General features: G+C 29.5%; 109 protein-coding genes and 1 riboswitch (2 of these 110 cut by a window edge). Of the genes, 48 read left to right on the forward strand and 61 right to left on the reverse strand.

Features of this window, described 5'->3' with window-relative positions; translation table 11 throughout:
* The 16 genes from H0I29_RS16145 to H0I29_RS16220 all read right to left on the reverse strand — a co-directional run.
* A protein-coding gene (locus H0I29_RS16145) for a polysaccharide biosynthesis/export family protein (RefSeq protein ID WP_218730553.1) crosses the window boundary here: on the reverse strand, positions 1-362 show its 5' end (the start). The gene continues 394 nt to the left of window position 1, outside the view; only the first 362 of its 756 coding nucleotides appear in the window; the start codon lies at positions 360-362; the stop codon falls past the left edge of the window.
* Positions 363-409: 47 nt separating this feature from the next.
* The gene (locus H0I29_RS16150) at positions 410-1,531 is read right to left on the reverse strand and encodes an MraY family glycosyltransferase (RefSeq protein ID WP_218753336.1); all 1,122 of its coding nucleotides are present in this window, start codon (positions 1,529-1,531) and stop codon (positions 410-412) included.
* A gap of 12 nt (positions 1,532-1,543) precedes the next feature.
* Positions 1,544-2,266, reverse strand: a complete 723-nt coding sequence (locus H0I29_RS16155) for a WecB/TagA/CpsF family glycosyltransferase (protein ID WP_218753337.1) — start codon at positions 2,264-2,266, stop codon at positions 1,544-1,546.
* A 14-nt stretch (positions 2,267-2,280) separates the two neighbouring features.
* Entirely contained in the window at positions 2,281-3,375 is a 1,095-nt protein-coding gene (locus H0I29_RS16160) for a glycosyltransferase family 4 protein (RefSeq protein WP_218753338.1), read from the reverse strand.
* Positions 3,375-3,893, reverse strand: a complete 519-nt coding sequence (locus tag H0I29_RS16165; protein WP_218730557.1) for a serine O-acetyltransferase — start codon at positions 3,891-3,893, stop codon at positions 3,375-3,377. The genes H0I29_RS16160 and H0I29_RS16165 overlap by 1 nt, the downstream gene beginning before the upstream one ends.
* A gap of 83 nt (positions 3,894-3,976) precedes the next feature.
* The gene (locus tag H0I29_RS16170) at positions 3,977-4,888 is read right to left on the reverse strand and encodes a hypothetical protein (RefSeq protein ID WP_218753339.1); all 912 of its coding nucleotides are present in this window, start codon (positions 4,886-4,888) and stop codon (positions 3,977-3,979) included.
* Between the two features lie 3 nt (positions 4,889-4,891).
* Positions 4,892-6,175 carry an MBOAT family protein gene (locus tag H0I29_RS16175; protein ID WP_254712652.1) on the reverse strand — a complete coding sequence of 428 codons (1,284 nt, stop codon included), beginning with the start codon at positions 6,173-6,175 and terminating at the stop codon, positions 4,892-4,894.
* Positions 6,176-6,367: 192 nt separating this feature from the next.
* Entirely contained in the window at positions 6,368-7,471 is a 1,104-nt protein-coding gene (locus H0I29_RS16180; protein WP_218753341.1) for a glycosyltransferase, read from the reverse strand.
* Between the two features lie 6 nt (positions 7,472-7,477).
* Positions 7,478-8,407 (reverse strand): glycosyltransferase family 2 protein, encoded by a 930-nt coding sequence (locus tag H0I29_RS16185; RefSeq protein ID WP_218730561.1) that lies wholly within the window; start codon positions 8,405-8,407, stop codon positions 7,478-7,480.
* A gap of 7 nt (positions 8,408-8,414) precedes the next feature.
* The gene (locus H0I29_RS16190) at positions 8,415-9,707 is read right to left on the reverse strand and encodes an O-antigen ligase (RefSeq protein ID WP_218753342.1); all 1,293 of its coding nucleotides are present in this window, start codon (positions 9,705-9,707) and stop codon (positions 8,415-8,417) included.
* A 113-nt stretch (positions 9,708-9,820) separates the two neighbouring features.
* The gene (locus H0I29_RS16195) at positions 9,821-10,954 is read right to left on the reverse strand and encodes a glycosyltransferase family 4 protein (RefSeq protein ID WP_218753343.1); all 1,134 of its coding nucleotides are present in this window, start codon (positions 10,952-10,954) and stop codon (positions 9,821-9,823) included.
* A gap of 4 nt (positions 10,955-10,958) precedes the next feature.
* Positions 10,959-12,098 carry a glycosyltransferase family 1 protein gene (locus H0I29_RS16200; RefSeq protein ID WP_218753345.1) on the reverse strand — a complete coding sequence of 380 codons (1,140 nt, stop codon included), beginning with the start codon at positions 12,096-12,098 and terminating at the stop codon, positions 10,959-10,961.
* 84 nt (positions 12,099-12,182) lie between these two features.
* Positions 12,183-13,496 (reverse strand): glycosyltransferase family 4 protein, encoded by a 1,314-nt coding sequence (locus H0I29_RS16205; RefSeq protein ID WP_218753347.1) that lies wholly within the window; start codon positions 13,494-13,496, stop codon positions 12,183-12,185.
* Positions 13,486-14,052, reverse strand: a complete 567-nt coding sequence (locus H0I29_RS16210; RefSeq protein WP_218753349.1) for a serine O-acetyltransferase — start codon at positions 14,050-14,052, stop codon at positions 13,486-13,488. Before H0I29_RS16210 ends, H0I29_RS16205 begins: the two co-directional genes overlap by 11 nt.
* On the reverse strand, positions 14,045-15,496 hold the full coding sequence (locus tag H0I29_RS16215) for a lipopolysaccharide biosynthesis protein (protein ID WP_218753350.1): 1,452 nt from the start codon (positions 15,494-15,496) through the stop codon (positions 14,045-14,047). The genes H0I29_RS16210 and H0I29_RS16215 overlap by 8 nt, the downstream gene beginning before the upstream one ends.
* 447 nt (positions 15,497-15,943) lie before the next feature.
* On the reverse strand, positions 15,944-16,471 hold the full coding sequence (locus tag H0I29_RS16220; protein WP_218753352.1) for a UpxY family transcription antiterminator: 528 nt from the start codon (positions 16,469-16,471) through the stop codon (positions 15,944-15,946).
* Between the two features lie 803 nt (positions 16,472-17,274).
* Between H0I29_RS16220 and H0I29_RS16225 the strand changes: the two genes are divergently transcribed.
* On the forward strand, positions 17,275-17,979 hold the full coding sequence (locus tag H0I29_RS16225; protein ID WP_218753354.1) for a hypothetical protein: 705 nt from the start codon (positions 17,275-17,277) through the stop codon (positions 17,977-17,979).
* A gap of 66 nt (positions 17,980-18,045) precedes the next feature.
* Here the strand turns inward: H0I29_RS16225 and H0I29_RS16230 are convergent, their stop codons facing one another.
* From H0I29_RS16230 to ytxJ, 7 genes are all read right to left on the reverse strand, one after another.
* Positions 18,046-18,324 (reverse strand): hypothetical protein, encoded by a 279-nt coding sequence (locus H0I29_RS16230; RefSeq protein WP_218753356.1) that lies wholly within the window; start codon positions 18,322-18,324, stop codon positions 18,046-18,048.
* Positions 18,325-18,391: 67 nt separating this feature from the next.
* Complete coding sequence (locus H0I29_RS16235) at positions 18,392-19,360, reverse strand: deoxyhypusine synthase family protein (protein WP_218730571.1); 969 nt, start codon at positions 19,358-19,360, stop codon at positions 18,392-18,394.
* A gap of 9 nt (positions 19,361-19,369) precedes the next feature.
* Positions 19,370-20,902 (reverse strand): carbon-nitrogen hydrolase family protein, encoded by a 1,533-nt coding sequence (locus H0I29_RS16240; RefSeq protein WP_218753358.1) that lies wholly within the window; start codon positions 20,900-20,902, stop codon positions 19,370-19,372.
* A gap of 9 nt (positions 20,903-20,911) precedes the next feature.
* Positions 20,912-21,859, reverse strand: coding sequence for an agmatinase (gene speB / locus H0I29_RS16245; protein ID WP_218753360.1), 948 nt, complete (start codon positions 21,857-21,859; stop codon positions 20,912-20,914).
* Between the two features lie 11 nt (positions 21,860-21,870).
* Positions 21,871-23,262, reverse strand: coding sequence for an arginine decarboxylase (locus H0I29_RS16250; protein WP_218753362.1), 1,392 nt, complete (start codon positions 23,260-23,262; stop codon positions 21,871-21,873).
* Between the two features lie 595 nt (positions 23,263-23,857).
* Positions 23,858-25,408: a DEAD/DEAH box helicase gene (locus H0I29_RS16255; RefSeq protein WP_218730574.1), complete on the reverse strand. Its 1,551-nt coding sequence runs from the start codon at positions 25,406-25,408 to the stop codon at positions 23,858-23,860.
* Positions 25,409-25,467: 59 nt separating this feature from the next.
* Entirely contained in the window at positions 25,468-25,869 is a 402-nt protein-coding gene (ytxJ, locus tag H0I29_RS16260; protein ID WP_218730575.1) for a bacillithiol system redox-active protein YtxJ, read from the reverse strand.
* 165 nt (positions 25,870-26,034) lie between these two features.
* Between ytxJ and clpB the strand changes: the two genes are divergently transcribed.
* Positions 26,035-28,644 carry an ATP-dependent chaperone ClpB gene (gene clpB / locus H0I29_RS16265; protein ID WP_218753363.1) on the forward strand — a complete coding sequence of 870 codons (2,610 nt, stop codon included), beginning with the start codon at positions 26,035-26,037 and terminating at the stop codon, positions 28,642-28,644.
* Positions 28,645-28,796: 152 nt separating this feature from the next.
* A complete protein-coding gene (locus tag H0I29_RS16270; protein ID WP_218753365.1) occupies positions 28,797-29,294 on the forward strand; it encodes a phosphoglycerate mutase family protein in 498 nt (165 codons plus the stop codon).
* Between the two features lie 133 nt (positions 29,295-29,427).
* Here H0I29_RS16270 and H0I29_RS16275 read toward each other — a convergent pair whose 3' ends face one another.
* Positions 29,428-30,174 (reverse strand): DUF6503 family protein, encoded by a 747-nt coding sequence (locus tag H0I29_RS16275; protein WP_218753367.1) that lies wholly within the window; start codon positions 30,172-30,174, stop codon positions 29,428-29,430.
* A 102-nt stretch (positions 30,175-30,276) separates the two neighbouring features.
* Between H0I29_RS16275 and smpB the strand changes: the two genes are divergently transcribed.
* The 4 genes from smpB to H0I29_RS16295 all read left to right on the forward strand — a co-directional run bounded on the left by smpB (position 30,277) and on the right by H0I29_RS16295 (position 33,655).
* On the forward strand, positions 30,277-30,744 hold the full coding sequence (gene smpB / locus H0I29_RS16280; protein WP_165733248.1) for an SsrA-binding protein SmpB: 468 nt from the start codon (positions 30,277-30,279) through the stop codon (positions 30,742-30,744).
* 38 nt (positions 30,745-30,782) lie between these two features.
* Positions 30,783-31,712, forward strand: coding sequence for a geranylgeranylglycerol-phosphate geranylgeranyltransferase (locus tag H0I29_RS16285; RefSeq protein WP_218753369.1), 930 nt, complete (start codon positions 30,783-30,785; stop codon positions 31,710-31,712).
* A gap of 41 nt (positions 31,713-31,753) precedes the next feature.
* Positions 31,754-32,332 carry a Maf family nucleotide pyrophosphatase gene (locus H0I29_RS16290; protein WP_218730580.1) on the forward strand — a complete coding sequence of 193 codons (579 nt, stop codon included), beginning with the start codon at positions 31,754-31,756 and terminating at the stop codon, positions 32,330-32,332.
* 519 nt (positions 32,333-32,851) lie between these two features.
* Positions 32,852-33,655, forward strand: coding sequence for a carboxypeptidase-like regulatory domain-containing protein (locus H0I29_RS16295; RefSeq protein ID WP_218730581.1), 804 nt, complete (start codon positions 32,852-32,854; stop codon positions 33,653-33,655).
* A gap of 632 nt (positions 33,656-34,287) precedes the next feature.
* Here the strand turns inward: H0I29_RS16295 and H0I29_RS16300 are convergent.
* The 5 genes from H0I29_RS16300 to yiaA form a co-directional block, all read right to left on the reverse strand.
* Positions 34,288-35,118, reverse strand: coding sequence for a prohibitin family protein (locus tag H0I29_RS16300; protein ID WP_218730582.1), 831 nt, complete (start codon positions 35,116-35,118; stop codon positions 34,288-34,290).
* 127 nt (positions 35,119-35,245) lie between these two features.
* Positions 35,246-35,635, reverse strand: a complete 390-nt coding sequence (locus H0I29_RS16305) for an acyl-CoA thioesterase (protein ID WP_218730583.1) — start codon at positions 35,633-35,635, stop codon at positions 35,246-35,248.
* Between the two features lie 14 nt (positions 35,636-35,649).
* Positions 35,650-37,677, reverse strand: coding sequence for a VWA domain-containing protein (locus H0I29_RS16310; protein ID WP_254712653.1), 2,028 nt, complete (start codon positions 37,675-37,677; stop codon positions 35,650-35,652).
* A 207-nt stretch (positions 37,678-37,884) separates the two neighbouring features.
* Complete coding sequence (locus H0I29_RS16315) at positions 37,885-38,805, reverse strand: EamA family transporter (RefSeq protein ID WP_218753370.1); 921 nt, start codon at positions 38,803-38,805, stop codon at positions 37,885-37,887.
* Between the two features lie 151 nt (positions 38,806-38,956).
* A complete protein-coding gene (gene yiaA / locus H0I29_RS16320; protein ID WP_218753372.1) occupies positions 38,957-39,445 on the reverse strand; it encodes an inner membrane protein YiaA in 489 nt (162 codons plus the stop codon).
* Between the two features lie 150 nt (positions 39,446-39,595).
* On the opposite strand from yiaA, the gene H0I29_RS16325 reads away from it, so the two are divergent.
* Entirely contained in the window at positions 39,596-41,092 is a 1,497-nt protein-coding gene (locus H0I29_RS16325) for a hypothetical protein (protein ID WP_218753373.1), read from the forward strand.
* A gap of 167 nt (positions 41,093-41,259) precedes the next feature.
* Here H0I29_RS16325 and H0I29_RS16330 read toward each other — a convergent pair whose 3' ends face one another.
* The gene (locus tag H0I29_RS16330) at positions 41,260-41,400 is read right to left on the reverse strand and encodes a hypothetical protein (protein WP_218753376.1); all 141 of its coding nucleotides are present in this window, start codon (positions 41,398-41,400) and stop codon (positions 41,260-41,262) included.
* Between the two features lie 366 nt (positions 41,401-41,766).
* Between H0I29_RS16330 and H0I29_RS16335 the strand changes: the two genes are divergently transcribed.
* The 6 genes from H0I29_RS16335 (at position 41,767) to H0I29_RS16360 (ending at position 45,187) form a co-directional block, all read left to right on the forward strand.
* Positions 41,767-41,922, forward strand: coding sequence for a YqaE/Pmp3 family membrane protein (locus H0I29_RS16335; protein WP_218730588.1), 156 nt, complete (start codon positions 41,767-41,769; stop codon positions 41,920-41,922).
* A 7-nt stretch (positions 41,923-41,929) separates the two neighbouring features.
* A complete protein-coding gene (locus tag H0I29_RS16340) occupies positions 41,930-42,223 on the forward strand; it encodes a hypothetical protein (RefSeq protein WP_218753378.1) in 294 nt (97 codons plus the stop codon).
* Between the two features lie 2 nt (positions 42,224-42,225).
* A complete protein-coding gene (locus H0I29_RS16345) occupies positions 42,226-42,363 on the forward strand; it encodes a hypothetical protein (protein ID WP_218730590.1) in 138 nt (45 codons plus the stop codon).
* 203 nt (positions 42,364-42,566) lie between these two features.
* Positions 42,567-43,061 (forward strand): hypothetical protein, encoded by a 495-nt coding sequence (locus H0I29_RS16350; protein WP_218753380.1) that lies wholly within the window; start codon positions 42,567-42,569, stop codon positions 43,059-43,061.
* Positions 43,062-43,345: 284 nt separating this feature from the next.
* A complete protein-coding gene (locus H0I29_RS16355) occupies positions 43,346-44,143 on the forward strand; it encodes a LytTR family DNA-binding domain-containing protein (protein ID WP_218753382.1) in 798 nt (265 codons plus the stop codon).
* A gap of 93 nt (positions 44,144-44,236) precedes the next feature.
* A complete protein-coding gene (locus H0I29_RS16360; protein WP_218753384.1) occupies positions 44,237-45,187 on the forward strand; it encodes a DUF5694 domain-containing protein in 951 nt (316 codons plus the stop codon).
* An 80-nt stretch (positions 45,188-45,267) separates the two neighbouring features.
* Here the strand turns inward: H0I29_RS16360 and hisIE are convergent, their stop codons facing one another.
* The 8 genes from hisIE to hisG all read right to left on the reverse strand — a co-directional run bounded on the left by hisIE (position 45,268) and on the right by hisG (position 53,065).
* Positions 45,268-45,867, reverse strand: a complete 600-nt coding sequence (gene hisIE / locus H0I29_RS16365; protein WP_218730594.1) for a bifunctional phosphoribosyl-AMP cyclohydrolase/phosphoribosyl-ATP diphosphatase HisIE — start codon at positions 45,865-45,867, stop codon at positions 45,268-45,270.
* A 210-nt stretch (positions 45,868-46,077) separates the two neighbouring features.
* A complete protein-coding gene (hisF, locus tag H0I29_RS16370) occupies positions 46,078-46,833 on the reverse strand; it encodes an imidazole glycerol phosphate synthase subunit HisF (protein ID WP_218730595.1) in 756 nt (251 codons plus the stop codon).
* 85 nt (positions 46,834-46,918) lie between these two features.
* Positions 46,919-47,656 carry a 1-(5-phosphoribosyl)-5-[(5-phosphoribosylamino)methylideneamino]imidazole-4-carboxamide isomerase gene (hisA, locus tag H0I29_RS16375; RefSeq protein ID WP_218753386.1) on the reverse strand — a complete coding sequence of 246 codons (738 nt, stop codon included), beginning with the start codon at positions 47,654-47,656 and terminating at the stop codon, positions 46,919-46,921.
* A 162-nt stretch (positions 47,657-47,818) separates the two neighbouring features.
* Complete coding sequence (gene hisH / locus H0I29_RS16380; protein WP_218730597.1) at positions 47,819-48,400, reverse strand: imidazole glycerol phosphate synthase subunit HisH; 582 nt, start codon at positions 48,398-48,400, stop codon at positions 47,819-47,821.
* On the reverse strand, positions 48,400-49,539 hold the full coding sequence (gene hisB, locus H0I29_RS16385; protein ID WP_218730598.1) for a bifunctional histidinol-phosphatase/imidazoleglycerol-phosphate dehydratase HisB: 1,140 nt from the start codon (positions 49,537-49,539) through the stop codon (positions 48,400-48,402). Before hisB ends, hisH begins: the two co-directional genes overlap by 1 nt.
* A 178-nt stretch (positions 49,540-49,717) precedes the next feature.
* A complete protein-coding gene (gene hisC, locus H0I29_RS16390; RefSeq protein WP_218753388.1) occupies positions 49,718-50,776 on the reverse strand; it encodes a histidinol-phosphate transaminase in 1,059 nt (352 codons plus the stop codon).
* Between the two features lie 38 nt (positions 50,777-50,814).
* Positions 50,815-52,095 carry a histidinol dehydrogenase gene (hisD, locus tag H0I29_RS16395; RefSeq protein WP_218753390.1) on the reverse strand — a complete coding sequence of 427 codons (1,281 nt, stop codon included), beginning with the start codon at positions 52,093-52,095 and terminating at the stop codon, positions 50,815-50,817.
* A 112-nt stretch (positions 52,096-52,207) separates the two neighbouring features.
* The gene (gene hisG / locus H0I29_RS16400) at positions 52,208-53,065 is read right to left on the reverse strand and encodes an ATP phosphoribosyltransferase (protein ID WP_218753392.1); all 858 of its coding nucleotides are present in this window, start codon (positions 53,063-53,065) and stop codon (positions 52,208-52,210) included.
* 557 nt (positions 53,066-53,622) lie between these two features.
* Between hisG and H0I29_RS16405 the strand changes: the two genes are divergently transcribed.
* The 10 genes from H0I29_RS16405 to ttcA all read left to right on the forward strand — a co-directional run bounded on the left by H0I29_RS16405 (position 53,623) and on the right by ttcA (position 64,200).
* Positions 53,623-54,732: an MBL fold metallo-hydrolase gene (locus H0I29_RS16405; RefSeq protein WP_218753394.1), complete on the forward strand. Its 1,110-nt coding sequence runs from the start codon at positions 53,623-53,625 to the stop codon at positions 54,730-54,732.
* Positions 54,733-55,001: 269 nt separating this feature from the next.
* Positions 55,002-56,105, forward strand: coding sequence for a DUF2971 domain-containing protein (locus H0I29_RS16410; RefSeq protein ID WP_218753396.1), 1,104 nt, complete (start codon positions 55,002-55,004; stop codon positions 56,103-56,105).
* A 603-nt stretch (positions 56,106-56,708) separates the two neighbouring features.
* The gene (locus H0I29_RS16415) at positions 56,709-58,307 is read left to right on the forward strand and encodes a T9SS type A sorting domain-containing protein (RefSeq protein ID WP_218753398.1); all 1,599 of its coding nucleotides are present in this window, start codon (positions 56,709-56,711) and stop codon (positions 58,305-58,307) included.
* Positions 58,308-58,714: 407 nt separating this feature from the next.
* Positions 58,715-59,278: a TetR/AcrR family transcriptional regulator gene (locus tag H0I29_RS16420; RefSeq protein ID WP_218753400.1), complete on the forward strand. Its 564-nt coding sequence runs from the start codon at positions 58,715-58,717 to the stop codon at positions 59,276-59,278.
* 56 nt (positions 59,279-59,334) lie between these two features.
* Positions 59,335-60,318 carry an alpha/beta fold hydrolase gene (locus tag H0I29_RS16425; RefSeq protein ID WP_218753401.1) on the forward strand — a complete coding sequence of 328 codons (984 nt, stop codon included), beginning with the start codon at positions 59,335-59,337 and terminating at the stop codon, positions 60,316-60,318.
* A gap of 7 nt (positions 60,319-60,325) precedes the next feature.
* The gene (locus tag H0I29_RS16430) at positions 60,326-60,655 is read left to right on the forward strand and encodes a TfoX/Sxy family protein (protein WP_178983650.1); all 330 of its coding nucleotides are present in this window, start codon (positions 60,326-60,328) and stop codon (positions 60,653-60,655) included.
* The gene (locus tag H0I29_RS16435; RefSeq protein WP_218753403.1) at positions 60,652-61,056 is read left to right on the forward strand and encodes a hypothetical protein; all 405 of its coding nucleotides are present in this window, start codon (positions 60,652-60,654) and stop codon (positions 61,054-61,056) included. The genes H0I29_RS16430 and H0I29_RS16435 overlap by 4 nt, the downstream gene beginning before the upstream one ends.
* 168 nt (positions 61,057-61,224) lie before the next feature.
* Positions 61,225-62,373 (forward strand): serine hydrolase, encoded by a 1,149-nt coding sequence (locus H0I29_RS16440; protein WP_218753405.1) that lies wholly within the window; start codon positions 61,225-61,227, stop codon positions 62,371-62,373.
* A 181-nt stretch (positions 62,374-62,554) separates the two neighbouring features.
* On the forward strand, positions 62,555-63,181 hold the full coding sequence (locus H0I29_RS16445; protein WP_218753407.1) for an energy transducer TonB: 627 nt from the start codon (positions 62,555-62,557) through the stop codon (positions 63,179-63,181).
* A gap of 221 nt (positions 63,182-63,402) precedes the next feature.
* Positions 63,403-64,200 carry a tRNA 2-thiocytidine(32) synthetase TtcA gene (gene ttcA / locus H0I29_RS16450; RefSeq protein WP_218753409.1) on the forward strand — a complete coding sequence of 266 codons (798 nt, stop codon included), beginning with the start codon at positions 63,403-63,405 and terminating at the stop codon, positions 64,198-64,200.
* Between the two features lie 55 nt (positions 64,201-64,255).
* Here ttcA and H0I29_RS16455 read toward each other — a convergent pair whose 3' ends face one another.
* The 3 genes from H0I29_RS16455 to H0I29_RS16465 form a co-directional block, all read right to left on the reverse strand.
* The gene (locus H0I29_RS16455; protein ID WP_218753411.1) at positions 64,256-65,326 is read right to left on the reverse strand and encodes a LacI family DNA-binding transcriptional regulator; all 1,071 of its coding nucleotides are present in this window, start codon (positions 65,324-65,326) and stop codon (positions 64,256-64,258) included.
* Between the two features lie 135 nt (positions 65,327-65,461).
* Complete coding sequence (locus H0I29_RS16460) at positions 65,462-67,483, reverse strand: glycoside hydrolase family 97 protein (RefSeq protein WP_218753413.1); 2,022 nt, start codon at positions 67,481-67,483, stop codon at positions 65,462-65,464.
* 49 nt (positions 67,484-67,532) lie between these two features.
* Positions 67,533-68,999 (reverse strand): carbohydrate porin, encoded by a 1,467-nt coding sequence (locus H0I29_RS16465; protein WP_218753415.1) that lies wholly within the window; start codon positions 68,997-68,999, stop codon positions 67,533-67,535.
* 270 nt (positions 69,000-69,269) lie between these two features.
* Here H0I29_RS16465 and H0I29_RS16470 point away from each other — a divergent pair, with 270 nt between their 5' ends.
* The 8 genes from H0I29_RS16470 (at position 69,270) to H0I29_RS16505 (ending at position 74,766) form a co-directional block, all read left to right on the forward strand.
* Entirely contained in the window at positions 69,270-69,833 is a 564-nt protein-coding gene (locus H0I29_RS16470) for a TetR/AcrR family transcriptional regulator (protein WP_218753417.1), read from the forward strand.
* Positions 69,834-69,910: 77 nt separating this feature from the next.
* The gene (locus tag H0I29_RS16475; protein WP_218730612.1) at positions 69,911-70,462 is read left to right on the forward strand and encodes a carboxymuconolactone decarboxylase family protein; all 552 of its coding nucleotides are present in this window, start codon (positions 69,911-69,913) and stop codon (positions 70,460-70,462) included.
* Between the two features lie 85 nt (positions 70,463-70,547).
* Positions 70,548-70,862 carry an EthD family reductase gene (locus H0I29_RS16480; RefSeq protein WP_218753418.1) on the forward strand — a complete coding sequence of 105 codons (315 nt, stop codon included), beginning with the start codon at positions 70,548-70,550 and terminating at the stop codon, positions 70,860-70,862.
* 2 nt (positions 70,863-70,864) lie between these two features.
* Positions 70,865-71,560: a haloacid dehalogenase type II gene (locus H0I29_RS16485; RefSeq protein WP_218753420.1), complete on the forward strand. Its 696-nt coding sequence runs from the start codon at positions 70,865-70,867 to the stop codon at positions 71,558-71,560.
* Between the two features lie 18 nt (positions 71,561-71,578).
* Entirely contained in the window at positions 71,579-72,247 is a 669-nt protein-coding gene (locus H0I29_RS16490; RefSeq protein ID WP_218753422.1) for a hypothetical protein, read from the forward strand.
* A 50-nt stretch (positions 72,248-72,297) separates the two neighbouring features.
* A complete protein-coding gene (locus H0I29_RS16495) occupies positions 72,298-72,948 on the forward strand; it encodes a DsbA family protein (protein ID WP_218753424.1) in 651 nt (216 codons plus the stop codon).
* Between the two features lie 189 nt (positions 72,949-73,137).
* Complete coding sequence (locus H0I29_RS16500; RefSeq protein ID WP_218730617.1) at positions 73,138-73,803, forward strand: peroxiredoxin-like family protein; 666 nt, start codon at positions 73,138-73,140, stop codon at positions 73,801-73,803.
* A gap of 129 nt (positions 73,804-73,932) precedes the next feature.
* Positions 73,933-74,766 (forward strand): DUF6503 family protein, encoded by an 834-nt coding sequence (locus H0I29_RS16505; protein ID WP_218753426.1) that lies wholly within the window; start codon positions 73,933-73,935, stop codon positions 74,764-74,766.
* Positions 74,767-74,903: 137 nt separating this feature from the next.
* On the opposite strand, the gene H0I29_RS16510 is transcribed toward H0I29_RS16505, so the two are convergent.
* Positions 74,904-75,350, reverse strand: coding sequence for a peptidylprolyl isomerase (locus H0I29_RS16510; protein WP_218730619.1), 447 nt, complete (start codon positions 75,348-75,350; stop codon positions 74,904-74,906).
* Between the two features lie 588 nt (positions 75,351-75,938).
* Between H0I29_RS16510 and H0I29_RS16515 the strand changes: the two genes are divergently transcribed.
* From H0I29_RS16515 to H0I29_RS16545, 8 genes are all read left to right on the forward strand, one after another.
* Positions 75,939-76,283, forward strand: a complete 345-nt coding sequence (locus H0I29_RS16515) for a DUF3024 domain-containing protein (protein WP_218730620.1) — start codon at positions 75,939-75,941, stop codon at positions 76,281-76,283.
* Positions 76,284-76,453: 170 nt separating this feature from the next.
* Positions 76,454-76,870, forward strand: a complete 417-nt coding sequence (locus H0I29_RS16520; RefSeq protein ID WP_218753428.1) for a UPF0158 family protein — start codon at positions 76,454-76,456, stop codon at positions 76,868-76,870.
* Between the two features lie 163 nt (positions 76,871-77,033).
* Positions 77,034-77,156, forward strand: a complete 123-nt coding sequence (locus tag H0I29_RS18445) for a hypothetical protein (RefSeq protein ID WP_302850007.1) — start codon at positions 77,034-77,036, stop codon at positions 77,154-77,156.
* Between the two features lie 210 nt (positions 77,157-77,366).
* Positions 77,367-78,359: a YHYH protein gene (locus tag H0I29_RS16525; protein WP_218753430.1), complete on the forward strand. Its 993-nt coding sequence runs from the start codon at positions 77,367-77,369 to the stop codon at positions 78,357-78,359.
* 4 nt (positions 78,360-78,363) lie between these two features.
* Complete coding sequence (locus H0I29_RS16530) at positions 78,364-78,981, forward strand: hypothetical protein (RefSeq protein WP_218753432.1); 618 nt, start codon at positions 78,364-78,366, stop codon at positions 78,979-78,981.
* A gap of 44 nt (positions 78,982-79,025) precedes the next feature.
* Entirely contained in the window at positions 79,026-80,084 is a 1,059-nt protein-coding gene (locus H0I29_RS16535; RefSeq protein ID WP_218753434.1) for a YHYH protein, read from the forward strand.
* A 278-nt stretch (positions 80,085-80,362) separates the two neighbouring features.
* Positions 80,363-81,565 carry an exonuclease SbcCD subunit D C-terminal domain-containing protein gene (locus tag H0I29_RS16540; RefSeq protein WP_218753436.1) on the forward strand — a complete coding sequence of 401 codons (1,203 nt, stop codon included), beginning with the start codon at positions 80,363-80,365 and terminating at the stop codon, positions 81,563-81,565.
* Between the two features lie 12 nt (positions 81,566-81,577).
* Positions 81,578-85,231, forward strand: coding sequence for an AAA family ATPase (locus H0I29_RS16545; RefSeq protein ID WP_218753438.1), 3,654 nt, complete (start codon positions 81,578-81,580; stop codon positions 85,229-85,231).
* A gap of 134 nt (positions 85,232-85,365) precedes the next feature.
* Here the strand turns inward: H0I29_RS16545 and H0I29_RS16550 are convergent, their stop codons facing one another.
* From H0I29_RS16550 to H0I29_RS16615, 14 genes are all read right to left on the reverse strand, one after another.
* Positions 85,366-86,157, reverse strand: a complete 792-nt coding sequence (locus H0I29_RS16550) for an SHOCT domain-containing protein (protein WP_218753440.1) — start codon at positions 86,155-86,157, stop codon at positions 85,366-85,368.
* Positions 86,158-86,582: 425 nt separating this feature from the next.
* Positions 86,583-86,960, reverse strand: coding sequence for a hypothetical protein (locus tag H0I29_RS16555; RefSeq protein ID WP_218753441.1), 378 nt, complete (start codon positions 86,958-86,960; stop codon positions 86,583-86,585).
* A gap of 38 nt (positions 86,961-86,998) precedes the next feature.
* The gene (locus H0I29_RS16560) at positions 86,999-87,775 is read right to left on the reverse strand and encodes a zinc-dependent peptidase (RefSeq protein WP_218753443.1); all 777 of its coding nucleotides are present in this window, start codon (positions 87,773-87,775) and stop codon (positions 86,999-87,001) included.
* A gap of 208 nt (positions 87,776-87,983) precedes the next feature.
* Positions 87,984-89,756, reverse strand: coding sequence for a translational GTPase TypA (typA, locus tag H0I29_RS16565; protein WP_218753445.1), 1,773 nt, complete (start codon positions 89,754-89,756; stop codon positions 87,984-87,986).
* Between the two features lie 123 nt (positions 89,757-89,879).
* Entirely contained in the window at positions 89,880-90,929 is a 1,050-nt protein-coding gene (gene moeB, locus H0I29_RS16570) for a molybdopterin-synthase adenylyltransferase MoeB (protein ID WP_368384540.1), read from the reverse strand.
* A gap of 77 nt (positions 90,930-91,006) precedes the next feature.
* A complete protein-coding gene (gene thiH, locus H0I29_RS16575) occupies positions 91,007-92,116 on the reverse strand; it encodes a 2-iminoacetate synthase ThiH (RefSeq protein ID WP_218753447.1) in 1,110 nt (369 codons plus the stop codon).
* A 4-nt stretch (positions 92,117-92,120) separates the two neighbouring features.
* Complete coding sequence (locus H0I29_RS16580; RefSeq protein ID WP_218753449.1) at positions 92,121-92,891, reverse strand: thiazole synthase; 771 nt, start codon at positions 92,889-92,891, stop codon at positions 92,121-92,123.
* Between the two features lie 104 nt (positions 92,892-92,995).
* The gene (gene thiE / locus H0I29_RS16585) at positions 92,996-93,601 is read right to left on the reverse strand and encodes a thiamine phosphate synthase (protein ID WP_218753451.1); all 606 of its coding nucleotides are present in this window, start codon (positions 93,599-93,601) and stop codon (positions 92,996-92,998) included.
* Positions 93,598-94,362, reverse strand: a complete 765-nt coding sequence (locus H0I29_RS16590; protein ID WP_218753453.1) for a hydroxymethylpyrimidine/phosphomethylpyrimidine kinase — start codon at positions 94,360-94,362, stop codon at positions 93,598-93,600. The genes thiE and H0I29_RS16590 overlap by 4 nt, the downstream gene beginning before the upstream one ends.
* Positions 94,363-94,878: 516 nt before the next feature.
* Positions 94,879-95,475: a thiamine phosphate synthase gene (locus H0I29_RS16595; RefSeq protein ID WP_218753455.1), complete on the reverse strand. Its 597-nt coding sequence runs from the start codon at positions 95,473-95,475 to the stop codon at positions 94,879-94,881.
* Positions 95,476-95,675: 200 nt separating this feature from the next.
* Positions 95,676-97,535 carry a phosphomethylpyrimidine synthase ThiC gene (gene thiC, locus H0I29_RS16600; protein ID WP_158837837.1) on the reverse strand — a complete coding sequence of 620 codons (1,860 nt, stop codon included), beginning with the start codon at positions 97,533-97,535 and terminating at the stop codon, positions 95,676-95,678.
* A gap of 49 nt (positions 97,536-97,584) precedes the next feature.
* Positions 97,585-97,788, reverse strand: coding sequence for a sulfur carrier protein ThiS (thiS, locus tag H0I29_RS16605; protein WP_218753457.1), 204 nt, complete (start codon positions 97,786-97,788; stop codon positions 97,585-97,587).
* Positions 97,789-97,836: 48 nt separating this feature from the next.
* Positions 97,837-97,931, reverse strand: a riboswitch (TPP riboswitch).
* 87 nt (positions 97,932-98,018) lie between these two features.
* Positions 98,019-98,324, reverse strand: a complete 306-nt coding sequence (locus H0I29_RS16610; protein WP_218730638.1) for an LETM1 domain-containing protein — start codon at positions 98,322-98,324, stop codon at positions 98,019-98,021.
* Entirely contained in the window at positions 98,324-99,487 is a 1,164-nt protein-coding gene (locus H0I29_RS16615; RefSeq protein ID WP_218730639.1) for a proline dehydrogenase family protein, read from the reverse strand. The genes H0I29_RS16610 and H0I29_RS16615 overlap by 1 nt, the downstream gene beginning before the upstream one ends.
* Before the next feature lie 88 nt (positions 99,488-99,575).
* Here H0I29_RS16615 and aroB point away from each other — a divergent pair, with 88 nt between their 5' ends.
* Complete coding sequence (gene aroB / locus H0I29_RS16620; protein ID WP_218753459.1) at positions 99,576-100,634, forward strand: 3-dehydroquinate synthase; 1,059 nt, start codon at positions 99,576-99,578, stop codon at positions 100,632-100,634.
* Positions 100,635-100,726: 92 nt separating this feature from the next.
* Here the strand turns inward: aroB and H0I29_RS16625 are convergent, their stop codons facing one another.
* The 3 genes from H0I29_RS16625 to H0I29_RS16635 form a co-directional block, all read right to left on the reverse strand.
* Positions 100,727-103,240: an outer membrane beta-barrel protein gene (locus tag H0I29_RS16625; protein WP_218753461.1), complete on the reverse strand. Its 2,514-nt coding sequence runs from the start codon at positions 103,238-103,240 to the stop codon at positions 100,727-100,729.
* 183 nt (positions 103,241-103,423) lie between these two features.
* Complete coding sequence (locus H0I29_RS16630) at positions 103,424-104,239, reverse strand: helix-turn-helix domain-containing protein (protein ID WP_218753463.1); 816 nt, start codon at positions 104,237-104,239, stop codon at positions 103,424-103,426.
* An 88-nt stretch (positions 104,240-104,327) separates the two neighbouring features.
* Complete coding sequence (locus H0I29_RS16635) at positions 104,328-104,780, reverse strand: cold-shock protein (RefSeq protein ID WP_068449806.1); 453 nt, start codon at positions 104,778-104,780, stop codon at positions 104,328-104,330.
* Positions 104,781-105,056: 276 nt separating this feature from the next.
* Between H0I29_RS16635 and H0I29_RS16640 the strand changes: the two genes are divergently transcribed.
* From H0I29_RS16640 to H0I29_RS16660, 5 genes are all read left to right on the forward strand, one after another.
* On the forward strand, positions 105,057-106,085 hold the full coding sequence (locus H0I29_RS16640) for a hypothetical protein (protein WP_218753465.1): 1,029 nt from the start codon (positions 105,057-105,059) through the stop codon (positions 106,083-106,085).
* Between the two features lie 174 nt (positions 106,086-106,259).
* Positions 106,260-106,931 carry a TetR/AcrR family transcriptional regulator gene (locus H0I29_RS16645; protein ID WP_218753467.1) on the forward strand — a complete coding sequence of 224 codons (672 nt, stop codon included), beginning with the start codon at positions 106,260-106,262 and terminating at the stop codon, positions 106,929-106,931.
* A 2-nt stretch (positions 106,932-106,933) separates the two neighbouring features.
* Positions 106,934-108,598, forward strand: coding sequence for a peptidase domain-containing ABC transporter (locus tag H0I29_RS16650; RefSeq protein ID WP_218730645.1), 1,665 nt, complete (start codon positions 106,934-106,936; stop codon positions 108,596-108,598).
* A 6-nt stretch (positions 108,599-108,604) separates the two neighbouring features.
* On the forward strand, positions 108,605-109,957 hold the full coding sequence (locus tag H0I29_RS16655) for an HlyD family secretion protein (protein ID WP_218753469.1): 1,353 nt from the start codon (positions 108,605-108,607) through the stop codon (positions 109,955-109,957).
* Between the two features lie 27 nt (positions 109,958-109,984).
* Positions 109,985-111,385, forward strand: a complete 1,401-nt coding sequence (locus H0I29_RS16660; RefSeq protein ID WP_218753471.1) for a TolC family protein — start codon at positions 109,985-109,987, stop codon at positions 111,383-111,385.
* A gap of 10 nt (positions 111,386-111,395) precedes the next feature.
* On the opposite strand, the gene H0I29_RS16665 is transcribed toward H0I29_RS16660, so the two are convergent.
* Both H0I29_RS16665 and H0I29_RS16670 read right to left on the reverse strand, forming a co-directional pair.
* Entirely contained in the window at positions 111,396-111,596 is a 201-nt protein-coding gene (locus tag H0I29_RS16665) for a helix-turn-helix transcriptional regulator (RefSeq protein WP_218730648.1), read from the reverse strand.
* 1 nt (position 111,597) lies between these two features.
* Positions 111,598-112,041, reverse strand: coding sequence for a hypothetical protein (locus tag H0I29_RS16670; protein WP_218753473.1), 444 nt, complete (start codon positions 112,039-112,041; stop codon positions 111,598-111,600).
* A gap of 118 nt (positions 112,042-112,159) precedes the next feature.
* On the opposite strand from H0I29_RS16670, the gene H0I29_RS16675 reads away from it, so the two are divergent.
* Positions 112,160-112,594, forward strand: coding sequence for a hypothetical protein (locus tag H0I29_RS16675; protein ID WP_218753475.1), 435 nt, complete (start codon positions 112,160-112,162; stop codon positions 112,592-112,594).
* Positions 112,595-112,733: 139 nt separating this feature from the next.
* On the forward strand, positions 112,734-115,343 hold the 5' portion of the coding sequence (locus H0I29_RS16680) for a S41 family peptidase (protein WP_218753477.1). 645 nt of this gene lie beyond the right edge of the window; 2,610 of the gene's 3,255 nt are visible here — the first part of the coding sequence; the start codon lies at positions 112,734-112,736; the stop codon falls past the right edge of the window.

Consider the following 115,343-nt stretch of genomic DNA (forward strand, 5'->3'; position numbering starts at 1 on the left):
AATTTTGTATGTAAAAACTCACTTAATTCGTTAGTTGTCATACCTGTTACTTTTAAAACACCTAATACCGGAAACTTAATTTCGCCACTAGCATTTACTAAATAGGGTAATGGTTTTGCACTTCCAATTGAATTATCTAAAATTGGAGTTTCATAAAGGTTAAAAGGTAAAACGGCTTCTGCATTTGCTGCAGATACGTTTATATTTAATAAATCATCTTTTTGAATAGTAGGTTCATACTTTTGCAATCTACTATTTACTATCACCTTTTTTTTATCTCCGAAATACACAATCTTTTTTTTAGAAACACATGATGTGACTAAAAATAAAAGCAATACAGATGTTACATATAGATACTTCATTTTTTTTATAGATATTTAATTATTGATAAAATTCTTTTTTACAGTTATTATATTATACTTTCTATTTTCTCTTCTTTAATTTTTAAGCGTTCTGTATTAATACTACTTTTTAGTCTATAAAAAAGCAATAAAAACAATCCGAAAGCCAGAACAAACACACCTAACATTTGAAAACTATTTAAGTAAGTTCCTAATTTTATGATAAAGATTACAAATAGGTAATTAACAAGACCTAATAACATAGTTGCCTTAAAATGAGACATACCAAAATCTATTAAAACATGGTGAGAATGGTTTCTATCTGGATAAAACGGACTTTTCTTTTGCAGTAAACGAACTCCAATTACTCTTAACAAATCGAACAAAGGAATACATAAAATAGCCATTAAAACAAAAAAGCCATTTTCTGGTTTAAATGTAAAATGACTATACAAGCTAATATCTATCGCCATAAATCTTAAAGACAAAAAAGCAATACAAAATCCTATTAGTAAAGAGCCTGTATCTCCCATAAATATTTTTTTCTTGATAGAAAAATTAAAAAATAAATAGGCTAATAACATCCCAATAAAACTTAAACAGATTAAGTAATAGAAAAACAAACTAATAGCATAAAATATTAGGCTAAATACACTAAAGATTATAATTGCAATAATAGACGCCAAACCATCTATACCATCAATTAAATTATAGGCATTTATAATTGTTAAGACCAATAAAGTACTAGCAATATATACTAGCCATAATGGTATTTCATAAATCCCCAAAAAACCATACAAATTATTTCCTTCTAAAGCATTATGAAAAAACAAAAACAATACAGCCAATGCTTCCATAAATAGCTTTGCTTTTGGAGAAGAAACGACTAAATCATCTTTAACTCCTACCATAAATATGAGTGTAGTACTTGCTATTAAATTTAAACCAATATTTTCTGTATCGAAATGTTGAATAAAAAATAACATTAAAATTAAAGTTATAAAAAAGGCAACTCCAGCCATTGTAGGCGTTGCTCCTTTATGAGAACTACGCTCATTGGGTTTTTCATTTAAATTACGCCTTATTATTACCCAACTAATTTTAGGTATTATATAATAAACTAATAAAAGTGAACTGATAACAGTTAGTATGCTTACCACCGTTAAGTTAGACAAAAGTTGTTGTAGCATTTTTAGTAGGTTTTATTTATAATTTTTTGCTTTTAGCAAATCCCATAAAAAAAGGGGTGTAGACACAAAATTCCGTTTCCATAAACGTTTAGGTTCTCTTAATAATCTAGGGAACCATTCTAATCCTAATTTAATCCAAAAAGGACTAGATCTCTTTACGGTACCTGCATAAAAATCAAACACAGCACCAATACAAGTAATCACTTTAACATCTAAAAAGACACTGTTTGTATGTACCCATTTTTCTTGCTTAGGAGCCGTCATACCAACAAATAAAATATCTGGTTTGCATTTATTAACTGCGGCTATCATTTTAACATTATCCTCTTTAGAAAATTCCGGTTTATACGGTGGAGAATAACTATTTACAGTGATAGATGGAAACTCTTTTTTTATTCTTGTATTTATTAAACTTAAGGTATGATCAGAAGCTCCTAAATAAAAAACATTTAGTTTTTTTAATGCTGCTTCTTCTAACAAAAATTGATGTATATCTGCACCTGCAATTTTTTTTATCACTTTTCCATTAAGTACTTTGGTTGCTAAAACAATTCCGGTTCCATCTGGTAGCAATACATTACTTTCATTTAAAGCTTGACTAAAAAATTGATCTTTTTTAGCCTCACAATAAGAATGAGGGTTTATTGTATTAATTATTTTTTTTGTTTTAAAAAGTGACAATTCACTTAAATCGTTAGAATAAACCTTTTCTATAACATCTTTTAATTTAATCATCTCTTGGTTTTATTTTAGATAGAATTTAAAATATTAAACATATTTTTTTCAAAAATTTTCAACGTATAAGATTCTTCATATTTCTCTTTAGCAGCTATTCCCAAGCGATTTCTAAGAGGGAAATCATTAATTAATATCTCTAACTTATTTGCTAAGTCAACTACATTTTGCTGCTCTACTAAAAAACCATTTACACCATCCTTTACAATTTCAGGTATTGCACCTTCAAAAGTTGTAACCATAGGTAAACCAAACTGAGAGGCTTCTAATAAGACTAATGGAAAACATTCATTATGATAAAACGTTGGCAATACAAATATGTCTGAAGAATTAAATATTGCTGTTTTATCACTATTATACTTTTTACCTAAATAAAAAACGTTATTTATCAATTGCAATTCTTTTAACTTTTCTGTAAATATTTCTTTTGTAACATCTCCTTCTCCTCCAACAAAATTACATGTAAAGTCAACTCCTTTTTTATTTAGAATTTGTAGTGCTTTTAAAAGAACAATAACACCTTTAGACGCTATTAAATTTGATAGAAATAATAATTTAGGTGTTTCATTTTTTAGCCGTTTAGTAACCGAGTCTTTATTTATAGGAGGTATTCCATTTGGGCAATAGTATACATCGTTTTCATCAACATATGTCTTAATATCAAAATATAAGTGCTTAGAAAGTAGGATCACTTTTGTGTTTTTGAATACCTTTTGATATAAAAAATTATCAAATCTTTTTTCTTGTCTCGTATGTACCCCTTTGTTATGAAAATGTAGTACTAATGGAACTCGGAAACACTTTACCAAAAACACAATAACAGTATCTTTATAAAAACCGAATCCCTTAGCCGTCATAGCTAAATAGATTAAATCGGGCTTGTTAACTAACAGTTGCTTAAACGTCTGAAAAACAATAGACAAATACCTTAAAATTTTTCCTAATGGATTTTTACCTATTTCATCAATCGTTTTTGATGTTCCTAAATCGATATAATTGGTTTCAAAATTTCTATTAATTAAATCGCTTTCCTTTATAAATTGCCCCACCATAGAAGAACCATGTACCGGAGGTGGTAAATGCAAAAGGAATAGTATTTTTTTAGTCATTAAATATCTTCTTTTAAAACACTAATTACTTTTGCAGGATTACCGGCTACTACAGTAAAAGGAAGTACGTCTTTTACAACCACAGATCCCGCACCAATAACAGCATTATTACCAATAGTAATAGGACCAATAATTATACAATGAGGTCCAACTAATACGTTATCTCCAATTATAGGAGAACCTAAGTCTTCTCCTTTTAAAGATTCTTTATTTCCGATGGTAGTATTATGTTTTAGAGTTACATTTTTCCCTATTACAACCTTGTTGTTTAAAACCAAACCAGTAACATGATGAATTACTAAACCTTCTCCAATAACCGTTGATGCTGGAATTTCACACTTCAATAAAAAATCCGTTATAAACTTGTATAAAATAATAACAGGAGAGAATAAGATTTTAGTAAAAATGTTATTCATTCTAATTCTAAAATATCGCATAAAGACATAATTGCAGACTACAATTTTTCCTTTAAAATTAGAATTCTGTTTTCCTGCTTGTATTATTTGAGAAATCAACATACTTTTATCAATAATGTCATAGAACTAAATTTGTACTTCTTATTTTTCCTATAAGAAATACTATTGTATTAATTGGAAGCGTACTATTTTTTTAAATATTCAATAAAACTAGCAGTAACTAGCTTTTGCCCTTCAGGATTTAAGTGTATTCTGTCATAAAACAAATCTGTATTAGCACTATATAACTCGTTATAATCTAAAAACTTTATATTACTAAACTTAGATTCAATGCTTTTGAAATAAGTTATTTCAGAATTAAATTTTCCAACTTCAGCGTTGTTATATATTAAGGAGGTTGGAACGTACAACAATATGATTTTCATGTTTTTTTGAGTGATCTTTTTTAATGTATTCTCAAATATTTTTCTATTCTCTTTTGTAGAAACAATCTTTCTAAAATCACCTTTTTTAATATCAGAATTCAAAGCAACTGTATCTAGAATTCCGACTTTTAAATTGTCCCAACTTTTTAAATAGCCTCTAAAACTACCACTAACTAGACCTTCGTTATATCTAGATGATTTTATAATTTGATGCTGCCAGAAATCTCCAAATGTTGCGTTTTCAAAAACATAATCATTAATTGTCTTTTCCCCCATAAAAGGATAAAACTGTTTGTAAGAGTTTTCACTTAATCCCTCTCCTGTAAACATCCAAGCATCTACAGCGTATACTACTAATTCTAATTGTTGATTACTTTTTAACAATTGATCTATCATTAAATCTCTTTCAACAATGTTTACTCCTTCTCTTGTATATTTAGAAACTTTTACATTAAGTTCTTTCTCCATCTTTACCTTATCAATACCTAACATTAAATGAGAGTGACCAACAAGCGCAATTTCATTATCCGTATATAAACCATAATATTTATATAACCCATTTAATAGAAAATAATTAACTCCGTTATCTAAAACAATAAGCAATAACAGAAATAGTAATCCTTTTTTTACGTAGTCCTTAAAAAGCTTGTTGCTAATCTCCTTTTTAATCATAATTTAAAATTGAAAATAAATAAAAGCATTCGAAGACATTCCAAATAAAGCAATTGTAATTAACAAAAAGGCATAAGACAGCCACTCAACAAAACTTGGCAATTGAGTTTTTGAAAAGTAAATGGATACCTTATTTTTGAATTGCAGAATTTGCACTCCTATTAAAAATAAGATTAACAATACAGAAAGTACTGTTGTTACAGAGGATCCACCTGTCCATAATTGTCCTGAAAAACTAATTATTTTTGTAATAATCAAGAAAGCATCAGAAACAGAATTTGCTCTAAAAAATATCCAAGCAAAACAGACCAAAATAAATACAATAATAATTTTAATAAATTTATAGTATCCTTTTTTCATTACATCCTCGGCTCCTATTAATACTAGCATTTTTTTACCAATAAATTCAATAAAATAATAAAAGGCATGCAACGCTCCCCATATAACAAATGTCCAATTGGCTCCATGCCAAAGCCCACTAAGTAAAAACACTACCAAAATATTAAATGCCCAACGACTAATTGAAACACGGTTTCCTCCTAAAGGAATATATACGTAATCACTAAACCAAGTTGATAAAGAAATGTGCCAACGTTTCCAAAACTCTCCTATAGAATTCGATAAATAAGGTAAATTAAAATTCTGCATTAAACGAAATCCTAACATTCTTGCACTACCAATAGCCATATCTGAATACCCACTGAAATCACAATAAATCTGAAAAGTAAAAAATATAGTTGCTACTATTAATGTTGGACTCGAATGTGCTTCTGGATTGTTAAAAACTGAATCTGAATAGACAGATAATCTATCTGCAATTACTATTTTTTTAAATAAACCCCAAATAAACAATTTTGCTCCTTCTACAAATCTTTTAATATCAAATTCATGTTCCTCATAAAATTGCTGTAGTAAATTAGTAGAACGCTCTATAGGTCCTGCAACTAATTGAGGAAAAAAAGCAACATAGGTTGTAAATCTAACTAAGCTACTCTCTACACCTACCCTATTTCTATAAATATCTATAGAGTAACTTAATGCCTGAAAAGTAAAAAATGAAATTCCGACTGGTAGTATAACATTTAAAGTATATTTATTAGCATGGACATCAAAAAAATTGGCCAAATTAGAAAATGAATCAATAAAAAAATTGGCATATTTAAAATAAAATAAGGGCAACAATGAAAACATCAGTGCAATTGCAAACCATTTCCTTTTTGCCTTTTTAGTAGCAGCATAAAATATTTTTTTTCCACAAAAAAAATTTAAAACACTTACTCCAAACATTAGCAATGCAAATTTCCAACTCCATACCGAGTAAAAAATATAGGACGCAATTAATAGAAAATGTATGCGCCATTTATGTATTAGAGAAAAGTAAATAACTAAAACAACTAAAAAAAAGAATACATACTCCCAAGAATTAAATAGCATAATTTATTTATAGGTTTATATTTTTTGATATAACTATAGAGATTATTATATGTTTTTTAATAAGTCTTGCATTTTTTGATCAAAAGTAAATGGCATTGCGCTATCTCTTAATTCAGTAATACAAGTCCCTAATGGTTTCGCTTCTTCAAAGGCTTGTTGTAACTTCGTTGATAAATCATTTTCGGCATCAGGATTAAATAACACCCCATTATTCTCATTTATCAATGATGATGCACCTGCAACACTTGAACATAAAACACGACAACCACCAACTAAAGCTTCATTAACAACTGCTCCAAAAGGCTCATAGGTACTTGGTAAAACAAATAATTGAGAAAAAAGATACCAATTGTATAATTCTACACCTTCCTTTCTACCTATAAATAAAACGTCCTCTAAAATGCCTAATTTCTGTGTAAACTCAATTAATTTTTCTTTCAAAACTCCTTCTCCAACAATTACCAGTTTTTTATCACTTCCTTTAACATTGGAAAAACATTTTATTAGAAAAAATAAATTTTTAACAGCTACTAATCGTCCAACATAAAGCAATATTTTTTTATCTTTTAAATCATATTTGACAATATTTGTGTTGGCTTGATTTATAGCATTTGAATATTTTTTTACAAGTGATTTTTCTGAATGAATAACAGGAAAATCAAGTGTATTATTAGTAATGCTAACATTGTTTTTATACCAATTAGAAACCTCTTTACTCGTAAACACAACTCCATTAATATTCTTTGAAATAAAATTTCTAAAAAACAACCTCAAGCCTTTTCTGTCTTCAGAATTTTTTATACTATCATCACTTAGAGTGTATATTTTAATTTTAGGATTCCAAATTTTACAATACAAAAATGCCAATAATGTAATTTGACTATATTCTGCACAAAAAATAATATCTGGATTTTCTTTTTTAATAATTGAAAAAACACCGGTTCTTATTGATCTTCCCAAAACTTCGAAGCCATTAGAAACATAGTTACATTTAAAATTACAAAGAGATTTTAAGTTCTCTTGATTAAATTTTTGATCACTAACATTTTTTAAACTAAAATAAAATGAAGCTAAATAATACTCATTTAAAGAATTAAAAAAATCGACTCTGTAAGGTGCTAAGGCAGGATGAAAAATTAATGCTTTCATTTAATTTTATTTTTGATTCTTCTTTAAAATCTTGTTTAAAACTGAACTCGGAACTATTGTTAGAAATAAGTAAGCATAAACCACTTTATTTGAAGGGTTATAATATATCGCTTCTAAAGATTCTTTAATTGATTTATATCTTAAGCCTAATCTTAAATAAATGGAAGCTCTCATTTTTTTCCAAGAAGAAATGTATTCTTTTAAACAAGTTACATCCTTATTTTTTTTATATAAATCATATAATTCCTGACCTACTATATCTATTTTTTCTGGTATTCTATTCGGTTTATTGTCATAGGTATGTGCACTATCTTGCACAAAAACAGCCAATGCATTTAAATTATAAGCAATCTGATTTTTAATTGCCAATTTAGCCCATGTTAATAAATCCTCTCCAGATTTAATACCCAATGGAAAACCATTAATTTCTAGTAACGCTTCCTTTTTGATTACAATAGCAGAAGACCAAAGTGGCGGATGAGAACAGGAAGCTACTTCAAAATAATTAATTAAGATTCCTGTATCTCCTTTAAATGGAATTTTATTTAATTTTATAGGTGTCTGTTTTCCTTTATAATCTTCCATTAAATAAGCAGTTGCCAATACATTGCTATTTGGGTACTTTTTTGACAGTGCTTTAATTTCTTTCAGGTAATTTACATTCCATATATCATCTGCGTCTAAAAAGGCAATCCATTCATATTTAGCTTTATCAACTCCTGTATTACGAGCAACCGAAACACCAGAATTATTTTGATATATTAATCTTATTAATGGATGCTCTAATTTAGATACAATTTTATCTGAACCATCTGTAGAACCATCATTAACAATAACTATTTCATCTGGTAAAACAGTTTGGTTTAAGACTGTTTTAATAGTATTAACAATACTATCTTTCTTATTGTAAAGCGGAATAACAATACTTATTTTCATGATAAAATTACTTTCTTTTAGATTTCATTACCAAAGCAAAACCAAAAAATATATAAGGATAACTTAAGGTAATTAAAGAATAGTTTACAACATTGTCTGTAAACGCTGTTGCCATAATACCACACAGAGAAGTACCTGCAATAAATGCAGCATATCTTGCAGAAACATTATTTTTTTTATTGTTATAAATTCGAAATGCTTGCCAAACAAAACTTATTATTATGAGTAAGTATAAAACGAATCCTATTTGGCCGGTATCACAAAGTATTTGAAGGTAATCGTTATGAGCTATTCTTATTACTCCAAAAGGATGATTTCCAGAATAAAAACGAGCTTGCATTTGACCTAAACCCGCACCCATTAATTCATTTCCTTTATAGAAAACTTTTAAACTCCATTCCCACATTGCAAAACGACCATTACTATCAATAGTATCTGGTGATATTTTACCACTCATATTAAGAACTTCTTCTGCACTATTAAAAGAAGTCCTAAACATTTTATCTCTTACTGTAGGCACAAATAAAACAGACGCTACAAAACTGGCAATTATCAATATAAATACAGGAAGTGCTTTTAACTTATACTTAAAAAAGGACACCGCTAAAAAAAAGACACCAATACCTATTAAACCTGTTCTAACACTCTCTACTATTGGAATACTAATAAAAAGAAGTATGGCAAATAATACATATTTCTTTTTTGAAAACTTGTACAATAATATTCCAGTACCTATAAAAAATGGATTTACATCTATTACTGCAGGAGGCCACCATAAAATAGGGTTATAAATAGAATAGATGGGAATAATTTTCATCAATACAATACATCCATTTATAAAAACACCTGCTAAAAAACTTATTTTTAACGCTTTTATAAAAAATACGTCTGTAATTTTTATAGAAGTAACAACCAATATGACTAAAAAAGGAAATAAAAATTTAAAAAAGACACGAATACCATATCCTTTTTCAGTTGTTAAAACCAACGAAAAAATCAGCCAACACAAATACAAGGCGTAAATTTTAAGCATTGGTGATGAAAACATTTGAATGCCATACTTAAATAATAACCCTAATAAAAATACCATCCAAATTAATAACAACAATGCAGAAAAATTCCCTGCCTGTACAATTGCTGTCGCTAATAAGAATAAAATAAAACGTTGTTGCGTGTTTACTTTAAATTTAACTCTTTTATTCCAAGTAGTACTTACCAAATAGGTTTTACCTAAAAAGGCATATTCAAAACCATAAATGATTACAATTAAAAAAGCTAATAAACTTAATCCTATAGCCATTTATATTTGAAGATATAAAAACATTCTTTTCTGATTAAAAACAACATTTTCTAATCGTTTTATATAAAGTTGTAATTTCTTTATAAAATGAATGTATATTTTTATTAGAATATTCATATTGTATCATTAAATAATTTAGTCCACTTTCTCATAATTTCATCTATATGAAAACGTTTCACATTCTGCGATGCTTTTTCTCCCATTAACAACCTTAATTCCTTATTTATCATTAATTTTTCTAAAGATTTTGAAAAATTTTCTACGTTAAAATCCGCTATTAAATAACCGTCTTTTTCATCAGTTATAATTTCTGAAGGACCACATTCACAATTAAAAGCTACACAAGGGACCCCACATTCCATTGCTTCTGTTAACACCAACCCAAAGCCTTCATATCTTGACGGAAAAGCGAGTATAGAACTATTTAATAATGCTTCTTTAATCTTTTTTGTTGGTGGTTTTAATAAAATTATATCTTGTAAATTATAACTTTTTATAAGCTCTAATAAATAATCTTGATCTTGACCTTCACCATAAATCGTTACTTTCCAATCGGGATTATTTTTTGCTATTAAACTAAAACCTTTAATTAATAAGTCAAATCCTTTTTGCGCTATAAACCTACCAATGGCTATAATTTCTTTTTGTTTACCATTCGATTTTTCTATAGAATTAAAAGATAAAGGATTTGAAATTACAGAACTATTTACAGGATTATTCCACAGTAATTGATCTTTTTCAGTTAACAACACAAACTTATCATACTTTAAAACTACCCTTTGCTGCTTGTACTGTAGATACGAAGCATATAATTTTCGAAGCCTTCTAAATGATAGATTAGGTATATTTGACATTAAGTGACTCAAATAGTTTTTAGAGAAATGAAATTCGATAATTTTTTTACTACCATCCTTAATCGTATGTAAAAACTGATATTCATCTCCAAACATACTAATAGTGATATCAGGTTTTAATTTGAATAATTTTTTAGATAACTCCTTTTTAAACTTTTTTCTATCCGTTTTAAAAATTAGATTTAAAATATTACTGTTAGACTGTTTTAAATTTAAGTTTTCGACAGTTATATTTTTATCAAGATCAAAAAAACAGCCGTTTTTATTATCAGTTCTAGAAATAATAATTACCTCAAATTTTCCTTGAGATGCAAGCCAATTAACCTTAGAAGTTAAAACGCGTTCCATACCGCCAGAATTTTCTAAAGAATTAATAATATATACAATTTTCATTCTATTAATTAATGGCTAAATATTTATTATAAATAGTAATATATTTTAAAGCTGTATCTCTCCAAATAAATTTGGAAGCTTGTACCAATCCTTTCTTTTTTAATTCATCTATGTCAAAAGACTTATTTTCAAATTGTTCGAGCGCATAACAAATATCCTCTGGTTCTGAAGATTTTAGATATAAAGCAGCATTCCCCCCCACTTCTTTTAGAGAACTATTACTACATGCTATAACAGGGCAACCACAAGCCATGGCTTCTAAAATAGGCAATCCAAAACCTTCATAAGAAGTTGGAAACACCAACGCTGTTGCTCCATTGTACATGATAGATAATTCGCTATCTGTAATGTTTGATATAAAATGAATTCTTTCTTTGCATTTAGATTTCTCTATCATTTCTAAAACATACAAAGGTGGATTTCCCCAAATAAGTACTAAATCATTCATAGGAGACTGTTTAGATAACTGTATATATGCTTCAACTAACTTGTGTGTATTTTTACGTTCTGCATTACACGATACGCTTAAAAAGTATGGAGAATCAATTCCAACTACCTTTTCAATTCCTTTTTTTAGTAAATCATCTTTTAATAATTTATAAAACACCTCGTGTTTTACTCCCCAATAAACTACATCAATTTTAGAGGGATCTATTTGCATCGTTTCAACAATATCTTTTTTAGAGGCTTCAGAACAAGTTATAATCCCTTTACACTGCTGCATTAAAGGCGGTACATCTTTTACCATTTGATTATGATTAAAAGCTTTTTCTTGTATTTTCATAAATAAGGCATCATGTAAAGTTATAATGGCTTTTTCGGGTTTATAAATCCGAGCATAATTATGAGGAACATGCATTAAGTCGTATTTTGTAAAGCTTTCTTTTATTGGTAATTTTTCAATTATTTTATTGATAACTTCTCGATGTGGCAGGTATAAATGCTTTGTTTTAAAATCATCAATAAAATCTTTTGCTCCAATCCCTTTCATGTTTTGAGAATACAAAATAATCTCAAAAGGTAAATTTTCTTCTAATTTAGAAAACGAATCAATTAACTCTAAAGTAGTTCTGCCCACTCCTGTAGTTTTACCCGTTAATAAATAAGGAACAACAGAATTAATGTCAAATAATATTTTTTTCATAATTACCTATAAACCCTGGACAATTGATACTTAAGAAATAATCTAATTTTAGAAGTCGATGAAATAAATGCTCTCTTAAGTTGTTTATACAAAACCTCTATAAACTTTCATTAAATCTTGTACATGATTATCTATTAAGTTTACTTTTAAAGTGGTTTTTTGTTTTAACTTAAGTAATAAATCTGGCGATTCTATTATCTCTATTATTGCTTTCTTTAATGCATTAACATTATTAGGAGCTATTAATAAACCATTTTTATTGTGAATAATTTGCATTTCTGCTCCACCACATTTTGTTGCTATTACAGGTTTACCCATTAGTAAAGATTCAGCGATGGTAAGTCCAAATACTTCTAAAAAGAAAGCAGGATGTATCATAACATCAAACATTTTTATTTTTTCATTTACTTCACCTGGAAGTACTTTACCATGCCAAATGATGTTTTCGTTTTTGTATTTTTTTTTCAAATATTTTAAATACTTTTCTTCCAAATGATTACCTGTACCTCCTATAACATGAATTTCTGCAGGTAAGGTTAAATTATTAAAGGCTTCCAACATAACATGTACACCTTTCTCTCTGCAAATTCTTCCTATATAAAAAAACTTTACGGGTTTCTTTTCTTTTGATACTTCTATGTCTTTCTTTACCTCAGTAATTTTATTTACATTTATAGAAGGTATTCCATGAGTAATAATTTTTATTTTATTTTCCGGAGCTCCATTCCGTAACATTGCTTTTTTAATAGCTGTTGATGGAGCTATTAATAAACTTGCATTATTATAAATATTTTCCCATTCCATTTTTTTATTCTCTATAGAAACGGTAGTAGTAACAATGGGTGTAACATAATAAATAAAAGGAATTTTATTAAATACTTTACCAATTGCTAACCGTAATTTAAATGGAATAAACTTTTGTAGTGCTAAAGTAAATGTACCTCCCTTTACATTCCTTAATACACAAGGTAAACAGTTGGTACCTGATGCTGCAACCGTACAAATTTTATCTTTAGAATTTAACAATGCTCCTGCCGGACAAACTAAACCACCATGATGCGCCGTAACAACACATGGTATACCTAATGATTTACAGGCCAAAGAAAAAGGAGCCTTAAAACCATGAAGATGCACTATTGTTGGTTTAATCTCTTTTATAAAATTTCTTAATTCTAATAAATCTCCCTCTAACATTTTATTCGTAAAAGTATAAACAGGTTTTTCTTTATAGTGAGATAACTTTGACCCAGAAATTACTGGTGTTGCAATACTAACATCTATATCTTGCGCAATCATTTGGTTTACAATGTTTTTTACATAAACCTGACCTCCTCCATAATTAGAGAAAAAATTAGCTGATGATATTATTAAAATCTTTAAAGGTTTTTTATCGTTCATCTGCCTTTGTATACTTTATTATTTTTGCAGGAATACCCACAATAGTTATATTAGATTCAGGAAAAGATTTTGTAACAACTGCATTTGCTCCAATAGCAACATCATTACCAATTTTTATATTACCCATTAATTTAGCACCAGGACCTATGTAAACATTACTCCCAATAATTGGAACTCCATTATTATTAATTCCTATATTAACACCAGCTTGTAATACACAATTAGCTCCTACTTTTGCAAAAGGATGAACAACGATTGTTCCATAATGTGGTATTCTAAGACCTGGCCCAAAAACATTTGGTGGTATAGAAAAACCTAATTTATAGCCTAACTTTTTATATTTAACTAGATAATATTTTCGCTTTAATCTAGATGCTATGTCTTTTTTATTTGCATTCAAATAATATTCATAATGTCTTAAATATTTAAGAAATAACCATAATAAATTAGGTGTAAAAATTGTTAAAAATAATTCGTAATTAGTTAAAGAAATTATATCATTAGCTTTAGCATCTTCCTGAAGATAGTGTTTTAAGATGTTTTTATTTTTAACCATTTTTTATATTTAACACTTCTTTAATTTCTTTGACCATTAAAATTAAATCCTTTTTCATGAATACAAAATTGAAAGTCAAAAACACAATTAAAAAAGTAATTGAAGAGATTAAAAGGTCTATATGTAAGATTTGTAAATAAACATATTGTTTCAATCCAAAAATAATTAATATTGAAACTAGGTAGATAATCATATTTTTAATTGAGATGTAATACAATTCATTTTTAAAGTTTAATTTTTCTGAAATCACTATTAAACCTGTAAAAAAAACAATAATCTGAGCACAAACGAAGCCTATTAAATAGCTATTTAAATTCCCATAAAACAAAAAAATAAAATTTGCAAAAAACAATATCTTACTAAAAACATTAATCTTTAAATACAACCCAGACAACCCTTTACTTAATAATATATTATAAAATAAATTAAAAATTTGTGGTGCAAAAGCACCAAATATAATTATTTGAAATATACGTACTGAAGGTTCCCATTTATCAGAAAACAACAATAATATAATTTCATGTGCTCCAACTAAAAATACTCCACAAGCAAGAAAAGACACAAATGAAATTATCTTAAAAAGTTTTAAAACTGTATTTTTATATACAATTGGTTCGTTATTAATAGTACTTAAACTAGGTAATAAAATATTTGATAATGTAGAAGCTGTATATCTAAATGAAAAATTTTCTAAAGATTTTGACCTATAGTAATATCCTAAAGTGGCTGGATTTAATATTTTTCCAATTATTAACGAATCTAAATTTATAAATATAGTATCTAAAACTCCTGTTAAAAAAATTTTCGATCCAAATCCCCATAATTCTTTTACTGCCTTCAGACTAAAAACTAGTTTAAAGCGAAACTTACTTAGTACAAAAATTAAAATATTGTTAAGTATTTCTGAAATCAATATTTGCACAACCAAACTCCATACTCCATAACCATTATATGCCATATATACAGCTATAAAACCACTAATAAAAGCAGATATAATATTGGATACAGATATGATCTTAAAATTCATGATCCTTCTTAAATACGCTCTGGTTACATTACCAAATGAATTTATAACAAAACTAAAAGACATAACTCTAATAAGATTTGTTAATACTTCTTTCTCATAAAAACTAGCAACTAATGGAGCTGTAAAAAACACAAGTCCTCCTAAAAAGACTCCCATAATTACATTCATAAAAAAAACAGAAGCGTAATGTTCATTAGTTACATTAGTTCGCTGAACTAAAGCTGTACTAAAACCAAAATCTAAAAAGACATTTGCTAAATTTATAAAAACGGTAATTATGGCCAATAAACCAAAATCTTCTGGTAATAGAATTCTAGCTAAAATTATGGAAACAAAAAAGCCAACTCCTTGCAGTCCTAATTTCCCAACAAAGTCCCAAACAAGACCTGTTAAACTTTTTTTCTTTAAACTTGTCATTTAACTTTATATCCTATTTTCAGAATATTAACTTCTTCACTGTATTGAAGACTCTACCTCAATATTATTAATAGAATTACACTCTCTTAAAACTAGATTATTTAAAAAAACTCCTTTACTTTCTAACATATAAATAATTGTAGACAACGAAACTTACTAATACCCCATTAAAATCCTTTTTTTACAAATGCCTATTGGCTTAAGTTCTTTTAACGCTGTATCGTTACTATCTAAAAAAACATTATCAGTTAGATAAATCTAGAATTCCTTTTAATAAAATAGTTGATTTTTATGGAAACATTATAAAATTCACAACAGCAATTAATACCATACCTACTGTTGCTACTAATGCAACTCTTAAAACTTTTTTAATTACGCTCATAGCTATCTGTTTTTATTAATTAATAAATATGTTTTTTTTGAAACAGTCTTTTAAATTAAAAAGCATCATATTTTTTGCAGACTATTTATAGGCAAGGTTACTTCTACATAACTCCCTAAGGCTTCCATTTCTATAATCACTTTGTCTTTCCCTGAATTAGATAAATAATTACCATACAAACCTTTAAAGGCTCCTTCAGAAACAGTTATTTTTGTTCCTTTAGCGAAATCTGTTGGTCTCTTATACACTGTGGTTAGTGAATAACTATTTGTAGACAGAATTCTTAAATTTTCAATTTCATAATTTTTAACTACAGCATAATTTCCTAAATATTTTAAAATAGTTAGTACCCCTGCTGTTGGGTAAATTTGAGCTAAATTTTTCTGGGTTGATTTTACAAAAACATAAGAATTAATAAAAGGAACTTGTGTTTTCTTTTTACGATCACTCCATTGTTTAACTACAGTTTGCATTGGCAAAAAAGTATCAAACCCAGCAACAGATAGTCTTTCCTTTACTTTTTGTTCGGCCTTAGGTCTTGTATAGACGGCAAACCATTGTAATTCTTCTTTTCTTTTTCTGATTGTATTCATACTGTAACGTTTTTCTTATCTCCAATTAATATGTGTTTATATTAACTACAACAGTAATGGTTATTAATATTTTAAGGGGAAATTTATGTACGTGAAAAACTTCTTGATAAAGGAGTATATTCAACAGTAAAAATTAGGGGAAGGTATTTGCATCTATTTTACGGCTTCGCCATCGAAAATCACATTCTGAGTAGTAAATTATAGAAATTTAAAACAAAAAAAAATGACGACGATGCTAGTACTTAGAAAAATAAAAATGATATATAATAAATAATTTAGGGAGAAATTTACTATTGTTTATTGATACCAATATAAAATGGATTTGATAAACAGTAGATTAATTATTTATATTTATACAGTGCTAATTTATACCATTTTGATTCTTGAACAAATTTAATTAACAAAAAAAATCTGTTTTTTTATTAAGCTCTATTCTTCCTCATAAATAATAAAACCAGATATTAAGTTTTAAGTAATTTTATAAGAATAATTTTACATTTTTAGGAATAACAACATCAAAAAACAGATATTTTATAAAAAAATGAATTAAATCTACATGTCTACTTATTATATAAAAAAAGAAGATAATTACTATTCAAGATAATTTATCCACTTTCAATTTATAAAAAAATAAGTATTAACCTTTATAATTTAGGGTAAAACACTCTTTTATAATTTATAAAAAAATATTACTTTCTATAATTTATGTTAAAGTGCTTTTCTTAATATAGAATAATTAGCAAAAATCTTAAATTTGAAAAAACTGTACATAAATTTTATGTATTAAATTAAAAACCAAATTCATGAAAAAACAATCATTATTAATCGCTTTATTAATTTCAATTTTATTTACAAGTTGTGCAGACAAAGTAGAGAAAAAAGCAAATACGGAAGAAAATGAAACTACAGAACTAAAGCAAATTGCTAAAAAAGAATTAACATTCACCAATGGACAGTTTTATGACGCTGATGGAAAATTCTTAGAAGAAAAAGCAAAAGGTGCATTAATGGAAATGTTAGCTTATCACGATTACCCTGTTTTTGAAGGTTTACGTGAAAGAATTTGGCTTACCGATTATAACAAAGGAAAATATGCCGAATTAGGTTTAGCTTCTATAATGTTTGTAAACAATGAAGTAGATAAATACATGCTTATGGACATCTTTTTACTTCCAGGTCAAATGTTAGGAGAGCACATGCACTTTGCTGCAGATGGAAACCCTGCAAAAATGGAAGGTTGGGTTGTAAGACACGGAAAAAGTTATGTAGCTGGTGTTGGTGTTGACAATAGAGCCGATTTCCCTCAAGTTATAGTTCCTCAGTTTCACTGGGATGGAAAAGTAACAGCAAATCATATTATTGAAGCAAATGAAGGTGATTTTGCTAAATTAGAAGAAGTTGAATCTGCTCATTGGCAAATGGCGGGTCCGGAAGGGGTAGTAATTACAGAAGTTGGTAATGTACATACAAATGCTGGTGTTAAAAGGTCTGACCCTGCAATGAATTAATAAAAGAATAATTATTCTTGATAAAAAAATAGCTTAGAAAAATTTCCAAGCTATTTTTGTTTTTACCTATATTTCCCCCTCTATATCATCAACATCTATATCTCCATCCTCATCAAAAGAATCTTCATCTTCTGCATAATCCTCCATAGTCTGTTCTAGCTTAGAACTGATTTTTACAAGATAAATAGTTTCTTCTGTCTTCACTTCTACCGCTTTTACAGTTTCTCCTTTTGCATTTTTAAAGGAAATAATGTCTTCATAGTCATATCCGTCAGGATACTTTTCTACCAACATATCTAATATATCAGTAGTCAATTTTGCGTATTCTACGATTACTCTTTTCATTTTTATATTTTTTAATTATAAGTTAAAAATTAGCAATTCTGCTTTTATAATAAAAGCATCTGCGACGCTACATTTCTAATAAATAAGCAAAAATTAATGGTGCCACAATCGTTGCATCACTTTCTATAATAAACTTTGGCGTATCAATATCTAATTTACCCCAAGTAATTTTTTCATTTGGTACTGCTCCAGAATATGAACCATAACTTGTTGTAGAATCAGAAATTTGACAGAAATAACTCCAAAATGGTGTTTCTGGTTTTTCCATGTCTTGGTACAACATTGGCACCACACAAATAGGAAAATCTCCTGCAATCCCACCTCCTATTTGGAAGAAACCAATTCCGTTTTCCGAATTATTTGTATACCAATCTGCAAGGAACGTCATGTACTCAATTCCAGATTTTACAGTGCTTGCTTTTAATTCTCCTTTTAACACGTAAGAAGCAAAAATATTACCCATGGTAGAATCTTCCCAACCCGGACAAATAATTGGCAAGTTTTTTTCTGCAGCAGCATACATCCAAGAATCTTTAATATCTATCTCGTAATATTGCTCTAAAACACCAGATAGTAATAATTTGTACATGTATTCATGTGGTAAGTAACGCTCACCTTTAGCTTCTGCATCTTTCCATATTTTTACAATATGTTCTTGAATTCTTCTAAAAGCTTCTTCTTCTGGTATGCAAGTATCTGTAACTCTGTTTAATCCTTTTTCAAGTAAATCCCACTCGTCTTGTGGCGTTAAATCTCTATAATTAGGCACACGTTTGTAATGAGAATGTGCAACAAGATTCATAACATCTTCCTCTAAGTTTGCACCTGTACAAGAAACAATTTGTACTTTATCTTTACGAATCATTTCTGCAAAGATCTTCCCTAATTCGGCAGTACTCATTGCTCCTGCTAAAGAAACTAACATTTTAGATCCTTTGTTTAATTGTGCTTCGTACCCTTTTGCAGCATCTACTAAAGCTGCAGCGTTAAAGTGTAAAAAGTATTTTTCTATAAAATTTGTAATATGTTTGCTCATTTTGTTTTTTTATTTTTTTGGAAGTTTTCTTACTTCAAATATATCTGTTCTTCTATCTTTTAAATTTCGTACGCTACCAAACTGGTTTAAATCCTTTAGTAAATCTAAATCTACATCTGCAATTAAAATCATTTCAGTATTTGTAGTTGCTTCTGCCTTTATCCCGTTTGCAGGAAAAGAAAAGTCGCAAGGTGTAAATACCATAGATTGTGCGTATTGAATATCCATATTATTTACTTTTGGTAAATTACCAACACTACCAGCAATAGCTACGTAACACTCGTTTTCTATAGCTCTAGCTTGTGCACAATGACGTACTCTAGAATATCCATTTTGCGTATCCGTTAAAAACGGAACAAACAAAATATCCATTCCTTCTTCTGCTAAAAGTCTACTTAATTCTGGAAACTCAGAATCATAACAAATTAATACGCCAATTTTACCACAATCCGTATCAAACGTTTTTAACTCATTTCCTCCTTGCATTCCCCAAACTTTTGCTTCATCTGGTGTAACATGCAATTTTTCATAACGTTCTGTAGATCCATCTCTTTTACAGATATAACCCGCATTGTACAACAATTCATCTTTAATTTCTGGCATACTACCAGTAATAATATTAATGTTATACGTAATTGCCAACTCAGAAAATTTCTGAACAATTTGCGGCGTATATTTTGCCAATTCTCTAATTGCTTCCGATTCTGGTAAATGATTATTATCTGCCATTAACGGAGCATTAAAAAACTCTGGAAACAATGCAAAGTCCGACCTGTATGCAGAAACTGCATCTACAAAATACTCTGCTTGTTGCATTAATTCTTCCAAGTCTTTATACAAACGCATTTGCCACTGAATCAATCCTAAACGCACTACTTTTTTCTTTGTAGCTGCTTTTTTAGACTTTTTCTCGTAATAAATATTATCCCATTCTAATAAAACTGCAAACTCACCCGAATTTTCATCACCTTCTAAATATCCTTTTAAAATTTTTGAAGGATGAAAATCATTCGAAATCTGAAAGTTTAAAACCGGATCGTGAATTTCTTTACGTTTTACACTTTCTATATACTCTTTTGGCGATAATGTTGCTGCATATTTATGATAATTCGGAATTCTACCTCCAAACGCAATTCCTCTTAAATTTTGTTTTTCGGCAAGTTCTTTTCGATAGTCATACAACCTTCTACCTAAACGTAAACCTCTGTATTCTTTTTTGATAAAAACATCAATTCCGTATAAAACATCTCCATTTTCATCATGTGTATCAAAGGTATAATTCCCCGTAATATCTTCATACGTATGCTGATCATCGAAACTATCATAGTCTAATTTAATAGACAATGCACAACCTGCTAACTCACCATTTACTTTAATAATAACTTGTCCTTCTGGAAATTTATCAATCAAAGATTTAATTTGATTTTCTCTCCAATAAGAACCTGGCATACTTGAATATGCCTGAATCATCGCTTCTTTTAACTGTTTATAATCAGTTAACGTTAAATAATGAAGCTCAATGTTCTCGATGTTTTTAATCATTTTATAGAACTAAAAATCGTCGTTATCATCACCTTTAAACTTAGACAATTTACTAAATGGATTTACATCAGTAGCATCATCACCAATATCATAACTATCATCATTAGAAGCAAATTTGTAACTTAACATTTTGTAAAACAATTTTGCAGCTAAAAAGTCTGAAGATTTTTCACTTTCATTAGGGCACAATTCTACCATATCAAAACCAACAACATTCTTTTGTTTAAAAACTTGTTTTAAGAATTCTAATGTTTCATAATAAAACAATCCACCTGGTTCTGGAGTTCCGGTAGATGGCATAATCGAAGGATCTAACGCGTCTAAATCAAACGTAATAAAAACATTTTCTGTTAATTGATCAATTACATCTTCTACCCAATCTTCATTTACAGCCATATCATGTGCAAAGAAAACTTTATCTAAATTCATTTCTCTTTTTTCAGAAATATCCATGCTTCTAATACCAACTTGTACCAAATTTGTATTTTGGTTAGCTTCATAAACCGCACAAGCATGGTTGCATTTAGAACCATCATATTCTTTTCTTAAATCTGCATGTGCATCAATATGTAAAACAGTTAAACTACTAAAACACTCATTAAAAGCTCTTATAGTTCCTATAGACACAGAGTGCTCTCCACCAAAAGCAGTCACAAATTTATTTCTATTAATGTACTTTTTCGTAACTTGATGTACAGCATCTACCATAGCTTCTGGTGATGTATTTTCTGTAATGGCATCTGCCAAATAAACACCTTCTTTATAAACCTCAGAATCTGTTTCTATGTCATACAATTCCATATTTTCTGATGCTTCTAAAAAAGCTTGTGGTCCTTTGTCTGCTCCTTTTTGCCAAGTACTTGTTCCATCATAAGGGATAGGAATAATTACGATCTTTGATGTTGACAGGTTTCCAAATTCTTCTGGAATTCCTGCATATGTTTTATTTTTGTTCATTTTTTTTCTTTTTAATATCCTAAAATTGATAATAATTCGCTACTTTTTTGTTGTTCTTTAAAGACTCTTGAAGTTAAATTTCCGTCTTCATCTCTATCTAAAATTAAATGTTTTGGATGCGGAATTAAGCAGTGCTGTAAACCTCCAAAACCTCCAATAGATTCTTGATATGCTCCAGTGTTAAAAAAACCAATATACAACGGATTATCTTTCTCATAAACAGGTAAATAAATTCCGTTTATATGTTGTTCAGAATTATAATAGTCATCACTATCACAGGTTAAACCACCTAATAAAACTCGTTCATATTGTCTGTTCCATTTATTAACTGGTAACATAATAAAACGTTTATTTATAGCCCAAGCATCTGGTAAAGTTGTTATAAATGAAGAGTTTATCATATTCCAACGCTCTCTATCATTTTGTTTCTTTTGATATAAAATCTCATAAATAGCTGCTCCAGATTCTCCAACGGTAAAACTTCCAAACTCTGTAAAAATATTTGGTACATCTACACCTGCATCTTTACAAACTTCATTTATTTGATTGATAATTTCATCAATCATATACTCGTAATCATAATCAAATGCCAATGAATTTTTAATAGGAAAACCGCCACCAATATTCAAACAATCTAACGTAGGACATATTTTCTTTAGGTTGATGTAAACGTTTAAACATTTCATCAATTCGTTCCAATAATATGCATTGTCTTTAATACCTGTATTGATGAAAAAATGTAACATTTTTAAATCTACTTGTGTATTAGTAGCGATTTCTCGCTCATAAAAAGCAACAATATTTTTATATCCAATACCTAATCTAGAAGTATAAAACTCAAATTTAGGCTCTTCTTCTGATGCTATTCTTATACCAACATTTATCTGTTTATCAGTTTCATCTAATAATAGGTTGATTTCTTCGTAATTATCAATAATAGGAATCACATTTGTATGACCAGAATTAATTAAACCTCCAATATTTTTAATGTATTGGTCACGTTTAAATCCGTTACAAATAATGTACGTATTGTCTTTTATCTTTCCTTCTTTTTTAAGATTATTTACAATATCTATATCAAAAGCAGACGATGTTTCTATATGAATATCATTTTTTAAAGCTTCATGTAAAACATGTTTAAAATGAGAGCTTTTTGTACAATAGCTATAAAAATACTTTCCTTTATAGTTATGTTTTTCAATACTATTTTGAAACCATCCTTTTGCTTTGTTGATGTTTTCTGAAATTTTTGGCAAATACGTAAATTTTAATGGTGAACCATATTGTTCTATTAATTCCATTAAATTAATTCCGTGCCAAAACAATTTATTATTTTCTGTTTTGAATTCTTCTTGTGGGAAATCGAACGTTTGCTCGACTAAATCTATGTATTTTGTATTCACTTTACTTTTTTAATTAATTATATGATAAATCCGTCTAAACTAAAACAAACGAATGTTTTAGAATAGAAATTATAAGCCTGAAAAAAGGATGTTATCACTGTAATATTTGCAAGTAAACAACGTGCAACTTTGAAAAAAGCTGCAATTCTTGAAGAATTGAAAATGGAGATACCTTAATTTTTTCGTTGCATTTCCAAAATGCGATATAACTTTCATTCTCCGATAGAAAGATATTTCCGAAATAAGAAAAACTAAACATTTTACTTAAATAAGTTAAGCAAATGTATATTTTTTTTGAATACAAATAACAAAATCAAAAAAAAAATGACATTTTTTTTGGTTATTAATTTTTCTCGTAAATAATAGTGATTAAAGGAGTTACAAACACTTCTTGATAATAAGCTAAGATATTTAACCAAAATAAGGATATAAAAGTTTCTAAAAGAAACTTTTATTTAGCAGATTAAAGGAAAGATATTAAAACAAAAAAAACTCTGAAAATTCAGAGTTTTTTGTCAATCTGAATTTCATCAGATTTTATGATTAATTGATTAGACTTCTTGAAACAACTTCAAAATATCAATTTTTATTTTTTTTATTCTTCAATTGGTGGATGACCATGAATTTCCTCAAAATCTTCATCGAAATTAGTTCTTAAATAAGCATTTAATTTCTTTCTATAATCGTCTTTTAACCACGTTACAAAATTGTGAGTACTTTTAGAAATACATTTTGCATATCTATTAATTCTATCATCAATTTCTTCTCCTAATAATTTTGCTAAGATTAATGCATCAAAAACATCTTCACTATTTTCAATACACATTTTTGCATGGTGTACAATAGATTTTTCTAAAACCCTTTTAGAAGATTCTCCTTGTCTAATAGTATCTATATATACTTTTTTCATATCGAAATAAGTATCTGTAGATTTTTCAAATTCTTTTTTAACATCTGCCGTTAATTCATATCTAAAGGTACTTTCTATATCTTCATCAGAAAGAATTGCATTTAAATAATAGTCTGGCGCTCTAAACATTTTTTCCCAATCTAAATCTGCTCCCCAAGGACCAAATCTATGAAAGTTGTTACCTAAATCGATAACATCAAAAGTGCTTTTGTTATTTAAAACCCTAGAACCACGACCAATCATTTGGTAGTATAAAGTCAATGATTTTGTTGCTCTATTTAATATAATTGCTTCAATGGTTGGCTCATCAAAACCAGTTGTTAAAATACTTACAGAAGTAATAATTGCTCCTGGAGTTTTCTTAAACCACTTTAAAATGAGTTCACGCTCTGCTCTTGTATTTGTATTGTCTAAATGTGCAATTGGATACCCCGCCTTTTTAAATGCATGAAACACTTGTATAGATGTGTTAATACCATTATTAAATATTAAGGTTTTCTTTCCTTTTGCAGTTTCTTCATATGCAGAAACTAATTTAGAAAGCATGTCTGAATTCGTATATAAATCTTCAGAAGATTTTACTGTATAATCTCCATTTGCTCCTACTTCCAAAGAAGTTAAACCAACATTATAAGAATATAAATTTGCACTTGCTAAATATTCATGATCTATTAAATGCTGAATCGTTTCTCCAACAAATAACTCTTGATAATTCTCATACATTGGTAATTTAATGTTAGAACTCAAAGGAGTTGCTGTTACACCAAGTATAAAAGACTCATCGAAAAACTTAAAGATTTTTGTAAAAGAATTGTAATGTGCCTCATCTACAATTACCAAACCGATATCAGAAATATCTAATTTATCATCATTTAACCTATTTTTTAAGGTCTCAACCATTGCCACAAAACAATTAAAATCGTCTTGATCATCTAAAATAGCTGTAGAATTGATAATTTTATTAGAAACTCCAAATTCTTTTAACATTTTAGAAGTTTGCTTACTCAGCTCAATTCTGTGTGTTAAAACCAAAACTTTCTTTTTAAAAGTTTCTAAATAACGTCTAACTATTTCAGAAAAAATAACAGTTTTACCACCACCTGTAGGTAATTGATACAATAAATGGTAATCTTTAGGTGCATCTTTAAACCTCCTAAAAATCTCTTGAAGTGCATCTTGTTGATAACCGTATAATTCTTTACCTACTTTCTTTACTGAAGTGTCTATCTCTGCCAAAGGAATATAAATTTAGGCTACAAAAATAAGACTTAAATAAGGGTTTATGCAAGTTTATCCTATATAAATCTCGATAAATTTGTATTTGTGATCTCATAATGAGACGCATTCTCTACAGAAACTCCATTTTTAACTGCAATTAATTGCGGTGATTGATGCATTACTTGAAAAGTAAACCCAACTTCATCAGAAATATCTCTATAATTTAATAAATCTAAATAATAAACTTTTAAATTTTGATGTTCTTCTGTAAAAAGCTTTTCAAATTGCTTAATTACCATACTGCTAATTCCACATCTAGTAGAATGTTTAAAAATTAAAACAGCTTCTGTTTTAGAAATTTCTTTAATTTCTTCTAATTGCTCTATAGAAGTTAAAGGAATCCAGTTTAAGTATGACACTTTTTGTACTTTTGATGTAGCATCTTCTTTTGCTCCAAAAATCTTATTAAATATACTCATTGTATGTTTTTTATTGGTTTGTCGATGTAAATATACGAAACTTTCATTTGTCAAAAAGTCAGTAAAAACAATCACTTACAAGACAAAATGACTCATTTTAAAACTAATGACCGGATGGTATTAAAATTGCTCTATTGTTATCAAAAAAAATAAAAATTTAGAAAAATGAACTTTAACAATTATACAACAAAATCGCAAGAGACCATACAAATGGCGCAACAGATTGCGCAAGGTTTTGGTCATAATCAAATAGAAAATGAACATATTTTTAAAGCTTTAACACAAGTTGATGAAAATGTTTTACCTTTTCTTTTGAAAAAATTAAACATTAATATAAATATTGTAAACCAAATTTTAGACAAACAACTAGAGAGTTTGCCTAAAGTTTCTGGTGCAGAATTAATGATTTCTAGAGAAGCTAGTAAAACCTTAACAGAAGCAGCTGTTATTGCAAAAAAGATGAAAGATGATTATGTTTCTATTGAACATTTAATTCTGGCTATTTTTAAGTCTAAAAGTAATATTGCACAAGTTTTAAAAGACCAAGGTGTCACAGAAAAGCATTTACAAGCAGCTATTGATGAGTTAAGAAAAGGAGAAAGAGTAACTTCTCAAAGTCAAGAAGAAACCTATAATTCTTTAAAAAAATTTGCTAAAAACTTAAATCAATTAGCGCAAGACGGCAAATTAGATCCTGTAATTGGTAGAGATGAAGAAATCCGTAGATTATTACAGATTTTATCTCGTAGAACAAAAAATAATCCAATTTTAGTTGGAGAACCAGGAACCGGAAAAACAGCTATTGCAGAAGGTTTAGCGCACAGAATTGTTGATGGTGATGTACCAGAAAACCTAAAAGGAAAACTAATTTTTTCTTTGGATATGGGTGCATTAATTGCAGGTGCAAAATATAAAGGAGAATTTGAAGAGCGTTTAAAAGCTGTAATTAAAGAGGTAACAAGCGCCGATGGAGATATTGTGCTATTTATTGATGAAATTCACACTTTAGTTGGTGCTGGTGGTGGAAATGGAGCTATGGATGCTGCAAATATTCTAAAACCCGCTTTAGCACGTGGAGAATTGCGTGCAATTGGTGCAACTACGTTGGATGAATATCAAAAATATTTTGAAAAAGACAAAGCTCTTGAAAGACGTTTTCAAAAAGTACAGGTAAATGAACCTGATACAGAAAGTGCTATTTCTATTTTAAGAGGAATTAAGGATAAATACGAAACACACCACAAGGTTCGTATTAAAGATGAAGCCATTATTGGTGCGGTAGAATTATCTCAGCGTTATATTACCAATCGTTTTTTACCAGATAAAGCGATTGATTTAATGGATGAAGCGATGGCTAAATTACGTATGGAAATCAATTCTAAACCAGAAGAACTAGATGTTTTAGACAGAAAAGTGATGCAGTTAGAAATTGAAATTGAAGCCATAAAACGTGAAAAAGATGAGAACAAGTTAAAATCTTTACGTTCTGATTTAGCGAATCTAAAAGAAGAGCGAAATGAGATGAACGCAAAATGGAAATCGGAAAAAGATGTAGTTGATAATATCCAAAATGCAAAAGCTGCCATAGAAGATTTAAAGATGGAAGCGGAAAAAGCAGAACGTGATGGAGATTATGGTAAAGTTGCCGAAATTAGATATGGGAAAATTAAAAAAGCCCAAGAAGATTTAGAAGGTTTCCAAAAAGTATTGGCAGAGAATCAATCTGAAAAATCTTTGATAAAAGAAGAAGTAACTTATGATGATATTGCTGAAGTAGTTGCTAAATGGACTGGTGTTCCAGTGACAAAAATGATTCAGTCTGAACGTGAAAAACTACTAAGATTAGAAGGTCAGTTACATAAAAGAGTCGTAGGACAAGAGGAAGCAATTGTTGCCATTTCTGATGCCGTTAGAAGATCTAAAGCAGGCTTACAAAACCCAAATAAACCTATTGGTAGTTTCTTGTTTTTAGGAACTACGGGGGTTGGTAAAACAGAGTTAGCAAAAGCATTAGCAGAGTATCTTTTTGATGATGAAAACGCTATGACACGTATTGATATGAGTGAATATCAAGAAAAACATGCTGTAAGTAGATTGGTAGGTGCGCCTCCGGGATATGTTGGGTATGATGAAGGCGGACAATTAACAGAAGCTGTTAGAAGAAGACCTTATTCTGTTGTTTTACTAGATGAAATTGAAAAAGCGCATCCAGATACTTTTAATATTTTATTACAAGTGTTAGATGAAGGAAGGTTAACGGATAACAAAGGACGTGTAGCTGACTTTAAAAACACCATAATTATTATGACCTCTAACATTGGTAGCCATATTATTCAGGATAAATTTAGCGACCCAAAAGCAGATTTAGAAGCTGTAACTGAGTTGGCTAAAATTGAAGTTTTAGCATTGTTAAAACAATCTGTAAGACCAGAGTTTTTAAACAGAATTGATGATGTAATTATGTTTACACCTTTAAATAAGGAAAATATATTTGAAATTGTAAAATTACAAATAGATCATTTAAAGAAAATGATTGGTAAACAAGAAATTACTTTAGATGCAACCGATGAAGCAATTACGTATTTGGCTGAAAAAGGATATCAGCCAGAATTTGGTGCCCGTCCTGTAAAAAGAGTGATTCAGAAGGAAGTATTAAATCAGCTTTCTAAAGAAATTTTATCCGGAAAAATCACAACAGATAGTATTATCTTAATTGATGCTTTTGATGATAAATTGGTTTTTAGAAATCAGTCTGATTTTGTAGAAAATGTATAATTTTGTCATCCTGAATTTACTTCAGCATTAAAAGCAAGAATCTAAAACAAGTTTTAGTTAACAATAAAGAGTTTTAGTTCGTTGGAAAAAGCGGTGTTTGAAAAAACATCGCTTTTTCTTTTTGATTACATTTGTTCTCTAAACCAAATATAATGAAGAAATTTTTACTGCTTTTTGTTTTCGCTTTTACTTTTATAACTGCTTGTTCTTCCGATGAAACAACCACGTATTATTTAATTCGTCATGCAGAAAAAGACAGAACAAATAAATCTAATAGAAATCCTAATTTAAATAAAAACGGAATAGAAAGGGCAGAAAAATGGGCAAATCATTTTAAAAACGTTCCGTTTGATGCTATTTACTCAACAAACTACAACAGAACTATAGAAACTGCTACACCAACTGCAGACAGTAAAAGTTTAAAAATTATAAAGTACAGTCCGAGTAAAATGTACGATTCCATTTTTCAGCAAGAAACAAAAGGCAAAACCGTTTTAATAGTTGGACATAGCAACACCACTCCTGCTTTTGTAAATAAGATTTTAGGAGAAAAAAAGTATGAAGATATAGACGATAACAATAACGCTAACTTATATATTGTTACTATTTCTGGTGATAAAAAAACAAGTGTTGTAGAAAAAGTTGAATAACTTATTTTTTATACATAAACTTATCTTAATAAAAACGATTTGTTTGTATTTCATTTTTAAAATAGCGAGTATCCTTCAACTTCACTCAAGATAAAATCCAAATAGGAAATAGCTTCATAAAACACTACTTACCTTACTCCAAAATCTGTACTTCTATATTTTCTAAATTTATTTCTGATAATTTTTTAAGCTCATTTTTTTCAAATGCTTTATCTATATCAATTAAAGAAATCCCATCATTTAAAGGCTTATAATTATCATAATTTACAAAACGAATTCCGTTTTTTAAGACTTCTTTGTTTATAGCTCTAAAACGTTTTCCTCCACCATTTGTATGATAAGAATATGCTAAATAATTAACTAAAAAATCTTGTTTTCCAATCCAATAAATAAAAACATCATCAAAATCTTCTCCGCCTCCATCTTCAGAGAAAGTAACTTGTACTTTATAATACTCTTCGTCTTTTACGGTAGTTGATGGTAATAACTTTTTTATAACTGCTTTGTCATTTAATCCGAAGGGTAACACAGAAAAATAATGCACAGAATTTACCGAATTCGATAAAATGTTAGCTATTGAATCGTTTACTTGATATGGAATGCCATTTACTATTCTTTCAAATTTATCATTACTTAAAACATCAGAAATAAACCCTACTTTGTCATCTTTCTGCTTTCTTGTAAGCTTAAAACTTCCATTAGGTTTTCTATTTGCAATATATTTTTTGTCTCTAAATTCAAAATTAATTTCGGAATTAGCTACTTTATCTGACCCTGATGAAATAATAGCCTTATCTATAATTTGTTGTGCAGTCAACTTGTTTTCAGAAGGTTTACAAGAAATTAAAAAAGCTAAAAAAAGAATTGGTAAATATTTCATGGTTTGCTGTTTTATAAGATGGATAATAGATTTCAAAATTACATTTCTTTGACCAAAGTAAAAATGTATCTTTGTTAAAATTATTAAAATTAAAATCAGTCTATGGCTGTTCAGAAAAAGATAAACATAAAGAACAAAAAAGCACGTTTCGAATTTGAAATTCTAGACAAATACGTTGCTGGAATTCAGTTAACCGGAACGGAAATAAAATCTATTCGTTTAAGTCAAGCTAGAATTACAGAGAGTTTTTGTGAATTTAATGATGGCGGAGAATTGTTTATTGTTAATATGTATATTCAAGAATACATGTTTGGGCATCACTTTAACCACAAACCTAAAAGTGAACGTAGATTATTAATGCACAAACGTGAATTACGATCTTTAAGAAAAGACGTTGAAGCAAAAGGAAATACCATTGTTCCTTTACGTTTGTTTATTAATGATAAAGGTTTTGCCAAATTAGAAATTGCATTGGCAAAAGGAAAACAAACGCACGACAAACGAGAAGTTATTAAAGACAGAGATAACAAACGTGATTTGGCACGTATTAAAAAGAGTTTTAACGGTTAATGGATTTTTTAAGACTTATTCGTTACAAAAACCTATTGATGGTTTTATTAACAATGGTTTTAACCAAATACGCGCTAATAGATTCTATCTTTTTTAGCAATCTTAGTTTTAAAAATTACACCTTAATACACACTACTTATTTAGGAATTACCTTAACTCATTATCTATTTATATTATTTTCTTTCAGCATTTTATGTATCACCGCTGGCGGATATATTATAAATGATATTTTTGATGTAGAAACTGATAAAATAAACAAACCATTAAAAGTAATTATAGAAAAATCTATTTCTAAAAAAAAGGCTTGGATTCTTTACTATTTTACCAGCATTCTAGGTTTACTCTCTGGTATATATTTATCCTTTACTACCGAAAACAATCTGTATAGTTTCTTTTTTTTAGGAACTATTTTAGCTCTCTTTTTATATTCTAAATACTTAAAAAAAACTCTTTTTATTGGTAATTTACTAGTTTCAGTTCTCTTAGGTTTGGTGGTCTTTATAACCGTAATATTTAACGAACCAAAAGCACATAACAGTAATTTGTTAGAATTAATAATTAACATGGCCACAAGTATTCGTTTTCTTTTTATAATGATAACTTATATTGTTTTTTCTGTACTGACCAATCTTATTAGAGAAATTATTAAAGATATAGAAGACATTAATGGCGATTTAAAAATAAAAGCTAATACATTACCTATTTTGTTTGGAAGAAAAAGAGCTTCTAAAGTCGCTTTTTTCTTTAGTGCCATTTTACTAGTGTTTCTTTTAATCGTTTTACAATCTTTAATTAATGACTATATACTATTAACTTACGGAATTCTATTAATTCTACTTCCACTACTTTATTTTATGTACAAATTATGGTTTTCTGAAAGCAAAAAGGAATTTAGTTTTCTAAGTAATTTAATGAAAGTAATAATGCTTTTCGGAATTTTATCTATGATATTATTCAAACTGAAATAAAAAATAGATTCCTGCTTCCGCAGGATGAACAACACAAATATATGTTAAGAGAAAAATTAAAAGAGTATAACGTTATATTAGCTTCTAAATCACCAAGAAGACAGCAATTTTTTAAAGATTTAGATATAGATTTTACAATTCAATTAAAAGAAGTTGAAGAAATTTATCCACCTGAATTAAAAGGAACGGACATTACAGATTTTTTAGCAGATTTAAAATCGAAAGCTTTTTCAAATTTATCAGAAAAAGATATCCTAATTACTTCAGACACCATTGTTTGGTTAGAAAATACAGCTTTAGGAAAACCAAAAGACGAAGCAGATGCTTTTGCCATGTTAAGGGCGTTATCTGGTAAAAAACATGAAGTAATTACTTCTATAAGTATAAAGAGCAAACAGTTTCAAAAGATTATAAATGACATTACCGTAGTTTCTTTTAAAGAACTATCTGATGACGAAATAAACTATTACATCAAAAATTACAAGCCTTATGACAAAGCTGGAGCATACGGTATACAAGAATGGATTGGTTTTATAGCTATTGATAATTTAGAAGGAAGCTATTTTAATGTGGTGGGTTTACCGGTTCAAAAATTGTATGCCGAATTAATGAATCTATAAAGCAATCAAAAACAGTAAAACATAAATTTATTTCACTCAATAACAACACATTACCATAAAGCAAACAATTTCTTAACCTAAAGTTAACATACCATACAAACTCATTAAACCTGTTGTTTTTATAACATTATAAACTGCGTAATTTTGCACCCGCAAATTAAGCAATTTATGAAAACAAGTAATCTGAAAGTAAAAAGTAAAGTTGGTGGACCAACAAAAAATTTAAGCAACACAAATTCAACGCTTTGGAATTTAAAAAGACGTTATAGATAAATATAGTTCCTTTTAACTTATTAGCTCTTTTCTATGAAAAGAGCTTTTTTTTCGTCTCATAATTAAGATAGTGAACATCTTCAACTTTTAGATACCTACAATTTAGATAAGCTCTAAATGAAGTTAAAGAGCTGTTTTTCTACTAAAAAACACTTCGCTTTTATATTTAATCCATTTTTACAAATAAATCATCGGGTTTCACAAAAAATTAACCTTTCTAAAAGCAATTATTCATATTATTGCAATATGCAAAGACTATTATACATTTTGTGCTTATTCGCTTCTTTAAGCACACTCTCACAGAACGATACCATTCGTGTTAAAACGTTAAAAGGACAAATTATTCACGCCGAAAGTAAAAAAGCTTTAAGCGCTTCTCATATATTAAACCTAAATACAGTTCAAGGAACCATTACAGATGATAGAGGTTTTTTTGAAATACCAACAAGAGCAAACGACACAATCTTAGTTTCTTATTTAGGATACGAATCTATAAAACTAAAAATTACAAACGATTTATTAAAAGGAAACGAACTACTAATTGCTTTGTATGAAAAACCAGAAGAAATTAGAGAAGTTGTTATAAAATCTACACAATTAATAGGTGTTTTAGAAATTGACGTAAAACAAGTACCAAAAGATCGATTTACAAGAATTAAAATAAACGGACTACCACAAACCTATGAGGTTGGTAAACCTAAAGGAAAAGACTTCTCATCTCCTATTGCGGCATTATTTCAACCTGTAGATTACTTATACAATCTTTTTGGAAGCAAACCGAAACAATTAAAAAAATTACAGAAGCTTAAAAAAGAGGATGATTTACGTAAAATGTTAGCTGGTAAGTTTGACAGAGAAGTAATGATGGAATATCTGCAAATGGACAGACAAGAACTTACAGAATTACTTACAGACTGTAACTACTCTGAATACTTTATTAAAAAGGCGTCTGATTTACAAATGATAGAGGCTGTATTGGATTGTTACGAAAACTACAAAGCCATTAAAAACGGTAAAATTGAACGCGATAAAATTCCCGTAAAAAATTAATTCTATACATATTCTAATATAGAAATAACAATATTATTACAACCTTGAGGCTCCCCCTCAAGGTTTTTATTTATAAGAACTTTTTCCATCTTCTTTTATTGCCATTTTATTCCTACAAACTTATTGACAACTAATATTTCATTCTTAAAAAATTACCCAAAACTGAAAAGAGTCGAAAACAATATTGCTTCCGACTCTAATCAACTATTAAAACTAACTATTAACCAACTAAAATACAGTGTTACTGTATTTGTCTCTAAACTTTATTATCTCTTCATCAATACCTTTTAAATTTCCTTTATCCTATTTTAATTCTTTTATATAATCTTGAATCTCAAAAACCATAATGTTATTTCGAGGTATTTTTGATAATAAGCAAAACTTAAACAAGTTCTAAGACTAAATCACCTCAAACTAACTTATCTAAATTTTAAAACTTACAAAAGGTCAATTCTACTACCTACATTTATAAGACACAAAAAAGGAAGTATCGTTACAAGTTAAAATGTACTTTAACAGAACTTTAAGTTTCTAAAAATAAGCACAAAAAAAAATCCAGCTATCGCTGGATTTTCATTGAGAATAATTTCTCTTATTAATTTTTACATCCCGCGTTAGCGGAAATTATCTTTTTACTGATTTCCTAAAATAATAGGTAAACCATCTTTACCAGAACCAATAACAATAACTTTACTATTAGGTGATTTAGACAACTCTAAAGTAGCACCGATTCCTTTTTCTTGTAAAATTTTATCAGTTAAAGAAGCACTTAAAATCTTATTTGCAACCGCTTTACCTTCCGCATCAATTTTTTGTCTTTCTGCTTCTTTTAACGCTTTAGCTAATCTAAATTCATATTCTAAAGATTCTTGCTCTTGCTTTAACTTCGTTTCAATGGCAGTTCTAATGGTAGTTGGTAACTTAACATCTTCTACTAAAACTCTTTTTACTGCTAAAAATTGACCTTTTAAAACGATTTGAATTTCATCTAAAATTTCTTGTTCAATTACATCTCTTTTACTAGAATATAACTGCTCTGGAGTATAACGACCAACAACACTTCTTGCAGCTGCATTAATTGCAGGATCTAACAATTCACGCTCATAATCCTCACCTTTTGTTTTAATTAATTTCCCTAAATTAGTAAACTCTGGCTCATACCAAATTGTACCATTTACCTTTACCTCTAATCCGTTAACAGAAAGTACATTCATTTCTGTAGAAATAGCTTGCTGACGCACTTTTCTTACAATCATACGATTCCAAGGAGCTACAATCTGAAAACCTTCTCCGTATGTTTTTTCTGTATTAATACCATCTCCCAATGCCTCAAAAACAACACCACCTTCTCCAGGCCCAATAGTCACTGTAGATTTAGAAAATAAAATGATTACTACTACCGCTAAAATGATAAAAAAAACACCTCCCTTAGGAAACTTTATATCTACTTGATTATTCGCCATACTTATAAATTTTGATTAATTACAAATTTACAATTTAACTTTGTGAAACACAATATATATAATCTATATATTGGCTAAAAAGCGCTAATACTTAACATAATTTTAGATATAAAAATGAACCTTAAATCTAATCTTCTAATCGATTTTTCACATATTCAATTTCTGTTTTTCCATGCTTTTTAGGGTGCCCATTTTCATCCAAACAAACCATAACAATTTTATCTACCACAATAATGGTTTTTCTTGTTAACTTATTTCTAACACTACATGTTAAAGTTATAGAGGAATTTCCAAATTTTAAAACATCAATTCCTATTTCAATAATATCACCTTGTTTTGCAGAACTTACAAAATCTATTTCAGACATGTATTTTGTAACTGTTCTTGTGTGCTCTAATTGAATAATTGCATAAATAGCTACCTCTTCATCTATAAATTGTAATAATCTACCTCCAAATAAGGTTCCATTTGGATTTAAATCTTCGGGTTTAACCCACTTTCTTGTGTGAAATCTCATATTAATTTTTAAATTTAAATTTTTCCGTAATATTTTCTAATAAACCACTCTATTGATAACAAGCCTATAACAACAAATAAAACCCATTTCCAGTCTATTAAGTTTTGTTCTTTACTAATTGATTTTTGAGTTGTATAAAATGATTTATCTTCTAAAAGAACTTTCTTTAATTTCTCTATTTCATTTTTAAAATACAGTTTACCTTCTGTTTTATTTGCTAATTTTTGCAACTTTTCTGAATTTGCATTGGTAAACTGTTCTTCTATTTGATAATCTGTAATTTTAAACTTACCGTATTTATGTATATTTTGCCCTTTTACTGAAACTTTATACTCATAATCTCCCGCATTCAGATTTTCTATTTCTGCTTGATAAGCGTTATTTATTAACGAAAAAGGATTTTTCACAACTTCTTTTGTTACAGAATTCGTAACAGTGATCTCTAAGAAAGCTCTTGAATCAAACAGGTAATTTTTATCTGTATAAAATGCCGATATTTGAATGCTAGCATTGGCAGGATACAAACTTTCCGCATTAACTTCTAAGCGATTTCTCTTTTTATTGGAAGCTAAATATTGCACTAAATTTCCAATAAAGACATCAAAATCTTCAAAAGAATTTGAGTTTAAAAAACTAGCAGCTCTCCATTTCCATAAACCTTCGCCAAACAGAACACCTATTTTCTGATTATTCTCTTCTAAAGTGGCCAATAATGGTTGCTGGGTTTCTAATCCGTTTATATTTTGAAACAATAATGTTTGATGTTCTTTAGAGATACTAACTTCTCCAAACTGATCTTTAAGTGGCGGGAATTGATTAAAACCAATATCTTTTTGAGAAAAAGTTAAAAAAGAATTACTAAAAGATGCCCCATAATTTTCTGTTTGATTCAGAGCGTTTTTAGTAAAACCTAATTGTTGTTTATTGATAAAATTCCAATCTGTATTTGCTCCCGAAATTAAAAAATAGTTACTATTACTCGATTTAACCTCATTTAAAATATTATTAAAGCTATTGTTTGGTTGATTTAAAACAACTAACTGATAATCATTAATATTGAATTTAAATTTATCAATTAAAAAAACATCTACAGAACGTTGTTTATTACTTTCTATTGATTTTTTTAAAACTCCTAAATCCGGATGTAACACAGAAGTTAGAATCAATACTTTTGTTTGTTCATCGATTACTTCTACAGAGAAACTTTTGCTATTATTCTTTGTGTTTTTCTCTCCCTCTATCTTATTAATTGATGCCGTGTAATATTGAAGTCCTTCTTTACTTGAAGTTATATTTGTCGAAATTGTTTGAACATTATTCGTTTCTGAAAACTGTATTTTTTTAGTAAAAACAGTTTTTCCTTCTTTATAGATCGAAAACTGAGAAGACACATTTTCCTTTCCTTCATAATTCAAGAATACTTCAACCGGAAATTTATTCTTTATATAACTGTATTTATTAACATTTAACTGACTTATTTTTAAATCTTGATACTGTATGGTATCACCAAAAACAATGGGATATATTTTTTGCTTAGAATTGATAAATTCATAATCATTACCAATCGTTTGGTTTCCATCTGACAATAAGATTATCGGCGCAATTTTATCCTCATACAAATCATTTACAGCAGTTATTGCTTTAGACACATTGGTTTCATTTTCTGTAAAAGAAAGAGAATCTAAAGGCTTTACATCACTTCCGAAACTAAAGCTATTGATATCAAATTTCTCCTTAATGTTATTATCGTTTTTAATTTCTGATAAAAAGGTTGTAATACGCTTCGTTTCTTTAAAATACGGAATGGATTTAGAATTATCTACTAACACAGCTAAAACAGGCTTTGTATTTATAAGTTCTGTTTTTTTAATTGTTGGGTTTATCAGCAACAAAAGCAATAAAAAAAGACTCAGTGTTCTTAAAACAAATAATACAACATTGATTTTAGCCTTATTTTTTTCTTTAAAAAAGTACTGAAAATAAGCTACCGAAAGACTCAGTAACAAGGCTAAAATGATATATAGAATTGTAATTGTTTGCAATGATTATTATTTATGTGAAATATATAAAGAACTATTAATAAACGAATGTTAATTATTGTAATACTTGAGTTATGGTTAAAAGATTCTATATTTTCATGATTACTTAAACCTCAATAAAACTAAGATAAAAAAGACTCAAAAAAGGATTTAAACATCAAAATAACTTCCTGAATTATAAAAGATAACGAATTTTCGCTTTTCACTTATCTAAGGTTTTATAACTTCTTCTGCATCTACCTTTGCAATCCTTTTTCTAGAAGTAATAAAATAGACACCTGTTAATAAAACCATAGACGCAATAATAGATTGACTTGTAAGCACTTCATCTAAAAAGTACCATCCTAAAAGCATTGCTATAATAGGATTTACATAAGCAGAAGTAGCAACTTTTTCCGGAGAAACTAACTTTAGTAAATAATTAAAGGCTGTAAAAGCAATAATACTTCCAAAAACAACCAACATCCCCATAGAATACTGCACTTCTTGAGACCAGTCTAAAGGTGAAATCATGGTTTCACCAAAAGAAAAACTCATTATAATTAAAAACAAACCAGCAAACAATGTCTGATACCCTGTAGTAATAAAGAAGTTTTTAGGCAAATCTGCTTTAGATACGAACACGCCTCCATAACTCCAACTTAACACACAGGTTAAAATCATAAAAATACCGAGTAAACTTCCTTCTGAGGCAGTAATAGATTGTTGACTCACCAATAAATACATTCCTAAGATCCCCAAAGAAACACCAATTATAGATTGTTTTTGCATTGGTTTTCTATCTATCAGTCGTAATAATATTAATACAAATAATGGCTGAGTAGACGCTAACAAAGCAGCAAAACCACTATCTAAATACATAAGTGCCCATACAAAAACACCATTACCATACACCAAGAAAAAAAAGCCAGAAATACAGCAGTTAATTAGTTGTTTTCTTGTAATTCTAAGATCTAATTTCAAGATTTTAGAAATAATCATTATTAAAATTCCAGCTCCTGAAAAACGTAACGAAGCCATAAAAAATGGTGGTAACGCCGTTACCGCAATTTTATTAAATAAATAAGTGGAACCCCACACAATGTAAATTGTAAAAAAGGCTAAAACTATTAATATTTTTGATTTTTTCAAAACAAGTAATTTATCAATCAAAGATAAATATAGATAGTCTATAAATAAAATTACTGCTTAACCTATTTTGCATTAAAATTAACTTCTTATAAAATTTAAACCTCACAAGTAAATACTTGTGAGGTTTTGGTTATCTAAAACCATTACTAAACTAACTTTTTTCTTCTTCTATTTTCTTGTTTATAAAATCGATATCTCTTGTATTTTTCTGAACGGTAATGGCTCCAAATAGACTTAACAAGAAGGACATTCCGTAAAATCCTTTTTCACTTAATAGTAAATCTGCATTTCTAAGTCCAATGATTAACAATAATATTGCTGCAAGAACCACAACCCAACTTATTCCGTAATACATTTCACTTACTTTAATCTCTTCCGCTTTATCTCTTACTGCTTTTTGAAGAGAAATTACAGCGTAAATACCCATTAAAAGAATAACAAAATAAAATCCTTTTTCATTCAATTCCATAGTAGCATTCCACAAACCGATACAGTAAGAAACCAAACCAATGGTTAATGCTCCCCAAGAAGCGCCTACATAGGCAGAAGTTGGTTTTGAATTTAAATTATTCTTTCCATTTTTCTTTTTACTTTCTTTTTTAGTTTCTTCATTAATTGAAGATGTTGTTTGATAATTCATAATATTTAGTTTAATAATTATGCTACAAATTTGCGACTCTTTTAAAGTTCTAAGAATTCAACTTTCAATTATTACTGACGATATAATTTTATTAAAATATATAACAATTTATAAATTCAGTATATTTACAATACATTAACTGACGATATAATGATAAATTTAAAAGAAGTATTAAGTACTTTTACGAAGGAACAACAACAAGATTTCCTCTTATACCTTGATAAAAAAAACAAAAGAAAAGATACTAAAAACTGTCAATTAGTAAACCTTTTGCTAGAAGACAATTTATCATCTAAAGAAATTTCTAATAAATTGTATGGTAAGCAAAACAAAGCAGCCTTACACGCATTAAGAAAACGATTGTTTCAATCTATTATAGATTTTACCGCAAATACTAGCATGAAAGAAGAAAACTCTATCGATATTCTTTTGATAAAAAATATTCTTTCTGCTAGGTATTTTCTAAAAAAGGGGCAACTAAAAGTTGGATATCAAATTTTAGACAAAACAATCGTAACAGCAAACGAATACCAACTATTTACAATTTTAAATGAAGTATATCATACTAAAATTCAATATGCACATTTAAACCCAGACATTAACCTAGATAAGTTAATCGCCAATTTTAAAGAGAACCAAAATCGACTAGTCTTAGAAGACAATCTAAATATTGCGTACGCTAAAATTAGAACTTCATTGGCTAATTATCGTCAAAATAAATCTAACATTGATATTAAAAAATTGATAGATGTTGTTTTAAAAGAACAAAACACTACAATTAGTGATTCTTTATCCTTTAAATCATTATATCAAATTATTCAGATAACAAGTATATCTTCTGCTCAAAAATTTGATTATTATAATATTGAAGAATTCATTATTGAAACGTATCAAGTTATTCAAAATCATACATCAAAAGACAAACAAATCAATTATCACTTAGAGGTTTTGTATTTAATTGCAAACGTACTTTTTAGAAACAAGAAGTTTGAAGAATCCGAAAAATATTTAAAATTGATGCTCGTTTATATGAATGCAGAAAAGAAAAAATATTATAATGATTTTATTCAGAAATATGATTTATTACAAGCTCTAAACTTAAACTACACAAATAAACAAGTCGAAGCTATTTCTTTATTAGAGCCTTATATTGATAAAAAAAGCACAGATATCGTTGCTCAATTAGATTTCACACTTTCTTTAATTGTTTTTTATTATCAACATAAATCCTTAGAAAAAGCTCAAAAAATGGTATCTAAACTTTACCATACAGATAAATGGTATATTGAAAAAGCAGGCATTGTTTGGACCATCAAAAAAAACTTAATTGAAATTTTATTACAAATAGATTTAGGAAATATAGATTTGGTAGATTCTAGGTTAAAAAGTTTTAAAAGAAACTATTTTTCGAATCTTACAGAAATAAACCAAGAAAAAGTAATTACCTATTTAAAGTTAGTAGAAATCTATTATAAAAATCCAGAGATAGCTATAACTGCAACTTTTAAAGAAAAAGTACAGACTTCTTTTAACTGGTTAGATAACAAAAAAGAAGATATTTTTATGATGAGTTTCTTTGCGTGGTTAAAAGCAAAAATGACCAAACAAGATATCTATGTAGTCACTTTAAATATGATTAACAATTAAAAAAGAGAAATATGACTTTTTAAGTGATTTTGATAAAGAATTGAAAGAAAACAACTTACAATTAAAAGTAATTTTAATGAATGAGATTTAATATTTCCTTTTTTTCAAATAACAAGCCCTTAGAAAATTTTCTAAGGGCTTGTTATTTGAAAAATTATATAATTTTATTATTTCTCTTTTTCTTCAATAATAGTATCATTATCAATACTAAATTGTTTATTTTTTTTGTCTTTAACCCCTTCTATATTCATAGGGTTGTCTTGTGTCTTTGTTCTTTTAAATTTTCTACTTTCTTTAATTGTGCTCATCTTCATTTATTTTTAAGTTCAAGTCTAATTTACACAAAAACAGACTATTACCAAAAAACATACTGTTAAAAATTGTTAAGATTAAATAATAAAAGTTAAAGTTTTATATGAATTAAAATAAACCTTATATGAGCAAAAGTCTTCTGTACATACCTATTAATTTTAGACAGTTTAGACGTAACACAATTTAATAAAGCAACTACTTTTTACAATTTAAATTAATAATGATGGGTTACAACATTATATAAAACCACATCTCTATTTCTAATCTGTAAAAATTAGCTTATGAGTTAATAAAAACAGCTATAACGATCATTCAAACCTTTTTGTGTCTGTAAATTGCAACATAACCAAATTGAAAGAACTATGTCTATTTTAACAATAATAATAAGTGTATTACTTCCACCTTTAGCTGTTTTTTTAAAACACGGAATTGGAAAGCAATTTTTACTAAGTATTTTATTAACTATTTTAGGATGGTTACCAGGAGTAGTACATGCACTATATGTAAATAATAAATAATTTAATTATGGAAACAAAGAAAACAGAGAAGAATACCTATAATTCAGATATCACAAACGAAGATTTACAAGCTTTAGGAGATAAAGCAGGAAATCCAAGAAACGATAATGCAGATGACGAACTTATAAAAAATAAAATAAATAAACCTGATTTTAGTGGACAAGCGTTAGATATTCCTGGTAGAAAATTACCAAAAAACAAAACGAATGAAACATTAAAAGATGAAGAGAATCAATTATACAGCATTGATAGTGAAGAAAATAAAAATTCAGAAATTGATACAATTGATAAACCTAAATAATTATGATGAACAAAGAAGATAAAGCACCAAGTAAAAAAAATAAAAAAAAGAATTTAACCTTAAATTTTGATGATAAGGATAATCCGAGCTCGAATAACAGAACAGGAATTAATTACATTCCTGATAAAGAAATAAAATAAGTTTTTCGAATCTTAGAAATAATAAAACCTAACAAGTATTTTACTTGTTAGGTTTTATTATGTAAAATAACTACATTTTTTTTATGTATTCTTTTTAATTCTTCTTCAACATCTTTTAAAGTGAGTACTTTTACTTGCAAAGACATTAAATAATGGCACAATAATTGGTTAATAATATTTTCAGAAAACCAAAAATTGCTACTATGAAACACGTCTATCTATCTCTATTAATTCTTTCCACTTTATTTTTATGCAACTGTAATAATGACAACAAAGGAATAAATGAGACATATACGGTAGATGATTTACAAAAAATCCATGGAAACGGTTCTAAAACATGGAAAGTTGAAGGTTTTTACAAAACCTATGAAAATGATTTACTCAGCGAATTTAACGATTGTTATACCGATGATGAGTATACTTTTTTCTACGATACAAATGAAGCTCAAGTAACACTTGGTAACACTTATTGTTACTATGATAACCCAACAGAACAAGATGGTCGTTTAACCTATAGCTTTCACGAAAGTACAGGTAAAATTTTCATCAATATTTCTAAAGGAGAAAGTCTTGATGAAAATTTTAGAAATATGCTTACTATTCTTAGTTTAGAGGAACTTAGTGAAACTAGAATGGTTTTTGCCTCAGGAGAATACCCACATTATGGAAAAACTTTAGTCTTTACATCAATACCATAATTTTTTTTCACCCTATCTTTTAATTCTTCTTCAATATCTTTTAAAATAGTCCCTTTTGTTTGTAATAACATTAAAACTGTAAATTATAAGTAAATAATTTATGGGTATCCTTTTCTTTAATAGCTACTGCTTATTTATCTACTTTATTAATCCCTTAAAAAAATAAATTAGCTACATACTTATTTTACTTTTAGACAATTAGCTTGCTCAATAAATGATTAAAAATCATTTCATAGAGATAAAAAAAGACTCTTTAAATTATTATATTTGAAAAAAAGCTAAAATTGAATAAAAAATTTCCTTTCGATCCATCCATAAAACACCATTTAATTATTGCAATTAGTTTAGCCATTTGGATTTTTGTATTTCTATATTTTACAGAACCTTTTGATGTAAATGTCTTTAGCGATTCAGAAAAATTAATTTACTTACCACTTTATGGGGTGTTAGGTGCTATTTGTTATGTTCTTTTTTTACCGGTACAGCATTTTCTATTCATAAAAAATAATAGAAATTGGTTTATTAAAACAGAACTATTATTCTTTCTAATATTTATTTTTATTGGAATTATTGCTACGAGATTGTTTTACTTATATGTAATTGTACCTGGTGAACCTTTTCCTCATGATTTAAGCTACCAACTTAAAACAATAATTTTACCCGTATTTGCTACCATTTTACCAATTATACTTTTTGGTCGTTTTGCTTTTGGAAAATACAAAAACAAAAAAACGGAAGCTCAGAAAATTGAAATAAAAGGTCAAGGAAATTACGAAGGTTTACGTTTGTATCTAAATGATGTTATTTGCATACAATCCTCTGATAATTATATTGAAGTATTTTATATTTTGGGAGATGATTTAAAGAAAAGTCTAATTAGAAATAAACTATCTATTATTACTGCAGAATTCCCTCAACTTTTAAGAACGCATCGCTCTTTTTTAATCAATCCACATCACTTTGTACAATGGAAAACAGAAAATAGTAAACTTTTTACACTGTTATCTCACCACATAGAAGTGCCTGTTTCTAGAACCTATCAAAATGAAGTAAAGTTAGTATTGAATTCTACCACAGAATAGCTGCATTTCGCCCCAAAGGCCTTTATATATTGATTTTATAAAAGATTACTTTCTAATTTTGTTTCAGGAAATTTAATCACAAAAATTAAAATCATGAAAACTAAATTCACTTTTACAGTAACTTTTTTACTATCATTCTTTGTTTTATCTGCTCAAAATAAACAACAAGAAATTGTAATTATAGGAACAATGCACACCGTTCCTAAAATTGTAAAAAAAAGCTACAAACCAATGCTAAAGTTTGCAAAAAAATATAAACCAGAAGCTATCTACGTAGAAGCACCAATGGCAAGTGATTCTATATCTTGGCAATATTTAAAGAATGGTTGGTCTAAAGGGTATCAGAAATTTTATAAATTATCAGATTCTTTACAAAAAAAATTCAATTATAACGATTCTCAATTCAATGCAACTATTAGCAAAGATTTTACAAAAATGAATAATGTTGATTTAGATTATTTGATAAAATGTTTCATTTACAAAAGAGATCATGGAAATTATGAATTGTATTCTTACATAAAAAAATACGGTGTAAATGGAGCAAAAAAACCAACAAGACATGAAGATGGAGATTTAACTTACAAGTTAGCTTTATACATGAATCATAAAACAGTTATAAATATTGATGACCAGCAAACTAATAAGGAATATCATGATGCATGGGGCAAATGCAATAAAGAAGGGGTTAGCAACGGTAACAATGCTGCAAATTCTAAATTATACAAGAAAAATTATAATAGCGCTATTTTTCCTGCAATTTTTAGAGGTTTAGGCAAACACACAAATAAAAGAAAATCACTTCAACAATTACACGATATGGCGTCATTTTCTTATGTTGTTAAAGATACAGAAGGTTGTAAGCAAGGCAGAAAGTATTTCGATGAAAGAAATATGAGAATAGCTAAAAACATTTCTAGTCAAGTAGTAAAATCGAAGAAAAACAAAAACGTTGTTATTATTGGTGCAGCACATGTAATTGGTTTAGAAAAAGAATTCAAAGAAAACTACCCTAATTTTAAGGTGATTTTAATGAAAGATTATTAAACCTTTTTCACACTTAAAAACAAAAAACCCTCACAATTAATACCATGAGGGTTTTTTATTTATTTTAGAATAAAATCAAACTACTTATGTCTACCTTTTAACTCTTCTTCAATATCTTTTAAAGTGAATCCTTTTGCTTGCAATAACATTAAATAATGGAACATTAAATCTGCAGATTCATACAAAAATAACTCGTCGTTATTATCCATTGCTTCAATTACAGTTTCTACAGCCTCCTCACCTACTTTTTGTGCTACTTTGTTAATTCCTTTAGCAAATAAACTTGCTACATAAGATTTTTTAGTGTCTTTGTTAGCTACTCTTTCTGTAATTACGTCCTCTAACGTAGAAAAGAAACCATAGTTTGGTTTGTTTTCCTCTCCCCAACACGTTTCTGTTCCTTTATGGCAGGTTGGTCCATTCGGATTTACAGAAACTAATAAAGTATCATTATCACAATCTAGCTTTATATCTACTAAATTCAATACATTTCCACTTTCTTCACCTTTTGTCCAAAGCCTATTTTTAGTTCTAGAAAAGAAAGTAACTAATTTAGTTTCTTGCGTTTTTGCAAAAGCTTCTTCATTCATATACCCCAACATCAATACATTTTTTGTGGTTGCATCTTGAATGATTGCAGGTACTAATCCGTCGTTGTTTTTATTGAAATCGATATTCATAATATTATTTTTATACTGTATTGTCATTTCAAAATGAGCTTTTTCAGAGATTTATATTTCTCCTCATTCTTTATTCGGAATGACATTTTTATTTCTGTTATTTTCTGTCAGTTCGAGTGATTTCGATTTTTCATCGAGATTGTATCGAAAACTTTTTGTTTATTATCAATTCTGAAATTCCTTTTTCTTAGGAATAACATTCTTTATATTTTATAGTCTAACTGGTATATTTTGTTTTTTCAACTCCTCTTTCAACTCCAAAATAGGAATTTCACCAAAATGAAAAACACTTGCAGCTAATGCAGCATCTGCTTTCCCTTCTTTAAACGTATCTGCAAAATGCTGAATTGTTCCTGCACCTCCAGAAGCAATAATAGGAATGTTTAATATTTCTGATAAATGAGCCAAAGCTTCATTTGCAAAACCTCCTTTTGTGCCATCATGATTCATAGAAGTAAATAAAATTTCTCCTGCTCCACGATTTTCAACTTCTTTTGCCCAATCAAAAAGTTTGATTTCGGTAGGAATTGTTCCTCCAGCCAAATGCACAAACCATTCTCCATCAATTTGTTTTGCATCAATTGCAACAACAACACACTGACTTCCGAATTTCTCTGCCAATTCATTAACCAATTCTGGTCTTTTAACGGCAGATGAATTGATGGAAACCTTATCCGCTCCCCATTTTAACAACTCATTTACATTTTCTACAGAAGAAATTCCTCCACCAACTGTAAACGGAATATTCACTTGTTCTGCCACTTGGTGCACCATTTCTATCATGGTTTTTCTACCTTCTAACGTTGCAGAAATATCTAAAAAAACCAATTCGTCTGCACCTAAATCGGCATATTGCTTTGCTAAAACCACAGGATCTCCTGCATCAATTAAATTTACGAAATTAACACCTTTTACAGTTCTTCCGTTTTTAATATCTAAACAAGGTATTATTCTTTTTGTTAACATATACGTTATTCGTCATTGCGAATGTAATGAAGCAATCTGTCAATTAATCAGGAGATTACTTCGTCATTCTTACTCGTAATGACATTTATTTTGTTAATATAAATTGCTCCAACTGTTTTAAGCTGATTTTATTTTCATAAATCGCTTTTCCAATAATTACACCTTCGCAACCACTTTCAGCTAACTTTGGGATTTCATCAAAAGTTGAAATTCCTCCAGAAGCAATTAATTTCACATTGTTTACTTCAGATAAAATTTGATTATAAATATCAAAACTTGGTCCTTGCAACATACCGTCTTTAGAAATATCTGTACAAATGATATACTGAATTCCTTTTTGCTGATAATCTCCAATAAAAGGAATCAATTCTAAAGAACTTTCTTCTTGCCAACCATTGGTTGCAATCTTTCCTCCTGCTGCATCAGGATAAAAATCGGCTCCTAAAATAATTTTTTCTGAACCATATTTTTCAATCCAACTTTCAAATATTTCAGCATTTTTTACAGCAATACTTCCTCCAGTAATTTGATTAGCACCAGAGTTGAAAGCAATTTCTAAATCTTTATCCGATTTTAAACCACCACCAAAATCAATTTTCAAATTGGTTTTAGAAGCAATTTGCTCTAAGACTTTATAGTTGATAATTTCACTTGCTTTTGCTCCATCCAAATCTACAACATGTAAATATTCGATTCCTGCAGCTTCAAACTCTTTGGCTACTTCTAAAGGATTTTCGTTATAAATTTTCTTTGTGTTATAATCTCCTTTTGTTAAACGAACACATTTTCCGTCTATAATATCTATTGCTGGTATTATTCTCAAAATAGTCTTTTTATTAATTATTTTCATTTCAAAATGAGCCTTTTAGGCAATTGAGAAATCTTTTAATGAGATTATTAGATCTCTATTAATTAGCTTCGTTATTTAATTTCAATCAAAATATATTTTGATTTCATTAACATTCTGAATGACAAACGATTTTATTTATAAATTTAGAAAGTTCTTTAATATTTGTTCTCCTGCTAAACCACTTTTTTCTGGATGAAACTGAGTTCCATAAAAATTATCTTTTTGTAAAGCAGATGCATATTCAAATTCATAGTCTGTAGTTGCAATGGCTTCTTCACAATTTTCTGCGTAAAAACTATGCACTAAATACATAAATTCTTTTTCTTTAACACCTGTAAATAAATCCGATTTCAAATTATAAATCACGTTCCACCCCATTTGAGGAACTTTTACAGCATTCGAAAACTTCTTTATTGCTACATTAAATATCCCTAATCCTTTCGTATTTCCTTCTTCAGAAGAATTACACATCAATTGCATTCCTAAACAAATACCTAAAACAGGTTGTTTTAAAGTAGGAATCACTTTATCCAATCCGCTTTCTTGTAACATTTTCATGGCAGAACTTGCCTCTCCTACTCCTGGAAAAATCACTTTATCCGCCCCTTTTATTTCATCAATATTATTTGATAAAACAGCATCAATTCCTAATCTCTTAAACGCAAACTGAATACTTTTTATGTTTCCTGCTCCGTAATCTATAATTACTAATTTCATTATAAAACTCCTTTTGTTGATGGTAAAAACATCTTGTTAGCATCTCTTTTAACCGCCATTTTCATCGCTTTTGCAAAAGCTTTAAAAATACCTTCAATTTTATGATGCTCATTTGCGCCTTCTGCCTTAATATTTAAATTACATCTTGCTCCGTCTGTAAAAGATTTAAACAAGTGTAAAAACATTTCTGTTGGCATATCTCCAATCATTTCACGCTTAAAATCAGCCTCCCAAACCAACCAAGGTCTTCCTCCAAAATCTACAGCTGCTTGTGCTAAACAATCGTCCATTGGCAAACAGAATCCATAACGTTCTATACCTAGTTTATTTCCTAATGCTTTATTGAATAACTCACCTAAAGCAATCATGGTATCTTCTATGGTATGATGTTCATCAACCTCTAAATCTCCGTCTACTTTTACAGTTAAATCCATTGCACCATGACGACCAATTTGATCTAACATATGGTCGAAAAACTTAACTCCAGTAGAAATATCATTTTTACCAGAACCGTCTAAATTTAGTTTGATGTAAATTTTAGTTTCGTTGGTATTTCTAGTGATTTCAGAAACTCTATCTTCTAATTTTAAAAACTCATAAATAGCTTTCCAATCGGTAGAAGTTAAAGCGATACAGTCTAAAATTTCTTGTTTAGAAGTTTCAATTTCATCTACACCCAATTCTGGATCTTCAGATAAAAAGATTCCTTTTGCGCCTAAATTCTTTGCCAATTCCATGTCTGTAATTCTATCTCCTAAAACAAAAGAATTTGCCAAATCATATTCTTCAGAAAAATACTTGGTTAACAAACCTGTTCTTGGTTTACGAGTTTCTGCATTTTCATGCGGAAACGTTTTATCGATACAAACTTCAGAGAAAACAACACCTTCCTTTTCAAATGCTGATATTACTTTATTTTGTGCTGGCCAAAAAGTATCTTCCGGAAAAGAGTCTGTACCTAATCCATCTTGATTGGTTACCATCACCAATTCAAAATCTAGTTCCTCGGCAATTCTTGCCATATAACGAAACACCTTCGGATAATACTCTAACTTTTCTAGACTATCCAATTGATAATCTACAGGCGGTTCTAGTACTAAAGTTCCGTCTCTGTCTATAAATAATACTTTTTTACTCATCTTATATTTTTTCCTGCAGGTTTTTTAGAACCTTGTAGATTTGTTTTATTTTAATTTTATCATTTCGAAATGAACTATTTTAAGCCTTTCACTATACTCAGTATAAACTCTTGAGAAATCTTATTATCAGATTTCTACTCAATGAACTTCTTCCGGAATGACACTCCGTATTAATAGATTACTGTATTGCCTTTAAAGCTCTTAGTAATCTTTGATTTTCTTCACAAATACCGACACTAATTCGCAAACAGTTTTCGCATAAAGGTTGTGTAGTTCTGTTTCTAATAACCACGCCATATTCAATTAACTGTTTATAACGTTTTGTTGCGTCATCTACCTTTAGCAATAAAAAATTACCATCCGAAGGATATACTTTTTCAATATAACTCACACAACATTCTAACTCTTTTTTAAGACGCTTTCTTTCGCTGATTAGTTGAGAAATTTCGTTCTCTACTTCATCAATCTTCTCCAATCTTAAAATAGCTCTTTGCTGTGTTAGTTCATTTACGTTATAAGGTGGCTTTATATTGTTTAAAATTTTAATAATTTCTTTGGATGCATAACAAACTCCTAAACGAATACCCGCTAAACCAAATGCTTTAGATAAAGTTTGTGTAATGATTAAATTAGGAAATTGCGACAATCTTTCTAACCAACTTTTTTGTTCAGAAAAATCGATATACGCTTCATCAATAACAACTAATCCTTTAAATTTTGTAAGCAACTCTCTAACCGATTCTGATGTAAAACTATTTCCTGTTGGATTGTTCGGTGAACACAAAAACAAAATCTTACTATTTGCATCTACAGCTTTCAAAATCTTGCTAACTTGTGGCTGAAAATCACCTTCACTTAACAATACCGTTCTATTTTCTATGGCATTAATGTTTGCCAACACATCATACATTCCATATGTAGGTGGCAATGAGATTACATTGTCTTTATTAGGTTCGCAAAAAGCTCTATAAATTAAATCTAAAACCTCATCACTTCCATTTCCTAAAAGAATGTTTTCTTTACTGACTCCTTTAATTTCAGCAAGTAAATCTTTTACACCATTTTGTTGTGGGTCTGGATATCTATTAACACCGTTTTCAAAAGGATTCTCATTAGCATCTAAGAAAATCATTTCTGTAGTATTAGCATCTTTATATTCATCTCTTGCAGAAGAATATGGTTTTAGAGATTTTATATTTTCTCTAATTAAGCTCTCTAGGTTAAAGTTTGTTTTCATAATAAAACCTCTCGACTGCGCTCGAGGAGACATTTAATTTATATATCTTTTAAACGGATAGAAACTGCATTTTTATGCGCATCTAAACCTTCTGCCGCTGCCATTAACTCAATAGATTTCCCTATAGTTTTAATACCTTCTTTTGTAATTTGTTGAAACGTAATACTTTTGGTAAAACTATCTAAATTTACTCCAGAATAAGATTTAGAAAACCCATTTGTCGGTAAGGTATGATTGGTACCTGAAGCATAATCTCCTGCACTTTCTGGTGTATAATTCCCAATAAAAACAGAACCTGCATTTTCTATATTTTCTATATAAAAATCATTATTATTTGTACAAACAATAAAGTGCTCTGGACCATATTCATTAATCAACTCTAAAGCGATTTCATCATTCTCTACAAAAATAGATTTTGAATTATTGATAGCTTTCTGAGCAATTTCTGCTCTCGTTAATTTAGCTAACTGAACATCAATTTCTTTGGCAACCTCAGCAATCATTTCTTTGGATGTTGAAACCAAAATAACTTGACTATCAGCACCGTGTTCTGCCTGACTTAATAAATCTGAAGCTACATAACTTGCGTTTGCAGAATCGTCTGCAACTACTAATAATTCACTTGGTCCTGCAGGCATATCTATGGCAACACCATGTTTTGTAGACAATTGTTTTGCAACCGTTACATACTGATTTCCTGGACCAAATATTTTATAAACTTGTGGTATCGTTTCTGTACCAAATGTATACCCTGCAATTGCCTGAATTCCGCCAACTTTTATAATTTTTGTAACACCACAAAGATTTGCAGCATACAAAATAGCTGGATGAATTTTTCCTTCCTTATTTGGAGGAGAACATAACACAATTTCTTTACAACCTGCAATTTGTGCAGGAATTGCCAACATTAAAACCGTAGAAAACAAAGGTGCTGTTCCGCCAGGAATATACAAACCTACTTTAGTAATTGGTCTTTTTTCTTGCCAACATGAAACTCCGTTTGCCGTTTCTACAAAAACTTTTGCTGTTTTTTGAGCAGTATGAAATTTGGTGATATTTTCTTTTGCAAGAATAATTGCATCTTTTAATTCATTAGAAACTAATGAAATTGCTTCTTTTATCTCATCAAGCGAAACAATTGTATTTTCTATAGAAACACCATCAAACTTTGTTGTGTATTTCTTTACAGCTGCATCTCCATTTGCTTTAATATCTGCAAAAACATCGTTTACGACTCCCTCTATATCATCAACCGTTTTTGTGGGTCTCTCTAAAATTTGAGACCAATCTTTTCTTGATGGATTTATAATTGTATTCATGATTAACTTGTTAATCACCCTGAATTTATTTCAGAGTCTTTTTACTATATTTCTTTTATTAAGATACTGAAACAAGTTCAGTATGCTTTAAATAGATTTTTCTAAAATATTTTTAAAGCACCATTTTTTCAATAGGACACACTAAAATACCTTCTGCTCCATTTGCTTTTAACTCGTCTATAATTTCCCAAAATGCATTTTTGCTAATTACAGTGTGCACAGAACTCCAGCCTTTTTCTGCCAATGGCAAAACAGTAGGACTTCTCATACCTGGTAACAATTTTAAAATAGCTTCTAATTTATCATTCGGTGCATTTAACAACACATATTTAGAATTTTGTCCTTTTAAAACGGATTGAATTCTAAACTGAATTTTCTCTAAGATAGCTCTTCTTTCTGGTGATATTTTAGAAGAAACAGCTAAAACAGCTTCCGATTTCAATAAAACTTCAATCTCTTTTAAACCGTTCTTAAATAAAGTAGAACCACTAGAAACAATATCACAAATACCATCTGCTAAACCAATATTTGGTGCAATTTCTACAGAACCGTTAATAATGTGTATATCTGCTTTGATATTTTGTTCATCTAAAAACTTTTTAACAGTTTCTGGATAAGAAGTCGCAATTCTTTTTCCGTCTAAATCTTTTAACGAATTCGCCTCAGATTCTTTTGGCACTGCAATAGAAACTTTACACTTAGAAAAACCTAAGCGTTCTACAAACTCAATATCTGCTCCTTTTTCAATTAAAACATTCTCTCCAATAATGGCTGCATCTACTACACCATCTTTTAAATACTGAGGAATATCTCCGTTTCTTAAATAGAAAACTTCTACAGGAAAATCTCTCGCTGCTGCTTTTAATTGATCTTTTCCATTATCTATAGAAATACCAATATCCTTTAAGATTCTCATTGAATCTTCATTTAATCTTCCTGATTTCTGTACTGCAATTCTTAAATTACTCATTTTTGTTTTTGTTTGATGCCTGAGCAAATACGGTTTAAAATTAAAAAAACCCGTTTGATTCGCTCAAACGGGTTTATAAATATCTTGATTTTATTCAATACACTTTTAAATCGCTTGACTGCAATTGTAAAAATGATGATGATGGTTTTGAATAAAAGTCATGTCTTGTTTATTTCTATGCAAATATCAAAATTTTATTTTTAATATTACGAACTATTCACCTAAAAATTAGTTTTTATGATAATATTTATCATTTTTTGATTTTTTGTTTGATTTTACAACTTTCGGTTTTTGGTCTTTTAATAGATTTCAATAAAAATATAACATTCTGTAATTAAAATCCCCATAAAACAAACTTATATTTAAACATTACCTATAATCCTATCAATTTTAAACAAGACACTATTGCACAATCGCTTCAAAAACATCTTTTGAACTCAAAAATCTACAGCTAATAGTCTTTATAATACGGATACATACTTTAGAAGCACTATTTTTGATAAAAATTGTAATGCATCCATTTAAATAAAATGATTAAAAAGATATTAAAACACATAATGATCACAACTCTTTCTATCATAGGCATATTAGTAATCGCTTACTTCTTATTCACAAATTATTACCCAAGTTTTGGTGGAGATGTTTCTAAAGAGAAACAAGAAACCTACAAAACATCTCAACAATTTAAAAACGGTAAATTTAACAACACCAATCCGGTGCCTAAAGAATTAAGTTTTAACGAGAATTTAAAAATAGCTTATACCTTTTTTACTAAAAAAGTACCAAACGCAAGACCTAAAGAAGATTTAAAACCCATTACTATAGATTCTTTAAATATTGCTAATTACAAAGGAAAAGCTAGAATGATTTGGTTTGGGCATTCGTCTTTTTTACTACAAATAGACGGAAAAACAATTTTACTAGATCCTATGTTTGGTAAAGTGCCTGCTCCTCATCCGCTGTTAGGCGCAAATCGTTTTAATGAACAGTTTCCGATAGAAATAGCCAAATTACCAAAAATTGATGCCGTCATTTTTTCTCACGATCATTACGATCATTTAGATTATGAATCTATTTTAAAGATTAAAGACAAAACCAATCATTTTTATGTTCCCTTAGGTGTGGGTGCGCATTTAGAAGCTTGGAACATTCCTTCTGATAAAATAACAGAACTAGATTGGTGGCAAAATGTACCGTTAGATAATTTGAACTTAGTGTGTACACCTGCGCAACATTTTTCTGGTAGAAAATTAAACAACGGACAAAGTACTTTATGGAGTTCTTGGGTTATTCAGTCTAAAAATGAAAACATTTATTTTAGTGGTGATAGTGGCTACGCAAATCACTTTAAAGAAATTGGTGAAAAATATGGCCCTTTCGATTTAGCTTTGATGGAATGTGGGCAATACAACGAAATGTGGACTGATATACACATGATGCCAGAAGAAACTGCCCAGGCAGGAATTGATGTGCAAGCAGAAAAAATAATTCCGATTCATTGGGGAGGTTTTAAATTGGCTATGCATGAATGGACAGATCCTATTGAGCGTGTAACTATAAAAGCGAAAGAACTAAACCTAAAAGTAATTACGCCTAAAATTGGCGAAGAAATTATGGTGAAAGATTCTCTACAGACTTATACCAATAACTGGTGGAAAGATTTGTAAGTATCCTTTTACACTGAAAGAGTTATCAACTTTAAAAGTTGACAATAGTTGTTAAGTTGATTGTAAAAATATCATTTATATGATTTGAATACTCTAAATTTGAAACAGATTAATGAAAAAATAAAATTGCTAGACGTTTTCAAAATCTTTAAGTATTAATAATTCCTGATAGAACACCTAGATTTGGTTGTTTTATTTGGGATATAATAAGTTTATATTACCTTATAATAAGTTGTGGCTAATACAAGTGAAATTCAAGATTTATAGAAATGTTTAAGTACTCACCAATAAATTCATATGCTTTAAGAAACATTCAACAGAATCAAATATTTTTTAACAACCCATTAAATTTTAATGATCCTTTTGACACTTTTCATCCAGCAAACATAAAAGAACTAAGTAATGAAAATTTTGTTGAAAAATTTTGTAATTCAAGTAAAAGAAATTATGATAAAAAAGATTTATTAGGAATATTAAACAATAGTATATCAAGACAAGACTTTTATAAATTTTGTGATGAACACATCGATTATATTTTAGACTTTAATGGAAAGAATGGAATTTTTAAAGATAAAAACGATTTTCTGGAAAAACTTAATAATCTCGAAAATTCAGAAATAAATTTCGTTGAAGATATTAGAGCTTTTTTTTCAACAATTAAGTTAAGAATACAAACGAAAATTCAGGAAACACTTAATAATATTCGAAAAGAATCTTTATCAAAAATTGGTGTGAGTTGTTTTTCAAAAAACAATTTAAATTTATTAATGTGGTCACATTACGCTGATAGTCATCAAGGTTTTTGTCTTGAATTTGATTCAAATGTTGAGCCATTTTCAAAAGCATTTGAAGTCACTTATAAACCTGAAATTCCACAGATAAATTCAAACATACTTATGAGTGAAAAAATAGGTTTGGAATCCCTACAAAAATTTCTATCATTTAAATCTATTGATTGGGAACACGAAGAAGAATTAAGACTTATTCATCAAGAATCAAATAAAAGTTACGGCTACAATTACAAATCACTAAAAGCGATATATTTCGGAATTAGAGCAAATCAAAGTGATATTGAAATAATTTGTTCCATCATAAAATCACAAAACCCGACAGTTAAACTTTACAAGATGAAAAAGCTAGAAAAAAAATTTGGTATTGAACCAGAAGAATTCTTTTACAGCACAGCTATTGAGGTTCAATCAGATATAATATTAAACATTCGTAAGAAATTTCAAAAAAATGAATTTACAAGCAATGAAATAAAAGAGCTTATAAATAATATTACAGAAATTCAATTAAAAGCACATTTAGAAGATTTAGTAAATAATAATATTCTAACAAAGAATAACAACAAATATCAATTAAATAAATAAAGTACTAGCCACAACACCTTGTATAAAAAATTGCTAAATTAGTGCCTAAGCAACTTTCCATACAAAAACACGTTCTACGCAATTAAAAAAAATCTAAATTGTAACATATTAATATTTTCACCTACTAATACCCTAAACAATAATATACAAGAAATGAAAAAAAATAATGGAACGACCTTTATGGTAATAGGATTGATGTTTACAACTCTTGGTTTAACAATTTTGAACGAACACAAAATTTCACAATATAGCGCTCTAACTTTTGGAGTTGCATTAACAATATATAGTGTATTTGTATCTGACAAATGGAAGAAAAACCAAAAAAAAATGGAAAATTAAAATTTAGCAAATTAATAAAAGAAATAAATTAAAACGATTGAATAAAATACTCTGAGTCGGAACAAAATGCCGTATTTAATCTTGCGGAATTATTACTCAAACGAAATTTATAAATGTTGCATAAAAATGCACTAAGAAACTAAATTTACGCTTCCGAAATTTAACTAGTTTGTAAAATTGAAAACTGAAAGAAAAATTAAGCGGAATAAAAAACAGCGTAGAACACCGTGTGTAATTACCTAAATAAAAATTAAAAGCAACCATATGAAAAAACCTTTACTTTTTTTAGTCTCATTATTAATTTGCTGTCACATAAATGCTCAAATACAGGTTTCTAATTTCACTTACAATAATCTTCAAAATTCGCATCCTATAGGATTACAGGAGTTTAATGGAAAGATTTTCTTTTCAGCTGTAAATGATGGTTCTGGCAGAGAGTTATGGTCAAGTAATGGCACATCTTCAAAGACCAATTTAGTAATAGATATTAAACCTGGTGAAACTGACGGATTAACCAATTTAAACTCAACAACACTTAATAATGAATTGTACTTTGTTGCAAATGATGACTACAGCTATTCAGGTGGAGAAATTTGGAAAACAAGTGGAGAAACAATAGGTTCTTCTCTAGTAACAAAATACACTGGGAAATTATTTGGATTAACAACTGTTGGAAGTCTAATTTATATAACAATAAAAACTGACGATACTACTTTACAAATTTGGAAATCTGACGGGACTGATTTAGGAACAGTATTAGTAAAGGATAATATAGACATATGGGGTGTGCCTACATTTCAAGGTAGTGTAAATAACATTTTCATTTACACCATCCAAGTACCATCAACTAATAACTCTAGAGTATGGAGGAGCGACGGAACTGATTCAGGAACTTATGAACTTACTGAAGAATTAGATGGTAATGGATCTACAGGCAGTACTTCTAATTTTAGTCAGTATATAAAATACAACAACAAATTATATTTTATTACTCGTTATTCTTTATATGAAACAGATGGCACTATTAATGGAACGAACAATATTACAAGTGTATGGAATGCTCAGAATGATATTGTAAGTTTTGGTGATGTAATTGAGTTAAATGGCAAAATGTTTTTTTCCTTTTTTTCTAAAAATTTGAATAAATTATCTATTTATAAATCTGATGGCACATTTAATGGCACTTCAGAAATTTACACGGTAACCAATAGCCAATATTTTTACCCTTCATATTTAAATACATCTGGCGATAATTTAATTTTTTCTTCTGTGAATACTAATAACGGTACTTCACTATTCTATTTAGACAGTAATACTAATTTAGTTACAGAAATCATTGAAATAGACCAAGCATCACAAGAACCAATTATCTTTAAACCTTCTCATTCAGCATTATCTTTAGATAATATAAATGGCAATCTTTATTTTGTTAGCTCACCTAAAAATTCTACAAGTAAAAAAGGGTGGATTTTAGATAAAAGTTCTACAACTTTAAGTCCTGTTGAAGAATTAGACAACCTATTTCATGGCATTGGGCAAAAAATCATCTATAAAAACGGTTTGTACTATTCTAAAGATTATCAACTATGGAAATTTAATACTAATAGCCTTAGTATAAATACATTTAAAAATAATCAAGAATTGCAAGTCTTTCCAAATCCTACATCAGATTTTATTTACTTTAATAGACCAGATGATATTTCTCAAATTAAAGTCTATGATTTAAATGGAAAGCTAGTTTTTAAAGAAAATAATTTCACAAATAACACAATACACCTGGGCAACTTAAAATCAGGATCCTACATTATTAAAATTATTAATAAGAATCATAGTATTACGAACAGAAAACTATTAAAAAAATAACTTTTGTAAACACCCAGTGTAATTCACCCCTTAAACAACGCAACGTATCCTTTTACACTGAAAGAGTTATCAACTTTAAAAGTTGACAATAGTTGTTAAGTTGATTGTAAAAATATCATTTATATGATTTGAATACTCTAAATTTGAAACAGATTAATGAAAAAATAAAATTGCTAGACGTTTTCAAAATCTTTAAGTATTAATAATTCCTGATAGAACAACTAGATTTGGTTGTTTTATTTGGGATATAGCAAGGTATTATTACCTTATAATAAGTTGTACCCAATTAACCCAAACCACAAATTCCCTACTCAAATTGAGCTAAATACTTTGAAATTCAAAAATATAAGTTAAAATATTTTTTTGTTTCTAATCGTTTGATTAGTTTTGTAAGGTAATTTAGTTTTATGCCTAGAGAAAAGAAATATAAGGAAGCTGAAGTAATAGAAAAGGCAATGGGTCTGTTCTGGAAAAACGGCTATAGAAATACATCATTAAGGATGCTATCTAAAGAAATGGGTATCAATCAATTTTCTATAAACGCTAGTTTTGGAAATAAACAAAAGCTTTTTCTAGAAAGCTTAAAATTGTATAGAAGCAAGTTGCAAAAGTTAATCAATGTATTTGAAAACTCTTCAAACGGCATTGAGAGTATTAAACACTTCTTCTATCAGTTTGCTGAATTTGCTGACCAAAACAACTCAAAAAAAGGATGTTTAATGGTTAATACTATGTCAGAATTTGGTTTAGAGGTAGACCAAAAAGTGGGTAGTCTTATTTCAAATTATGAGGAGCAATTAAGAACCTTGTTTAAACACAATCTTGAGTTAAATAGCACAAAGGACAACCAAACTATAGAAAGACACACAAATTATCTTGTTCTAGCATTAAGTGGTTTGGCTTTAGCAACAAAAATTCAAAATGAAATTACCATTAACGACTATATAGAAACCACATTTCAGCACTTATAATATTTTTTTACCATAAAACTAATCAAATGATTAGAAATAAATTTAACAAAATACAAATGAAAACAAAAAACACATTCAGAAAAACAATAGTACTAACCTTAATACTCGCACTAAGTATGGCTAATACTTCTCAAGCTCAAGAAATCTATAATAAAGATGAAACAAATCAAAAGCAAAGACCATTTATAGTAGATAAAAAGGAATATCCTTTTAAAAGTAATTGGTTCACTAAAGACGGAATATCAATGCATTACATTGATGAAGGAGAAGGAATCCCGATTGTATTAACACATGGAAATCCTGATTGGTCATTCTTAAATAGAAACATCATTAAAGAACTTTCAGGCGAAGCAAGAGTTATAGCTTATGATTTACCAGGATTTGGTTTTTCTGACACGCCAAAGGATTATGGTTTTACACCACAAGAACACGTTGAATGGATTAGTGCATTACTTTTTGAACATTTAAAATTAGAGAAATTCATAATTGTGGTTCAAGATTGGGGTGGACCAACGGGTTTATCAGTAGCTACAAGTCATCCAGATAAAGTTTTAGGAGTTGTTATTAGTAATACTTGGGCTTGGAAACCTGAAGGGAAATTGGTTGAATTTTCAATGATGATGAGATCTTCTGAAATGGAATCCAAAGTTATGGAAGAGAACTTTTTTGTAACAGGACTTATGCGAGGTTCTATCAAAAAGGAATCTAGCAGTAATAAAGCAATTATGGATGCCTATGAAAAGCCATTCCCAACAAAAGAATCTAGAAAAGGAACAGCAGTTTTTCCACAACAGATTACATTGGCATCGGATTGGCTAGGAGAATTAGAAAGCAAATTATCTACGCTACAGGAGAAGCCAGTTGAGCTTATTTTTGGATTAAAAGATGATGTTGTCGCTTCGCAAGATATTCAAGATAAATGGCGTTCGTATTTCCCAAAAGCACCTGTACAATTGTTGCCTGATGCTGGCCATTTTACACAAGAAGATAGTCCAGAGAGTTATGTGTTTTCACTAAGACGACTGCTTAAGAATTTATAACAAAAAAATGGAACCTTCAACAGATTTTAAAGATTTTATTTTTGACCAATTACAAAGTTGGAGAAGAGTACGAATCAAAAGAATGTTTGGTTGTGTTGGTTTGTATGCAGATGATTTAATGTTTGGAATTATAGCCAAAGAAGTCATTTTTTTTAAAGTAGATAAAAGTAATATTTCTAATTATTTAGAAGCTGATTCTCAACCTTTAAAGTTATTCAAAAATGAAAGTAAAGTTCTGTCATTTTATGAAGTTCCTATTGAAGTTTTAGAAGATGCTAATCAATTTGTCCTTTGGGCAGAAGAATCATTAAATATTCAAAAAAATAAATCAAAATGAAAAAATCAACAAACATATTTAACAAAATAGTATTAATAGCTGGTATTTTAAATTTTCCAATTGGACTTGGAACTGTGTATCAAGCAGTTTCAACAAAAACAGGTGAAGATTTAATTCACAGTGCAGTAGTTGGCTTATTTATAATGTTCGCAGGAGCAGCAGTAATTTGGGCTACTAAAAAACTAAACACAAGAGCTCCGCTAATTGTTTGGAATGGTTTAGTTCGCTTAATTAACGTGTTTATTGTAGCCTATGCAGCTTTGGGTGATGGAGTTTCGCAAATGACATTAACCATAACAGGAATGGATTTAATGCTAGCTATAATCTTTACGATAGGAACGGTAAAAGTTACTGAAATTCCATTTTCAAAATTAATAGTAGGAAAAACAAATGATTTATAATTAACTGGGTACAACAACGTATATAATTTATTGCTGGCTTCTCGCCTACTTACGAAAATCTTTGCAGATTTTCTATTCGGTTTTTATTTGCTAAATTACGTGCTAAACCACGCAACTAACCATAGACAACAACGTTAGGCACAAGCTGAAAAAACCATTCCGAATACAATGAACAAACGAAAAATAGTTTCAGGAATAATTATAATTCTACTTTCCTATTTGTTCTATTGGGCTTTTGAGCCTTATAGTTTAAATCCATTTTCAGACAAGCCAATTTCACTATCAGAAAGTCAAAATCATTTAAATTGCAACAACTTAAATAGTTTTAGCTTCAAAGCTGATAGTATTATTAATTCCGCAATAAATAAAAATGAGTTTTTAGCAACTTCAACAGCTGTTTATTCAGAAAAATGTGGAAATTGGTTATCTACAGCAGGATTTTTAAATAAAGGAAATCAAGAAAAACCGTCTAAAAATAGTCAGTTCAGAATTGCATCTGTGAGCAAACCAATGACAGCTATAGCTATTCTTCAACTTTACGAAAAAGGAAAAATAAATTTAGATTTACCAATCCAAAACTATTTACCTGAATTTCCAAAAAAGAAAAAAGGAGAAATTACAATTCGTCAATTATTAAATCATACATCTGGAATTCCTCATTACAAATCTGATTTAGGAATTTTCAACTTTACTCACTATGACAATTGCGAAAAAGCTCTTGAAAAATTTGAGAATAGAGAACTAGTTTTTAAACCAGATACTGAATTTTTATATTCATCATTTGGTTACACCCTACTTGGTGCAATTTTAGAGAAAGTTTCAGGAAAATCATATCAAACTTATATGCACGAAAATATTTGGAAACCAGCAAATATGACTAACACTAATTTAGAACAGACTAAAACAAATGTTTACATAAAACTCGGAAATCATTTTTACAGAAGTCCAAAAAATGATTTGAGTTACACATATTCTGGTGGAGGAATACAATCAACAGCAGAAGACCTTCTAAAATTTGGAAAAGGTGTCTTAAATTATAAGTTTTTAAATCCTTCGACAACAAAACTAATGATTCAGTTGACTAATAACAGTAAGGAAATGGAATATACTTTCGGATGGGATAATTGGAAAAGTCCTAAATTTGGAAAAGTCATTGAACATAATGGAACACAAGTTGGGTCAAGTAGCTATTTTAGAATATATTTTGATAAAAAAGTGGTAGTTGCTACTTTAGCAAATAATTTGAATTCAAGCGAAGAAGTTCGAAATTTATCAATTAAACTTTCATATCTATTATTAGAAATGGAAAAAGAATAAAAAGCCATATGCTTAACACCATGTATAATTAATTTCCTGGTTACAGCCTACTTACGATAATTCTTACGAATTTTCTATTCTTTTTTTATTTGTTAAATTACGTGCTTAACCACGCAGCTAATCTTATACAAAAACTTTGGTAGTAATTAAAAAAACGAAAATCAGATTAATAATAATAATTATGAAAAAATTAAATCTTCTATTTTTTTTAAGTCTGTTTTCCATTTCATTATTTAGTCAAAGTGAAGTTAAAATTGATAAAAAATATTTTGAAAATGGAAATATAAAATCAGAAATAAATTTTCTAAGAAAAGGAAATAAAAAAATAAGAGAAGGAAAAAGCACTTTTTGGTATAGTACTGGTAAATTAAAAATCATTACAAATTATATAAAGAATAAATTAAATGGTGAAAGAATTAGCTACTGGAAAAACGGGGAATTAAAGAGAAAAGAATTATTTAAAAAAGGTAAACTTAAAAGCGGAAAGTGTTTTGACAAAAGTGGAAAAGAAATAGAATACTATAATTTTGAAATTCAGCCGGAATTTCCTGGTGGCAAAATAGCTTTTAAGAGTTTTATTAAAAAACATCTCACTTCTAACAGCTCTAACACAAGAGGAAAGTTAATTTTTAAATTCACAATTGAATCAAATGGAAAAACTTCTAATGTAAAAATACTCAAAGACACGTATCCAAGTTTAAAAAATGAAGTTAATAATATGTTCAATTTTATGCCAATTTGGAAACCAGCAAAACAAGATGGAAACCCAGTAAAAGTAAAGAGAACGATACCTATTAATTTTAGATAAAAACTAACCCAAACAAAGAACCGAGCTAAAAACAACTCTTTTCTTCATTAAATTTACAAACTATTACTCTAGGCTCATAATACTCTCAATTCATATTATGAGCTTTTATTTTTTATGTAATTACTATTTATTTAATAATAACGGTTATAAAACTGAATGAAATTGAATGAAACGCAAAAAACTCATTGAATAACAATGATTTTAGTACTATTTTTGCGCCCATGGAAAATCTAAAACAAGTAACAAAGAAATTACAGCGTGGCGTTGCAGAAGCAATTCAGCAATTTACAATGATTGACGAAGGAGATAAAATTATGGTTTGTCTCTCTGGTGGAAAAGACAGTTATGCAATGTTAAACATGTTATTATATTTCCAAAAAGTAGCGCCTATTTCTTTTGATCTTGTAGCTGTAAATTTAGATCAAAAACAACCTGGTTTTCCGGTAGAAGTATTACCTACTTATTTAAGCAACTTAAAAGTTGATTATAAAATTATTGAGAAAAACACCTATAAGATTGTGATGGACAAAACGCCTGAAGGTAAAACAACCTGTAGCTTATGTTCACGTCTGCGTAGAGGAACTTTATATGAAGCAGCCAAAGATTTAGGTTGTAATAAATTGGCTTTAGGACATCATAAAAACGACATTATAGAAACCTTTTTCTTAAACTTCTTCTTTGCAGGGAAAATGGAAACAATGCCACCAAAATTTAAAAATGATGCTGGTGATATTATTGTTTTAAGACCTTTGGCTTTCTGTAATGAAAGTGATATTGAAACGTATGCCAATTTTATGGACTTCCCTATTATACCATGTAACTTATGTGGTTCTCAAGAAAACTTACAACGTAAAAAGGTAAAACAAATGATTACCGATTGGGAAACCGAGTTCCCGAATAGAAATGCCATTATGATGAACGCTTTACAAAACGTATTTCCTTCTCATTTATTAGATAAAAATTTATATGATTTTGATAATCTAGAATCTAAAAGATCAGAACCTATAGCTACCATTTAGAGAAGTTAGAATTATTTTAAATGAATAAGATTTTAAAACAAAAAGCCATATAAACTTAACTATTCGGTAAAAGTGTTTGTATTTTTTGAAGTAAATCTTTAATTTCTTTTACAGAATTTAAATTTTCTTTTACAGGCATCGTACTTTGTCTCTCGATTAACTGAACAGGAATCACCATTTTAGAAATATTATTTTCATTTTTTAACTGTATTAATATTTGCTTTACAGCTTGTTTCCCTATTTCTAAAAAATTTTGATGAACGGTTGTTAATGGCGGATTGTAATATGCACTATTTACAGTATCATCAAAACCCGTTACCGCAATTTGATCTGGTACGGCATATTTTTGCTCTGCACAAGCTCTTAAAGCTCCCAGTGCCATTTGATCATTCCCTACTAATAAAGTATCTATATTTTGTGGTTGCAAGAGTAGTTTTGTGGTTTCATAATACCCACTTTTAGCACTCCAATCTCCTGTTTCTACCGTTACAATTTCGGCATCAGAGGGTTTTAAAACATCTAACCAAGCTTGTTTTCTCAAATTTGCAGCGTGCGAATGTGCAGGTCCATTTAAAAGCGCAAACCTTTTTCTACCATGCTTCAACATTAACTCGGCAATTAACACAGCTCCTTTATAATGGTCTGCAGCAACCTGACTCACATTTGCTTCAGGAGAAACATCAATAAATAAAAAAGGTAAATGCTTATGTTTTGCTACTAAATTTTCTGCCAACTCTTTTTGTACGGGTAAATTTATAAACACAACATCTACTTGCTGTGACTTTAACTCCCGTATCGCATTTTCTAAGTTTTCCTCTTCAGAATTTGAAACAGCAATAGATATAGCATACCCTGCTTTTTCACTTTCTAAGCGAATTCCATTGACAATACTAGAAGCACCTTCCATGGTCATCTCTAATGTTATGACACCAAAAACCTTTGCTTTTTTACGTACTAAAAGCTGAGCTCCTTTATTTGGCACATAGCCTAATTGATCAATTGCCTCCTGAACTTTTTTTAAGGTATTCGCATTTACTCCTTCCCCTCCATTAGTTACTCTAGAGACCGTCTGTGTAGAAACCCCTGCTAATTCTGCAACTTCCTTAAATGTTACCTTTTTATTCATAAACAAACCTTAATTACAACAAATATAATTGTTTAAAGATTACAATGTCTTATTCATAGAAAAATCTATACCTGTATGGAATTACAACAAGTATAGATTTTACAACTATCGTGGGATTAAAAAAATTAAAACTTATTATATCTTCACTACAAAACCTCCACCAGGAGCCATACGCACTGTAAACGTATCTTTTATGTTTTCAGTTTTTTTCACAAAATCAACCCCATTCATATCTGCATTCGGCCCATCTTTAAACACAGTAGCACTTCCAGATTTCCCTGTAATCTCTTTTACATTGATGGTAATTTCACGAGCATCCCAGTTATTTAAACCACCAATATACCAGTCATCCCCTTTTCTACGAGCTGTAATAATGTACTCCCCTATTTTTCCATCAACTGTAATAGTTTCATCCCAAGTAGTAGGAATAGAAGCAATAAATTCTGTACTAACCGGATTCTTCTCATAATTAGTAGGGGTATCACAAAGCATATTTAAAGGAGAAAAGAAAATTACATATTCTGCAAATTGATGCGTACGAGTACCTTGACTCATCGGTTTTGAGAAGTTGGGAGCATATTGGGTTTCTACTTCATTGGTAATAGTATTTAAAGCCTTTACCGCATTATTCATAGCACCTTGCGTATAATCTACAGGTCCAGAAATCATTCTAATAAACGGAAACGTAACATCATACGTAACTTGATCACATTCTTTCGGCTGCCATTTCATTTGCTCTAAACCATGCACACCTTCAAAATTTAAAATATTTGGATATGTACGCTGTAAACCTGCCGGTTTATAAGTTCCATGAAGATCTACAATTAATTTATATTTTGCACACATTTGTGCAGAACGCTCATTAAAATATACCAATTCTTGATCATCGCCATTCATAAAATCGACCTTAAAACCTTTTACGCCCATTTCACTATAATGCTTACAAACCTCTTCCATATCTTTGTCAAAAGCATAATAACCCGCCCACAGAATAATATCTACATTGCGTTCTTTTGCATACTCAACCAGTTCTTTGATATCAATTTCAGGAACAACCTGCATTAAATCGTATACCTTATTAACAGACCAACCTTCATCTAAAATTACATATTCAATGCCATTTTTTGAAGCAAAATCGATATAATATTTATACGTTCTATTATCAATACCTGCTTTAAAATCAACCCCCTCTAAATTCCAGTTATTCCACCAATCCCAAGCAACTTTTCCTGGTTTAATCCAACTTGTATCTCCAATAACATTTTTAGCAGCTAATTTGTAAGACATGGTTGTATTTGCCAACTCCACATCATTTCTTGTTACAATTGCCGCTCTCCAAGGAAAACTACGCGGTCCATTTACTTTGGCTATAAAAGGATATCTACTCTTTACAATCACCTGTAAATTATTGTACCCAGTATGTTCTTCTACCTCATCTCTTAAAGGAGCAAAAAAAGCATTCATGGTATTTTTACCAATATTGGTCGTTAAATACATTCCTGGATAATTTCTTAAATCACTTTCTGTAATGGTAATACGTTTTTGGTTTTTAGACTCGATGCTTAAAGGCAAAAACATTAACCTATTTTTATCTAAATCAGAAATTTTAGAACGTGTGTATTGATTTTCGAAAGATTGAAAAAGTTGATGCTCCATAGTTCCTGGAGAATACACATACGGTACTGTAGTTTCTACATCGTGCGCAAACTTGTACTGTGCTTGCTCACTCACTACTTCATAATTTCCTTTTTTTGTTGAAGCAAAACGATACGCAACGCCATCATTATAAGCTCTAAACTCTAAGCTCCAATAATCATTAAATGTTACCTTTACAGTATTATACTCATCTTTTACCGTTTTAGATTTGTAAAAATGAGCATTGATTATCGTATTTACTTTCGCTGTTTTAATGTTCTTTATTTTAGAGCCTAGTCCCCAGATAGTTCCATCAGACAAGGTCATAGAAAGTTTAGAAGGCTCTAATACTTGCACTCCGTCTTGTGAAATAGTGTAATATATAGATTTACCTACAGTTACTTCTGCCTGTGTTTTACCATCAGGAGATTTTACGATTATTTTTTTATCCGCTGCAGACATTGTTGTCGCTCCAAAAAGAATTAATAATGCTGCTGCCATTATTGAAAATGTATTTTTCATGATTATAAATTTTAAGTTAATTGTTGTTTATTCTATTTTTTAAGTTGATTTACCACCAGATTTCAAATTGTAATCCATAGGTAAATCCGGAAGTATTATTACCAAAAGGAGCTCCATTAGGCGTATTACCAATCAGTCCTTTTAAATCATCGCTCCAAAAAGCGTAGGTAACAAACGGACGCAATACTGGACGCGCGTAAAAACCTTTCTCTAACGAAAGCTCTGACGTAAACGTTATTTTATCAAGATTACCAGAAACATTTAATTGTTCATTTTTTATATACTCATGCGTTAATTCTAAGTGTAATTTAAAATTATTACTCAAATAATACATTCCTCTTGCTCCTGCAGTTAACCAATACAGCATTTTGTCTCTCCCTTTCAAATAGGCTTTATTAGTAGGATTAGCGCTATTGTATTCATAAGGCTTTGTTCCGTAATCTCTCATTACAGCAGACAGAATACCATTTACAGCAAAAGTTTCTTTATCATCATATAAAAAGTTATTGTTGATTTCCAAGAAGTAAGAACTTGCAATATCATTTAAAACAATGTTATCATTTCCTGGATTTTCTTTTTCTGACATTCCAGACCAGTGATGTATTGGAATAGAAGCACCTTGTCTAAATATAAGAGCTGTTGTATTGGTAATGTACTTCTTCTCATAATCTAACCAAGAAATAACAGCAAAACCGTGTTTCGCATTATATTCCATGATTTCATTTTCTGCCCGATAACTATAATTTAAAGAGACATTCATTTTAAGCGTTTCACTAATCGGTAAATGCACATAACGCACATCTGCCGTGTATGCTCTTAAGTGATCTTTTGCTCCATTTATAAAGGAAATATCCTTTCCTCTCTCTTGAAAAGCCCAAATACCAAATTTAATATCTTCATCAGTTCCTTTCTGAATCAGTTTCTCCATACCAACCCCCCAACCTCTTTGTCCAGGATTTACCCATTGTCTGTCTAACATATGTTCCGCTCTACGATCATAAAATCGTTTACCTGCCCAAATAACCTCTCCGTTTCCTAAAAAATTATTTGCACGCATATATAATTGTTCCGTTTTATTAAAACTCATTTGAGTATCCGTTCCAAAATCTTCATAAATAGAACTCATCCAAATAACATCTAGAGATTTTGATTTCTCTTTATCAAAATAATAAGAATAGTCAAATTCTAATTCACCATAAGTATCCGCTTGATTTCCCAAACTATATTTATTTTGAGCACCTGGCATTTGAAAATGAGCTTGCGTTTCTCCGCCTTCACTTTGCCCAACACCTGTCCTTAAATAACCAGAAGTTTTAAACGTATGATTTACTTTTTCAAAAATTGTTTGTGCTTTTACATTAAATGTTGTCGAAAACATAAATAACACAAAAAAAGATAACAAACCTCTTTCACCTATACGCCAAACAGATCCATTAGACTGCTCAACACATAATAAATCTCTATTAAATAATAGAACTTTATTCTTTTTAAAGATATTTAAATTATAATTTTTCATTGTTGCTAGTTAATTGTTTTCGCAAACATACATATAATTGTATGATTTTCAATGTTTAGAATAAATTATTTCTAAAAAAATAACTCCTAAATTATTTCCATAACAATATTAAATTAAAATACAAACCATTTAAAACACCTCTTAATCCTCTTATTTTATTGGCTTCTCTCTATTTTAAATTGTTAAAACCATCATAAAATTTAAAAGAAAGCATTTAAATATTTTTTTATTACTAACCGATTGTTTAGTTTTGTTCCGTACTTAGAAATAATGGCAAGAAAAAAAGAATATAATGAAGATGTAGTCATAGAAAAAGCAATGAAGCTTTTTTGGCTGAATGGTTACAAAACCACTTCTATGCAAATGCTAGAGAAAGAGATGGGAATTAACAAGTTCTCTATCTATGCTAGTTTTGGAAATAAGCATAGTCTTTTTCTTGAAAGCTTAAAATGCTATAAGGTAAAAGTAAATGTGGTTTTAAATAAATTAAAAAATGCTTCCAACGGAGTTGAAGATATCAAACAATTTTTCTACGATTCTGTAAGTTCTAATTTTAAAGACGACAACATAAAAGGATGTTTAGTAACAAACACCTATAATGAGTTTTCAGATTCTAAGGATGCATTGATTAAAGAAGAAATGAGTACTTTTATGAATAACTTAAAAGAGTTAATTATAGAAAAGCTTAAATTAGATGAATCAAAAGATTTAGAAACCATAGAAAAACAAGCTAATTTTTTACTATTGGCAAAACATGGTTTAGCTGCAGCAGCAAGAGTAAATAGTAAAAAAGAAATTGAAGATTACATAGAAATGACCTTTATAAATATATAAACATTTTTTTTACCTAATAACTAAACGACAGTTTAGTTAAAATTAACATAAATAATAATAAATTAAAAATAGAAATTATGACAACATTAAAAGTTCAAAACATAGAAACAGCTCCAGAAGAAAGCAAAGGATTATTAGAAAAATCTCAAAAAGCTTACGGAATGATTCCTGGTTTACACGGAGTATTAGCTACCTCTCCTCAAGCTTTAGAAGCTTACCAAATATTACATGATTTATTTACAAAAACAGCTTTTAACGCAGATGAATTAACAGTAGTTTGGCAAACAATCAACGTAGAGCACGCATGTCATTATTGTGTACCTGCACATACAGGAATTGCAAAAATGATGAAAGTAGATGATGCTATTATAGAAGCATTACGTAACGAAACTCCGTTAGCAGATGAAAAACTAGAAGCTTTACGTACATTTACATTAATAATTACACGTAATAGAGGTCATGTGTCTCCAGAAGAATTAAGCACATTTTATGCAGCGGGTTATACAGAAAGAAGTGTTTTAGACATTATTTTAGGATTGTCTCAAAAAGTAATTAGTAATTACACAAATCATATTGCAAATACACCTGTAGATGCTGCTTTTCAACCATTTGCTTGGGAGAAAAAATAATTTATAAATATCATTATTATACCTACAAATCTTCCGTAATAAGTGGGAAATTTGTAGGTATTTATATTTTAAAAAAAAACTTATTATGATAAAAGTATCTGTAATGTACCCAAACAGTAATAATGTACAGTTTGATGTAGATTATTATAAAAACAATCATTTACCTATGATTGTAAATGCATTGGGTTCTACCTTAAAAGGTTTAGAGTTAGATTTAGGAATTGCAAGTAGAGTTCCTGGAGAACCTGCTCCCTTTATAGCTATTGCTCATTTATTATTTGATGATGTTGCTTCTTTTCAGGCTTCATTTGGTCCGCATGCAAAAGTATTTGCAGATGACGTAAAAAATTACAGTAATGTACAAGGAGAACTTCAAATTAGTGAATTGATAAATTTATAAAGATGAAAAATAACCGTAACATAAAACCGAAAGTGCTTTTTTTTGATGTAAATGAAACTCTATTAGATCTTACCAAAATGAAAAAACAAGTAGGTGACGCTTTGGGTGGAAAAGACGAATTGCTTCCCTTATGGTTTACAACAATGTTACAGTATTCATTAGTAACATCCGCAAGCGGAGATTATAAACCTTTTGGACAAATTGGTGCTGCAGCTTTGCAAATGGTAGCTGCTAATAATGGCATTACCATCTCAGAAGAAAATGCAAGAGAGGTAATTGTAAATGCCATGCAAAACCTACCTCCTCACCCAGAAGTAAAAGAAGCATTGCTTCAATTAAAACAAGCGGGTTACAAATTAGTGGCGTTTACAAACTCATCCACCGAAGGTTTAAAAAATCAATTTGAGAATGCTGGTTTAACCGATTTTTTTGATGAACAATTAAGTGTTGAAGAAACCGGGAAGTTTAAACCCTTTACAGAGACTTACCTTTGGGGAGCATCAAAAATGGATGTAAATCCAGAAGAGTGTATGTTAATTGCAGCACATGGTTGGGATGTATATGGAGCAATGAGCGCCGGTTTAAGAGCTGCTTTTGTAGCGAGACCTGGTCAACAATTATTTCCATTAGCGCCTAAAACAGAAATTATAGAAAACGATTTAAAAAAAGTAGCAGATATTCTAGTAACTTATAAATAAAAAGGGATTTAAGGTAACATGGAGGTAAAAGAAGTCAATATAAAAAAGATAGCAAAATATTGCCTAGAAAATGTATTTAGAACAAATACGGATTTACCTGGCTTTGTGTACCTTGACTTTGGAGAAAATAGAACCTCACCCGAACTTAGAGCTATTATGGTTGCGCTAAAAAATGAATTATCCGCTTTTACATTAAAGAAATTCAATAAAGAATTAAGTTATCATTGGTTGGTTCGTTTCGATCAACAAGTTAGCACACCTTTTCATCTAGATAATGCCGAAAATCAATCTTTTTTAATGCTAGGTTACGAACCAAGTGAAGTAGAAAGTGAATTGTATATAGCCGATTATCATAAGTATGCGAATGAGAATAAGGAGGTTTCAGAAGACTATCTTAAAAATTTTACGCCTGTATTTAAGGAAGATGAAACGATACTTAAACCCTATATTACCAAGCTAGCATCATTTGATAAACCTACTTATAAAATTGTTATAATTAATAATAGCAATCCAAAACAAAGCAGAGAAACCTTAGGTGTATTTCACAAAGCAAAAATTGTGAAACCCGATCTAAATAAAAGTAGAATAGTAAATTCAATGATTTTTAATATGTTATCAAAAGATAATAGTATTGAAGACCAGAAAAAAGAACATGCTTTTTTAAATACTGATATTATAAGCAAATAGTAATTATAACTTTAAATATTGAATTTAAATAAGCCTAAAAAAAACATAATATGACACAAAAATTAAAAATAGACATCGTTTCTGATGTTGTTTGTCCGTGGTGTACTATCGGATATAAACGTTTAGAAAAAGCAATTATAGAACTTGGTATTCAAGATAAAGTAGACATAGAATGGCAACCTTTTGAGTTGAACCCAAATATGCCCGCTGAAGGTCAGAATGTAAACGAACATATTACAGAAAAATATGGTTCTACAACCGAGCAACAAAAAGAATCGAAGCAAATGATGACCGAAGCTGGTGCAGAATTAGGTTTTAAATTTGATTATTTTGACGAAATGCGCATGGTAAATACCTTTGATGCACATGTTTTATTAGAATACGCTAAGATTTTTAACAAACAAACTGAATTAAAAATGCGTTTAACAGCATCTTTTTTCGGCGAACGTAAAGACGTTTCTAAAAGAAATGTTTTAAAACAGGCTTTATTAGAAGTTGGTTTAAATGCAGAAGAAGGACTTGCTAAATTAGATATTGAATCTGCAAGAAGCGAAGTAAGAGCCAAACAAGATTATTGGAAAAATTTAGGAGTTAATTCTGTACCAACTATTGTTTTTAATAGAAAAAGTGCGGTAACAGGTGCACAACCTGTAGACACTTTTAAACAAGTACTTACAGAATTAATGAAAGAACAAGAATAGTTTATAAAATTAACTAATGTCAGTTCGAGCGCAGTAGAGAACTATTTAATTATTAAATAGTTCTCTACTTATGCTTGTCTTACGCAGAGTCTAAAGACCCAACAAGATATATTGCTTCTATTTAAACTAAAATAATCGATGCAATTAAGTATAATTTATTAGACAAAATAATATCTTAAAAAGATACCTATGGAATCAAAAAAAAATAAAGGAGAATTAGATGCATTATTAGCGGCAAAACGTAAAGAAGGTGCAGCTAAATTCACCAAAGAAAAGAATAAAATTTATGCAGACGGAATTACAAGTGTAGCAAATTCTGGCATACTTGAAAAAGCTTTAAATGTAGGAGATAAAGCTCCTGATTTTAACCTGAAAAATGCTTTAAACGAATCTGTATCTCTATATGATGAATTAAAAAACGGACCGGTAGTTTTAACATGGTACAGAGGTGGCTGGTGTCCGTATTGTAACATCACATTACATTATTTACAAGAAAAGTTACCAGAATTTCAACAAGCAGGTGCAACACTTATAGCTTTAACGCCTGAGTTGCCAGATAATTCTTTAAGCACATCCGAAAAAAACAATTTAGAATTTAATGTTTTAAGTGATGTTGGTAATACCGTCGGAAAAGAATATGGTGTTGTTTTTAAACTAACTGATGAAGTTGCCGAAATTTATGAAGCTGGTTTTGGTTTAAGTGATTTTAATGGAGATAAAAATAACGAGTTGCCATTAGCTGCTACCTATGTTATTGATACCAACGGTGTAATTCAGTATGCATTTTTAGATGCTGACTATAGAGAAAGAGCAGAATCATCTGACATATTAAACGCGTTAAACAAATTAAAATAAGACCAAAAGTCTTATTTTTTTTTATCAGTAAAAAAAGCTATTTCTTTTAAAATCTTAACAAAACTGTAGTACCGTTTACAATCGTATTTTATTAATTTTGAGGTTTATCAATAACCAAATAAAACATTTATGCATACAACCAAAATCATCTTAATTGCTTTTAGTTTCTTATTCTTTTCTTGTGGAAATAAAAAAACAAATTCAGAAGTAAAATCAGAAATAAGTACAGAAAAAGAAACTCCAATTACCTTTAAAAACAAAGGACACGAATTGGTCTACAACACCGTACAAAAAACGGGGAATTACCAAACACTTGGAGCTAAAAAAGATGTGGTTTACACCTACTCTTACCAAACTCCAGATGGGAAAACAGATATTTCTACAGAAAAATATATTTTTGATGGAGAACTTTCTTACGGAGCATATACAAAGCATGAAAGAACTTTAACAGACTTAAAAGGTAAAGTAGAACAAGGCTATGACGGAAATGAATATTGGTTAAAAAATAATGGAGAAATCATAACAGATTCGGCAGCCTTAAAAAAAGTTGCGTTTAACAGACCTACAAATTTTTACTGGTTCTGTATGATTCAAAAATTATTAGATCCTAGTGTACAATATCAATATATAAACGAGCAAACAATTGAAGGAACAGTTTATGATGTTGTTAAAATTACCTTTGATGGTAGTAATAACAAGCCAAAAGATATTTACCAAGTATACATCAATAAAGAAACTAAAATGATAGATCAGTTTCTATTTACTGTGATGGATTTTGCAAAGTCAGATCCTCTTTTAATGCAACTGAAATATGAAAATATAGAAGGTATTTTAATCCCTACACAACGTAAATACAAAGCGTCTAATTGGGATGCAGAAGTTACAGATGCTCCTTGGATTCAAGTAAACTGGACCAATATTAAATTTAATAACGGTTTACAAAAAGAACTGTTTAAAAAATAAACCAACACACGAAAATCAATTTTACAAATAACCCCTTCAGATTTAAAAATTTGAAGGGGTTTTTCTTACGCTAAAAAAAAAAGTCTTTGCTAAATTAGATTTAACAAAGACTCTTTAAAATATTGAAAAAAATTACGTTATGCTGTAATTTCAGTATCTTTAATTTCTACTACTTCAAGATCAAAAACAAGATCTCTACCTGCTAAAGGATGATTACCATCAATAACAACGCTATTATCTTTAACTTCAACAATCATTAAATTCATTTCTTGTCCTTCTGGAGACTTAGAAACCAATCCCATACCAACTTTTGGCTCCATATCTTGTGGAAGATTAGCTCTATCAATTTCTTGAATCAATTGATCATTTACCTCACCATACGCTTCTTCTTTAGCGATAGTAATAGTTTTCTTTTCATTCACTTTCATGTCAATTAAACCTTGCTCAAAACCAGGAATTAATTGTCCTTGTCCTAAAACAAATTCTATTGGCTCTTTTCCTTCAGACGTATCAAAAACTTGTCCATCAGATAATTTACCTGTATAATGTACTTTTACTGTGTTATTCGCTTTTACTTGACTCATACTATAATTAATTTGAAAAAATAGGCGTTGCATAATTCTTACACAAAAACTATTTTAATTTAAACTTACAAACCATTCGCTGCCATAACCAAGCCAAAACCCAGAATTTTAATGCCATTTTCTTTAATTCGCTACATTTACAAACAAAAAATAAAGTGCTATCTCTCTTATAGTAGTAATCTACAAGCTTTCTTTTTTTTTATAAATAAAAAGGTTGTGTAATATTGAAACCGCAACTTTGTCAGTTTTTACTTAAAATTAAGATTATTTTATGACAGTTTTGTTATTAACAGGAAGCTTTAATTTTCAATAAAAAGGAGAAATCTCATAAATATTTTCAAATTTATAGTATCATCGTGTAGGTTTTCTCCTTACGTCGGATGACAAATTGGAATGGTTCTTTTTTAGGTTGATTAATAATCAACTACTTTTAATAAGTAAAAACCTTAAAACCTCATATCATTTTTGATTATTCACAAAAGTACTCTCAGAATTTTGTGGTTGGTAACAATTTACTAAATTAGTTACTTGAAACATGCAACAAACCATATACTAAACAAATTTAAAAAGCCTAAACCACTAACCAAAATGCCAACAAAAATTATAGACATTAACGAAGCTACGATAAAAAGTTATGTAGAATCATTAAGGCCAGAAGATTTAGAGATTAGAAAACAAATAGATATTGGCTATGCTTATGATGGTAAATCGGTAATTCTGTTTCAAATAAGACCAAAATGGGACAACCCAAAAGAGAAATTACAAATTGATTTCGCTAAAATTACGCGTATAAAGTCAAAAAAAATATGGAAACTATATTGGATGCGTGCCAGTGGAAAATGGGAACTCTATGAACCTTTTTCAGAATCTACACATCTAAATGAAATTGTAGCAATTATTAAAAAAGATAAACACAGTTGCTTTTTTGGATAATAGAAGCTTTTTCTAAATTGTACATATTTAATTTTAGAATAAATAATATGTCCTATTAAGCTCAGTCGAAACTTACTATAGTAATCAGTTAGTTCTCGACTGAGCTAGAACAGACAACCAAGAATGTTTCAATTACTATAAAAAAGAAGTTATTTAAATTCGAACCACCATTGAATACTACAAGACAACAAATAATTAGAGAAATTGCACAAGAATTAGATTGTGGTAGTGATTGCTACTATAATTTAAAAACAAATGAAATTATAGCAATTCCAGATTTTTCACAAGCATTTAATGAAGAAGAATTTAAAGAGGCTTTTGGTGAAGCTCTAGAAAAGTTAGAGCAGTATAAAACAGATTTCATAAAAATTGAATCCTTAGAAAGCTTTGAGTCCTTTAAAATAATGGAAGACTTTGCAGCACAATTAAACGACCTAAATTTTAAGATAGAATTACAAGCTATTTTACAAAGGCAAAAACCCTTTCAGAATTTTAAACATCAAATAGATCAATCTAATTTTAGACAAAACTGGTTCGATTTTAAACAGCATGAGCTTGAGAAAATAGTTGCAAAAAGATTACATTAATCAAATGATGACTAAAGATTTTATAGAAACCTTAAATATAATTTGTTAAGATTATTCGGGGGTAATACTGAAAAGGGAAATATTTGCTTTGGCTAAAGATTATGTAGAAACACTTGTTTCTCAGATTATCAAGCTATAAAAAAAAAAAAATGAAAATCCTAAATTGGATGCCGTTTCCATCTTAGATTGGAAAACTACAGGTAAAAAAACTTCCGAAGAAGAAAAGAAAGAATTATATTATGCATATATAAACAACTGGAATTTGGCAGATAGCGTTACTCTATAGGAAAATTTTACATCGAAACCATAAAACATTTCTTAAACTTAAAATAAGGAAAAATTTATAGCAAAATCCTATAGACCTATTTAACCTTAAATTTTTAGATTATTGTTAATTCAAAATTTATAGCGAGTTCATCGCAAGTTTTTTAAATAGAAAGCATCTTAATACATAGTCCTTTTAATTAAAAAAGGATTTTTCAATCAATATTATTATATGAAATCCAACCAATTCAAAGCACTTGTTTTAAGCTCATTTTTTATCGTTTTAACTTCTTGTAGTGAAGATACCAATTCCGATTTAACCACTAGCGATGCGGTAACCATATCTGTAGAAAGTAGTAATTTTATAACAGAAGGATTAGCAACACCTATAACCATTGAAAGCAGAACATTATCTGATGGTTCAACAGCAGATTGTTATAAAATAGTAGTTACGGGTACACCTACAGATCATGAAATGGGACCTTGGTGTCCGAGTAATATTTCTGATGATGCTACTGCAGGTGGAATTTGGCTTGAAAACGGAGAAGTTTATGATGTAGATGGCGCTTTTGTTCAGAATTTAGCTACTTTTTACAATGATGATACTTGGATGTTATATAACGCTACCACAGGAGAAATTACAAAAACAAGCACAGAAACAGAATGTGAAGAAGCTGCAAACCCAAATGTTGGCGCAGAATATAAAAATTATTGCGTAGAGTGTTTACCTTCTTATGTAGAAGACCTAACGCACACTTATTATATACCTGTTACTCCTAAAATAGCAGACACTCCTTATGTATTTTCTACCGGACCTGGTGGAGGCCCAGGAACAGCTATTAGTACTGTACCTTCTAATAGAGGTTTGGCATTTAATGGTGTTGTTTTTGATGCTCCGGCACCAACAGATAATATTTTAAGTGCCTATACTTTAGCGCCTTTTGATGATGCTGGCGGACATATTAATTTAGCTGCTGGTTATCATTATCATGCAGCAACCGGACTTTCGAAAAAAATAACTCAAACAGATGATCATGCTGCAATGATTGGTTATGCTTTAGATGGATATGGTATCTTTGAAAACACGGATGAAAACGGAAATGAAGCTACAGGTTTAGATGATTCTAGAGGTCATTATGATGACACTAGAGGATATCATTATCATGTAGACAAAGCTGGTAATAATAATTTTATCGATGGTTTAAGAGGGGAATATGCATTATAAAAAAATGATTAAAAACTTTTCTGTATTAATGATATTTCTGTTAATGAGCAATACGTTATTTGCACATCAACCAGATTTATCTAATATCGTAATTTCTAAGACCGATAATGGGCAAGTTATTTTACAAATAAATAGTTCCTTAACTGCTTTTCAGCAGGAAGTCAACTTTGTAAATGGCGAAGGTTTTTATAAATCTCCAGAAGAATTTAGAAACCTAGTTATCAAGCACTTTAACAGTCGTTTTTCTATGATTATCAACAAGAAGGACACCTTACAATTTAAGAATCCAAAGGTATTTTTAGGTCATGAAACAAAACTAGTTGTAGAAATTATCGGTCTTCCAGAAACCATAAACTCCATTCAATTAAAAAACACTTTGTTTAAAGATATTTACCACAGCCAATCTATAGTTATTTTTTTATTAGAACAATTTCCAACACAAAAATTCTCTTTAGATGTTGATAATAAATATCAAATAAATTTAGCGCTTAAAAAAGGTAATTGGGAAAATATCTTAGAAGAAAAAATGACTTCTAATTTTAAATATGTGGGCTATTTTGCAATTTTATTAGTAATTTCAGTAGTATTTCTAGTTATTAAAAGAAAAAAAACTGTAAAATAAAAAATATAATAACACTTGCTATAAAAGATAAAATCATTACTAATATGAAAAAATATAATTTAAAACTCTTAACAATTATTCTATTTCTTGTTGGACTTTCTGCTTGTAAAAGTAATAGTGAAAGTAAGAAGAAAATTACTCAAGACAAAGTAACAATTTCTGTGAATAGTAATTATTTCTTACCTGGTGGATTAGCAGAACCTATTACAATAGTAACAAGAACATTGTCTGACGGTTCTACCGCAGATTGTTATAAAATTATAGCAACAAACACACCAACAGACCATGCAATGGGACCTTGGTGTCCTACAAATATTTCTGATGATGCAAGCGCTGGTGGTATTTGGTTAGAAGACGGAAAAGTATATGATGTAGATGGCGAATTTGTAAAAAACTTAGCCACTTTTTATAAAGATGATACCTGGATGCTTTACAATAACGAAACAGGAGAAATTACAAAAACAACTACTAAGGAAGAATGTGAAGAAGCTGCAAACCCAAATGTTGGAGAAGAATATAAAAACTATTGTGTAGAGTGTTTGCCTTCTTATGTTTCAGATGTAACCCATACCTATTACATTCCTGTTACTCCTAAAAAAGCAGCGACTCCTTATACTTTTTCTAGAGGTGGTAGAGGCGCTGGTGGTCCTCCTCCAGGAGGAAAAAGACCAGAAGGAGGTGAAAGACCTCCAAGACCAGAAAGACGTCCCGAAAATAGTTCTACAATGCCTTCTAGCAGAGGTTTGGCTTTTAATGGTGTTGTTTTTGATGCTCCTGCGCCAACTGATAACATTTTAAGTGCTTATACTTTAGCTCCGTTTGATGATGCAGGCGGACATATTAATTTAGCGGCCGGATATCATTACCATGCTGCAACAGGTGTTTCTAAAAAAATTATACAAGCAGATAATCATGCCCCAATGATTGGCTATGCTTTTGACGGATACGGAATCTTTGCAAACACAGATGTTAACGGAAAAGAAGCTACGGACTTAGATGAATCTAGAGGTCATTATGATGAAACAAGAGGATATCATTACCATGTAGATAAAGCAGGTAATAATAATTTTATCAATGGTTTACGAGGAGAATATGCTTTGTAAAAATCTGATATAAAATATTTTATTCTTAATACTAAATTTTCAACAAGCCCAAGCCAACAACTTGGGCTTGTTTAATTTTATAATAGACCTATCTCCTATTCCTAAAATAAGTCTTCTTAATAATTACAAAAAGGTCTTTTTGATTTCTACTTTTTCACTCAAAAAAGTTAATTTAGCTTTTAAGCGATTCATTTGTTGTATCAAGGATTATTTTCGGTTTTAAAGCCAGATTTAATATTGATAAAACAGAATTTCTTAATTACAAATTGAAAAATAAAATGAAAATACTACATACTGCCGATTGGCATTTAGGACATAGATTACACGAACAATCTCAGTTTGAAGAACAATCATTATTTTTAAGTTGGATTGAAACCTATATCATAGAACAAAAGATTGATTTGCTTTTAATTTCTGGTGATGTTTTTGACACTGGTTCTCCATCTAACCAAAGTTTAGAAATGTATTACAGTTTTTTAGTAAAACTAAACGGAACCACTTGTAAATCGATTATTATTACTGGCGGAAATCATGATTCTCCAGGGACTTTAAATGCACCAAAACATATATTAGGTGCTTTGTCTATAAAAGTGGTTGGTAAAGCAACCGAAGACATTAAAGATGAAGTTTTCGAAATTGAAATAAACAACGAAAAAGTAATTATTGCTGCGGTTCCTTATTTGCGTGATGGTGATATTAGACGTGCAGTTGCCGGTGAAACTTTTGATGAATTAACAGATAAATATAAAACAGCATTAATTAACCATTATGTCTCTGCTGCAGACCAATGCAAACTTATAAACACCAACAAAGCGCCTGTTATTGCTATGGGACATTTGTTTGCAACAGGCGGAACAATTTCTGATAGTGAACAAAATATTTATGTAGGAACTTTAGGACATATTGGTGCAGAAGATTTCCCTACCTATTTTGATTATATCGCCTTAGGGCATTTACACAGACCACAAATAATTGGCGGAAATGACAAAGTCCGTTATTCTGGATCTCCAAATATTTTAAGTTTTAGCGAAATTAATTATGACAAAAAAGTAATTATTTTATCGGTAGAAAACAATAAGATTACTGAAATAAAAGATGATGTAATTCCTAATTTTAGAGAGTTTTACAAACTCACAGGTAGTTTAGAAGAATGCATGTCTAAATTTTCTAGTTTGACTTCTAATTCGTACAATTTAACGCCTTGGGTAGAGATTGCTTTAAAGGAAGACCATACAGTTAACACAGACGATTTAAAGTCTGAAGCAGCACAATATCCATTTGAAATATTAAAAATAGGATTGAAAAATCAGCGGAAAGTTAAAGGAATTGAAGAGTTGTTGGAGAACACAAAATCAATTAAAGAGTTATTACCCACAGAGGTTTTTAAATTAAAATGTGAAGAGATGGACTATGATTTAGAAAAAAGACCTGAAGTTTGGGATGCTTTTAATGAAATATTACAATCCGTTAAAAAACAATAAGGCAGCTTCTCTATGAAAATTTTAAAGATAGAATTACAAAACATAAATTCCTTAAAATCAGATACTCCTATTGTTATCGATTTTGAAAACGAACAATTTAGAGATGTCGGTTTGTATGCAATTACAGGATCTACAGGTGCAGGAAAAACCACTATTTTAGATGCCATCACAATTGCCTTATATCATAACGTTCCGCGTTTTAGCGGATCAAAAGGTACTTTGTTAGATGTTGTAAGTCATGGTGCACATGATGCTTTTAGTCGGGTTACTTTTAAAAATGACACCACCGTTTACGAGGCTTTTTGGGGAATTAGAATTGCTGATAAAAAAGGAAAAGCATATAAAAACCCGAAGGAAGAAGTCAGTTTAAAAAACTTGACCACAGACACCATTTTAGCGACTCAAAAACGGAATTTAATTACCGAAGTAGTTAATGCTACGCAATTAGATTACAATCAGTTTTTAAGATCTGTAATGTTGGCACAAGGAGAATTTGCTTCGTTTTTAACAGCTAAAGGTCCAGAAAAAGGTAAGTTATTAGAGCAAATTACTGGCGAACAGATTTATAAAAAAATTGGTCAAGGTATTTTAGATCGGAAATCTGAGGAAGAAAAAAAACTAAGAGAAATTGAAGCAAAAATTAATGCGGATGATATTTTAAATGATGACGCTAAGGCTAATTTAATTACTGAAGATAAAACGTTAGACGTTGATATTAAACTTACCGAAACAGCGATAAAGTCTTCTCAAAAAATTGTGGATTGGTATGTTAGTTTTCTAAAATTAACAAAAGAAGGTGAAGAGTATGAAGAGAAATCTAAAAGTGTTCAATCTTTTGTTGAGAAACACAAACTAGCATTAGATCAATTGGCTTTACATGAAAAAGCATTGCCTTTTAAAGAGTTGATAACAGATTTGAATAAAACAGCTAAAGAAACTGTTTTAAAAGAAAATCAACTTAAAGAAATTGAAAAAACACTAACAGAATTAAAACCTCAAATACTTCTTTTAGAAAAACAAACCAAAGCAGACACTAAAAATTTAGAAGTCGCAGAAAAAGATTTTGCGGAATGGTTGCCAAAGTTTGATACCATTACAAATTTAGACGCTGCTTTAAAAAACGAACTTACTGTAAAAGAAAAAGCTTCTGAGAGCTTAGTTAAACTTGAGTTAGAAATCAAAAAAGCATCCGAAGACAAGAGTAAATTAGTCAACAGTTTTAATGAGACTACAAATCAAATTAAAACAAAAGAAAGTTTTATAAAACAAAACGATTTTTTAAGATCTGTTGCCTTAGAAATAACCGATTGGAGAACAGATTTATCAACTTTAAAAACCCATAAAGAAGCGATTGCAAAAAGCAATTTATTAGTTGATCAAAAGGAAAAAGAGGTTACTAAAACTACTGAAAACTTAAAAGAAAACAAGAGTTCTTTTCAAGAGAAATCAGCAGCAATAAAAGTTATTGGCGAAAAAATTGCAGCACTAAACAAAGAGTTAGAGAAAAATACATTAAGTGATTTATTAGCGTTAAAAGAAAAATACAATCAGTCTGAAAATAACTGGAAACAGTTTAAAATTTTTGCAGAACAACATCAAAAAATTACAAAAGATAAAACTGATTTAGAAAGAGATGAGAAAAAATATATAAACGATCTAAAAGAAATTACTGATAAAATAATCGCTTTGCAAAAAGTGCTTGAAAATCAGGAGAAATTAGTTATTGATGCTACTAAAATATTAGATTTAGAGCGAAGCGTGGCTAAATATAAGGAGGATAGAAATCGTTTAATAAAAGGAGAGCCTTGTAGTTTATGTGGTTCAAAAGAACATCCATACACAGAGCATTTACCAACAATAAACGTATCGGAATCTGAAATAGAATTAATCAAAAGAAAGGAAGATTTAAAAAAGTTAAACGAAGAAAAATCACTTTTTAATACTAAAAAAACAACAATACAAACTCGCATAGAAAATTTTCAAGAACAAATTAAAGGTAAAGAAACCGAATTATCTTTAATAAATTCTAAAATAAATGAGTTATCAATTGTTTGTGAATTAACTGATTTTGAAAAAGTTGAAATTGAATTACTTTCCCTTAAAAATAAGTTAGCTGAAATTAACACTAGTTTAAAAAAAACTCAACAATTACAGATAGATAAAGATCAATTATCTAAAGAGATTCAAAAACAGCAAGAAGCAATCAATCAATTAAAAACAACAATTGCAACATTAGAAGAAAAAAATAAAAATGCAAAAGAAGTAATTCTTCAAGAAGAAAAATCGATTCAAGAATTAAATGCACATTGTACAAAATTAGAGAATAGCTTAACAATAAAACTCTCTAAATATAAATATCAACTTCCTATTCTTTCGGAAATCAATCTATTTTTAAAAGAAATAGATGAAAACATTGCACTTTTTAACAAAGCAGAGAGAAGTTTAGACGCATTAAAATCAGAAAGTAAGATTCTAAACACAAAAATAGAAAACCTTAAAGATCTGTTAGAAAATCATGCTAAAAACAAAGTTGTTTTTGCTGAAACAATTAAAGATGCAACAACAAAACAGCAGAAATTAACAACAGAAAGAATTGCTATTTTACCAATTGATATTTCGGTAGAAAGCAAAAGAAATCAGCTACAAAAAGCTAAAAACACCTTTGTAGAAAAAGCAAAATTGAGTAATGAATCCTTACAAAACTTACTCAATACTAAAACAAAACAAGAAACTTTACAGGTAAATATTACAACTGATTTAAGAAGTTTATCAATTAAAAAATCTGACTTTATAAAAATACTCAATGCTAAATTAAAAGACAGTGAGTTTACATCAAAAGAAAACATTGAAACAGCATTACTAACCGAAGAAATAGCGAATGAGTATAAAAAGAATAAAGAACGCATAAAGGAAAATCAACTTAAAATAAAGACCTTAAAAGAAGAACATGCTAAGGATCTAAAGTTATTACAAGAAACCAAAAATTTTGAAACTTCTGAATCTGAAAGCAAACAAATTTTAATCGATTTAAAGACTAAAAAAGATGCGTTGTTAACTGCTAAAGGTAAAATTGTAGAAGCTTTTAGAAAAGACAAAGAAATAAAAGATAGAAACCAAGAAACGTATAAAAAGATAGATGCTCAAGATAAAATTTGTAAAGTTTGGAAAGAACTTTTTAAAATTATAGGAAACTCTAAAGATGCATTTAACGTCTATGTACAGCGTTTAACGTTAAAACATTTATTAGATCTTGCCAATGTGCATTTGTATCAATTAAATAAGCGTTATTCTTTAAAAATGGAAGATTCTTACAAGCCAAAAGAAGAGCTTAATTTTAATTTGATAGACCATTATCAAACAGATCAAGCGAGATTAGTAGATACTTCTAGTGGTGGAGAAAAGTTTATTATTAGTTTGGCCTTGGCCTTAGGATTGTCTGATTTAGCCAGCAAAAATGTAAAAATAGATTCTCTTTTTATTGATGAAGGATTCGGAACTTTAGATAGTAATACCTTAGAAACCGTAATTTCTACTTTAGAAACCTTGCAATCTCAAGGAAAAATGATTGGAATTATATCTCACGTAGAAAACTTAAAAGAACGTATTCCTACTCAGATTCAAATTAGAAAGAAAAGTAACGGAGTTAGTAAAGTTGAAATAATATAGTTAAGCTTCTTTACTTGTAAAACTTTCTAATAATACAAAAGTATTCTAATTATGTAAAAAAGCTCACGTATATACGTGAGCTTTTATATATATTCAATAAAATTTATCCTCTCGAAGAAATAAAACAGAACTTTTTATAATCTGTTTAATAAATCAGATTTCTTATTTTCAAATTCTTCAACAGAAAGAATTCCTTTGTCTTTTAAACCTGCTAATTTTTCAATTTTTACAAAAATATCTTCTTCAAAAACACTATTGTTATTTACAGCTTCTATTGGAGCATTAACTGGTGCAACAATGTTTTCTACAACATTTTTTTGAGCTTCGTTATTCTGAATCGGTTGTGATTTCTGTACGCCATAACTACCAGAAACAATTGGCAAAGAACCTAAATTTACATTACCATATTGACTTGTAAAGGTTACAGAATAATTACCTCCTTGTTGTTGTCCAACACCACCAATATTGTTATCTAAAGTATCAAATACGGTTACTTTTCCATTCTCTTGAATTGCCAAACGGTGAATGTCATTAAAAATAGCATAACTAGTTCCGTTTTGACTACCTGTAGAATTCGGAAATCCTAAATCTCCCCACCAGTTACCAGAAAAACCACCTTGTCCGTGTTCTGTTTTTGGTAAAGGTTTGTATTGGATAGCTCTTTGTTGAATTAAATTTGATAAATCCATACAAAGTCCATCTACTAAATATTTAAGATTATTATTAAACATATCACCAACCATTGTCATACCTCCTTGCATCCACTGGCCTCCACCACCTAACTCAGCTATATTAAACTGTGCCATTGTACCATTGCTATTCATCAAACAAAATGTTAAATCAGTAACAGCATTTGTACTTATTCCATATTTATTGGCTACGTTTACTATATTTTGAAAACTAGCTTCTGTAAATGTTGCATTCATATTTTTTTTGTGTATTTCTTTATTTAATTAAAAATAACTGTAAAACAATTTTATTACAAAGGTAGTCTATAGCAATATCAATAGACGTTTTTTAATGTGAATTCTTCGTGATTTAAAAACACTATTTACATGAAAACAAATACATTAGCTCTTTGTTTTATGTTTGTTATAATGACAAAAAAGTATTGTTAAAAACAACAATTTACCGATATTAACCTTAATTTTTGATAAAATAACATACAAATTAAATTATAGTAATAAATCTAGCTTGTTAAAAAAATAAAAATAAAATTACAAATTTTAAACTTTTTTACTCTAGCTTAAATTTGATTACTTATTTTCTTCTTTTAATCACCCAAAAAGCAATAATAATTTTAATTACAAAGGGAGGTTGATTGCAAATAGAGGTAAAAAAATCTTATAAATTAAGATTGCATTGGAATTTCTGGAAGTTTATTTTTAAAACTTGGTGCGTTGTCTCTATAAGAAACTAATTTCTTTTTAGAAACAAGCACGATTAAATCTTCACTTAACGTAAATAAACAGGCTGTTCTAAAAGTTTCTAAGAGTAATTTTTCTAATTCAACAGTAAGTGTCTCAAAAGAAAATTGTTTAAATTCATTCTCTTCTGCAAAACGGTATTTTAATTCAAAAATATCTTTACCATCCACCTTAAATAAACGGGCATAGACATTTAATAAACCTTCACTTTTTCGCATGGGTTTACTTAAAGTCAGTTTTACAAACTCATCTCTTGTTAAACTTTCTTGTAATGTTTCAAAAAAAACTTTAAAATCGCTCATGCTGCAAAAATATAAATAAGAAATTGTTAATTGTAGAATTACTTGCTAAAACATAGTGCTAACATTTTATATAATTCTGGATGTTTTCTCTGAAACAACTTTGGTCTTTCAAAAAAATATTCTCCAGCAACTGCTAGAAATTCAATTTCAGACGTTCCTCCATAACTTCTAATATCAGAAGCATTATTATTAATCGCTTCCATTTCTTTATGCACTAATTGCAACCAAGGTATAATATACTGCTTGTTTAACAAAACTGACGGAATACCATCCACAACACCATCTGCCTTGTCTAAAAGATGAATAAATTCATGTATGGCTGTATTGCCTTTATCTGTTTTATTGCTAAAACCAAGATGTAATGCTTTTCTAGATAAAATCATTTGCTTCTCGAATCTTCCCGTACCAACCAAACCACCAATAGTTCTCCCTTCTACTTGAGAATCAAACTGTAAATCATCATCAAAGTAATCCGGATAAATTAATACCGTAGATAAGTTCGTATACTTCCAATTTGGAAATCTAAAAACCGGAATTACAGCACTCGCAGCAATTAACAAAGTATCTAATTCTTCTAACTCAAAATGAACTGCTTCAATATTTGTTTCCTTTAAAAAGGAAACCATTTTAGCGCGAAACAATTCTTGTTCATCATCATTTAACTTTTTATAAAAAAGAACATTTTTTAATAATAGTTGATGCCAATGTTTTGGAACTTCTACTTTTTCTAACGGTATTATGGTCTTTTTTTTCTTAGATTTTAAACTAATGAATAAAATAAAAAGAAGTATTACGATAGTAATTATATAGAGCATTGTATATTTTTAAAGATAGGCAAACTACAAAAAAACAATAGACTTTACAGTAATTTTTAAACTACTTTATAGAGCTAACTTTTGTTTTTTTTAAATATTAGATACTTTAATAAAAAACTAAAGTGCATAAAAAAAGCTCAAGTTTAAAACTTGAGCTTTTAATTTTATATATATTTCTGCAGAGCAGAAATGAAAAATAATTTCTAAATTATCCTTTAAAAACAATTTTACGCATACGTAAGCTTTCTGGAGTTACTTCTAAGTACTCATCTGCTTTAATGTATTCCATGTTTTCTTCTAAAGAGAAATCAATTTTCGGTGCAATTTTCATAGCATCATCTGTACCAGATTTACGCATGTTTGTTAATTGCTTTCCTTTAATTAAGTTCACAGCCATATCATCAGATTTACTGTTCTCTCCAATTACTTGACCAACATAGATTTCTTGATTTACATCGATAAAGAAAACTCCTCTATCTTGTAAACGGTTTAATGCATATGCTGTTGCTTTACCAGCAGCAGAAGAAACGATTGCTCCTTTAACTTCTTCAGTAAAGTCTCCTTTATAAGGACCATATTCACTAAATCTGTGGTTAATAATAGCAGTACCACCAGTTGCAGTTAATATCTTGTTTCTTAAACCAATTAATCCTCTAGAAGGAATAGAAAATTCTAAGTGTTGTAAATCTCCTTTTGGTTCCATAACTAACATATCTCCTTTTCTAAGAGATACTAAGTTAATTGCTTTAGAAGCCATGTCTTCTGGTACATCGATAGACAAGGTTTCCATTGGCTCATGTTTCTTACCATCAATTTCTTTAAGAATTACTTGTGGTCTTCCCACTTGTAATTCATATCCTTCTCTACGCATTGTTTCAATCAATACAGATAAGTGTAAAACTCCACGTCCAAAAACGTTAAATTTATCTTCACTATCAGTTGTTTCAACTTTTAATGCAAGGTTTTTTTCTAATTCTTTAAATAAACGATCTCTTAAGTGACGAGATGTTACATATTTACCTTCTTTACCAAAGAAAGGAGAATTGTTAATTGTAAACAACATACTCATTGTAGGTTGGTCAATCTCTGTTCTTGGTAATGCTTCTGGGTTTTCTAAATCTGCAATTGTATCACCAATTTCAAATCCTTCAATACCAGTAATTGCACAGATATCTCCACAAGGTACTTTTTCTACTTGAATTTTACCCATTCCCTCGAAAATGTGTAATTCTTTAATTCTTACTTTTTTAGTAGAACCATCAGCTTTACATAAACTATATTCTTTACCAACTTCTAAGTCACCTCTAAAAACACGTCCAATAGCAATTCTTCCTGTAAATTTAGAAAAATCTAAAGAAGTAATTTGCATTTGTGGCGTACCTTCATTGTACTTAGTTGCAGGAATAGATTCTAATACAGCATCTAATAAAGGAACGATATCTTCAGTCTGGTTTTTCCAATCTGTACTCATCCAGTTGTTCTTTGCAGAACCATAAATTGTAGTAAAGTCTAATTGCTCTTCTGTAGCTTCTAAAGCAAACATTAAGTCAAAAACTTTTTCATGAACGATATCAGGAGTACAGTTTTCTTTATCTACTTTGTTAACAACTACAATAGGAGTTAATCCTAATTCTAAGGCTTTACCTAATACAAAACGAGTTTGTGGCATTGGTCCTTCAAATGCATCCACTAATAATAAAACACCATCAGCCATTTTTAATACACGCTCTACTTCTCCACCAAAATCGGCGTGACCAGGAGTATCAATTACGTTAATTTTTGTGTCTTTGTAGTGCACAGAAACGTTTTTAGAAAGAATTGTAATTCCTCTTTCACGTTCTAAGTCATTATTATCTAACAATAAATCTGTACGTTCTTTACGATCGTCTAAGATTTTAGCTTGATCTATAATTTTATCTACTAACGTTGTCTTTCCGTGATCGACATGGGCTATAATAGCGATATTTCTAATTGGTTGCATTTATGTATTCTTAAATTTCGTGCAAAAGTAGTGTTTTTAGTTTAAAGATTTCATTCAATCTAAAAAACTTTAACTATCTAAGTGTTAAAAAGGTAAAAGATAATCCTATTTTAATATATTTTATTAGACGCAACCTCCTTTTAAATTTAATAGTTTTGCCTTAAAATGATGATTCGATAAAACTTCAATTGCTTTAGCACTTCTCACACCTGATTGACAATATACGACTAAATCTTTATTTTGATACACCTCATCTAAACGCTCTAATAACTCACCTAAAGGAATATGATGCCCTTCAATATGATATTTTTCTCTTTCCCAAATTTCTCGAACATCTAATAAATTATATTTTTCTTTATTTTTTTGAAGTTCTTCTAAAGAAATTTCTTCTTTGGATGAAATTCCACAGAAAAAATCATAATCTGTTTCTAAAGCAGTAACGTTGGTTTTACTATCCTTTTCATACTTTAATAGCATTTGATTCATTTGTAGAGAATCATAAACCAATAATTTATTGGCTAAAACGGCTCCTATTCCACAAATAATCTTAATCGTTTCATTAGCTTGTAAACTTCCTATAATTCCGGGTAACACGCCTAAAACGCCAATTTCTGAACAATTAGGAGATTCGTTCGGTTTTGGTGGCGTTGGATACAAGCATCTATACGTACCGCTTCCTTTATAATTAAACACACTCACCTGACCTTCAAACTTAAAAATAGCTCCGTACACTAAAGGTTTATTGGTAATAACAGCAGCATCATTTACCAAATAACGTGTCGAAAAATTATCGCTTCCGTCTACAATAATATCATAATTGGTGAATAGAGAAATGGCATTTTCTCTTGTTAATTTCTCATTATAAACATCAAAATTTACAAACGGATTCAATCTCGATAATCGCTTTGCAGCAGTTTCTGCTTTTGACACTCCAATATCATCCATTGTATATAAAATCTGACGTTGTAAATTACTTTGATCTACCACATCGTCATCAATAATACCGATTGTACCAACACCTGCAGCAGTTAAATATTGTAAAACAGGGCAACCTAATCCGCCAGCTCCAATAACCAAAACTTTGGATTGCTTTAGTTTTAATTGCCCTTCCGCTCCTATTTCATTTAAAATTAAATGTCGATTGTATTGCTTTTTTTCTTCTGATGTAAGCATAATAATTATAAGTTAAACGTGAACTTCATAATTTGAAGCTCGTAATTGATAAATGATGACTGATAAATAATAATTGATTACTTAAAATGTTCCCAATCTTTCCAAACTACTTCTAAATCTTGGTTTTTTAACATTTGTACAACGTCCTCAGTACTTCTTTCATCAGAAATTTCAAATTGTTCTAAAGATTGGGGTTCTACCGTATAACCTCCAGGATTTGTTTTAGATTCGGCACTGATAGAAGTAATTCCTAAATTAACAATGTGATTTCTAAAAACCTCACTTTCTCTAGTGGACATTGATAATTCTATGTCTTCATCAAACAGACGAAATGCACAAATAAGTTGTACTAAATCCGAATCTGTCATTTCTACTTTTGGCTCTAATCCGCCAGAATGCGGACGTAATCTTGGGAAAGAAATCGAATACTTTGTCTTCCAATACGTTTTTTGTAAATATTTTAAATGCAAAGCTGTAAAAAAACTATCGGCACGCCAATCTTCTAATCCAAATAAAGACCCCAAACCAATTTTATGAACTCCTGCTTTTCCTAAACGATCTGGCGTATCTAAACGGTAATCGAAATTAGATTTTTTTCCCTTCGGATGGTGTTTTTTATACTCGTCTCTGTGATATGTTTCTTGATATACCAAAACTGCATACAAGCCATTTTCTACCAACAACTCATATTCGTCTTGGTCTAAAGGTTGTACTTCTATGGTAATATTAGAAAATTGAGAGCGAATTAATTGAATAGCATTTTTAAAATACTCAACTCCTACCGTTTTATTTGCTTCTCCTGTGACCAATAATATATGATCATATCCTTTCGCTTTTAAAAAAGCGACTTCCTTTAAAATTTCTGCATCTGTTAACGTCCGTCTTGGTATTTTGTTCGTCATACTAAAACCACAATAGGTGCAAATATTCTGGCATTCGTTACTCAAATACATCGGCACATACATTTGCATGGTATTTCCAAAACGCTTCTTTGTTAACAACTGACTTTTATGCGCCATTTCTTCTAAAAATGGTTTTGCCGCAGGAGAAATTAAGGCTTTAAAATCTTCTAAATCTAGTTTGTCTTTTGCCAACGCTTGTTTTACCTCAACAGTTGTTTTATCAAAAATACTTTTTAGACTGAAATCCCAATTATAAGTATCGAAAAGTTCTTTAAAATGACTCATATTTTTAATTTAAAAAACTCGTTAACGGACTGCTTGCTATCGCCATTTCACTTCTCGGAGCCAATTTTGCTTCGTACGCCATTCTTCCTGCTTCAACCGCCATTTTAAAGGCTTTTGCCATCACAATCGGGTTTTGAGAAACAGCAATTGCCGTATTTACCAAAACAGCATCCGCACCTAATTCCATTGCATACGCTGCGTGAGATGGCGCACCAATACCTGCATCTACAATTACAGGCACGTTAGATTGTTCTATAATAATGTCTAAAAAATCGACTGTTTTTAAACCTTTGTTACTACCAATTGGTGCTCCCAAAGGCATTACACATTGTACACCAACTTCTTCTAGTCGTTTACATAAAACTGGATCTGCATGAATATAAGGCATCACTACAAAACCGAGTTTCACCAATTCTTCTGCTGCTTTTAGCGTTTCTATAGGATCAGGTAATAAATATCTAGGGTCTGGGTGAATTTCTAATTTCACCCAATTGGTTTCTAAAGCTTCTCTAGATAATTCGGCCGCAAAAACAGCTTCTTTTGCAGTTCTAACTCCAGATGTATTAGGTAATAAATTAATGTGTTTCTGATTTAAATGCGATAAAATATCATCTTCCTCGTTCTGAACATCTACTCTTTTTAAAGCCACCGTAATCAACTCACTTTCGGAAGCTAATAATGCTTCTTTCATTAATTTTGATGAACTAAACTTTCCTGTTCCTGTAAATAAACGTGACGTAAATTCTTTATCTGCTATTTTTAATTTTTGACTCATTTTATATGTTTTTTAGATTCGACATCAGGTTGAACGAAATTTAATCTTAGTGGATTCCCCTATCACTAATACTTAAACTCCGCTCTAGTTGACATCTCTCTTTTTCAATTTAAAATTTCTTGAAATTTAGCAATACTAGTTACATCTTTTGTGATGGCTCCAGAAATTGCAATTCCGTAAATACCTGTATTTGTAATTTTTGCAACGTCTTCTAAAACAATTCCGCCAATAGCAATAATTGGGGTTGCTGATTGTAACTCATCTAATAGATTTTGATATCCTTCGACACCTAAAACCGGACTTAAATGCTGTTTTGTTTTTGTAAACTGATAAGGGCCTAAACCAATATAATCTACTTTTTTATCTAATAAACTTCTGCAATCTTCTAATGTGTTTGCAGTTCCTCCAATGATGTAAGACATTCCTAAAAAAGTACGAACTTTTGAAGGACATTCATCTGTTTTTCCTAAATGAACTCCGTCTGCTTTTATTTCTTTGGCAACCTTGTAATGATCGTTTATAATTAACTTGGCTTTAAAGCAGGTTGTTATTTCTCTTGCTTCTTTTGCTGTTTCTAAAATAGTTTTAGCATCGCTGTTTTTTAAACGTAATTGTACCCAATCTGCACCAGCAACACACGCTTTTTGTATATTTTCTAAATGCTCTTCGGGCGTTTCACCTTGCGATATATAGTGTAATTTATGAATCATTCGTTTTGATAATTATGAGTTCCTAATAAAGATTCGTTAGAACCTAAAAACTGTTCTGTATACAATTTTGTGTTTCTACAAGCATCTTCTAAAGGAATCTCTTTTGATAAATTTGCCGCTAATGCTGCGGATAAAACACAACCACTGCCATGTTTTTCAAAAATGGGTTTTGTGGTTATTGGCGGAATATTGAGTTTTACTATTTTACTGTAATAGACCTCATCCCATCCTTTTTTATCGGTTCTATGTCCGCCTTTTAGGTAGATATTTGTTTTTTCTGATATAAATTCGATCGTTTCTTCAATGCTTTTATCTGGAAACAATGCTTTTATTTCATCGTAATTTGGTGTGATAAAAGAACAATTCAGTAATACTTTTTCGAAAGTGTCTAAATCTTGAATCGTATGAAATGTAAAACCTGCACTTGCTTTTAAAATAGGGTCTAAGACTATTTTTATATCCGGATTTAACTTTTTTAAGGTTTGAATCACTTCTAATAGAATTTCCCAAGATTGGATGATTCCTATTTTTACAACAGGAATTGAAAAGCGTTTAAAAAGCATTTCTATTTGCTGTAAAATAATATCTTTCTCTATCCAAACACAGTTTGTAAATTCTACATCATTTTGAACCGTAACTACAGTACAAACTGATAATCCATATAAATCATGCGCCTCAAATGTTTTGATATCTGATGTGATTCCTGCTCCGCTTGATGGATCTAAACCTGCAATGGTTAAAATGTAGTTTTTACTTTTCAAACTTCTTATTTTATTTTTTACTTCTTTAAATAATGGCGTTCCCTTTTAGGTCAGGCTTTCACTACTCGCTTTTCTGTGAAAGAAAAATTCACAAAAAGAGCTCAAACAAACCGTTCAATCCTTAACGCAAAACGATAAGTAATTTTTAAAATGACTTAGTGTTTCTAAATATGTTCTCGATACATTTTTATTTCGTTACCACTTCATAAAAACACTCGAACTGACAGACGTTCAACTCCAATTAACTGTCATTGCGAGGACGAAGGACGTGGCAATCTATATTTAATACACCTTCCAAATTCTTCAATCTAAATGACTTTTAATTTATTTAGTTCTCTACTGCGCTCGAACTGACAATTGTATTTTTGTTCTGATAATCATTCAATCTCAGGAACGGGTTCTCCATACATTTTTATTTCGTTACCACTTCATAAAAACACTCGAACTGACAGACAATTTTTCAAATTCGAGATAAACAGATTCCTTCTTTCGTTCCTCAATCGGAATGACATTTCATTAAACTAACGAGTAAAACTTCTCTTTTATACTTTTAAAACTCTCTACGGGGTTTTCTGCATTCCAAACACCACCTAAAACACCAACTCCTTTAAAACCTAGTTGTAAAGTTTCTTGTATGGTTTCAGAATTAATTCCGCCCATACCAACAATGGTTTTGTTGATATCATTTACATCAAAACCTTTGCCTTCGTATCCTTCTTTAGAAATCGATGAAAAAACAGGACTTAACAAATGGTAATCGAACTCGAAATAACAATCCTTTAAAACTTTTGGCTCATGAAAAGAAGAACTAATTGTTTTTCCATACATGTTTAGCGTTTTAAAATACTCACTAGGATTATCTATATAATCTATGCGTTTTTGTTCTTGAAAATGAATGCCTTTTAAATTGAATTCATTTATTAACTCATGATGATAATGCACTACAATTCTGTTGTGGTATTCTTTATCTATTTGATTTAAATACGCAACGTGTTCTTCGTAGTTTTTCTCGGGTTTTCTAAAATGATAAAAACGCAAACCATGTTCGAACAACTGGTTTAGTATTTCAATTTCATTCGGAATATCTTTTTCTGGTGCAATAAGAACTATCATAGTGTTTTTAGTTTTGATTTTAAAAGATAAGATTACTTCGTTGTACCTCCTCGTAATGACGATAATTTTTAACTTCTTGTAATGACGTATCTGTTTTTTGAGTTAGGGATTGCAGTGGCATCCTTTTGCTTTTTCGGCAAAAGATATAACGGAAAGCCCGACCACGCTTTTTTTCTAAGCGTGGGAACTTCCTAATTATATTATAAATACACTTCCGATCCTTTTTCTTTAAATTCTTTCGATTTTTCTTCGAAACCTTTTGCAATTACTTCATTATCTACAATGTCGTTCTCAGCAGCAAAGTCTCTTACTTCTTGCGATATTTTCATAGAACAGAATTTCGGTCCGCACATAGAACAGAAATGTGCCACTTTTGCACCATCAGCAGGTAAGGTTTCATCGTGGTATTCTAAAGCACGTTCTGGATCTAGTCCTAAATTGAATTGATCGTGCCAACGGAACTCAAAACGCGCCATACTTAACGCATTATCTCTATGCTGAGAACCTGGGTGTCCTTTTGCCAAATCTGCTGCATGCGCCGCCAATTTATAGGTAACAACACCCACACGAACGTCTTCTTTATTAGGCAAACCTAAGTGTTCTTTTGGTGTTACGTAACACAACATAGCGCAACCAAACCAACCAATCATAGCGGCTCCAATTCCCGATGTAATATGATCGTACCCTGGTGCAATATCTGTTGTTAAAGGACCTAAGGTGTAAAAAGGAGCTTCGTCGCAAACCTCAATTTGCTTTTCCATATTTTCTTTAATCATGTGCATTGGCACGTGACCTGGACCTTCTATAAAACACTGTACTTCGTGCTTACGAGCTATCTGAGTTAACTCGCCTAAAGTTTCTAATTCGGCAAACTGCGCTTCGTCATTTGCATCTGCTACAGAACCCGGACGTAAACCATCGCCTAAAGAAAAAGCAACATCGTATTGTTTTAAAATTTCGCAAATATCTTCGAAATGTGTGTATAAAAAGCTTTCTTTATGATGCGCCAAACACCATTTTGCCATGATAGAACCGCCACGAGAAACAATACCCGTAACACGTTTTGCAGTCATTGGTACGTAACGTAACAACACACCTGCGTGAATGGTAAAATAATCTACACCTTGTTCTGCTTGTTCTATTAAAGTATCTTTAAAAATTTCCCACGTTAAGTCTTCTGCAACGCCGTTTACTTTTTCTAAAGCTTGGTAAATTGGCACAGTACCAATTGGTACTGGAGAATTACGAACAATCCACTCTCTGGTTTCATGAATATTTTCTCCTGTTGATAAATCCATAATATTATCTGCTCCCCAACGACATGCCCAAACCGCTTTTTCTACTTCTTCTTCTATAGATGAAGTTACTGCAGAATTACCAATATTTGCATTAATTTTCACTAAGAAGTTTCTACCTAAAATCATAGGTTCTGCTTCTGGATGATTGATGTTTGATGGAATTACAGCACGCCCTCTTGCGACTTCTGAACGTACAAATTCGGCCGTAATTTTATCTGGAATAGAAGCGCCAAAGTGCTCGCCTTTGTGCTGCTTTCTAATCTCTGTCATTTCATCGATTCGTTGGTTCTCTCGAATAGCAATGTATTCCATTTCTGGAGTAATCATACCTTGTTTTGCGTAATGCAATTGGGTAACGTTTTGTCCTTTTTTTGCTCTTAAAGGTTTCTTTAATAAAGCAAAACGCATGTGATCTAAACTTTTATCGTTTAAACGCTCGTTGCAATATTCCGAAGAAAAGCCATCTAATTGTTCTACATTTCTTCTGTCTAAAATCCACTGTTCACGAATTCTTTCTATCCCAGCATGAATATTAATTTCTTTGTTTGGATCTGTGTAAGGTCCAGAAGTATCATAGACAGTAACAGGTTCGTTTGGCGTTTTCTTTTTCGTCATAGAATCTGTAGTATCACTTAATGCAATTTCTCGCATTGCGACTTTAATCTGTGGATGAATTTTACCTGATACATACACTTTTGTAGAATTAGGAAACGGATGTCTTGTAATGCCGTCTTGCTTTGGTGCGGTGTCTTTGCTCTTCATAAATTTTAGTTAGATCAATTAAATAGTTTGTTTTTTAATAGTCTAATTACTAACCCCCTTGAGTGGATTTAATAATTAAAACTTCATCACTATTTTGAAGTAACCGCAAAGACCAATCGCTTTTTTTAACGACGCTGCCATTTATAGCAACAGCAATTCCGTTCGTTTTTATTTCTAAAAAACGAATTAATTGTTCAACCGCTAAATTTTCTGAAAATTGATGATTTTCTTGGTTTACTTTTATAGTAATCATATTTTATAAATATTTACTGTAAACCAAAGAGAGCTAGTTATGGATAACTAAATCTAAGCAACTTTTTCCTACGTTGGTATTAACCAAATCAGGTTCTAAGGATTTTTCTCAAACTAATTTAATAGCTACTCCTAAAGTTTACTCTACAAATATATTGTATTATTTCTTGATAATTAAATTTTAAGTCCGTTTAATTACAATTATCAAATAATCAACTAAATAACAACAAGTTAAGATGACTGTGTTTTATCATTAGGCAAATCATCTTGAAATGCAGAAGGTAAAATATCTGGTATTAATTTGATTAATAACGGTAATAGCAAGGCACCTCCAGGAAGTAAAAACACAGCCAAAGCAGGTATTGCTTTACAAATATCTAATAACTGTATTTTAATTTTTTCCTTTTCTATAGGTGTTAAATTAGAATGTGTAGCTTTTTTAATCAAGAAAACAGCTTCTTTACTTTGCCTTAATTCTTGAGCAAGCCTTAACTTATTTCTATAAATTAATAATTTTATTTCTTCAATGCTGGTCATTATAATTTTCTTCTCTTTCTTTCTGTTTTTAATAGATTTAACTCTCTACTTGTTTGTCCGGCTACAGAGGTATTTTCTTCTGCTCTTCTTATCAAGTAAGGCATAACGTCTCTAACAGGTCCAAAAGGCAAGTATTTTGCCACATTATAACCTTGGTTGGCTAAGTTATAGCTAATATGATCACTCATACCAAATAATTGCCCAAACCATAAACGCTTATCGTTTTCTTTAATGTTATGTTTTTTTGCTAAATCCATTAATAAATAAGAACTATCTTCATTATGAGTACCTGCAAACAAAGCCATTTTAGGCTGCTCCATCATGTAATTAATAGCAGCATCATAATTAATGTCTGTAGCTTGTTTGTCTGCACATATTGGAGAAGCATAGCCTTTTTCTTCTGCTCTTTCTCGCTCTTTTTCCATATAAGCACCTCTAACAACTTTCATTCCTATATAAAAACCTTTTTCTTTTGCTTTTGCATGTAATGTTTTTAGATAATCCATTCTGTCGTGTTTATACATTTGTAATGTATTAAAAACGATGGCTTTTTCTTTATTATAAGTCTCCATTAATTCTTCTATTAATTCATCTGCAGCTTTTTGCATCCAGCTTTCTTCTGCATCAATTAATAAAGGAACATCTTTTTGAATGGCTACTTTACATACTTTATGAAAACGTGCTACCACTCTATTCCATTCTTCTTCCTCTTTTTGAGTTAGGCTTTTTTCTTCGGATAGTTTTTGATACAATTCAAAACGACCAAAACCAGATGGTTTAAAAACCGCATACGGGATGGATTGTTTTTCTTCGCAGAAATTAATGATTTTTAATATTTTTTCTAAGGCTCCATCAAAACTAACTTCTTGATCTTGCCCTTCTACAGAATAATCTAACACACTATGCACATTTCCGTTATTGTACATATTGTCTATAATAGGCATACAATCTTCTTCTGTTACGCCTCCACAAAAATGATCGAAAACAGTAGAACGTATTAAGCCCTCTACAGGTAAATGTACCTTTAATGCAAAATTTGTTACAGCACTACCAATTCTAACCATTGGTTCGTTCTGTATCATTCTAAACAAAAAATAAGCACGTTCTAATTGAGAATCTGTTTTTAAAGAAAAGGCAATTTCTGTATTGTCAAAAATATTCATACTATAACGATTTAGTAAAACAAATATAGTATTTGAATGGCAATAATTGAATAATTTATTTTTAATTTGCACACTTAATAATTTACCTATGAAATCTATTAAAGCAGTAACATATCCTGTTCATTTTCAAGACAAAGCCTACAAAGAGCTTTCTAATTTAATCGCTACAAATAACTATTCTACGCTCTTTATTTTGGTTGATGAGAATACAATGGAACATTGTTATCCTAAATTTATACCTAATTTAGAAACAGATAAACGTATTGAGGTAATAGAAATTGAGTCTGGAGAAATCAATAAAAACTTAGAAACTTGTGTTGGGGTTTGGAATGCAATTACAGAGTTAGGTGGTGATAGAAAAAGTTTAATTATTACTTTAGGTGGTGGCGTAATTACAGATCTTGGTGGTTTTGTAGCTTCTTGTTTTAAACGCGGAATTGACTTTGTAAATATTCCTACTACCTTATTATCTATGGTGGATGCTTCTGTTGGTGGAAAAACAGGTGTTGATTTAGGCGTACTAAAAAACCAGATTGGATTGTTTGCAAACCCTGAAATGGTAATTGTAGATACTGATTATTTAACGACTGTAACAGACAGAGAAATTAAATCTGGAACAGCAGAAATACTTAAATACGGTATTACTTACGACCTTAAACTTTTCAATGAAATAAAAGACAATAAAAAACTAGTTATTAGTGATTTAATACATCGATCTATAGAGATAAAAAACGAAGTTGTTTTACAAGATCCGAAGGAACAAAGTTTACGTAAAATTTTAAATTTCGGACATACTTTAGGTCACGCTATTGAGTCTTTTTACTTAGAATCTGAAGACAAAGAAAATCTAACACACGGAGAAGCAATTGCTATAGGTATGGTTTGCGAGTGCTTTATGTCTTCTAAATTAATAGGTTTCCCAACCGAAAAAGTTAGCGAAGTAAAAGACGTTGTTTTATCTATTTATAATAAAACGAATCTTTTAAAAGAAGACTTTTCTGCAATTATGGAAATGTTAAAACACGATAAGAAAAACGTAAACGGACAAGTAAATTTTGTTTTATTAAACGATTTTCAAGATTACAAAATAGACTGCAAAGTTCCTGAAGAATTGATTGTGGAGAGTATGGAGTTCTATAATTTGTAATTCTTTTATCAATTAGATACTAAAATATATATTATAAAAAATCCCCTTACAAAAACTGTAAGGGGATTTTTTTATGTTTTAAAATTAATTGATTAAAACTCTTTCTTTCCGAATTCACTATCAATAAATTTAGATTTATTTTTAGCTGCATTAAAGGTATAAGATAAATTTAAAGAAACCATATCTACTTCATACTTGTAGTTTGTAGTTGTATAAAAATTAACTCCTGAGGTTGTTATACGCTGTTCATTGGTATTCAATAAGCCCATATCCATATTTTGCCATTGCAAAGTAGCTGTTAATTTATCATCCATAAACATTTTTCTGAACGTTAAATTTGGAGAGTAAAAACGAGAATCTTCTCCCATTGCAGTATTTCTGTCAGACAAATAATTAAAAGTGAATTGTACAGATGCGTTTTCCCAGAAACTATACGTAGAGTTTAAGTTAAAAGAATAAATAGTTGATTTAGAATCTATATTATAACTTCTATCAATTCCATCTCTATGGTTAAAGTTTAACACGCCATCAATAGCATAATTATACACATTGGCTCCAATAGAGTTGGTCCAGTTTACAGTTGGTTTTATTGTTGCACCAATCTCTAAACCAATAGCATTACTTTTACCTACATTAGAGTATACTCTATTAATTACACTATCTATAATTGCACCACTTTGCTCATAAGCTAACGTATTTACACGATTTATAACATTATCTACATGTCTAAAATACGTTGTTGCATACACAGAGTTCCCTCCTTTTAATTTTTTAGTAATTCCTAATTCTACTAAATCTATAAATTCTGGTTCTAAAGTATTATCACCTTGCTCAAAAACTTCTGAATGCTCACGTTCTGCAAAACTATTCATTTTAAAGGTAGTTGTTCTTTCTACTCTTTTACTATAAGCTGTTTTAATATTTGTTTTATCATTAATTTTATACTGTAAAGATGCAGAAGGAAACAACTTTACAAAATCGTAGTTATATACATTTTCTGTTACCTCACTTTGTAAAGCTTCTTTATATACTCTATCCATAGATTCTAAACGAACTCCAGCTGCATATTCCCATTTGCTTTTTGCTCCTGTAACTTGTGCGTACCCAGAATGAATAGTTCTCTTTAAACTTACATCACTAGAAAATTCAGGTACCTGAAATCCATTTCTTTCATACACAAATTTACCCGTATGATCTAAGTCTCTAAATTGATATCCTGTTTCTAAGGTACCAAAAGAAAAAGGTTTCCATTGGTAATCTAAATTAAAACGTGCTCCGTATAAAGGATTATCATTTGTATTGTATTCTTTTTGATACACAATACTATTATCAGGGCTCCCTAAATTATCATTTTCTGTAGGACCTCCTAAAAAAGTATATTCATAAAGTATTGAAGTAGTTATTTTTGAATCATTATCAAATTTATGTGAATAATCAAAACTACCTAAAGCAAAATCTCCTTTTCTAATTCTTAAATTATGATTATAATATGAAAACGTATAATCACGCGTGTTTCCACCAATAGGAGAAATAGCATGATTATCATAATACACAATATCTGCCAAACGCTCTTTAGTTCGTTTTCCTGCAAAAAGTCCAACGGAATAAGTGTCCTTTTTATTTGGTGTGTAATCTATATTAAAACGACCATTATAGGTAACTTCATCAAAACTACGCTCTCCATCAGAAGGTAAAAAAGTAGTTTTATTTTCTGGAGTATTTATAATAAACATATCTCCCTCTCTTCTACCTGTAATATCATTTCGTTGATAACTGGCACCCACAGAAATATTCCAATTGTCTGTTCTTTTATTTACGGTTGCATCAATTCCATATCTTTTTGCCGCTACTTTTGTATCGTATTCTTCTATTGAAGGAAATCCGCCACGAACATTAATCTGTGCAAAAGTGCCGTTGATAGCCCCTTTTTTAGTGATAATATTCAAAATTCCACCTTTTCCTTCAGGATCATATTTTGCTGAAGGCGCCGTAATTAACTCTACAGTTTCTAAAGCATTCGCTGGTAATTGCGCTAAAATAGTGCTTGCATCTCCTTGTGTTGGTTTTCCGTTGATTAAAACTGTAAAACCTTTACTTCCTCTTACACTGATATCTCCTAAACCATCTACGGTAATAGAAGGTAGATTTTTAACAACATCTACGGCATTTCCACCTACAGTACTTTGGTATTTCTTAGTATCAAAAACCTGTCTGTCTACTTTATGAACAACCGCACTTCTCTCAGATTTAATCACAACTTCATTCAGCTCATTTCCAGAACCTAAAATTAGTTTTATTATTCCTAAATCCTTCTTTTCTCCTTTCTTATTGATAACAATTGTATTGAATGTACTTACTTGATATCCTATAAAAGAAGTTTTTAAATAATAGCTCCCCGGTTTTACACCTGCAAAAGAAAATATTCCATCAAAATTTGTTACAACTCCAGTAACAAGTTCTTTATTACCTGATTTGTATAGCGCTACTGTAGCATATTCTAGCGGATAGTTTTCATCTGCTTCAATAACTTTTCCTCTTAATTGAGCTGTTGTTAACTGGCTTAAAATAAGAGTTAGCAATAAAAATACGGATTTTTTAAAATTCATTTAAATAGTTTTTTTTTAGTTAATAGTTTAGTAAATTATAATTTAGTGATTGGATAAATAAATTTAAAACGTTTAATTTTTAGTAGGTAGATTTAAACTACCTAAAAAAATATCCTTAATAATTTATAGCAAAAGTATTCTAGTTCAGTACCTTTAAAATGGTCTGTTTGAAAATTTCAAGGTCTAATTGGACTTATTTTGTAACCTATATGTTTTTGGAGTTTTTTTTGTATACCGCTTAAAATATTTTGAAAAATGAGATGCGTCTTTAAAACCTAAACCATAAGCAATATCACTAATTGCCTCATTTGTATACATTAAACGCCTTTTAACTTCTTTAATAATATAATCTGCAATAATATCTGATGCAGATTTATCATACTCCTTTCTGCAAATTGCATTTAAGTTTTGAGGCGTTGTATTTAAACGTTCTGCATAAAAATTAACATTATTTTTTAACGTACGAGATAAAACATCTGTAAACAAAACCACTAGATCTGTACTTTCTACTTTTTCTATCTGCGCATATTTTACCAACTTAGAAAATAATGCTCTTAAACCACCTTCTACAGCTTCTCTATTTACTGCTTCTTGTTTTTTCTCCCAAGTTAGAGACCTAAACAACGCTTTTAGAGAAATATCTTTTTGAGATAGTTTTATTTTTGAGACCTGTTGCAATTTTAAAAGCTGATTATTGATAAATTTATCTAAAGTTTTTTGTAAAAAATCTTCTTTAATAATGATTACATATCCTTTGGGTTTGGTTGTTATTTCCCAATGATGAACCTCATCTCTTTTAATTACAAAAATAGTAGATGGTTTAATTTTATAACTCTTTAAATCTACATGATGAAAACCTGTTCCCTTAATAAAATAGACAATTTCTAAATATTTATTATGTTTATGCGGTTTTGTATAGCGCTTAGTAACGTCAAACTCTTCAATTTTAATATCATTGTATTCAGATATTTTATTATAGGTATCAATTTTGTCCCTCATCAACATATTTTTTAATCGATCGTAAAAATACTACAAAAAAAAATCCTTCTTTTCAGAAGGATTCATTTTTTATAAAGTTAGTAAAGTGTTAAACTTTTTTTACCTTAACTGCATTCATACCACGCATTCCTCTCTCTAATTCGAAAGAAACTTTATCGTTTTCTGCAATTTCATCTATTAAACCACTTACGTGCGTAAAATATTTTTCGTTATTTTCTAAATCGATAATAAAACCAAAACCTTTAGAAGAATCAAAGAAAGAAACTTTTCCTTTTCTTACTGGATCTTCTTCAGGTAAATCTTCTTTTTTGGTTACAGAAATCTGAATGTCTTCCAATTCATATTCTACTTTCAATTCTGGATCTGGTGGAGTATCTGTTAAGTTTCCATTATGATCCACATAAGCAAATTGGATACCTGTTGATCCATTTTCATCTTTCTCCGCTTTTCTAGCGTCCATTTTCTTTTGCTTATCTAAACGTTTCTTTAAACGTTTTTTTTCTTTTTCACTTTTACTAAAGGTTTGCTGCGATTTTGCCATTAAAAATATAAGAGTTTTTTAAATTAATATTTCTGAAAAGATAAAATACCTAACTGGAAATTCGAAATCAAACTAACGCTAACTAGTGTATTTAGAGGAGTGTATTTTTTCTTATGCCTGCAAAGGTACGATAAATTTAAAAGTTTTCAAAATAGTTATAGGTTTATGAACATTTATTTTATTAATCCTTAAAATATTATAAAAAAATGCATTTAAAAAAAACCGACTGTTAAACTATTACGTATATATTTTTGATAACTAAAAAAACATTAAATTATGAAGACAATTAAAATTTTTACATTATTGTGTGCAACAGCTCTAGGTTTAACGTCTTGCTCTGATAGCGAGAATAATATTACAGCTCAAGTGCAAACTAAATTATTATTTACTTCTAACAATTCTGACGGGAATGTAAATATTTACAACGTAAACAGTACAGACAATGTAACCAAATCTACCTTAACAACTTCTTCCAATGCCGCAGATGGTATCTATTATAGCAGTGAAGACGACTTAGTAGTACAAGCTTCTAGAAGCACTTTTGGCTTAGAAGGTTATACAGACGTATCAGTAGCAACCTCTGTTATTTCCGCTAATGTAACCGCTAGTGTTGTTGGTAGCTTAGATATGCAAAGTCCTAGAGAATTGGCTGTAAATGGTGACTTTTATGTAGTTGCAGATAATGCGGATGCAGATGGAAATACAGCAACAAATGATGGTAAATTGTATATCTACACTAAAAGTGGAAATCAATTTAATTTAAGAAATACTATTACAACAAATATTAAGCTTTGGGGAATTACCTTTATTGGTAACGATTTGTACGCTATTGCAGACACAACAAACGAGTTAGCTGTTTTTACTAATTTTTTAAACAACACATCTACGACCTCATTAGATGCAACAAAACAAATAGCAATTGAAGGTATTGTAAGAACTCATGGTTTAACTTATGATATAGCTACCGATACAATGATTTTAACAGATATCGGAGAAGCGTCTAACGGACAAGATGATGGTGGTTTCCAAGTCATAGAAAACTTTACAAGTAAATTTAGTGCAACGGCTAATGGTAATACTTTAGCCTTAACAGAACAAACAAGAGTTGCAGGTTCTAATACCTTAATGGGAAACCCAGTAGATGTTGCTTATGACGGTGATACTAAAACTGTTTTTATTGCGGAAGCAGGAAATGGTGGAGGAAGAATTTTAGCCTATAATAACATTTCTAATGGAGGAAACTTAACTCCTGTATACAACAACACTTTAGCTTCAGCTTCTGCAGTATACTTATATAAGAAATAAAAAATATTCAACTAAAAAGTTGAATATTGCATGTTGATGTTAGCCTTCCGTTTTTACGGAAGGTTTTTTTATGAAATATATTTAAGTTTTTATATGTTAAAAAAACGCAAACAAATAGTAAAATACACTTTAATAATAGTATTACTATTATATTTGTTTTGTAAAATACAAATTATGGAAAACTTATTATCTGCTTTAAAAATTTCTGTACCAGATAAAATATTTATCAAAGATCCTGAAACATCTGTTTTGGGAAAAAAAATCATAGAACAGGGTATTCAATTGATAGATGAAATTGGTTTTGAAGCTTTTACATTTAAAAAATTAGGTGCAAAAATAAGCTCTAACGAAAGTTCTATTTACAGATATTTTGAGAGCAAACATAAATTACTTTTATATCTATCCTCTTGGTATTGGGCATGGATAGAGTATCAATTGGTTATTGAAACTTTTAGTATTTCTAACGCTGATGAAAAATTAGAAAAAGCGATAGACGTGGTAACTAGAAACGTAAAAGAAGATGATAATTTTTTACACATAAACAAACCTCTTTTGTATAATATAATCATCAATGAAAGTTCAAAATCTTTTTTAACAAAAGAAGTAGATTTAGATAATAAAAAAGGGTATTTTGAGGTCTATAAAAGAGTAATAACTAGAATAAGTAACATAATTTTGGAGGTAAATAAAAAATATCCGTTTGCTTTAAGTTTGGCAAGCACCATTGTAATAGGTAGCTTACATCAACATTTTCTTAAATCTCATTTCCCACTAATTACAAACTATAAAACATCAGAAACACCTACTAATTTTTTTATTCACTTAGTTAAAGCTACAATTAAATAAATATGGAAAGCAAACAATTAACCCCATGGCAAAGATTTGTTGGCCTTTTAAAATTAGAGAAAAAAGATATCTTTCAAATATTTTACTACGCTGTCTTTGGTGGTCTTGTAGCACTTTCTCTCCCTTTAGGCATACAAGCAATTATAAACTTAATTCAAGGTGCACAAATCTCAACTTCTTGGATTGTTTTAGTTATTCTAGTAACTATAGGTGTCATTTTTTCTGGTGCATTGCAATTAATGCAATTAAGAATTATAGAAACCATTCAGCAAAGAATTTTTACAAGAGCTTCTTTTGAGTTGAGTTACCGTTTTCCTAAAATAAAAATGAATGAGCTACGAAATGATTATCCACCAGAATTAGCCAATCGTTTTTTTGATACCTTAACCATTCAGAAAGGATTGTCTAAAATATTAATAGATGTACCCACCGCACTATTGCAAATTATATTTGCGTTGATTTTACTCTCTTTTTACCACGCATTTTTTATCGTTTTTGGTATTCTTTTATTGCTTTTAATTTATATCGTATTTAAGTTTACTGCTCAAAAAGGATTAGAAACTAGTCTTATAGAATCTAAAAAGAAATACAAAGTAGCCCATTGGATACAAGAAGTTGCAAGAGCTTTAGTTAGTTTTAAATTATCTGGTAACACAAATTTAGCACTTCAAAAAAATGATAATTTAGTTAGTAATTATTTAGAAGCAAGAGAAAATCATTTTAAAATATTGATGCTACAATTTATTCAAATGATAGGCTTTAAAGTAATTGTAACTGCAAGTTTACTGTTAATTGGTGGTGCTTTAGTTTTAAATCAAGAAATGAATATTGGGCAATTTGTAGCCGCAGAAATTATTATTCTTTTAGTGATACAATCTGTAGAAAAACTAATAATAGGTTTAGAGTCTTTTTACGATGTGCTTACATCCATAGAAAAAATAGGACAAGTTGTAGATAAAGAATTAGAAGCTCAAGAAGGAGATAAACCGATATTTAAAGACGGTTTAACCGTAGAGCTAGAAGGCGTTTCTTTCGGTGTAGAAAATAGAGAGAAACACATTATAAAAAATGTTTCTTTTACCCTAAAACCTAAAAGTAGAATTTTAATTATGGGAGAAAGTGGTGCCGGAAAATCTACATTATTACATTTAATAGCAGGTATTATGGAACCAACTTCTGGAAACATATACATCAACAACCTATCTTTAAGTAGTTTACATTTAAATCATTATCGATCTCAACTTGGTTTATCATTATCAGATGAAACTCCTTTTGAAGGTAGCATTAAAAACAATTTAGTTTTTGGTAATAAAGAAATTAAAGATGAAGCTATATATGAAGCTTTAGAAATTGTTGGTTTAACACAATTTTTAAAAGAACAACCTAAAGGATTAGAAACTGTTTTATATCCAGAAGGAAAGCAAATGTCTTATACAATTGCAAAAAAATTGATTTTAGCTAGAGCAATCATCAAGAAACCTAAAATAATGATTTTAGAAGATCCTTTAGATCAATTTAATTTAGAAGAAACTGTACGCATTATTAATTATCTAACAGACGCTAAAAGGCCATGGGCTTTAATTGTAGCTAGCAGTAAAAAGAGTTGGAGAACTCAATCTAAGGAAACAATTATATTAGAAAAAGGTGAAATTAAATCAATAAATTAAGGAGCAATGTTAAACATATCTAACAACCAAGTACACAAAAATCTTGATTTAAAAGATTTTAAATCGGGCAAAATTATCTTCAAAAAAGAGTACTACAAAGCTTTTAACAAATTTCTTTTGGTTTTTGCTTGTATCGGTCTTGTAGCTCTCTTTTTACCTTGGACACAAAATATATCTGGTCAAGGATTAGTAACCACACTAACTCCTAACCAAAGACCACAAACCATTCAATCTCAAATTCCTGGAAGAATTGAAGAGTGGTTTGTAACTGAAGGTGATTTTGTAAAAAAAGGAGATACTATTTTAAGAATTTCTGAAGTAAAAAGTGATTATTTTGATAATCGATTAATAGAAAGAACTAGCGATCAAATTAATGCAAAATCCTCTTCAGTAGATGCATATCAAGGAAAAGTAGCTGCTTTACAAAGACAAGTTAATGCTTTAAGAAAAGAACAACACTTAAAAATAGAACAAACAAGAAACAAACTTTTACAAGCTAAATTAAAAGTAAAAAGTGATAGTATTGATTTTGAAGCTGCTAAAACAAATTCTTTAATAGCTGAAAAACAATACAACCGTACACAAACCCTACAAAGAGAAGGCCTAAAAGCAGTAAAAGATGTAGAAGAGAAAAGATTAAAATTACAAGCTACACAAGCAAAATTAATATCTCAAGAAAATAAATTACTAGCAAGTAGAAATAATATTTTGAATGCACAACTAGAGCTTTCTCGAATAAACGCGACTTATACTGATAAAATTTCTAAATCACAAAGTGATATGTATACAGCACAATCTAGTGGTTTTGATGCAAAAGCACAAGTTTCTAAATTAGAAAATAGTAGAAGTAACTACAGCGTTAGAAATAGTTTATTATACATTACTGCTCCACAAAATGGATATATAAACAAGGCTATTAAAGGCGGAATTGGAGGAACCTTTAAAGAAGGCGAAGACCTAGTAGGTATAATGCCAGAAAAATATGATTTAGCTGTAGAAACATTTGTGAGACCAATTGATTTACCTCTACTGCATATTGGAGATAAAATGCGTGTTCAGTTTGATGGTTGGCCTGCAATTGTTTTTAGTGGTTGGCCTAATGCTTCTTACGGAACCTATGGGGCAACAGTTATTGCTATCGAAAACTTTATAAGCACCAATGGTAAATACAGGGTTTTAATTGCACCAGATACTAAAGATTATAATTGGCCAGAAGGTATTAGAGTCGGTTCTGGCGCAAAAACCATTGCACTTTTAGAAGACGTACCTATTTATTTTGAAATGTGGAGACAACTTAACAGCTTCCCTCCTAACTACTATCAGCCAAAAGGAACAAAAACTGATGCAAAGAAAAAATAATTTCAATTTATTTATTGAGACATTTATATGAAAAAATATATTTTAATATTACTTCTACTATTTACATCTGGATATTTTGCTCAGGAAAAAATAACGTCTGTAATGACACTTTCCGAATATTTAAGCTATGTAAAAAACTATCATCCTATTGTAAAACAAGCAAATCTTATTATTAATGAAAGTGAAGCCAAATTACTAAAAGCAAGAGGTGCTTTTGACCCAAAAATTGAAGTGGATTTTAATAAAAAACAGTTTAAAGAAAAAGAATATTACAATAAATTAAACGCAGCTTTTAAAATTCCTACTTATTACGGAATTGAATTTAAAGCAAATTTTGAGGATAATGATGGTTATTATTTAAACCCAGAAAATTCAGTTCCAGAAGACGGTTTATATAGTGCCGGAGTTTCTGTATCTTTATTAAAAGGTCTTTTAATAAATACAAGAATGGCTTCTTTAAAACAAGCTAAATTCTTTTTAAACCAAGCCAAAGAAGACCAGCAAATTTTAGTGAATGAGATTTTATATAATGCATCTATTTCCTACTTTAATTGGTTAAAAATGTATCATCAAAATAGTGTTTATAAAGAATTTTTAACAAATGCAGAAATTCGCTTTAAAGCTACAAAAAGAGCATTTCTAGAAGGTGAAAAACCTGCCATAGATACTACAGAAGCAGGAATTACTTTAAAAAGCAGAAAATTAAACCTAGAAAAATCTAGAATTAAATTAATAAAAGCTTCTTTAGAATTGTCTAATTATTTGTGGTTAAATGATAACACTCCTGTAGAGTTGCAAGACAATATCATTCCAGATATATATACTGTTGATAATGTAGATATTACTTTTAATATTGCATTGTTTAATAATGCAGATTTTAATATTGATAATCACCCTAAAATTAAATCTTTAGAATATAAAATAAAGAGTTTAAATATTGATAAAAATTTAAAATTGAACAATTTATTACCCAAATTAGATGTTCAGTATAACTTTCTTACAGAAAACGGAAATCAAATAAATTCTCTAAATACAAGAAATTATAAAGCCGGAATTAATTTTAAAGTCCCTTTATTTTTAAGAAAAGAACGTGGAGATTTTAAACTATCTAAAATTAAACTACAAGACAAAAAATTTGAAAACGAAGTTGCAAAAATTGCCATTAAAAATAAAGTAAATGCAATTCAGCAAGAATTAAGTTCTTATGTTTTACAAAATAGTTTAACTACTGATATTGTTCGTGATTATGGAACCATGCTAAAAGCAGAAGACCGTAAGTTTTTCTTAGGAGAAAGCTCTTTATTTTTAGTTAATTATAGAGAAGTAAAACTAATTGAAGCCAAACTAAAAGCAATCGATTTAGAAAATAATTTCTTTAAAACTAAAGCAAGTTTATTTAAAGCTACTGTTATCTCTATCGCAGAATAATCGTATTTATTTAATCATTATCTTCTAAAGTAAAAAACTCATTTACAGGGATATTAAATACTTTAGATAACTTTAAAGCTAAAACTGTTGACGGAACATACCTGTTTTTTTCAATAGAATTTATGGTTTGTCTAGATACACCAATAGATTTGGCTAATTCATCTTGGGTTAAATCTAAAATTGCTCTTTGTACTTTTAAAGTGTTTTTCATCTTATTTATTCATTCTTTTTAATTGCCAGAAAAACATCAATTGAACAATCAACATAAAAAACAACACCTGAAAATAACTAAACCCCTGTAATTTATCATCTTGATTAAATAAAACTGCTACTCCGTAATTTACTAATGGCTGCACTAAAGAATAAACAATTGCCATTATAAATGCCAATCGATAAGATTGTGAACGTAAACTATCTATAAATTCATCTTCTAGCTTTTCTTTGGATAAAGAAATTACAAGTAAACCTATTAACAATACTCCATGTAAAACTGGTTTTAACCAATCTGAATCTTCAATATATTTTCTAGCAATCATTAAAACAAAACTTCCGATAGCTATAATATACCCTATTTTTTTATATTGATTACCAAGTTGAAATTTATTTAATTTTTCTAATTGATTTCTTTCTCTTTCGCAAATGGATAATTTAGACATGATATTTTGTTTTACAATTAGACAAGTTTATTTTCTATAATGACAAATATACTTTACATTTTAATCTTCTACAAGTTTTTTTGTACATTTAAGATATCTAAACTATAAACGTAAAATTATGAAGGACAACATGAATAAGCCAAGTATTGCTTTTTGGATAATTGCTGTTATTGGATTAATTTGGAATCTGATGGGTGTTGATGGTTATTTAAATCAGGCTTATCAAACGGAACGTTTTAAATCTATGTATTCTAAAGAGCAATTAGAAATTATTTTTAATATTCCTTCTTGGGTAATGGCTGCTTTTGCCATTGCTGTTTTTTCATCAGTATTTGCCTGTATTTTATTATTCTTTAGAAAAAAATTAGCCAAAACATTTTTTCTAATAGGATTAATTGCAGTTATAATACAAACTACGTATAATCTTTTTATAAACCCAGGTAGAGAATGGTATGGATATTTAGAGTATTCTATGTTGATAATAATTCCGTTGTTCTCTGTATTCTTATTTTGGTTCTCTAAAAAATGTGCAGATGATGGAATTTTAACCTAAAAAGACAACACAAGTAGCTGCTTAAATGCAGCTTTTTTTTGCCCATAAATTAAAAATTTTTAAAAGCATTAAGATTTTTTTAACACTTTAAAAATCAACCTACTATTTCTATTTATTTACTTTAGAAAAAATTTTATAAATGAAACAACTAACACTACTCTTTACATTCATTTCATTATCATTAATTGGTCAAAATTCACCAAAATGGATGAGACATTCAGCAATTTCACCAGACGGTACACAAATTTCTTTTACGTATAAAGGTGATTTATACAAAGTAAATTCTAACGGAGGAAATGCCGAACAACTGACGTATCACAGCGCGCATGATTACAAAGCTGTCTGGAGTAAAGACGGCTCTAAAATTGCATTTGCATCAAATAGATATGGTAATTTTGATATTTTTGTAATGAATGCTAACGGAGGTTCTGCAACACGTTTAACATTTCATTCTAATGACGAATTTCCATATACCTTTTCTAATAACGATACTGATGTTGTTTTTGGAGCATTAAGACAAGATGCAGCAGATCATAGACAATACCCCCATAGATCACAATCAGAATTGTATAGTGTTCCTGTAAAAACAGGAAAAGTAAATCAAGTTTTAACCATTCCCGCAGAATATGTTCAGTATTCTAAAAATGGAGAAATAATGGTTTATCAAGATAAAAAAGGAGGAGAAAATGAATGGAGAAAACACCATACTTCTTCTATTGCAAGAGATATTTGGATATACAACACCAAAACCCAAAAGCATAAAATGATTACCACTAATATTGCAGAAGACAGACAACCTCTTTTTAGTGTCGATGAAAAAAGTCTTTTATTTTTAAGCGAAAGAAGTGGTACTTTCAATATTCATAAACTACAGTTAGATAATCCTTCTAAAAGTGAACAATTAACTTCTTTTAAATTACACCCTATTCGTTTTTTAAGTATGGGAAATGGTATTATTTCTTTTGGATATGATGGTGATTTATACACAATGAAAGAAGGAGAATCTCCTAAAAAAGTTAATGTAAATATTATTACACAAGACAAAGAAAACACAGATAAATTTATTTCTATAAATGGCGGTATTAATGAAATGGCTGTCTCTCCAAACGGAAAAGAAATTGCTTTTGTAGCTAGAGGCGAAGTTTTTGTAACTTCAATAGACAAATCATTTACAAAAAGATTAACCAATACACCAGAAAACGAACGTTTTGTTTCTTGGGGACCAGAAGGGAAATCTGTAATTTATAGTAGTGAAAGAAATGGAAAATGGAATGTTTACAAAACAGAAAAAACAAGAAAAGAAGAACCATTCTTCTATGCAGCAACTTTATTAAAAGAAACTTCTTTAATAGAAAATACAAGCGATAATTATTTAGCTCAATATTCTCCTGATGGAAAAAAAATAGCTTTTATAGAAGATAGAAGAACTTTAAAAATAATAGATATTACTTCTAAAAAAGAAGTAACATTATTAACTCCAAAAGATTTATTTCATATGCGAGATGGAGATCAATATTTTACTTGGAGCCCAGATAGTAAATGGATTTTGGTAGATTGGGGAAAAACATTAAGCAATAGTGAAGTATTATTAATGGCTGCAGATGGCTCTAAAAGAATCAATTTAAATGAAAGTGGTTATGCAGATTATTCTCCTAAATGGGTAAATAAAGGAAAACAAATGTTGTGGTTTAGTAACCAAAACGGATTAAAATCTTACGCAACAAGTGGTAGATCTCAAAGTGATGTATATGGCATGTATTTTACACAAGACGCTTGGGACAATGCTAATTTAAGTGATGAAGATTATAAATTAGTAGAAGCTATTAAAGAAGAAGAAAAAAAGCTAAAAGAAAAAAACGAAGAGAAAAAAGAGGATAAGAAAAAATCTAAATCATCAAAAGATAAAAAAGATGCCAAAGACAAAAAAGAAATAAAAGCACTTACGTTTGATTGGGATAAAATGAAAGAGAGAACCAAAAGATTAACCATACATTCTTCTAGTTTGGGTGATGCTGTTCTTTCTAAAAAAGGTGATAAATTGTATTATTTATCTAGTTTTGAAGGTCGTTCTAATCTTTGGACAACAAATTTACGTACCAGAGAAACCAAAATGTTAATGAAATTAAACACAAGATCTGGAAGTTTAGAATGGGATAAAGAAATGAAAAACCTTTACCTTTTAAGTAGCGGAAAAATTACACAATTAAATCCGGAAACAACAAAACAAAAAGCGGTACAGATTAAAGGTGAAATTCAGCTAGATGAATACGCAGAAAGAGAAGCTTTATTTAACCATGTTTGGATTCGTACAAATGCCATTTTTTATCACCCAGATTTTCATGGCATCGATTGGGATTTAATGAAAACAGAATATCAAAAATTCTTACCTTATATTGGTAATGCTTTTGAGTTTTCTGAAATGCTTTCTGAAATGTTAGGAGAACTTAATGTTTCTCATTCTGGCGCAAGTTACAGAGGTGCTGCTATTTCAAATGCAGATGAAACCGCTTCTTTAGGTATTTTTATGGATTACAATCATACTGAAGACGGAATTTTAATAAAAGAAATCATTTCTGATGGACCTTTAGATAAAGCAAAGTTTGATGTAAAACCAGGTATGATTATCGAAAAAATAGACGGAGTTACAATAGATAAAAATCAAGATGTTGCTAAATATTTAAACAGAAAATCGGGTAAATTTATGCTGTTAGATATTTTAGATCCTAAAACTAAAAAAAATCAGACAATA

The organism is Polaribacter sp. R2A056_3_33 (assembly GCF_019278485.1).
In the GTDB taxonomy this organism is placed as follows: Bacteria; Bacteroidota; Bacteroidia; order Flavobacteriales; family Flavobacteriaceae; genus Polaribacter.

Excerpts from the sequence above, each read along its gene's own strand:
- H0I29_RS16540 (WP_218753436.1), top strand. The coding sequence starts at position 80,363 with ATGAAAATACTACATACTGCCGATTGGCATTTAGGACATAGATTACAC.
- H0I29_RS16650 (WP_218730645.1), top strand. The coding sequence starts at position 106,934 with ATGGAAAGCAAACAATTAACCCCATGGCAAAGATTTGTTGGCCTTTTA.
- hisD (WP_218753390.1), bottom strand. The coding sequence starts at position 52,095 with ATGAATACAATTATAAATCCATCAAGAAAAGATTGGTCTCAAATTTTA.
- H0I29_RS16560 (WP_218753443.1), bottom strand. The coding sequence starts at position 87,775 with ATGCTCTATATAATTACTATCGTAATACTTCTTTTTATTTTATTCATT.
- ytxJ (WP_218730575.1), bottom strand. The coding sequence starts at position 25,869 with ATGAGTATATTTAATAAGATTTTTGGAGCAAAAGAAGATGCTACATCA.
- H0I29_RS16635 (WP_068449806.1), bottom strand. The coding sequence starts at position 104,780 with ATGGCAAAATCGCAGCAAACCTTTAGTAAAAGTGAAAAAGAAAAAAAA.
- H0I29_RS16460 (WP_218753413.1), bottom strand. The coding sequence starts at position 67,483 with ATGAAAAATACATTTTCAATAATGGCAGCAGCATTATTAATTCTTTTT.
- H0I29_RS16660 (WP_218753471.1), top strand. The coding sequence starts at position 109,985 with ATGAAAAAATATATTTTAATATTACTTCTACTATTTACATCTGGATAT.
- H0I29_RS16210 (WP_218753349.1), bottom strand. The coding sequence starts at position 14,052 with ATGGTTAAAAATAAAAACATCTTAAAACACTATCTTCAGGAAGATGCT.
- H0I29_RS16340 (WP_218753378.1), top strand. The coding sequence starts at position 41,930 with ATGGAAACAAAGAAAACAGAGAAGAATACCTATAATTCAGATATCACA.
- H0I29_RS16465 (WP_218753415.1), bottom strand. The coding sequence starts at position 68,999 with ATGAAAAATTATAATTTAAATATCTTTAAAAAGAATAAAGTTCTATTA.
- hisIE (WP_218730594.1), bottom strand. The coding sequence starts at position 45,867 with ATGAATATCGATTTCAATAAAAACAACGACGGATTAGTACCTGCAATC.
- H0I29_RS16615 (WP_218730639.1), bottom strand. The coding sequence starts at position 99,487 with ATGAATATTTTTGACAATACAGAAATTGCCTTTTCTTTAAAAACAGAT.
- H0I29_RS16500 (WP_218730617.1), top strand. The coding sequence starts at position 73,138 with ATGGAATCAAAAAAAAATAAAGGAGAATTAGATGCATTATTAGCGGCA.
- H0I29_RS16275 (WP_218753367.1), bottom strand. The coding sequence starts at position 30,174 with ATGAAATATTTACCAATTCTTTTTTTAGCTTTTTTAATTTCTTGTAAA.
- hisC (WP_218753388.1), bottom strand. The coding sequence starts at position 50,776 with ATGAAAACAAACTTTAACCTAGAGAGCTTAATTAGAGAAAATATAAAA.
- H0I29_RS16295 (WP_218730581.1), top strand. The coding sequence starts at position 32,852 with ATGCAAAGACTATTATACATTTTGTGCTTATTCGCTTCTTTAAGCACA.
- H0I29_RS16495 (WP_218753424.1), top strand. The coding sequence starts at position 72,298 with ATGACACAAAAATTAAAAATAGACATCGTTTCTGATGTTGTTTGTCCG.
- H0I29_RS16595 (WP_218753455.1), bottom strand. The coding sequence starts at position 95,475 with ATGATAGTTCTTATTGCACCAGAAAAAGATATTCCGAATGAAATTGAA.
- H0I29_RS16205 (WP_218753347.1), bottom strand. The coding sequence starts at position 13,496 with ATGAACGATAAAAAACCTTTAAAGATTTTAATAATATCATCAGCTAAT.
- H0I29_RS16165 (WP_218730557.1), bottom strand. The coding sequence starts at position 3,893 with ATGTTGATTTCTCAAATAATACAAGCAGGAAAACAGAATTCTAATTTT.
- H0I29_RS16270 (WP_218753365.1), top strand. The coding sequence starts at position 28,797 with ATGAAGAAATTTTTACTGCTTTTTGTTTTCGCTTTTACTTTTATAACT.
- thiE (WP_218753451.1), bottom strand. The coding sequence starts at position 93,601 with ATGATTCATAAATTACACTATATATCGCAAGGTGAAACGCCCGAAGAG.
- H0I29_RS16440 (WP_218753405.1), top strand. The coding sequence starts at position 61,225 with ATGAACAAACGAAAAATAGTTTCAGGAATAATTATAATTCTACTTTCC.
- H0I29_RS16170 (WP_218753339.1), bottom strand. The coding sequence starts at position 4,888 with ATGATTAAAAAGGAGATTAGCAACAAGCTTTTTAAGGACTACGTAAAA.
- H0I29_RS16515 (WP_218730620.1), top strand. The coding sequence starts at position 75,939 with ATGCCAACAAAAATTATAGACATTAACGAAGCTACGATAAAAAGTTAT.
- hisG (WP_218753392.1), bottom strand. The coding sequence starts at position 53,065 with ATGAGTAATTTAAGAATTGCAGTACAGAAATCAGGAAGATTAAATGAA.
- H0I29_RS16475 (WP_218730612.1), top strand. The coding sequence starts at position 69,911 with ATGACAACATTAAAAGTTCAAAACATAGAAACAGCTCCAGAAGAAAGC.
- H0I29_RS16185 (WP_218730561.1), bottom strand. The coding sequence starts at position 8,407 with ATGAAAATAAGTATTGTTATTCCGCTTTACAATAAGAAAGATAGTATT.
- H0I29_RS16665 (WP_218730648.1), bottom strand. The coding sequence starts at position 111,596 with ATGAAAAACACTTTAAAAGTACAAAGAGCAATTTTAGATTTAACCCAA.
- ttcA (WP_218753409.1), top strand. The coding sequence starts at position 63,403 with ATGGAAAATCTAAAACAAGTAACAAAGAAATTACAGCGTGGCGTTGCA.
- H0I29_RS16625 (WP_218753461.1), bottom strand. The coding sequence starts at position 103,240 with ATGAATTTTAAAAAATCCGTATTTTTATTGCTAACTCTTATTTTAAGC.
- H0I29_RS16360 (WP_218753384.1), top strand. The coding sequence starts at position 44,237 with ATGAAAACTAAATTCACTTTTACAGTAACTTTTTTACTATCATTCTTT.
- typA (WP_218753445.1), bottom strand. The coding sequence starts at position 89,756 with ATGCAACCAATTAGAAATATCGCTATTATAGCCCATGTCGATCACGGA.
- H0I29_RS16420 (WP_218753400.1), top strand. The coding sequence starts at position 58,715 with ATGCCTAGAGAAAAGAAATATAAGGAAGCTGAAGTAATAGAAAAGGCA.
- H0I29_RS16485 (WP_218753420.1), top strand. The coding sequence starts at position 70,865 with ATGAAAAATAACCGTAACATAAAACCGAAAGTGCTTTTTTTTGATGTA.
- H0I29_RS16220 (WP_218753352.1), bottom strand. The coding sequence starts at position 16,471 with ATGAATACAATCAGAAAAAGAAAAGAAGAATTACAATGGTTTGCCGTC.
- clpB (WP_218753363.1), top strand. The coding sequence starts at position 26,035 with ATGAACTTTAACAATTATACAACAAAATCGCAAGAGACCATACAAATG.
- hisB (WP_218730598.1), bottom strand. The coding sequence starts at position 49,539 with ATGAGTAAAAAAGTATTATTTATAGACAGAGACGGAACTTTAGTACTA.
- H0I29_RS16330 (WP_218753376.1), bottom strand. The coding sequence starts at position 41,400 with ATGAGCACAATTAAAGAAAGTAGAAAATTTAAAAGAACAAAGACACAA.
- H0I29_RS16610 (WP_218730638.1), bottom strand. The coding sequence starts at position 98,324 with ATGACCAGCATTGAAGAAATAAAATTATTAATTTATAGAAATAAGTTA.
- H0I29_RS16470 (WP_218753417.1), top strand. The coding sequence starts at position 69,270 with ATGGCAAGAAAAAAAGAATATAATGAAGATGTAGTCATAGAAAAAGCA.
- H0I29_RS16230 (WP_218753356.1), bottom strand. The coding sequence starts at position 18,324 with ATGAAAAGAGTAATCGTAGAATACGCAAAATTGACTACTGATATATTA.
- H0I29_RS16630 (WP_218753463.1), bottom strand. The coding sequence starts at position 104,239 with ATGAGGGACAAAATTGATACCTATAATAAAATATCTGAATACAATGAT.
- H0I29_RS16535 (WP_218753434.1), top strand. The coding sequence starts at position 79,026 with ATGAAAAAATATAATTTAAAACTCTTAACAATTATTCTATTTCTTGTT.
- H0I29_RS16510 (WP_218730619.1), bottom strand. The coding sequence starts at position 75,350 with ATGAGTCAAGTAAAAGCGAATAACACAGTAAAAGTACATTATACAGGT.
- H0I29_RS16545 (WP_218753438.1), top strand. The coding sequence starts at position 81,578 with ATGAAAATTTTAAAGATAGAATTACAAAACATAAATTCCTTAAAATCA.
- H0I29_RS16410 (WP_218753396.1), top strand. The coding sequence starts at position 55,002 with ATGTTTAAGTACTCACCAATAAATTCATATGCTTTAAGAAACATTCAA.
- H0I29_RS16445 (WP_218753407.1), top strand. The coding sequence starts at position 62,555 with ATGAAAAAATTAAATCTTCTATTTTTTTTAAGTCTGTTTTCCATTTCA.
- H0I29_RS16285 (WP_218753369.1), top strand. The coding sequence starts at position 30,783 with ATGGTTTTATTAACAATGGTTTTAACCAAATACGCGCTAATAGATTCT.
- thiC (WP_158837837.1), bottom strand. The coding sequence starts at position 97,535 with ATGAAGAGCAAAGACACCGCACCAAAGCAAGACGGCATTACAAGACAT.
- H0I29_RS16195 (WP_218753343.1), bottom strand. The coding sequence starts at position 10,954 with ATGAAAATTGTATATATTATTAATTCTTTAGAAAATTCTGGCGGTATG.
- H0I29_RS16675 (WP_218753475.1), top strand. The coding sequence starts at position 112,160 with ATGAAGGACAACATGAATAAGCCAAGTATTGCTTTTTGGATAATTGCT.
- speB (WP_218753360.1), bottom strand. The coding sequence starts at position 21,859 with ATGAACAAAAATAAAACATATGCAGGAATTCCAGAAGAATTTGGAAAC.
- H0I29_RS16300 (WP_218730582.1), bottom strand. The coding sequence starts at position 35,118 with ATGGCGAATAATCAAGTAGATATAAAGTTTCCTAAGGGAGGTGTTTTT.
- H0I29_RS16425 (WP_218753401.1), top strand. The coding sequence starts at position 59,335 with ATGAAAACAAAAAACACATTCAGAAAAACAATAGTACTAACCTTAATA.
- H0I29_RS16225 (WP_218753354.1), top strand. The coding sequence starts at position 17,275 with ATGAAAAAACAATCATTATTAATCGCTTTATTAATTTCAATTTTATTT.
- H0I29_RS16345 (WP_218730590.1), top strand. The coding sequence starts at position 42,226 with ATGATGAACAAAGAAGATAAAGCACCAAGTAAAAAAAATAAAAAAAAG.
- H0I29_RS16325 (WP_218753373.1), top strand. The coding sequence starts at position 39,596 with ATGATAAATTTAAAAGAAGTATTAAGTACTTTTACGAAGGAACAACAA.
- H0I29_RS16335 (WP_218730588.1), top strand. The coding sequence starts at position 41,767 with ATGTCTATTTTAACAATAATAATAAGTGTATTACTTCCACCTTTAGCT.
- H0I29_RS16455 (WP_218753411.1), bottom strand. The coding sequence starts at position 65,326 with ATGAATAAAAAGGTAACATTTAAGGAAGTTGCAGAATTAGCAGGGGTT.
- H0I29_RS16180 (WP_218753341.1), bottom strand. The coding sequence starts at position 7,471 with ATGAAAGCATTAATTTTTCATCCTGCCTTAGCACCTTACAGAGTCGAT.
- H0I29_RS16655 (WP_218753469.1), top strand. The coding sequence starts at position 108,605 with ATGTTAAACATATCTAACAACCAAGTACACAAAAATCTTGATTTAAAA.
- H0I29_RS16670 (WP_218753473.1), bottom strand. The coding sequence starts at position 112,041 with ATGTCTAAATTATCCATTTGCGAAAGAGAAAGAAATCAATTAGAAAAA.
- H0I29_RS16435 (WP_218753403.1), top strand. The coding sequence starts at position 60,652 with ATGAAAAAATCAACAAACATATTTAACAAAATAGTATTAATAGCTGGT.
- H0I29_RS16430 (WP_178983650.1), top strand. The coding sequence starts at position 60,326 with ATGGAACCTTCAACAGATTTTAAAGATTTTATTTTTGACCAATTACAA.
- H0I29_RS16640 (WP_218753465.1), top strand. The coding sequence starts at position 105,057 with ATGAAGACAATTAAAATTTTTACATTATTGTGTGCAACAGCTCTAGGT.
- H0I29_RS16580 (WP_218753449.1), bottom strand. The coding sequence starts at position 92,891 with ATGAGTCAAAAATTAAAAATAGCAGATAAAGAATTTACGTCACGTTTA.
- H0I29_RS16525 (WP_218753430.1), top strand. The coding sequence starts at position 77,367 with ATGAAATCCAACCAATTCAAAGCACTTGTTTTAAGCTCATTTTTTATC.
- aroB (WP_218753459.1), top strand. The coding sequence starts at position 99,576 with ATGAAATCTATTAAAGCAGTAACATATCCTGTTCATTTTCAAGACAAA.
- H0I29_RS16490 (WP_218753422.1), top strand. The coding sequence starts at position 71,579 with ATGGAGGTAAAAGAAGTCAATATAAAAAAGATAGCAAAATATTGCCTA.
- H0I29_RS16240 (WP_218753358.1), bottom strand. The coding sequence starts at position 20,902 with ATGATTAAAAACATCGAGAACATTGAGCTTCATTATTTAACGTTAACT.
- hisH (WP_218730597.1), bottom strand. The coding sequence starts at position 48,400 with ATGAAATTAGTAATTATAGATTACGGAGCAGGAAACATAAAAAGTATT.
- H0I29_RS16235 (WP_218730571.1), bottom strand. The coding sequence starts at position 19,360 with ATGAGCAAACATATTACAAATTTTATAGAAAAATACTTTTTACACTTT.
- H0I29_RS16550 (WP_218753440.1), bottom strand. The coding sequence starts at position 86,157 with ATGAATGCAACATTTACAGAAGCTAGTTTTCAAAATATAGTAAACGTA.
- H0I29_RS16155 (WP_218753337.1), bottom strand. The coding sequence starts at position 2,266 with ATGATTAAATTAAAAGATGTTATAGAAAAGGTTTATTCTAACGATTTA.
- moeB (WP_368384540.1), bottom strand. The coding sequence starts at position 90,929 with ATGCTTACATCAGAAGAAAAAAAGCAATACAATCGACATTTAATTTTA.
- smpB (WP_165733248.1), top strand. The coding sequence starts at position 30,277 with ATGGCTGTTCAGAAAAAGATAAACATAAAGAACAAAAAAGCACGTTTC.
- H0I29_RS16215 (WP_218753350.1), bottom strand. The coding sequence starts at position 15,496 with ATGACAAGTTTAAAGAAAAAAAGTTTAACAGGTCTTGTTTGGGACTTT.
- H0I29_RS16555 (WP_218753441.1), bottom strand. The coding sequence starts at position 86,960 with ATGAGCGATTTTAAAGTTTTTTTTGAAACATTACAAGAAAGTTTAACA.
- H0I29_RS16415 (WP_218753398.1), top strand. The coding sequence starts at position 56,709 with ATGAAAAAACCTTTACTTTTTTTAGTCTCATTATTAATTTGCTGTCAC.
- H0I29_RS16160 (WP_218753338.1), bottom strand. The coding sequence starts at position 3,375 with ATGACTAAAAAAATACTATTCCTTTTGCATTTACCACCTCCGGTACAT.
- H0I29_RS16480 (WP_218753418.1), top strand. The coding sequence starts at position 70,548 with ATGATAAAAGTATCTGTAATGTACCCAAACAGTAATAATGTACAGTTT.
- H0I29_RS16405 (WP_218753394.1), top strand. The coding sequence starts at position 53,623 with ATGATCACAACTCTTTCTATCATAGGCATATTAGTAATCGCTTACTTC.
- H0I29_RS16645 (WP_218753467.1), top strand. The coding sequence starts at position 106,260 with ATGGAAAACTTATTATCTGCTTTAAAAATTTCTGTACCAGATAAAATA.
- thiS (WP_218753457.1), bottom strand. The coding sequence starts at position 97,788 with ATGATTACTATAAAAGTAAACCAAGAAAATCATCAATTTTCAGAAAAT.
- H0I29_RS16350 (WP_218753380.1), top strand. The coding sequence starts at position 42,567 with ATGAAACACGTCTATCTATCTCTATTAATTCTTTCCACTTTATTTTTA.
- H0I29_RS16175 (WP_254712652.1), bottom strand. The coding sequence starts at position 6,175 with ATGTTTGGAGTAAGTGTTTTAAATTTTTTTTGTGGAAAAAAAATATTT.
- H0I29_RS16150 (WP_218753336.1), bottom strand. The coding sequence starts at position 1,531 with ATGCTACAACAACTTTTGTCTAACTTAACGGTGGTAAGCATACTAACT.
- yiaA (WP_218753372.1), bottom strand. The coding sequence starts at position 39,445 with ATGAATTATCAAACAACATCTTCAATTAATGAAGAAACTAAAAAAGAA.
- H0I29_RS16190 (WP_218753342.1), bottom strand. The coding sequence starts at position 9,707 with ATGGCTATAGGATTAAGTTTATTAGCTTTTTTAATTGTAATCATTTAT.
- H0I29_RS16305 (WP_218730583.1), bottom strand. The coding sequence starts at position 35,635 with ATGAGATTTCACACAAGAAAGTGGGTTAAACCCGAAGATTTAAATCCA.
- hisF (WP_218730595.1), bottom strand. The coding sequence starts at position 46,833 with ATGTTAACAAAAAGAATAATACCTTGTTTAGATATTAAAAACGGAAGA.
- H0I29_RS16290 (WP_218730580.1), top strand. The coding sequence starts at position 31,754 with ATGTTAAGAGAAAAATTAAAAGAGTATAACGTTATATTAGCTTCTAAA.
- thiH (WP_218753447.1), bottom strand. The coding sequence starts at position 92,116 with ATGAGTCATTTTAAAGAACTTTTCGATACTTATAATTGGGATTTCAGT.
- H0I29_RS16200 (WP_218753345.1), bottom strand. The coding sequence starts at position 12,098 with ATGAAAAAAATATTATTTGACATTAATTCTGTTGTTCCTTATTTATTA.
- H0I29_RS16505 (WP_218753426.1), top strand. The coding sequence starts at position 73,933 with ATGCATACAACCAAAATCATCTTAATTGCTTTTAGTTTCTTATTCTTT.
- H0I29_RS16530 (WP_218753432.1), top strand. The coding sequence starts at position 78,364 with ATGATTAAAAACTTTTCTGTATTAATGATATTTCTGTTAATGAGCAAT.